This window comes from Micromonospora sp. CNZ295 (assembly GCF_004217535.1).
Map to the genome: position 1 here is coordinate 3,877,822 of NZ_SHKZ01000001.1, position 115,343 is coordinate 3,993,164.

At 74.4% G+C, this 115,343-nt stretch carries 96 protein-coding genes, 2 tRNA genes and 1 pseudogene (2 of these 99 only partly in view); 56 read left to right on the plus strand and 43 right to left on the minus strand.

What is annotated here, in order from left to right; translation table 11 throughout:
• Window positions 1–243: the start of a BTAD domain-containing putative transcriptional regulator gene (locus EV376_RS18270; protein ID WP_130324868.1), read on the minus strand. Its footprint begins 561 nt before the window's first position; only the first 243 of its 804 coding nucleotides appear in the window; the start codon lies at window positions 241–243; its stop codon lies beyond the left edge, outside the window.
• A gap of 401 nt (window positions 244–644) precedes the next feature.
• Here EV376_RS18270 and EV376_RS18275 point away from each other — a divergent pair, with 401 nt between their 5' ends.
• From EV376_RS18275 to EV376_RS18320, 10 genes are all read left to right on the plus strand, one after another.
• Window positions 645–977, plus strand: coding sequence for a TcmI family type II polyketide cyclase (locus EV376_RS18275; RefSeq protein WP_130324870.1), 333 nt, complete (start codon window positions 645–647; stop codon window positions 975–977).
• Window positions 974–2,665, plus strand: coding sequence for an acetyl-CoA carboxylase carboxyltransferase subunit alpha (locus EV376_RS18280; protein ID WP_130324872.1), 1,692 nt, complete (start codon window positions 974–976; stop codon window positions 2,663–2,665). Before EV376_RS18275 ends, EV376_RS18280 begins: the two co-directional genes overlap by 4 nt.
• Window positions 2,662–3,231, plus strand: a complete 570-nt coding sequence (accB, locus tag EV376_RS18285; protein WP_130324874.1) for an acetyl-CoA carboxylase biotin carboxyl carrier protein — start codon at window positions 2,662–2,664, stop codon at window positions 3,229–3,231. The genes EV376_RS18280 and accB overlap by 4 nt, the downstream gene beginning before the upstream one ends.
• Window positions 3,232–3,243: 12 nt before the next feature.
• A complete protein-coding gene (locus EV376_RS18290; protein ID WP_130324876.1) occupies window positions 3,244–4,617 on the plus strand; it encodes an acetyl-CoA carboxylase biotin carboxylase subunit in 1,374 nt (457 codons plus the stop codon).
• Window positions 4,614–5,321, plus strand: a complete 708-nt coding sequence (locus EV376_RS18295; protein WP_130324878.1) for an SRPBCC family protein — start codon at window positions 4,614–4,616, stop codon at window positions 5,319–5,321. The genes EV376_RS18290 and EV376_RS18295 overlap by 4 nt, the downstream gene beginning before the upstream one ends.
• Window positions 5,314–5,775 carry a cupin domain-containing protein gene (locus EV376_RS18300; RefSeq protein WP_130324879.1) on the plus strand — a complete coding sequence of 154 codons (462 nt, stop codon included), beginning with the start codon at window positions 5,314–5,316 and terminating at the stop codon, window positions 5,773–5,775. The genes EV376_RS18295 and EV376_RS18300 overlap by 8 nt, the downstream gene beginning before the upstream one ends.
• On the plus strand, window positions 5,772–7,043 hold the full coding sequence (locus EV376_RS18305; protein WP_130324881.1) for a beta-ketoacyl-[acyl-carrier-protein] synthase family protein: 1,272 nt from the start codon (window positions 5,772–5,774) through the stop codon (window positions 7,041–7,043). Before EV376_RS18300 ends, EV376_RS18305 begins: the two co-directional genes overlap by 4 nt.
• A complete protein-coding gene (locus EV376_RS18310) occupies window positions 7,040–8,287 on the plus strand; it encodes a beta-ketoacyl synthase N-terminal-like domain-containing protein (protein ID WP_130324883.1) in 1,248 nt (415 codons plus the stop codon). Before EV376_RS18305 ends, EV376_RS18310 begins: the two co-directional genes overlap by 4 nt.
• Complete coding sequence (locus EV376_RS18315; RefSeq protein ID WP_130324885.1) at window positions 8,284–8,616, plus strand: antibiotic biosynthesis monooxygenase family protein; 333 nt, start codon at window positions 8,284–8,286, stop codon at window positions 8,614–8,616. The genes EV376_RS18310 and EV376_RS18315 overlap by 4 nt, the downstream gene beginning before the upstream one ends.
• 417 nt (window positions 8,617–9,033) lie before the next feature.
• On the plus strand, window positions 9,034–10,434 hold the full coding sequence (locus EV376_RS18320; protein WP_130324887.1) for a class I adenylate-forming enzyme family protein: 1,401 nt from the start codon (window positions 9,034–9,036) through the stop codon (window positions 10,432–10,434).
• On the opposite strand, the gene EV376_RS18325 is transcribed toward EV376_RS18320, so the two are convergent.
• Window positions 10,362–11,087, minus strand: a complete 726-nt coding sequence (locus EV376_RS18325; RefSeq protein WP_130324889.1) for a 4'-phosphopantetheinyl transferase superfamily protein — start codon at window positions 11,085–11,087, stop codon at window positions 10,362–10,364. The two genes, EV376_RS18320 and EV376_RS18325, sit on opposite strands and share 73 nt — an antisense overlap.
• 15 nt (window positions 11,088–11,102) lie before the next feature.
• Between EV376_RS18325 and EV376_RS18330 the strand changes: the two genes are divergently transcribed.
• The 12 genes from EV376_RS18330 to EV376_RS18385 all read left to right on the plus strand — a co-directional run bounded on the left by EV376_RS18330 (window position 11,103) and on the right by EV376_RS18385 (window position 22,258).
• Window positions 11,103–11,369 carry an acyl carrier protein gene (locus EV376_RS18330; protein ID WP_130324891.1) on the plus strand — a complete coding sequence of 89 codons (267 nt, stop codon included), beginning with the start codon at window positions 11,103–11,105 and terminating at the stop codon, window positions 11,367–11,369.
• Window positions 11,369–11,614 (plus strand): acyl carrier protein, encoded by a 246-nt coding sequence (locus EV376_RS18335; protein ID WP_130324893.1) that lies wholly within the window; start codon window positions 11,369–11,371, stop codon window positions 11,612–11,614. The genes EV376_RS18330 and EV376_RS18335 overlap by 1 nt, the downstream gene beginning before the upstream one ends.
• The gene (locus EV376_RS18340; RefSeq protein WP_130324895.1) at window positions 11,607–12,686 is read left to right on the plus strand and encodes a beta-ketoacyl synthase N-terminal-like domain-containing protein; all 1,080 of its coding nucleotides are present in this window, start codon (window positions 11,607–11,609) and stop codon (window positions 12,684–12,686) included. The genes EV376_RS18335 and EV376_RS18340 overlap by 8 nt, the downstream gene beginning before the upstream one ends.
• A complete protein-coding gene (locus tag EV376_RS18345) occupies window positions 12,683–13,210 on the plus strand; it encodes a beta-ketoacyl synthase chain length factor (protein ID WP_130324897.1) in 528 nt (175 codons plus the stop codon). Before EV376_RS18340 ends, EV376_RS18345 begins: the two co-directional genes overlap by 4 nt.
• The gene (locus EV376_RS18350; RefSeq protein ID WP_130324899.1) at window positions 13,207–14,823 is read left to right on the plus strand and encodes a class I adenylate-forming enzyme family protein; all 1,617 of its coding nucleotides are present in this window, start codon (window positions 13,207–13,209) and stop codon (window positions 14,821–14,823) included. The genes EV376_RS18345 and EV376_RS18350 overlap by 4 nt, the downstream gene beginning before the upstream one ends.
• Window positions 14,820–16,058 carry a beta-ketoacyl-[acyl-carrier-protein] synthase family protein gene (locus tag EV376_RS18355; protein ID WP_130324901.1) on the plus strand — a complete coding sequence of 413 codons (1,239 nt, stop codon included), beginning with the start codon at window positions 14,820–14,822 and terminating at the stop codon, window positions 16,056–16,058. The genes EV376_RS18350 and EV376_RS18355 overlap by 4 nt, the downstream gene beginning before the upstream one ends.
• A 67-nt stretch (window positions 16,059–16,125) precedes the next feature.
• Window positions 16,126–17,238, plus strand: a complete 1,113-nt coding sequence (hppD, locus tag EV376_RS18360) for a 4-hydroxyphenylpyruvate dioxygenase (RefSeq protein ID WP_130324903.1) — start codon at window positions 16,126–16,128, stop codon at window positions 17,236–17,238.
• Window positions 17,235–18,164, plus strand: coding sequence for a phytanoyl-CoA dioxygenase family protein (locus tag EV376_RS18365; protein WP_130324905.1), 930 nt, complete (start codon window positions 17,235–17,237; stop codon window positions 18,162–18,164). The genes hppD and EV376_RS18365 overlap by 4 nt, the downstream gene beginning before the upstream one ends.
• Window positions 18,165–18,168: 4 nt before the next feature.
• A complete protein-coding gene (locus EV376_RS18370; RefSeq protein ID WP_130324907.1) occupies window positions 18,169–18,960 on the plus strand; it encodes a DUF3050 domain-containing protein in 792 nt (263 codons plus the stop codon).
• Complete coding sequence (locus tag EV376_RS18375; protein WP_130324909.1) at window positions 18,957–19,928, plus strand: thiamine pyrophosphate-dependent dehydrogenase E1 component subunit alpha; 972 nt, start codon at window positions 18,957–18,959, stop codon at window positions 19,926–19,928. The genes EV376_RS18370 and EV376_RS18375 overlap by 4 nt, the downstream gene beginning before the upstream one ends.
• Entirely contained in the window at window positions 19,929–20,894 is a 966-nt protein-coding gene (locus tag EV376_RS18380) for a transketolase C-terminal domain-containing protein (RefSeq protein ID WP_130324911.1), read from the plus strand.
• 5 nt (window positions 20,895–20,899) lie between these two features.
• Window positions 20,900–22,258 carry a hypothetical protein gene (locus tag EV376_RS18385; RefSeq protein WP_130324913.1) on the plus strand — a complete coding sequence of 453 codons (1,359 nt, stop codon included), beginning with the start codon at window positions 20,900–20,902 and terminating at the stop codon, window positions 22,256–22,258.
• A gap of 74 nt (window positions 22,259–22,332) precedes the next feature.
• Here the strand turns inward: EV376_RS18385 and EV376_RS18390 are convergent, their stop codons facing one another.
• Window positions 22,333–23,031: an SGNH/GDSL hydrolase family protein gene (locus tag EV376_RS18390; protein ID WP_130324914.1), complete on the minus strand. Its 699-nt coding sequence runs from the start codon at window positions 23,029–23,031 to the stop codon at window positions 22,333–22,335.
• Between the two features lie 93 nt (window positions 23,032–23,124).
• Here EV376_RS18390 and EV376_RS18395 point away from each other — a divergent pair, with 93 nt between their 5' ends.
• Both EV376_RS18395 and EV376_RS18400 read left to right on the plus strand, forming a co-directional pair.
• Window positions 23,125–23,616: an SLOG cluster 4 domain-containing protein gene (locus tag EV376_RS18395; protein ID WP_486482681.1), complete on the plus strand. Its 492-nt coding sequence runs from the start codon at window positions 23,125–23,127 to the stop codon at window positions 23,614–23,616.
• A 9-nt stretch (window positions 23,617–23,625) separates the two neighbouring features.
• Window positions 23,626–24,567: an alpha/beta hydrolase family protein gene (locus tag EV376_RS18400; protein WP_130324916.1), complete on the plus strand. Its 942-nt coding sequence runs from the start codon at window positions 23,626–23,628 to the stop codon at window positions 24,565–24,567.
• A gap of 11 nt (window positions 24,568–24,578) precedes the next feature.
• On the opposite strand, the gene EV376_RS18405 is transcribed toward EV376_RS18400, so the two are convergent.
• The 4 genes from EV376_RS18405 to EV376_RS18420 form a co-directional block, all read right to left on the minus strand.
• The gene (locus EV376_RS18405) at window positions 24,579–25,220 is read right to left on the minus strand and encodes an HAD-IA family hydrolase (RefSeq protein WP_130324918.1); all 642 of its coding nucleotides are present in this window, start codon (window positions 25,218–25,220) and stop codon (window positions 24,579–24,581) included.
• A gap of 149 nt (window positions 25,221–25,369) precedes the next feature.
• Complete coding sequence (locus EV376_RS18410; RefSeq protein ID WP_130324920.1) at window positions 25,370–25,771, minus strand: MmcQ/YjbR family DNA-binding protein; 402 nt, start codon at window positions 25,769–25,771, stop codon at window positions 25,370–25,372.
• Window positions 25,772–25,860: 89 nt separating this feature from the next.
• The gene (locus tag EV376_RS18415; RefSeq protein WP_130324922.1) at window positions 25,861–27,075 is read right to left on the minus strand and encodes an MFS transporter; all 1,215 of its coding nucleotides are present in this window, start codon (window positions 27,073–27,075) and stop codon (window positions 25,861–25,863) included.
• Window positions 27,072–28,631, minus strand: a complete 1,560-nt coding sequence (locus EV376_RS18420; RefSeq protein WP_130324924.1) for an AMP-binding protein — start codon at window positions 28,629–28,631, stop codon at window positions 27,072–27,074. Before EV376_RS18420 ends, EV376_RS18415 begins: the two co-directional genes overlap by 4 nt.
• Before the next feature lie 303 nt (window positions 28,632–28,934).
• On the opposite strand from EV376_RS18420, the gene EV376_RS18425 reads away from it, so the two are divergent.
• The 7 genes and pseudogenes from EV376_RS18425 to EV376_RS18455 all read left to right on the plus strand — a co-directional run bounded on the left by EV376_RS18425 (window position 28,935) and on the right by EV376_RS18455 (window position 36,754).
• Window positions 28,935–30,236: an SGNH/GDSL hydrolase family protein gene (locus EV376_RS18425; protein WP_130324926.1), complete on the plus strand. Its 1,302-nt coding sequence runs from the start codon at window positions 28,935–28,937 to the stop codon at window positions 30,234–30,236.
• A gap of 63 nt (window positions 30,237–30,299) precedes the next feature.
• A complete protein-coding gene (locus EV376_RS18430; protein ID WP_130324928.1) occupies window positions 30,300–31,526 on the plus strand; it encodes a cytochrome P450 in 1,227 nt (408 codons plus the stop codon).
• A gap of 70 nt (window positions 31,527–31,596) precedes the next feature.
• A pseudogene (locus tag EV376_RS18435) lies at window positions 31,597–32,511 on the plus strand (alpha/beta hydrolase); the annotation flags it as partial.
• 88 nt (window positions 32,512–32,599) lie between these two features.
• The gene (locus EV376_RS18440; RefSeq protein ID WP_130324932.1) at window positions 32,600–33,727 is read left to right on the plus strand and encodes an alpha-hydroxy acid oxidase; all 1,128 of its coding nucleotides are present in this window, start codon (window positions 32,600–32,602) and stop codon (window positions 33,725–33,727) included.
• 4 nt (window positions 33,728–33,731) lie between these two features.
• Entirely contained in the window at window positions 33,732–35,063 is a 1,332-nt protein-coding gene (locus EV376_RS18445; RefSeq protein WP_486482682.1) for an aminotransferase-like domain-containing protein, read from the plus strand.
• 67 nt (window positions 35,064–35,130) lie between these two features.
• Complete coding sequence (locus EV376_RS18450) at window positions 35,131–35,409, plus strand: hypothetical protein (protein WP_130324934.1); 279 nt, start codon at window positions 35,131–35,133, stop codon at window positions 35,407–35,409.
• Between the two features lie 97 nt (window positions 35,410–35,506).
• Window positions 35,507–36,754, plus strand: a complete 1,248-nt coding sequence (locus tag EV376_RS18455) for a serine hydrolase (protein WP_130324936.1) — start codon at window positions 35,507–35,509, stop codon at window positions 36,752–36,754.
• Window positions 36,755–36,785: 31 nt separating this feature from the next.
• On the opposite strand, the gene EV376_RS18460 is transcribed toward EV376_RS18455, so the two are convergent.
• Complete coding sequence (locus EV376_RS18460; protein WP_130324938.1) at window positions 36,786–37,811, minus strand: LacI family DNA-binding transcriptional regulator; 1,026 nt, start codon at window positions 37,809–37,811, stop codon at window positions 36,786–36,788.
• Window positions 37,812–38,026: 215 nt separating this feature from the next.
• Here EV376_RS18460 and EV376_RS18465 point away from each other — a divergent pair, with 215 nt between their 5' ends.
• Window positions 38,027–39,325, plus strand: coding sequence for an extracellular solute-binding protein (locus tag EV376_RS18465; protein WP_130324940.1), 1,299 nt, complete (start codon window positions 38,027–38,029; stop codon window positions 39,323–39,325).
• A 7-nt stretch (window positions 39,326–39,332) separates the two neighbouring features.
• Window positions 39,333–40,409 (plus strand): acetylxylan esterase, encoded by a 1,077-nt coding sequence (locus tag EV376_RS18470; protein ID WP_130324942.1) that lies wholly within the window; start codon window positions 39,333–39,335, stop codon window positions 40,407–40,409.
• 5 nt (window positions 40,410–40,414) lie between these two features.
• Here the strand turns inward: EV376_RS18470 and EV376_RS18475 are convergent, their stop codons facing one another.
• A complete protein-coding gene (locus EV376_RS18475; protein ID WP_130324944.1) occupies window positions 40,415–42,010 on the minus strand; it encodes an ABC-2 transporter permease in 1,596 nt (531 codons plus the stop codon).
• Complete coding sequence (locus EV376_RS18480; RefSeq protein WP_486482683.1) at window positions 42,007–42,894, minus strand: ABC transporter ATP-binding protein; 888 nt, start codon at window positions 42,892–42,894, stop codon at window positions 42,007–42,009. Before EV376_RS18480 ends, EV376_RS18475 begins: the two co-directional genes overlap by 4 nt.
• Before the next feature lie 122 nt (window positions 42,895–43,016).
• Here EV376_RS18480 and EV376_RS18485 point away from each other — a divergent pair, with 122 nt between their 5' ends.
• Window positions 43,017–43,862, plus strand: coding sequence for a M15 family metallopeptidase (locus EV376_RS18485; protein WP_486482684.1), 846 nt, complete (start codon window positions 43,017–43,019; stop codon window positions 43,860–43,862).
• A gap of 15 nt (window positions 43,863–43,877) precedes the next feature.
• Here EV376_RS18485 and EV376_RS18490 read toward each other — a convergent pair whose 3' ends face one another.
• Window positions 43,878–44,672, minus strand: coding sequence for an alpha/beta hydrolase (locus EV376_RS18490; RefSeq protein ID WP_130324946.1), 795 nt, complete (start codon window positions 44,670–44,672; stop codon window positions 43,878–43,880).
• An 81-nt stretch (window positions 44,673–44,753) separates the two neighbouring features.
• Entirely contained in the window at window positions 44,754–45,683 is a 930-nt protein-coding gene (locus tag EV376_RS18495) for a diacylglycerol kinase family protein (protein ID WP_130324948.1), read from the minus strand.
• A gap of 286 nt (window positions 45,684–45,969) precedes the next feature.
• On the opposite strand from EV376_RS18495, the gene EV376_RS18500 reads away from it, so the two are divergent.
• The 3 genes from EV376_RS18500 to EV376_RS18510 all read left to right on the plus strand — a co-directional run bounded on the left by EV376_RS18500 (window position 45,970) and on the right by EV376_RS18510 (window position 47,400).
• Window positions 45,970–46,042, plus strand: a tRNA-Glu gene (locus EV376_RS18500).
• Between the two features lie 31 nt (window positions 46,043–46,073).
• Window positions 46,074–46,147: transfer RNA gene (locus EV376_RS18505), tRNA-Gly, on the plus strand.
• A gap of 53 nt (window positions 46,148–46,200) precedes the next feature.
• Window positions 46,201–47,400: an RtcB family protein gene (locus EV376_RS18510; protein WP_130324950.1), complete on the plus strand. Its 1,200-nt coding sequence runs from the start codon at window positions 46,201–46,203 to the stop codon at window positions 47,398–47,400.
• A 29-nt stretch (window positions 47,401–47,429) separates the two neighbouring features.
• On the opposite strand, the gene EV376_RS18515 is transcribed toward EV376_RS18510, so the two are convergent.
• From EV376_RS18515 to EV376_RS18530, 4 genes are all read right to left on the minus strand, one after another.
• The gene (locus tag EV376_RS18515) at window positions 47,430–48,308 is read right to left on the minus strand and encodes a Gmad2 immunoglobulin-like domain-containing protein (RefSeq protein WP_130324952.1); all 879 of its coding nucleotides are present in this window, start codon (window positions 48,306–48,308) and stop codon (window positions 47,430–47,432) included.
• The gene (locus tag EV376_RS18520) at window positions 48,305–49,888 is read right to left on the minus strand and encodes a sensor histidine kinase (RefSeq protein ID WP_130324954.1); all 1,584 of its coding nucleotides are present in this window, start codon (window positions 49,886–49,888) and stop codon (window positions 48,305–48,307) included. Before EV376_RS18520 ends, EV376_RS18515 begins: the two co-directional genes overlap by 4 nt.
• 13 nt (window positions 49,889–49,901) lie before the next feature.
• Window positions 49,902–50,582: a response regulator transcription factor gene (locus EV376_RS18525; RefSeq protein WP_130324956.1), complete on the minus strand. Its 681-nt coding sequence runs from the start codon at window positions 50,580–50,582 to the stop codon at window positions 49,902–49,904.
• An 89-nt stretch (window positions 50,583–50,671) separates the two neighbouring features.
• Window positions 50,672–51,253, minus strand: a complete 582-nt coding sequence (locus tag EV376_RS18530; protein ID WP_207228202.1) for an AMIN-like domain-containing (lipo)protein — start codon at window positions 51,251–51,253, stop codon at window positions 50,672–50,674.
• A gap of 363 nt (window positions 51,254–51,616) precedes the next feature.
• Between EV376_RS18530 and EV376_RS18535 the strand changes: the two genes are divergently transcribed.
• Together EV376_RS18535 and EV376_RS18540 are read left to right on the plus strand one after the other, a co-directional pair.
• Entirely contained in the window at window positions 51,617–52,747 is a 1,131-nt protein-coding gene (locus tag EV376_RS18535) for a snapalysin family zinc-dependent metalloprotease (protein ID WP_486482906.1), read from the plus strand.
• 139 nt (window positions 52,748–52,886) lie between these two features.
• Window positions 52,887–53,537 carry a hypothetical protein gene (locus tag EV376_RS18540; RefSeq protein WP_130324960.1) on the plus strand — a complete coding sequence of 217 codons (651 nt, stop codon included), beginning with the start codon at window positions 52,887–52,889 and terminating at the stop codon, window positions 53,535–53,537.
• Window positions 53,538–53,833: 296 nt separating this feature from the next.
• On the opposite strand, the gene EV376_RS18545 is transcribed toward EV376_RS18540, so the two are convergent.
• Window positions 53,834–54,484: a C39 family peptidase gene (locus EV376_RS18545; protein ID WP_130324962.1), complete on the minus strand. Its 651-nt coding sequence runs from the start codon at window positions 54,482–54,484 to the stop codon at window positions 53,834–53,836.
• Between the two features lie 599 nt (window positions 54,485–55,083).
• Here EV376_RS18545 and htpG point away from each other — a divergent pair.
• Complete coding sequence (gene htpG, locus EV376_RS18550; RefSeq protein WP_130324964.1) at window positions 55,084–56,994, plus strand: molecular chaperone HtpG; 1,911 nt, start codon at window positions 55,084–55,086, stop codon at window positions 56,992–56,994.
• A 36-nt stretch (window positions 56,995–57,030) separates the two neighbouring features.
• On the opposite strand, the gene EV376_RS18555 is transcribed toward htpG, so the two are convergent.
• The gene (locus EV376_RS18555; RefSeq protein WP_130324966.1) at window positions 57,031–58,248 is read right to left on the minus strand and encodes an MFS transporter; all 1,218 of its coding nucleotides are present in this window, start codon (window positions 58,246–58,248) and stop codon (window positions 57,031–57,033) included.
• Between the two features lie 113 nt (window positions 58,249–58,361).
• Here EV376_RS18555 and EV376_RS18560 point away from each other — a divergent pair, with 113 nt between their 5' ends.
• From EV376_RS18560 to fxsT, 7 genes are all read left to right on the plus strand, one after another.
• Complete coding sequence (locus EV376_RS18560; protein ID WP_130324968.1) at window positions 58,362–59,264, plus strand: DUF4231 domain-containing protein; 903 nt, start codon at window positions 58,362–58,364, stop codon at window positions 59,262–59,264.
• A 63-nt stretch (window positions 59,265–59,327) separates the two neighbouring features.
• Window positions 59,328–59,528: an FXSXX-COOH protein gene (locus EV376_RS18565; RefSeq protein WP_130324970.1), complete on the plus strand. Its 201-nt coding sequence runs from the start codon at window positions 59,328–59,330 to the stop codon at window positions 59,526–59,528.
• Window positions 59,500–62,112, plus strand: a complete 2,613-nt coding sequence (locus EV376_RS30925) for an FxsB family cyclophane-forming radical SAM/SPASM peptide maturase (RefSeq protein ID WP_486482685.1) — start codon at window positions 59,500–59,502, stop codon at window positions 62,110–62,112. Before EV376_RS18565 ends, EV376_RS30925 begins: the two co-directional genes overlap by 29 nt.
• Window positions 62,109–62,978 (plus strand): AAC(3) family N-acetyltransferase, encoded by an 870-nt coding sequence (locus EV376_RS18580; RefSeq protein ID WP_130324972.1) that lies wholly within the window; start codon window positions 62,109–62,111, stop codon window positions 62,976–62,978. Before EV376_RS30925 ends, EV376_RS18580 begins: the two co-directional genes overlap by 4 nt.
• Window positions 62,975–63,655, plus strand: coding sequence for a TIR-like protein FxsC (locus tag EV376_RS18585; protein WP_130324974.1), 681 nt, complete (start codon window positions 62,975–62,977; stop codon window positions 63,653–63,655). Before EV376_RS18580 ends, EV376_RS18585 begins: the two co-directional genes overlap by 4 nt.
• A complete protein-coding gene (locus EV376_RS18590) occupies window positions 63,642–64,772 on the plus strand; it encodes a TIR-like protein FxsC (RefSeq protein ID WP_130324976.1) in 1,131 nt (376 codons plus the stop codon). The genes EV376_RS18585 and EV376_RS18590 overlap by 14 nt, the downstream gene beginning before the upstream one ends.
• Window positions 64,769–68,704 (plus strand): FxSxx-COOH system tetratricopeptide repeat protein, encoded by a 3,936-nt coding sequence (gene fxsT, locus EV376_RS18595; RefSeq protein ID WP_130324978.1) that lies wholly within the window; start codon window positions 64,769–64,771, stop codon window positions 68,702–68,704. The genes EV376_RS18590 and fxsT overlap by 4 nt, the downstream gene beginning before the upstream one ends.
• On the opposite strand, the gene EV376_RS18600 is transcribed toward fxsT, so the two are convergent.
• Window positions 68,698–69,657, minus strand: coding sequence for an alpha/beta fold hydrolase (locus tag EV376_RS18600; RefSeq protein WP_130324980.1), 960 nt, complete (start codon window positions 69,655–69,657; stop codon window positions 68,698–68,700). The two genes, fxsT and EV376_RS18600, sit on opposite strands and share 7 nt — an antisense overlap.
• A gap of 287 nt (window positions 69,658–69,944) precedes the next feature.
• Complete coding sequence (locus EV376_RS18605) at window positions 69,945–70,292, minus strand: hypothetical protein (RefSeq protein ID WP_130324982.1); 348 nt, start codon at window positions 70,290–70,292, stop codon at window positions 69,945–69,947.
• Window positions 70,293–70,649: 357 nt separating this feature from the next.
• On the opposite strand from EV376_RS18605, the gene EV376_RS18610 reads away from it, so the two are divergent.
• Window positions 70,650–73,064 carry a M14 family metallopeptidase gene (locus tag EV376_RS18610; RefSeq protein WP_130324983.1) on the plus strand — a complete coding sequence of 805 codons (2,415 nt, stop codon included), beginning with the start codon at window positions 70,650–70,652 and terminating at the stop codon, window positions 73,062–73,064.
• 54 nt (window positions 73,065–73,118) lie between these two features.
• Here EV376_RS18610 and EV376_RS18615 read toward each other — a convergent pair whose 3' ends face one another.
• Window positions 73,119–73,376, minus strand: a complete 258-nt coding sequence (locus tag EV376_RS18615) for a hypothetical protein (protein WP_130324985.1) — start codon at window positions 73,374–73,376, stop codon at window positions 73,119–73,121.
• A gap of 162 nt (window positions 73,377–73,538) precedes the next feature.
• Here EV376_RS18615 and pdxY point away from each other — a divergent pair, with 162 nt between their 5' ends.
• The gene (gene pdxY / locus EV376_RS18620; RefSeq protein ID WP_130324987.1) at window positions 73,539–74,390 is read left to right on the plus strand and encodes a pyridoxal kinase PdxY; all 852 of its coding nucleotides are present in this window, start codon (window positions 73,539–73,541) and stop codon (window positions 74,388–74,390) included.
• A gap of 75 nt (window positions 74,391–74,465) precedes the next feature.
• Here the strand turns inward: pdxY and EV376_RS18625 are convergent, their stop codons facing one another.
• From EV376_RS18625 to EV376_RS18655, 7 genes are all read right to left on the minus strand, one after another.
• Window positions 74,466–76,856, minus strand: a complete 2,391-nt coding sequence (locus tag EV376_RS18625; RefSeq protein WP_486482686.1) for a WD40/YVTN/BNR-like repeat-containing protein — start codon at window positions 76,854–76,856, stop codon at window positions 74,466–74,468.
• A 119-nt stretch (window positions 76,857–76,975) separates the two neighbouring features.
• Window positions 76,976–77,437, minus strand: a complete 462-nt coding sequence (locus tag EV376_RS18630; protein WP_130324989.1) for a hypothetical protein — start codon at window positions 77,435–77,437, stop codon at window positions 76,976–76,978.
• Window positions 77,438–77,457: 20 nt separating this feature from the next.
• Window positions 77,458–78,333 (minus strand): carbohydrate ABC transporter permease, encoded by an 876-nt coding sequence (locus EV376_RS18635; protein WP_130324991.1) that lies wholly within the window; start codon window positions 78,331–78,333, stop codon window positions 77,458–77,460.
• Window positions 78,330–79,334 carry an ABC transporter ATP-binding protein gene (locus tag EV376_RS18640; protein WP_130324993.1) on the minus strand — a complete coding sequence of 335 codons (1,005 nt, stop codon included), beginning with the start codon at window positions 79,332–79,334 and terminating at the stop codon, window positions 78,330–78,332. Before EV376_RS18640 ends, EV376_RS18635 begins: the two co-directional genes overlap by 4 nt.
• Window positions 79,331–80,617, minus strand: a complete 1,287-nt coding sequence (locus tag EV376_RS18645) for an ABC transporter substrate-binding protein (RefSeq protein ID WP_130324995.1) — start codon at window positions 80,615–80,617, stop codon at window positions 79,331–79,333. The genes EV376_RS18640 and EV376_RS18645 overlap by 4 nt, the downstream gene beginning before the upstream one ends.
• Complete coding sequence (locus EV376_RS18650) at window positions 80,614–81,447, minus strand: carbohydrate ABC transporter permease (RefSeq protein ID WP_130324997.1); 834 nt, start codon at window positions 81,445–81,447, stop codon at window positions 80,614–80,616. The genes EV376_RS18645 and EV376_RS18650 overlap by 4 nt, the downstream gene beginning before the upstream one ends.
• 121 nt (window positions 81,448–81,568) lie before the next feature.
• Window positions 81,569–82,798 (minus strand): helix-turn-helix domain-containing protein, encoded by a 1,230-nt coding sequence (locus EV376_RS18655; RefSeq protein ID WP_130324999.1) that lies wholly within the window; start codon window positions 82,796–82,798, stop codon window positions 81,569–81,571.
• 201 nt (window positions 82,799–82,999) lie between these two features.
• Here EV376_RS18655 and EV376_RS18660 point away from each other — a divergent pair, with 201 nt between their 5' ends.
• Complete coding sequence (locus EV376_RS18660) at window positions 83,000–83,230, plus strand: FAD-dependent monooxygenase (protein ID WP_486482687.1); 231 nt, start codon at window positions 83,000–83,002, stop codon at window positions 83,228–83,230.
• 147 nt (window positions 83,231–83,377) lie between these two features.
• The gene (locus tag EV376_RS18665) at window positions 83,378–84,715 is read left to right on the plus strand and encodes a nicotinate phosphoribosyltransferase (protein ID WP_130325003.1); all 1,338 of its coding nucleotides are present in this window, start codon (window positions 83,378–83,380) and stop codon (window positions 84,713–84,715) included.
• Between the two features lie 312 nt (window positions 84,716–85,027).
• Here EV376_RS18665 and EV376_RS18670 read toward each other — a convergent pair whose 3' ends face one another.
• Window positions 85,028–86,575: an HNH endonuclease signature motif containing protein gene (locus EV376_RS18670; RefSeq protein WP_130325005.1), complete on the minus strand. Its 1,548-nt coding sequence runs from the start codon at window positions 86,573–86,575 to the stop codon at window positions 85,028–85,030.
• A gap of 303 nt (window positions 86,576–86,878) precedes the next feature.
• Window positions 86,879–87,592, minus strand: coding sequence for a DUF998 domain-containing protein (locus tag EV376_RS18675; protein WP_207228204.1), 714 nt, complete (start codon window positions 87,590–87,592; stop codon window positions 86,879–86,881).
• A gap of 301 nt (window positions 87,593–87,893) precedes the next feature.
• On the opposite strand from EV376_RS18675, the gene EV376_RS30245 reads away from it, so the two are divergent.
• Window positions 87,894–88,361 carry a histone gene (locus tag EV376_RS30245; protein ID WP_165438027.1) on the plus strand — a complete coding sequence of 156 codons (468 nt, stop codon included), beginning with the start codon at window positions 87,894–87,896 and terminating at the stop codon, window positions 88,359–88,361.
• A 47-nt stretch (window positions 88,362–88,408) separates the two neighbouring features.
• Here the strand turns inward: EV376_RS30245 and EV376_RS18685 are convergent, their stop codons facing one another.
• Together EV376_RS18685 and EV376_RS30930 are read right to left on the minus strand one after the other, a co-directional pair.
• Entirely contained in the window at window positions 88,409–89,149 is a 741-nt protein-coding gene (locus tag EV376_RS18685) for a NosD domain-containing protein (RefSeq protein WP_486482688.1), read from the minus strand.
• Window positions 89,052–89,522: a carbohydrate-binding protein gene (locus tag EV376_RS30930; protein ID WP_486482689.1), complete on the minus strand. Its 471-nt coding sequence runs from the start codon at window positions 89,520–89,522 to the stop codon at window positions 89,052–89,054. The genes EV376_RS18685 and EV376_RS30930 overlap by 98 nt, the downstream gene beginning before the upstream one ends.
• A gap of 376 nt (window positions 89,523–89,898) precedes the next feature.
• Here EV376_RS30930 and EV376_RS18690 point away from each other — a divergent pair, with 376 nt between their 5' ends.
• Together EV376_RS18690 and EV376_RS18695 are read left to right on the plus strand one after the other, a co-directional pair.
• The gene (locus EV376_RS18690) at window positions 89,899–99,561 is read left to right on the plus strand and encodes a calcium-binding protein (RefSeq protein ID WP_130325009.1); all 9,663 of its coding nucleotides are present in this window, start codon (window positions 89,899–89,901) and stop codon (window positions 99,559–99,561) included.
• 219 nt (window positions 99,562–99,780) lie between these two features.
• Window positions 99,781–101,655 (plus strand): ATP-binding cassette domain-containing protein, encoded by a 1,875-nt coding sequence (locus EV376_RS18695; protein WP_130328728.1) that lies wholly within the window; start codon window positions 99,781–99,783, stop codon window positions 101,653–101,655.
• Between the two features lie 9 nt (window positions 101,656–101,664).
• On the opposite strand, the gene EV376_RS18700 is transcribed toward EV376_RS18695, so the two are convergent.
• From EV376_RS18700 to EV376_RS18720, 5 genes are all read right to left on the minus strand, one after another.
• A complete protein-coding gene (locus EV376_RS18700) occupies window positions 101,665–102,435 on the minus strand; it encodes an FkbM family methyltransferase (RefSeq protein ID WP_130325011.1) in 771 nt (256 codons plus the stop codon).
• Between the two features lie 128 nt (window positions 102,436–102,563).
• Window positions 102,564–103,214: a response regulator transcription factor gene (locus EV376_RS18705; protein ID WP_207228572.1), complete on the minus strand. Its 651-nt coding sequence runs from the start codon at window positions 103,212–103,214 to the stop codon at window positions 102,564–102,566.
• Window positions 103,211–104,497: a sensor domain-containing protein gene (locus EV376_RS18710; protein WP_130325014.1), complete on the minus strand. Its 1,287-nt coding sequence runs from the start codon at window positions 104,495–104,497 to the stop codon at window positions 103,211–103,213. The genes EV376_RS18705 and EV376_RS18710 overlap by 4 nt, the downstream gene beginning before the upstream one ends.
• Window positions 104,498–104,620: 123 nt before the next feature.
• Window positions 104,621–105,730, minus strand: coding sequence for a winged helix DNA-binding domain-containing protein (locus EV376_RS18715; protein ID WP_130325016.1), 1,110 nt, complete (start codon window positions 105,728–105,730; stop codon window positions 104,621–104,623).
• Window positions 105,731–105,790: 60 nt separating this feature from the next.
• Window positions 105,791–106,981, minus strand: a complete 1,191-nt coding sequence (locus EV376_RS18720; RefSeq protein ID WP_130325018.1) for an epoxide hydrolase family protein — start codon at window positions 106,979–106,981, stop codon at window positions 105,791–105,793.
• Window positions 106,982–107,043: 62 nt separating this feature from the next.
• On the opposite strand from EV376_RS18720, the gene EV376_RS18725 reads away from it, so the two are divergent.
• Together EV376_RS18725 and EV376_RS18730 are read left to right on the plus strand one after the other, a co-directional pair.
• The gene (locus tag EV376_RS18725) at window positions 107,044–108,003 is read left to right on the plus strand and encodes a helix-turn-helix transcriptional regulator (RefSeq protein WP_130325020.1); all 960 of its coding nucleotides are present in this window, start codon (window positions 107,044–107,046) and stop codon (window positions 108,001–108,003) included.
• A gap of 163 nt (window positions 108,004–108,166) precedes the next feature.
• Complete coding sequence (locus EV376_RS18730) at window positions 108,167–109,792, plus strand: ABC-F family ATP-binding cassette domain-containing protein (RefSeq protein WP_130325022.1); 1,626 nt, start codon at window positions 108,167–108,169, stop codon at window positions 109,790–109,792.
• A gap of 174 nt (window positions 109,793–109,966) precedes the next feature.
• Here the strand turns inward: EV376_RS18730 and EV376_RS18735 are convergent, their stop codons facing one another.
• The 6 genes from EV376_RS18735 to EV376_RS18760 all read right to left on the minus strand — a co-directional run.
• Window positions 109,967–110,485, minus strand: a complete 519-nt coding sequence (locus EV376_RS18735) for an AAA family ATPase (protein ID WP_130328729.1) — start codon at window positions 110,483–110,485, stop codon at window positions 109,967–109,969.
• Window positions 110,443–111,852, minus strand: a complete 1,410-nt coding sequence (locus EV376_RS18740) for a GH1 family beta-glucosidase (protein ID WP_130325024.1) — start codon at window positions 111,850–111,852, stop codon at window positions 110,443–110,445. The genes EV376_RS18735 and EV376_RS18740 overlap by 43 nt, the downstream gene beginning before the upstream one ends.
• A gap of 62 nt (window positions 111,853–111,914) precedes the next feature.
• On the minus strand, window positions 111,915–112,919 hold the full coding sequence (locus EV376_RS18745) for an ABC transporter ATP-binding protein (protein WP_130325026.1): 1,005 nt from the start codon (window positions 112,917–112,919) through the stop codon (window positions 111,915–111,917).
• On the minus strand, window positions 112,916–113,986 hold the full coding sequence (locus EV376_RS18750; protein ID WP_165438028.1) for an ABC transporter permease: 1,071 nt from the start codon (window positions 113,984–113,986) through the stop codon (window positions 112,916–112,918). Before EV376_RS18750 ends, EV376_RS18745 begins: the two co-directional genes overlap by 4 nt.
• 4 nt (window positions 113,987–113,990) lie before the next feature.
• Window positions 113,991–114,968 (minus strand): ABC transporter permease, encoded by a 978-nt coding sequence (locus EV376_RS18755; RefSeq protein ID WP_130325028.1) that lies wholly within the window; start codon window positions 114,966–114,968, stop codon window positions 113,991–113,993.
• A protein-coding gene (locus EV376_RS18760) for an ABC transporter ATP-binding protein (RefSeq protein ID WP_130325030.1) crosses the window boundary here: on the minus strand, window positions 114,965–115,343 show its final stretch. Its footprint extends 686 nt past the window's final position; only the last 379 of its 1,065 coding nucleotides appear in the window; its start codon lies off the right edge, out of view; the stop codon is at window positions 114,965–114,967. The genes EV376_RS18755 and EV376_RS18760 overlap by 4 nt, the downstream gene beginning before the upstream one ends.

A 115,343-nucleotide genomic window follows, 5' to 3' on the forward strand; every position in this document is an offset into this window, starting at 1 on the left:
CCACAGCGCGGTGCGCAGGGAGGACAGGGCGCGTTCCTCCGGGGCGTCCGGCCAGAGCAGCCCGGCGAGGTGGCTGCGGGTGGCGCCGGGGCGCAGGCCGACCAGCGCCAGGACGCGTTGCAGCCCGCGCGGTACGACCACCGGCACGTCGCCGTGCAGCAGCCGGAACCCGCCCAGCAGGTGCAGCCGGATCGGGGCGTCCGGACGGTCGCCGGCGGTCGGCATGGGTGGAACGGCGGCCACGGCGGCACCCCCTGCGGAAACGCTCGTCGGAGAGTCCTCGGTTGTGTCCCCGGCGCGGCTGCCTCGACCCGGTGTCGGGTCGCTGTGCCGCGGCACGGCGTCGCGTCACGGCCGCCGGGCTGACCGTGACGAAGATTATCAATCGCAGTCACTCACAGTCAACGTCCGGGTCGGCATGTCGACGGCCGCGAAACCGCTTCTGAACTGGGGATATTCACTTCGGTCCAGGTTGATCCACAGGGGATACACAGGAAGCGTCAACGCATCGTCACCAAAATGTCGGGTCCGGGGCCGGCCGGTGACGCGACGTTGACGGCCCGGCGGCCAGGGTGTCGGCAGTCGTCCGGCTCGGCCGGCGTAGGGCGCCAACGGCGTCCGGCGCCGTGGGGGGAGGCCCATCCATGGACCGTTCGTTGATCGTCGCGAAGGTCGACCCGATCGCGGAGGCCCGCGTCGCGGAGATCTTCGCCGATTCCGACGCGACCGAGCTGCCGCGCCTGGCCGGGGTCCGGCACCGGTCGCTGTACCGGCTGCACGACCTGTACGTGCACCTGCTGGAGACGGAGCTGCCGGGGGAGGGGGCGGTCGCCGAGGCCCGGCGCCATCCCGAGTTCGCCCGGGTGAGCGCCCGGCTGCGCCCGTACGTCTCGCCGTACCTGCCGACCTGGCGGGAACCGCGCGACGCGATGGCCCGCTGCTTCTACCGGTTCGACGCCCCCGGAGCCCGGCCGTGACCGCGACGGCGCCCCGGGACGAGCAGCTCTGGTCGCGCTGCGGCGGCTGCGCCAGCCTGCTGTACCGCAAGCGGCTGAGGCGCAACCTGGACGTCTGCCCGGAGTGCGGCACGCACGCCCGGCTCGACGCGCCCGCGCGGCTGGCCCAGCTGGTCGACCCCGATTCGTTCACCGCCCTGCCGGACCGCGCCCCCGAGGTCGACCCGATCGGGTTCGTCGACGTGCTGCCGTACCCGCACCGGCTCACCGCGGCCCGGACCGGCACCGGGCTGGCCGAGGCGGTCGTCTGCGGCACCGCCACCGTCGTCGGGTGGCCCTGTGTGCTCGCGGTGATGGACTTCCGGTTCCTCGGCGGGAGCCTGGGCTGCGCGGTCGGCGAGCTGGTCACCCGGGCGGCCGAACGCGCTCTCGCCGACCGCCTGCCGCTGGTCGTCGTGACCGCCTCCGGCGGGGCGCGGATGCAGGAGGGTGTCCTGTCGCTGATGCAGATGGCGACGGTCAGCCAGGCGGTCGCCGCGCTGCGCGAGGCCGGCGTGCCCAGCGTCAGCGTCCTCACCGACCCCACCTACGGCGGCGTCGCCGCCTCCTTCGCGACCAACACCGACGTGGTGCTCGCCGAGAGCGGCGCCCGGATGGGCTTCGCGGGTCCGCGGGTGATCCGCCAGGTCACCGGCCGGGACCTGCCCGACGGGTTCCAGACCGCCGAGTTCCTGCTGCGGCACGGCCAGGTCGACCTGGTGGTGCCACGGCACGGCCTGCGTGGTCGGCTCGCGGCGCTGCTGTCCGCGGCGGCGGGCGGGCGCCCGGCGGCCGGCGCGCCGGGCCCGGTCCGCCCGCCGGTCGCCGCGCGCCCGGTGCCGCGCGGCGACGACCCGGACGCCTGGGAGACGGTACGGCTGGCCCGGCACCCCGGCCGGCCGACCACACTGGACTACCTGGAGTCGGCGTTCGACGGCTTCGTCGAGCTGCACGGCGACCGGCTGGGCGCGGACTGCCCGGCCGTGGTCGGCGGGCTGGCCGAGCTCGCCGGCCGGCCGGTCATGGTGATCGGCCACCAGAAGGGGCACAGCACCGCCGAGCTGATGGCCCGCAACTTCGGCATGGCCAGCCCGGCCGGGCACCGCAAGGCGCTGCGGCTGATGCGGCTGGCCGCCCGGTGGGGCCTGCCGGTGGTCACGCTCGTCGACACCCCCGGCGCCGACCCCGGGGTGGGCGCCGAACAGCAGGGCCAGGCGGCGGCCATCGCCGAGAACATCCTCACCCTGACCGCGCTGCCCACGCCGGTCGTGGCGGTCGTCACCGGCGAGGGCGGCAGCGGCGGGGCCCTCGCCTTCGCGGTGGCCGACCAGGTGCTGATGCTGGAGCACGCGGTCTACTCGGTGATCAGCCCCGAGGGCTGCGCCGCGATCCTCTGGCCGGACCGGTCGGCGGCACCGCAGGCGGCCCGCGCGCTGCGGCTGACCAGCACCGACCTGTGCCGCCTCGGCGTGGTGGACGCCGTGGTGCCCGAGCCGGTCCCGGCCGCCCACCACGACCCGCCGGCGACCGTGCGGGCGGTGCGGGAGGCGGTGCTGAGCCACCTGCTGCCGCTGCTCGACGTGCCCACCGGGACGCTGGTGCGGCGTCGCCGGCACCGCTACCGCCGGTTCGGCGGCGCCCGCCTCGGCGTGCCGGCGGGTGCCCGGTGACCGCCGGGCCGTCGCCGGCCGGCGTGCCGGCGGTGAACGGCAGCCCGGGCGGTGGACCCGCCGGTGCCGGCCGACCCTCTGGCACCGGGGTCCCGGCCGGCACCGGCGTCACCCCGGCCGGCCCGGCGCTGGCCGAGCTGCGCCGGCAGCTGCGCGAACTCCTCGCCGACCTCGACGGACGGCCCGCGCGCCGGGTCCGGCTGTGCGGCGGTGACGCGGTGCTGGAGGTGGAGTGGGACGCGGACGACGCCCGGCCGGCGCCGACCGGCGCGCCGGCCCCGCGGGCGGCGCCGGCCGACGGCGCGGCACCGGTCGCCGCGACGGCGCGGCACACGGTGCGGTCGCCGATCGTCGGCACCGTCTACCGGGCGCCGGAACCCGGCGGGACGCCGTTCGTCGCCGTCGGCGACCGGGTCCACCCCGGTCAGGTCGTCGCCATCGTCGAGGCGATGAAGCTGATGAACGAGGTGACCGCGGACCGGGCCGGGCGGGTGGTCGAGATCCTCGTCGACGACGGGCAGCCGGTCGAGTACGACCAGCCGCTGCTCGCGCTGGACCCGGCCTGAGGCGGTGGGGCGATGTTCGGCACGGTGCTGATCGCCAACCGGGGCGAGATCGCCCTGCGGGTCCTGCGGGCGTGCCGCGAGCTGGGAATCCGCACCGCCGTCGTCTACTCCACCGCGGACGTCGACTCGGCCGCGGTGCGCCTCGCCGACGAGGCCGTCCTGATCGGACCGGCGGCGAGCCGCCGCAGCTACCTCAACGCCGCCGCCATCGTCGAGGCCGCCCGGCTGGTGGGCGCGCAGGCCGTGCACCCCGGCTACGGCTTCCTCTCCGAGGACGCCGACTTCGCCGAGATCTGCGCCGACAACGGCCTGACCTTCATCGGCCCGCCGCCGCAGGTGATGTCCGCGCTGGCCGACAAGTCCTCGGCGCGGGCGCTGATGCGCCGGGCCGGGCTGCCGCTGCCGCCGGGCAGCGTCGCACCGGTGCCGACCGCCGCGGACGCGGCCCGGATCGCCGCCGAGGTCGGCTATCCGGTGATCGTCAAGGCGGCCGCCGGGGGCGGCGGGCGGGGGATGACCGTCGTGCGCGCACCGGCCGAGCTGCCCCGGGCGTACGCGCGGACCCGCGCCGCCGCGCAGGTCGCCTTCGGCGACGACCGGGTGTACGTCGAGCGGTACCTCACCGACGCCCGGCACGTGGAGGTGCAGGTGCTGTGCGACGCCCACGGCAACGGGGTGCACCTGGGCACCCGGGACTGCTCGGTGCAGCGCCGCCACCAGAAGCTCGTCGAGGAGGCGCCGGCGCCGGCCCTGTCGGCGGGCGCCCTGGCGGCGATCGCGGAGGCCGCCCTGCGCGGCGCGCTGGAGGTCGGGTTCACCGGCGCGGGCACCGTGGAGTTCCTGGTCGACGCCGACGAGCGGTTCCACTTCCTGGAGATCAACTGCCGGATCCAGGTCGAACATCCGGTGACCGAGATGATCACCGGGGTCGACCTGGTGCACGAACAGCTGCACGTGGCCGCGGGTGTGCCACTGCGCTGGCGGCAGGAGGACATCCGGGTACACGGCGTGGCCATCGAGTGCCGGGTCAACGTCGAGGACCCGGACCGCGGCTTCGCGCCGACCCCCGGGCGGCTGGACCGGTTCGTCCCGCCGGGCGGGCCGTTCACGCGGGTCGACACCCACGGCCACGCCGGGTACGTCGTCGGCCCGCACTACGACTCGCTGCTGGCCAAGGTGGCGGTCTGGGCGCCGGACCGGGAACTGGCCCTCAACCGGCTGGAACGCGCCCTCGACGAGTTCGACGTCGGTGGACCCGGCGTGCGTACCACCATCCCGTTCGTCCGCCGGGTGCTCGACGACCCCGGCTTCCGCAAGGGCCGCTACTGCACCGGCCTGGTCGACCAGTTGCTCGCCGTCCCGCCGCAACCGAGGAGGAACCCATGACCGTCACCCACGGCCGCCCGCTGGCCGCCGAGATCACCGACATCCTGGTGACGCACTGCGGGCTCGACGCCGAGGCCGCGGCCGGGGCACCGGCCGCCTCCCTGGCGGAGCTGGGGATGGACTCCCTGGCCCTGCTGGAGCTGTCCGCCGTGGTCGCCGACCGCTGGCACGTGCGCATCCCCGAGCAGGCCGGCGAGCTCAGCATCGCCGCCGTGGCCGACCTGGTCGCCCGGCGCGCCGACCCGCCCGGACACACCGAGAACAGCGTCCTCATCGCCGCGCCGCTGCCGCTGGTCTGGAACGTCACCAACGACGTCGCCGGCTGGCCGCAGCTGTTCACCGAGTACGCGATGGCGGAGATCCTGCACCGCGACGGCGACACGGTGCGGTTCCGGCTGACCATGCACCCCGACGAGAACGGCGTCGCCTGGAGCTGGGTCAGCGAACGCACCGCCGACCCGGTCACCCGGGAGGTACGGGCGCACCGGGTCGAGCCCGGCCCGTTCGAGTACATGCGCATCCACTGGCGCTACACCGAGGAGCCCGGCGGCACCCGGATGACCTGGGTGCAGGACTTCGCCATGAGGCCCACCGCCCCGGTGGACAACGCCGCGATGACCGACCGGATCAACGCCAACAGCGCGGTGCAGCTCGCGGTCATCAAGGAGAAGATCGAGCGGCTGGCGGAGGGTCACGATGAGTGAGCGGATCCAGGGGCTGGTCGCCGCCGCCGACGTCGCCGCCGACACCCGCCGCGGCGGCGAGCTGCGGGTGCTGCTCGGCCCCCGCACCGTCGGCAGCACCTCCGGCTTCATGGGCGTGGCCCGGCTGCGGCCGGGGGAGCGCATCGCCGAGCACTACCACCCGTACAGCGAGGAGTTCCTGTACGTCGCGCACGGCGCGATCACCGTCGACCTGGACGACGAGCCGGTCCCGCTGGCCGCCGGCGAGGCGCTGTTCGTCCCGGTCAACGTCCGGCACCGGCTGCGCAACACCGGCGCCGGGGACGCCGAGGTCGTCTTCCACCTCGGCCCGCTGGCGCCCCGGCCCGAGCTCGGTCACGTCGACACCGAGCTGGTCGCGCAGGGCGGCGTCGGGAACGCGAGGAGCGAGCCGGGGTTGCGGGCATCGCAGTCGCGAACCGAGGTGGCGCCGTGAGCGGGCGCCGCTCGGTGGTGACCGGCGTCGGGGTGGTCGCCCCCGGCGGCGCCAGCCGGGACCGGTTCTGGAAGGCGATCACCGAGGGGCGCACCGCGACCCGGCGGATCAGCTTCTTCGACCCGTCGCCGTTCCGTTCCCAGATCGCCGCCGAGTGCGACTTCGACCCGGTCGCGGCCGATCTCACCGCCGCCGAACGCACCCGTGCCGACCGGTACGTGCAGTTCGCGCTCGCCTGTGCCGCCGAGGCGGTCGCCGACGCCGGGCTCGATTTCACCGACGCGCAGCGCGACCGCGCCGGCGTGGTGCTGGGCACCGCCGTCGGCGGGACGACGGCGCTGGAACAGGAGTACGTCACTGTCAGCGACGGCGGGCGGCGGTGGCTGGTCGACGCCACCCGCGGCGGCCGGTACCTGTACCAGGCGCTGGTGCCCAGCAGCCTCGCCGCCGACGTGGCCTGCCGGTACGGGCTGCACGGGCCGGCCCAGGTGGTCTCCACCGGCTGCACGTCCGGCATCGACGCCATCGGGTACGCCCACCAGCTCATCGCCGACGGCGAGGCCGACGTGGTGCTGGCCGGCGCCGCCGACTCGCCGATCTCGCCGGTCACCGTCGCCTCCTTCGACGCCATCCAGGCGACCAGCCCGGACAACGACGATCCGGCGCACGCCTCCCGCCCGTTCGACGCCGACCGGCACGGGTTCGTCCTCGCCGAGGGCGCTGCCGTGCTGGTGCTGGAGGAGGCGGAGCACGCCCGGCGGCGCGGCGCGCACGTCTACTGCGAGGTCGCCGGGTACGCGAGCCGCAGCAACGGCTACCACATGACCGGGCTGCGCCCGGACGGCCTGGAGATGGGCCTCGCCGTCACCGCCGCCCTCAAGCAGGGCCGGATCCGTCCGGACCAGGTCTCCTACATCAGCGCGCACGGGTCGGGCACCCGGCAGAACGACCGGCACGAGACCGCCGCGTTCAAGCGGGCGCTCGGCGAGGTCGCGTACCGGGTGCCGATCAGCTCGATCAAGTCGATGGTCGGGCACTCGCTCGGCGCGATCGGCTCGATCGAGATGGCGGCGTGCGCCCTGGCGATCGAGTTCGGCGTGGTACCGCCGACCGCCAACTGGGCCACCCGGGACCCGGAGTGCGACCTGGACTACGTGCCCAACGAGGCCCGGGAACTGCCGGTCGACGTGGCGCTGTCGGTGGGCAGCGGCTTCGGCGGCTTCCAGTCCGCCATGGTGTTCCGCCGGCTGCCGGCGGTGCCGCGGTGACCGGCCGGGCGGTGGTGACCGGGATCGGGGTGGTCGCGCCGAGCGGCGTCGGCGTGGCCGCGCACTGGCGGACGGTGCTCGCCGGCACCCGCCGCACCGGCCCGATCACCCTGTTCGACCCGGCCGGCTACCCGACCCGCCACGGCGGCGAGGTCCCCGGTTTCGACGCCGCCGCGTACGCCGACAACCGGCGGCTGGTGCAGACCGACCGGTGGACCCACCTCGGTTTCGCCGCGACCCGGCTCGCGCTGGCCGACGCCGGGCTGCCCGAGCGGGCACCGGACCCGTACGGCTATGCGGTCACCCTGGCCAGCTCGTCCGGCGGGAACCTGTTCGGGCAGCGCGAACTGCAGCGGCTGTGGGGCGGGCCGACCCGCACGGTCGGGGCGTACCAGTCGATCGCCTGGTTCTACGCCGCCAGCGTCGGCCAGCTCTCCATCCACCACCAGTTCAAGGGCCCGTGCGGGGTGCTGGTCGCCGAGGCCGCGGGCGGGCTGGACAGCCTGGCGCACGCCGCCCGCGCGGTCCGCCGGGGCACTCCGGTGGTGATCGCCGGGGCGACCGAGTGCCCGCTGAGCCCGTACGCCCTCACCTGCCAGCTGGCCTCCGGGCTGCTCAGCGACGTGGCCGACCCGGAGCGGGCGTACCGGCCGTTCGACGCCGCCGCCAGCGGCTACCTGCCGGCCGAGGGCGGCGCGGTGTTCGTGGTGGAGGAACTGGGGCACGCGCTGTCGCGGGGCGCGCGCGTCTACGGCGAGATCACCGGGTGGGGCGCCACCCACGACGCCGTCCACACCGGACCGGACAGCGCCGGCGACCCGGTGCAGTACGCCCGGGCGATGCGGCTGGCCCTGGACCGGGCCGGGGTCGGCGCCGACGCGGTGGACGTGGTGCTGCCCGACGCGCTCGGCGTTCCCCGGTACGACCGCAGCGAGGCGGCCGCGCTGCGCGCCGTCTTCGGGGACCGTCCGCCCCCGGTCACCACGCACAAGTCGCTGACCGGGCGGGCCCACCAGGGCGGGGCGGCGCTGGACGTGGCGACCGCGCTGCTCGCCCTCGCCCACGACACGCTGCCCGCCTCCGCCGGCCCGGACGACGTCGCGCCCGGCTGCGAGCTGGACTTCCTGCGGGAGCACCGGCGGCCGGTCCACCGGCTGGCGCTGGTCTGCGCCCGCGGCTTCGACGGGTTCAACAGCGCGCTGGTCCTGCGCGGGGCCGCGCCGACGACGGGAGGCGAGCGGTGACGCAGCGACGGGCGCGGGTGGTGTTCCTGGTCCGGGTCCCGCAGGAGCGGACGGCGGCGTTCCTGGCCGCGTACGAGGCGGTGCGGCACCTCGTCGCCGGCGGCGTGCCGGGTCACCTGGTCGACCAGGTGTGCCGCTCGGCGGCCGACCCGGAGCAGTGGCTGATCACCAGCGAGTGGGCGAGGCTGGCCGACTTCGAGGCGTGGGAGCGCAGCCCCGGGCACCGCGACCTGGTGCGGCCCATGCGCGAGTGCTTCACCGAGGCCCGCTCGCTGCGTTTCCACATCCACGCCCAGACCCCGACGCCGACCGAGCCGACGCCGGCCTGACGCGACCGCCGCACCGCCCGGCCGCGTCACCCCGCGCCCCCGCGAGCTGTGCCGAGCGACATGCCGGAGCGCAGTGTCGCCCGACCGGCGCCTGCCCCGCCGCCGCGCGACACGCCGAACGCGACGGCGTTCCCGCTGCCGTCCACCAGCCGTGCGGCCGCGGAGCGCCATCAGCCGTTCAGACGGCAGCCCCCATCGGTACGTACGAGGCGTCATCCATTGGTTACGCTTCGCGGGCGTACGCGCCCGATCCTGCCCCGCGAAGCGGCCGTCGGCAATCCGGCCGGCCGCCCTTTCTGATCTAGCCATTTGCATCTAGCAATGGATCTGAGGGCTGTCGTAGGGTCGGCCGCAGCACCCCGACGATCGCTTCTTTTGGGCTTAGATGCCCTATTTTGTGCTGGGCGGTGAACGGCAGTGAACGCGAACCCCTCGACCCATGATCCTAAGGCGACAGACCCGGACTGGGTCGACGAAGTTCTGTTCACCGGCCGGCCGACCGACGTGTGCCTCCGCCTGCCGGACCCGGTCGACCGCGGCACGCTGCACCGGCTGGTCACCGACGCGCAGGCCCGGCTCGCCGCGGCCGGACTGCGCCCCGGCGGCGCCGCCGCGCTGCGGATGCCGCCGTCGCTGGCGTACGTGGTGAACCTGCTCGCCACCTGGCGCAGCGGGGCGCAGGCGATCCTGCTCGACCACCGGCTGACCGACCACGAGGTGGGCGTCGCGCTGGAGCGGCTCACCCCGCAGGTCGTGGTGGCGCCCGTGCGCACCGGTGGCGGGGCGCTGCGGATCTTCGTCGACGTCACCGAGGGCGTCACGCCGTACGCCGACCGGCCGGCGGCCAGTGGCCACGCGGTGATCCAGCTCAGCTCCGGCTCGACCGGCCCGTCCAAGGTGATCGGCCGCACGGCCGCCGACCTGGTCGCCGAGGTGCACCGCTACACCGGGATCGACGGGGTGGCGCTGCCCGGCGAGCGGATCATCCTGCTCCCGTCCATGGTGCACGTGCTCGGCCTCGTCGGCGGGCTGCTCTACGGGCTGCACGCCGGCGTCGAGCTGGTGCCACCGGAGCGGCTGAGCGGCGACGCCGTGCTCGCGGCGATCGCCGCCGGCGACACGCCGGCCACGGTGCTGGGCGTGCCGTTCCACATCGGACTGGTCGCCTCCACCCGCCCGGAGCGCCCGCTGCCGCAGTTCCGGCGGATGACCACCGGCGGGGAGCTGGTGCCCGACGCCGTCGCCCGCGCCTTCACCGACCGGTTCGGCGTCCCGCTGGGCAACATGTACGGGATGACCGAGGTCGGCGTCATCGGCACCGACCTGTACGGGCGGCACCGGCCGTCCATCGCGCCCGCCCCGGGCATGCGGGTCCGCGAGGTCGCCGGCGAGCTGTGGGTGAGCTGCCCCGCCTCCCCGTACCTCGGGCTCAGCGACCCGGCCCGCTGGTCCGACGGCTGGTTGCACACCCGTGACGCCGGCACCGTGGACCCCGGCACCGGGCTGGTCACCGTGCGCGGCCGGCTCGACTCGCAGGTCTCCGTCGGCGGGATGAAGGTCGACCTGACCGAGGTGGAGCGCACCATCGGCGAGCTGCCCGGAGTCGCCGCCGCCGTGGTGGTCTGGGACGACGGCATCACCGCGTACGTGCAGCCGGCGGGCCCGCTGTCGGAGGAGGTGCTGGACAAGCTGCTCGCCGAGCGGCTGGCCGGCTACAAACGACCACGCACGCTGCGCCTGCTCGATCAGCTGCCCCGGACCACCACCGGAAAGCTGGTCCGCTCGGTGGACGCGCTGCGCACGGCGGGCACGTCGTGACCGGCCCGCTGCGCCTCCTCGACCACGACCTCCTCGACCACGACCACCTCGACGTCGCCGCCGACCACCGCCACGGCCAGGACCAGCTCGTCGCCGAGCGCGGGGTGGCCGACCCGGCCCCCGGGCACGTCGGGCACCGGGCGCAGCAGCGGCCGAGCGCCGCCGGGTACGGGCATGCGGCGGCGGGGCCCGCCGGCACGCAGGCCGACGCCGAGCGCCTTACCGACGGCCTCCTTCGCCGTCCACAACCGCAGGAAGTCGCGCTCGCGCCCGGCGGCCGGTCGGCCGGCGAGCCAGGCCACCTCGGCCGGGTCGAACCAGCGGCGGGCCAGCTCCAGCGCCGGCAGCGGCCGGAGCCGCTCCACGTCCACGCCGACCGGCCCGCCGGCCCGGACGGCGACCACCAGCACCCCGCCGCTGCGGCTCACGCTGACCGGCACCTCGACCGGCCGGGCCGCCGCGTCGGCCGGACCCACCCGGAGCAGCGGGGCCCCGCCGGGCCGGTGCCCCGGCACGAGATCGCCCGCGGAGCGGCGCAGCAGGGCGGCGGCGGCCCGCCGCAGCAGCCGCCCGGCCGGGACCGGCCGACCGCCGGCGCCCCGACCGACCCACACGTACGCGGTGTCCCGACCGGACACCGGTGACTGGCCCACGCAGAGAGGTTAACCATGAGAGCCGAGGTCCGCGCCTTCGTCATCGAGCAGCTCGCCGACATGAACTACGACGTGGAGGAGATCGACGACGACACCACCCTCGGCCCGTCCGGGGTCGACCTGGAATCCCTGGCCCTCGCCGACCTGGCGGTGCGGGTGGAGGACCGGTACGGGCTGAAGTTCGCCGACGACGAGTCGGAGAAGCTGGCCCTGATGACCGTGGGTGAGTTCACCACGATGGTCGCCGACCGGGTCGCCGGGGCGACGAGCGACCACCCCTGATGGCCGGACAGCCCGACCTGGAGCGAGCCGACCTGGTGGCGATGCTCGCCGAGCTGAGCGACCGACCGGCCGGCGACGTGCCCGAGCGGATCGGCTCGATGGAGCTGGCCTGGCTGGTGCACCTGGTCGAGCAGCGCCACGACCGGCGGCTCGACCTCAGCGACGACCAGCTCGCCGGGATCCGTACCGTCGACGACGCCCTGGCGGTCTTCCGGACCGCCCTGACCGTCGCCGCCGATGGTTGAGCGGCCCCGCGTCCAACTCACCGGTGTCCACGCGACCAGTGCCCTCGGCCGGGGCGCCCAGGCCCAACTTGCCGGCGTGCTCGCGGGCGTGCCCGCGTTCGGTCCGGTCCGCCGGTTCGACACCGGCGCCCGCCGGGTCGACGCGGCGGCCACCCTGCCGCAGGTCGCCGACCTCGCCGAGGAACTGGCCGAGGCGGTGGAGGAGGCGTGCCGGGCGGCCGGACTCGACCCGGCCCGGCGGGCCCGGTCGGCCCTGCTGCTCGCGGCGCACGGCGGGACGCACGTCCCACGGCTGGCGGCGGACCTGGCCACCGGCACCGGGTTCCCGGACGTTCGGACGTACACCACGGCCTGCGTCTCGGCGACCAGCGCGGTCGCCGACGCGGCGGCGCTGATCCGCCGCGGCGACGTCGACCGGGCCGTGGTCGCCGCGGGCTACCTGGTCGAACCGGACCAGTACGCGCTCTTCGACGCCGGCCGGGCCCTCGCCACCGACGCGGCGGTACGCCCGTTCAGCGCCGGCCGCACCGGCCTGCTGCTCGGCGACGGGGTCGCCGCGGTGGTGCTGGAGCACGCCGACGTGGCCCGCCGGCCGGTGGCCGACCTGCTCGGCTGGGGCCGCGCCGGCGACGCCTTCCACCCCTGCCAGCCGGATCCGGCCGGCCGGGGCCTGGCCCGCGCGGTCACCGCCGCGCTGCGCCGGGCCGGGCTGGCACCGGAGGTGATCGGGTACGTCAACGCCAACGCCACCGGCACCGGCCACAGTGACGCCGCCGAGGCGGCGGCGCTGCGCTCGGCGCTCGGGCCGGCGGCGGCACGGGTGCCGGTCAGCTCCACCAAGGCCCTGCACGGGCACGCGCTGGAGGCCTCCGGCCTGCTGGAGCTGGTGGTGACGGTGCTGGCGCTGCGGCACGGCAAGCTGCCGGTCAACGCCGGCTGGCTCGGCCCGGACCCGGACTGCCCGCTGGACGTGATCCGGGACGCCCCACGCCCGGCCGCCAGCCGCTACGCGCTCAGCCTCAACGCCGCGTTCGGCGGCGCCAACACCGCCCTGCTGGTGGGTGCCGCATGAGCGGGCCGACCGCGCCGCGCCCCGCACTCGCCGTGCGTGCCGAGGCCGCCTGGCCGGAGCCGGGCGACGGCCCACCGCCGCCGCTTCCCGGGTTCGTCCACTCCGCGTTCAACCCCCTGGTCGCGGCCGTCGCCGAGCGCTGCCTGACCCGGGCGTACGGGCGGGCGCCGGCACCGGACGGGGAGCGCACCGCGGTCGTGCTGATCAGCGCGACCGGCGACGAGGCCAGCGCGGCCCGGGTGCGCGCCACGGTGGCCGACGGCGGTCGACCCGGCCCGCTGTTCTTCTTCCAGTCGGTGCCGAACAGCGTGGCCGGCCACGTCGCCGCCCGCTGGGGGCTGGGCGGGCCGGTGGTCTGCCTCGCACCGGCCGGCGACCCGCGCGCCGCCGGGCTGGCCGAGGCCGACCTGCTGCTGCACGACGGCGACGCCGACGCGGCGTTGCTGGTCCTGATCGAGAAGGCACCGGACGACGGCGGTGCGGAGTCGGCCGTCGCGGTGCTGCTGGGGGGAGGAGAAACATGAGGACGAGGGGACTGCGCGGCGTACTCGCCGCCGACGACCTGATCGGCGCGGGCAACGTGCTGGCCCGGGTGCTGGCGCACGGCGCCGACCCGGACGGGCCCGGCCTGACCTTCGACACCGGCGTCGACGGGCACCCGGCGGAGACGCCGCTGACGCTGGGGCAACTCGACGAGCGGGTCGCCGCGCGCGCCGCCTGGCTGCACGAGCGCGGCATCGGCCCGCGCGACCCGGTGGCGGTCTGGGCCACCGCCGCCGCCGACATGGTGCTGAGCTACCTCGCGCTGACCCGGCTCGGCGCGATCCCGGCGCTGATGAACGGCAGGCTGCGCCCCGAGATCGCCGCCGAGTACATCCGCCGGCTGCGCGGCGTCGGGGTGCTCGCCGACGACGCGCACACCGCGCTGCTGGCCGCGCACGACCTCGGCGTTCCGGTGCTCGGCACGCCCGCCGAGGCCGGCACCGGCGACCCGGCCGCCGCGCCCGCCCACTACCGGCACCACCCGGACGACCCGGTCGTCATCACCCACACCTCCGGCACCACCGGGGTGCCGAAGGCGGTGCTGCACTCGCACGCCAGCCTCTTCGCCGCGACGCGGCACCTGCTGAGCATGCCGCAGGCGCAGGGCACCAGCCGGATCCTCAACGCGCTGCCCGCCCCGCACACCGCCACCGTGCTCATGGTCAACCAGGCCCTCGGCAACCGGGCGGAGATGTTCCTCCTGTCCGACCAGGGCGGGGAGCGGGTGCTCGACGCGATCCAGCGCTGGCGCCCCGACGGCGTCTTCGGCTTCTCCGTCACCTGGGCCGAGCTGGCCCGGTTCGACCTGTCCGCGTACGACCTGGACTCGGTGCGGCTGTGGTTCAACACCGGCGACTCCTCCCACGAGCCGCACATCCGGCGTCTCGTCGCGGTCGGCTCGCGGGACGTGGTGACCCGCGACGGGGTCGTCCGGGTGCCCGGCTCGGTGTTCATCGACGGGCTCGGCTCCTCCGAGATGGGCCACTCGATGTTCCACATCACCCACACCCGCGACACCGACCGCTACGGCCGGTGCATCGGCCGGCCCTACCGGTTCACCAAGGTCGCGGTGCTGGACGCGGACGGCGACCTGGTGCCCACCGGCGAGGTGGGCTGGCTGGGCATCGACTCGCCGTCGCTGTTCCGCGGCTACTGGAACGACTCGGTGACCACCTACCGGTTCCGCCAGCGCGGCTGGTACCTCACCGGTGACCTGGTGTACGTCGACGCCGACGGCCGGTACTACCACCTGGACCGGGCGGTCGACTCGGTCGACGCCGGTGGCGGGAAGCGCTTCTACACCGCGCTGTCCGAGGAACGCATCCTCGCGGCCTGCCCCGATGTCACCGACTGCACCGTGGTCATCGTCAAGGAAGGTGACCGGGTCGTCACCGACGTGCTGCTGGAACTGGCGGCCGGCGCGGACGGGACCGAGGACCGCACCGAGCGGGTCTGGGCCGCGCTCGGGCCCGACGTCGGCGCGACCCTGCGCCGGGTGGTCCCGGTACGCGCCGACGACATCCCGGTGACCGTGACCGGCAAGGTCCGCAAGGTCGCGCTGCGGGAGCGCTACCTGAGCGAGGCGCCTTCATGACCGCGGTCATCACCGGCATCGGCCTGTTCACCCCGGTGGGACGCGGTGTCGAGGCGACCGTGGACGCCCTGTACGGGGGCCGGTCCGGCCTGGTCCGCCCGCCGGACGGGCACCCCGCCGCCGGGTCGCTGGAGGTCGCCGGGGTGCTGCCGGCGGTCGACCCGCGGACCGTGTCGTCCGGGCCGGACACCAAGGTGCTCGACCGGACCGTGGTGCTCGCCCTGCTCACCGCCGCCGACGCGCTCGCCGACGCCGGCATCGAGGTGGGTCGGGACGTCGCCCCGGAGCGCATGGCCGTCATCGTCGGTGGGGTCGGTGGAATGGCGACGCTGGAGGCGCAGGTGCTGGCCCGTGCCGAGCGGGGCCGGGCCGCGGTCAACCCGTACCTGCTGACCGGGATCCTGCCGAACATGCCGTCGGCGCGGATCGCCATCCGGCACGGCATCCGCGGCTACAGCTCGTCGGTCGGCACCGCGTGCGCCTCCGGGGCGCAGGCGGTCGCCGACGGGGTGCGGCTGATCCGGGCCGGGGAGGCCGACGTGGTGCTCTGCGGGGCCAGCGAGGCGCCGCTGTTCCCGACGTTCGCCGACACCTTCGGCAACGCCCGGGCCCTCGCCCGGGGCTGGGACGACCCGGCGGCGGCGAGCCGGCCGTTCGACACCCGCCGCAACGGGTTCGTGCTCGCCGAGGGGGCGGCCCTGCTGGTGCTGGAGAGCGCCGAGCACGCGGCGGCGCGCGGCGCGGGCGGGTACGCCGACGTCGCCGGGTACGGCGTGACGACCGACGCGCACCACCCGACGGCGCCGCGGCCGGACGGCGCCGGTGCCGCCGAGTGCATGCGGCGGGCCCTGGCCGGCGGCGGAGTGCCGCCGGGGCGGGTCGGCTACGTCAACGCGCACGGCACCGGCACGAAGCTCGGTGACGTCGCCGAGACGACGGCCCTCACCGAGGTCTTCGGCGAGCACGGGGTGCCGGTCAGCTCCACCAAGGCGCTCACCGGCCACCTGCTCGGCGCCTCCGGCGTGCTGGAGGCGGCGGCGACCGCGCTCGCGCTGGGCCGGGGCCTGCTCCCGCCCACCTGGAACCTGGACGACCCTGACCCGGCCTGCCCGGCCGACCACATCCGCAAGGAGCCCCGGGCGACCGAGGCGGAGTACGCGCTGACCAACTCCTTCGGCTTCGGCGGCCAGAACGTGAGCCTGCTGCTCGCGCGCTCCGCCCGGCCGAGGAGCTGACCGAACCCGATCGGCGGGCGGACGCCCGCAGACAGCAACGGGGGGAACTGTGCGAAAGGGCTGGAACATGGACATCCGTGGGATCGACCACATCGAACTGTACGTGGGGGACGCCCGGCAGGCCGCCTTCTACTTCGGCCGGGCGGTGGGCTTCCACCTGTGCGGCCAGGGCGGCCCGGAGACCGGGCTGGCCGGGCAGCGGTCGCTGCTGCTGCGGCATGGCGACATCCGGCTGGTGCTCACCTCCGGGCTGACCGCCGAGCACCCGGCGTCGCGGTACGTGCAGCGGCACGGCGACGGCATCGCCGTGGTCGCGCTGGAGGTCGGCGACGCCGCCGGGGCGTACGCCGAGCTGGTGGCCCGGGGGGCGACCGGCGTGACACCACCGACCACCGTCACCGGCACCGACGCCGAGGTCGTCGTCGCCGAGGTCGACGGCTTCGCCGACGTGCGGCACCGGCTCGTGCAGCGGCGCGGGGACCGGCACGAGTTCCTGCCGGGGCGGATCGAGCTGCTGCCGCCGGAGGACGACACCGACGGCAAGCTGCTCGCCGAGATCGACCACCTGGCGGTGTGCGTGCCGGCCGGGCAGCTCGCCGAGACCGTCCGGCAGTACCGGGAGGTGTTCGGCTTCGCCGAGATCTTCCACGAGTACGTCGAGGTCGACGGGCAGGCGATGAACTCCACGGTGGTGCAGAGCCCGTCGGGGCGGGTCACGCTGGTGCTGCTGGAGCCGGACACCGGCCGCCGGGCCGGGCAGATCGACGCGTTCCTCGACCAGCACTCCGGCGCGGGTGTGCAGCACCTCGGGCTGCGCACCGACGACATCGTCGGCGCGGTGGAGGCGCTGCGCCGGCGCGGGGTGCGCTTCGCCGGCACCCCGGCCGCCTACTACGACGCCCTGGAGGCCCGGGTCGGCCCGGTGGACGGGTCGGTGGACCGGCTGCGTGAGCTGGGCGTGCTGGTCGACCGGGACCACGGCGGGCAGCTGCTGCAGATCTTCACCGAGTCGATGCACGTGCGCCGGACGCTCTTCCTCGAGCTGATCGAGCGGCGCGGGGCGCGGACGTTCGGCAGCGGAAACATCAAGGCGCTCTACGAAGCCAAGGAACGGGAGCTGGCCGCGGCGGGGGCGACCCCCGCCGTCGCGGCCGCCACAGCCCAGGGAGTGACGGCATGACCACCACCGAGTTCGACCCGACCCTGACCGCCGAGGAGGCGGCCCTGCTCCCGTCCGACGAGGACGTGGCGTTCTACGCCGAGCACGGCTGGTACCTGTCGAAGAAGCTGCTCACCGACGAGGAGGTGGACGCCCTCACGGCCGCCGCCGACCGGTACTACGGCGGCGAGCGCGACCGCCGGCTGCCGGTGCGGCCCCCGAAGCTCGCGTACTGGGAGCCGGCGAAGGGGCCGGTGCAGCGGCACAACGACTACGTCCACTACGAGCACGACGGCCTCGGCGCGATCCTGCGCAAGCCGTTGATCGGGGCGGTCGCCGCCCGGCTGGCCCGGGCCGACGAGATCCGCGTGTTCCAGTCGACGCTGATCTACAAGCCGCCCATCGACGGCGAGCCCTCCAACATCGTGCCCTGGCACTTCGACAAGCACTACTGGGCGTCCTCGTCGTCGGAGCGCATGCTCACCGCGTTCATCCCGTTCCACGACTGCGGCGCGGAGATGGGCACGATCACCATGGTCGACGGCTCGCACCGGTGGCGGGAGATCGGCGCCGACGACACGGTGGTGCGGCACTTCGCCGAGCGCGACCGGGACCAGCTCGAGCAGATGCTGGCGGAGAACGCGGCACACAACGGCGCCGAGATCCGCAAGATCCCCATGGTGATCCCGAAGGGACACATGAGCTTCCACCACTGCCGCATCTACCACGGCAGCGGCGCGAACGTCAGCGGTCGCCCCCGGCAGGCGATCTCGCTGCACCTGCAGGACGGCGACAACGCCTGGCGGGCGTACCCGCTCTCCGACGGCACCCTCGCCGCGTACAACCACGACGTGCTGGTCCGCCGCACCCACGACGGGCGGCCGGACTACGCGGATCCCGAGTACTGCCCGGTCATCTGGCGCCACCGCGCCCAGCAGGGAGGCTGAGAGAATGTCACGGTACGACTGGGGGAAGACGCACCCGGGGATCGAACGGCTGGAGAAGGCGGTGACCGCCCAACGGGACGTGGTGGTCCGGCACCCGCTCTACGCCAACCTCGACACCCACGAGGCGCTGGTCACCTTCATGGAGCACCACGTCTTCGCGGTGTGGGACTTCATGTCCCTGCTGAAGTCGCTGCAGCGGCAGCTCACCTGCGTCACCGTGCCGTGGATCCCCACCGGCCCGACCGGCAGCCGCCGCCTCATCAACGACATCGTCATGGTGGAGGAGAGCGACGAACTGGGCGACGGCTACATCAGCCACTTCGAGCTGTACGTGCGGGGCATGCGGGAGGCAGGCGCGGACACCGCTGCCGTCGACGCCCTGGTCGACCTGCTGCGCGCCGGCCGCCCGGTCGCCGAGGCGCTGGCCGAGGCGGGCGTGCCCCGCCCGTCGGCGGCGTTCGCCGGCACCACGTGGCGGATCATCGAGTCCACCCCGGTGCACTGCCAGGCCGCCGCGTTCGCCTTCGGCCGGGAGGACCTGATCCCGGAGATGTTCACCCAGGTGGTCGCCGTCAACGAGCGCAGCCGGCGGCTGAACACCTTCGTCGACTACCTGGAGCGGCACATCGAGGTCGACGGCGAGCAGCACACGCCGATGGCGATGCAGATGCTCGCCGACCTGTGCGGCGACGACGACACCAGGTGGCAGGAGTGCGCCGACACCGTCAACGCCGCCCTGGCCGCCAGGGCGAGGCTGTGGGATGACATCCTCGCCGCCATCAAGGGGCGCGGGTGACCGGAGCCGACCCGGTCCGGCTCTACCGGACCGTACGGCTGATCCGCCGGTTCGAGGAGCGGGCCATCGAGCTGGTCCGCTCCGGCCACGTCGTCGGGGGCATCCACCCCTACCTGGGCCAGGAGGGGGTCGCCGCCGGGGTGTGCGCGGCGCTGCGCCCCGGCGACGTGGTGGCCGGCACCCACCGCGGGCACGGGCACGTGCTCGCCAAGGGTGCCGACCCGGCCCGGATGATGGCCGAGCTGTGCGGCCGGGTCACCGGCCTCAACCGGGGCCGGGGCGGCTCGATGCACGCCGCTGACTTCTCCGTCGGCGTGCTGGGCGCCAACGCCATCGTGGGCGCCGGCGGCGCCATCGTCACCGGCGCCGTGTGGGCCCGCCGCCGCCGGGGGGAGGACCTGGTCGGGGTCAGCTTCCTCGGCGACGGTGCGGTCAACGAGGGGATGCTGCTGGAGGCGTTCAACCTGGCCGCGCTGTGGCGTGTCCCGGTGCTGTTCGTCTGCGAGAACAACGGCTACGCCACCACCATGCCGGTGTCCGGCGCGGTCGCCGGCAGCATCCCCGGCCGGGCCGAGGCGTTCGGCATCCCCGCAGCCGTGGTGGACGGCCAGGACCCGGAGGCGGTGCGGGTCGCCACGGCCGCCGCCGTCGAGCGTATGCGCGCCGGCGGCGGCCCCGAGTTCCTCGAGGCGCGGACCTACCGCTTCGACGCGCACCACACCTTCGAGCACGCGGTACGCCTCGACTACCGCAGCCCGGAGGAGGTGGCCCGGGGCCGGTCCCGGGATCCGGTGCAGATCGCCGGGGCCCGGCTGCCGGCCGCCGTCCGGGCGGCGGCGGACGCCGACGTGGAGGCGGCACTCGACGCCGCGGTGGAGTACGCCCTGGCCGGGCCGGAGCCCGACCCGGCCGGCGCGCTGGAGCACCTGTACGCCAGCGGGCTCACCGCCCGCTCCGGAGGTGGCTAGATGCCGAGGCTGTCGTACCGCAAGGCGCTCAACCGGGCGCTCGCCGACGAACTGGCCCGCGACGAGGAGGTGTTCCTGCTCGGCGAGGACATCCGGGTCGCCGCGTCGGCGGTGACCGCCGGCCTGCTCAAGCGGTTCGGCCCCGAGCGGGTACGCGACACCCCGCTGTCGGAGCAGGCGTTCACCAGCTTCGCCACCGGCGCCGCGCTCGCCGGGGCGCGTCCGGTGGTGGAGTTCCAGATCCCCTCGCTGCTGTTCCTCGTCTTCGAGCAGATCGTCAACCACGCGCACAAGTTCCCGCTGATGACCGGCGGGCAGTGCGCGGTGCCGGTCACCTACCTGGTGCCCGGCTCCGGCTCCCGTACCGGGTGGGCGGGGCAGCACTCCGACCACCCGTACAGCCTCTTCGCCCACGTCGGCGTGACCACCGTCGTGCCGGCCACCCCGGCGGACGCGTACGGCCTGCTGGTGTCGGCGATCCGCTGCGACGACCCGGTGGTGGTGTTCGCCCCCGCCGGGGCGATGGAGGTCCGTTCCGACGTGGCCGCCCTGGCGCCGGTGCCGCTCGGCCGGGGGCGGGTGCAGCGGGCCGGCGACGACGTGACGGTCGTCGCGGTCGGACACCTGGTGCACGACGCGCTGGCCGTCGCCGACGACCTCGCCGACCAGGTCTCGGTGGAGGTGTTCGACCCGCGCACGCTGTACCCCTTCGACTGGGACGGCCTGCTCGGGTCGGTGTCCCGCACCGGGCGGCTCGTGGTCGTCGACGACTCCAACCGCTCCTGCGGCATCGCCGCCGAGGTCATCGCCGGCGTGGTGGAGCGGGTGCGGCTGCACGCCCCGCCGCGTCGGGTCACCCGCCCGGACGGCGCGGTGCTGCCCTTCGCGCCGGCCCTCGACCGGGCTGTGCAGCCGGGCCGCGAGCAACTGCGGTCCGCGATCCAACACGTGATGAAGGACGGGTGAGAGACATGACCGACGTCGACTACCGCTGGCCCTCCGCCGCGCAGGCGTGGCTGGACCTGCCCGCCGACCTCCGCGCCGATCTGGTGGCCGCCGGCGCGGACTCCTGGCGGGAGGTCTTCGACGGCCGAGCCACGTACAACAAGCAGTGGCGGCTGGCCCGCCCACCGGTGATGGACGAGACCACCCTCGACGTGCTCAACGCCGTCTGCGACCGGCTCGCCCAACTGATCTTCGAGGCGTGCCGGCGGCGGGCCGCCACGGCCGGGGAGCTGCGCCGGCTGCTCGGCGTGCCGGAGGGGGCGACCCGGCTGCTCGACGAGGACGAGCCGCTGACCGAGGCACTGCTCGCCGCGTTCCGCCCGGACGTCCTGCTCAGCGGCGGCGTGCCGTACGTGGTGGAGTACAACATCGACAGCAGTCTCGGTGGTGCGTTCGACGCCGACACCACCGTCCGGCGGTTCGTCGACGTCTACCGGCGGCGCGGCCTCACCGAGCGGGCCCGGCTGGAGGCGGCCCCGTCCGCCGTGGACCTCCGCTTCGCGGCGATCCACTCCGGCCTGGGCCTGCCGGACGGGGCGCGGGTGGCGATGCTGATCGACTTCGACGCCGAGTACCCGGGGCTGGACGACCCGGAGCGCTTCTTCCGGCTGCTGCAGCCGGTGGTCGACCGGGCCGCCGCCTTCGGCCTGGACCTGGTCATCGCGCCGGTGTCACAGGTGACCCGGGACGCCGCCGGCCGGCTGGTCGCCCGCGGCGCCCCGGTCGACGGCGTGTTCCGGCTGTTCGTGCCCAACCGGGTCACCCCGAGCGCCGGGGTGGACGCCCTGGAGGCGGCGGTCCGGGCCGGGACGGTGCCGATGTGGGTGTCGGCCGCCGCCTGGCTGATCGCCAACAAGACGGCGTTCGCCTGGCTCTGGGCGGACGCCGACAGGCTGCCGGCGGCGGACCGGGATCTGGTCCACCGCTACGTGCCGCGGACCTGGGTGCTCACCCCGGAGCTGGTGGACCGGGCGGTGACCGAGCAGCGCGACCTGGTCGCCAAGCCCGCCGACGGCTCGGCCGGGGTGGACGTGCTGATCGGCCGGGAGACCGACGCGCAGACCTGGCGGGAGGGAGTGGGCCGGTTCGCGGCCCGGGGCGGCTTCATCCTCCAGCGGTACGTCAAGGCCGACGACGTCCCGCTGGACTTCGTGCAGATCGAGACCGGCGAGACGGTGTCGGCGGAGGTGCCGTACAGCATCGCCCCGTACCTGTTCGGCCGCCGGCCGGCCGGGGCCTGCATCCGCACCGGTTTCCCCGGCTGCGACGGTGTCCTGAACCTGGCCCGCGGCGTCCTGCTCTCCGGCCTCCTGGTGGTCGACTGACACCCCCCGCCCCGCCAGCGTTGATCATGAAGCTGTTGCCGTCCGCGTGGCGTGTCGCCGCCACAACTTCATGATCAACGCTGCGGGTGGGCGGGGTGGTTGTGTAGGTGGGTGGCCAGGCGGCGGACGGTTTCGGCGGCGGCGATCGCGTCGCTGCGGGCGCTGCCGTGGCGACCGTCGCTGCTGTAGATCGACGGGTCGGCGGTCAGCGGGTGGTCGGTCAGGTGCACGTGGATCGTGCCGAACCGCTCGGCGACGCCGCGGGTGTGTGCGGCCAGGCGGCGCATCCGCTCGCCGAGGCTGGCCCGGTGCTGCTCGGGCACGGCCGGGCTGTGCGAGACGTCGAACATGCCCACCGTGATGACGTCCGCCCCGGCCCCCCGCAGCGCCTCGACCATCGCCGCCAGCTCGGCGTCCACCGCGTCCGCGTCGTACGCCGGCCGGAACGCGTCGTTGCCCCCGCACACCACCAGCGCCAGGTCCGGGCGGAACTCCAGCGCCGGCCCGAGCTGTGCGGCGCGCACCTCGTGCGCCCGCAGGCCCCGCAGCCCCAGATTCAGGTACGCGAGCTGCGGCGCCGCGGCCCGCAGCTCGGCGGCGATCCGGTCGGCCCACTGCACGTCCGGGTAACCGTCCACCGGCTCGCACAGCCCCTCGGCCACGCTGTCGCCGAGCACCGCGAACCGCCGCCACGGGTGCCCGCGCAGCAGCGCCGCGCTCTCTCCGTCGCGCAGACAGTACGGATCCGTCGCCTCGGTGATCGTCGATGTCATGCCGGGACGCTAGCTCACGGACGGGCCCCTTGTTAACGCCTCCGGCAGCGCAAGGACGCCCTGCCGACACCGCTCGCCCGGCATGATGAGCGCGTGGTGCAGGTGGCGGTGTGCGGGCCGGCGGCGGCGAGCGACGCCGAGGTGGCCCACGCCCGCCGGGTGGGGGAGCTGCTCGCCGAGCGCGGCGCCACCGTCCTGTGCGGAGGCGGCGGCGGGGTGATGGCCGCGGTCGCCGCCGGCGCGCGCTCCCGCGGCGGCCTGGTGATCGGCGTACGCCCCGACGATGGCACGGCCGGCGGGCCCATCGCCGAGGTGAGCGCCACCGTCGTCACCAACATGGGTCAGGCACGCAACGCGATCCTGGCCTGGAGCGCCGACGCGGTGCTCGCGGTGGGCGGCTCGTGGGGCACGCTCAGCGAGGTGGCGCTGGCGATGCGGCGCGGCGGCGTACCCGTGGTGGTGCTCGGCGGCTGGCGGGTCCTCGACGCCGCCGGTGCCCCGGTCCCCGGCCCGCGCCACGTGTCCACACCGGAGGAGGCGGTCGAGGCGATCGGGGGATGGGCCGGCGTGCCCCCGCGCGGTTAGTCTGCGGCGATGCGGGGTTCGACGCGGCTGCTCCTGGCGCTGCTCTGCGCCACCGCGCTGGCCGCCTGCTCCGGCCCGCCGGCCGGGACCGCCACGGCGACCGGACCAGCGAGCACCGCCACGGCGACCGGACCGGCGATCGGGGGCGACCGGCCGGTCCGGCTGGCCGCGCCACCGGGCTACCGCCCGGGCACGCCGGCCCCGCTGCTGATCATGCTGCACGGGTTCGGTGGCAGCCCGGACCAGGACGAGAACTACCTCGCCCTCGGGCCGGTCGCGGAGGCCGAGGGGATGCTGTACGCGCGGCCGGAAGGGCTGCGCGACAGCCAGGGCCGGCACTTCTGGAACGCCAGCCCGGCGTGCTGCGACTGGGACCGCACCGGCGTGGACGACTCCGCGTACCTGCGGGGGGTCATCGAGGAGATTCGCCGGCACTACACGGTCGACCCGGCCCGGATCTTCGTCGTCGGCTTCTCCAACGGTGGCTTCATGGCGCATCGGCTGGCGTGCGATCAAGCCGACCTGGTGGCCGCCGTCGTCAGCATCGCCGGCGCCGGGCCGTTGGTGGCGGGCGACTGCCGCCCGGCCCGGCCGGTGGCGGTGCTGCAGATCCACGGCGACGCCGACACGTCCGTCCGGTACGAGGGCGGTGACATGGGCGGCGGCTACCCGGGGGCGGTGCGGACGGTTGAGGACTGGGCCCGGCGCAACGGCTGCGCGGTAGCCGGACGGCCAGGGCCGGCCCGCGACCTGATCGCCGGAGGCGGGTCGGCGTCCGCACCGCCGGACGCGGTGGAGACACCGACCGTCGCCTACGCCGAGGGGTGCCGCCCGGGCGGGCACGCCGAACTCTGGACCGTCGTGGGCGGTGGCCACCTGCCGGTCCTCGACGCCGGGTTCGGGCGGCAGGTGGTGGACTTCCTCAGCACCCATCCGCGGCCGACCGGCTGAGGCCGGAGCGGTCAGCCCAGCAGGGGCAGCAGGTCACCGGGGCGGGCCGCGGTCAGGTCGGCGGGGGCCCCCGGGTCGTACTGGTGACCCCAGGCCGCCGCGACGGCGAGGGCACCCGCGGAACGCGCGGCGCGCAGGTCCAGCGGGGAGTCACCGACGTACGCGATCCGGCACGGCGACACCCCGAGCCGCCGGCAGGCCAGCAGGACGCCCTCGGGGTCCGGCTTGGCCCGCTCGACCAGGTCGCCGCCGACGAGGACGGTGAAGTGCCGCGCCAGGCCGGTGCGCTCCAGCAGGATCTGGGCGGCCGGGTGGCTCGCGCCGGTGAACAGGCCCACGGGCACCCGCCGGGCCGCCTCCGCCACCACGGCCGCCACCCCGTCGTACACGGTGACCTGATCGGCCACGGCGGCGAGTTCGTCGTGGTAGCGCGCCAGGTCGGCGGCGGTCGCGGTACGGCCGAGCAGGAAGCTGAGCAGGTCGGCGGGCGCGCCCAGCGAGTACCCGGCGATGATCTCCTCGTCGGTGTGCTCCCGGCCGCCGTCGGCGACCACCGTCGCCCGGTACGCGGCCGGAACCGCGGCGTGCGACTCGATCAGCGTCCCGTCCATGTCGAAGACCAGCCCCGCGACCGGGCCCCCCGTCAGCACCATGGGTCGACGCTATCGGAGCCCGCCGTCGCCGGCCGGGACGCCCCGTCGACTCGCCTGGTCGGCCCTCGGCCCGTGCGGGTCGGGCGGCTCTCGGCTTGTGCGGGCCGGGCTGCTCTCGACCCGCGGGCCGGCCGGCCGGGGCCGGTCGGTCAGGACGGCGTCGACCGGCCGGCGCGGTGGGCGGCGGCGAGACGCTTCGGGGCCCGCGCGTACCAGGCCTCCACGATCAGCTCGGTCAGCTCCTCGACGCCGATGCGGTCCAGGCGGACCAGGACCGCCGGGTACCCGTCGAAGTGCGGGGTGGTGAAGTAGCCGGCGGGGTCGTCGGCGAGCAGCGCCTCCTTGGCGCCCAGGTCGGGCACCTGCGCGCCCAGGATCGGCCCGTCCGGCGCGGCGGTGCCGAGCGCGTCCCGGTCGGCCCGGCGCAGCGGGCGCTCCCACACGAACCCCTTGCCCCGCACCTTCCAGGCGGGCAGCCCGTCGTACGAGGGCGCCTCGGTCGTCTCCGGCAGCTCCAGCGCGATCCGGCGTACGTCGTCCCAGGTGGCCATGGGAGGACCCTACGCGGGCGGGGCATCCCCGGGGTGCCCGGTCGAGACGGGATTTTCCGCTGCACCAGACGTTGACAGGGGTCCCTTCCTCACACCTCGGCCGGGGTGGGGCGGGGTTGCGGGCGGAGGGCGGCCGCCAGCGGTACGGCCGTGACGACGAGGGTGAACAGCGCCGCCGCAACCAGCGCCGGCCCGAGCCCGAGGGCGGTCACCGACCAGCCGCCGAGCAGTGCGCCCAGTGGCAGTCCGGCGAAGGCCAGCGAGCCGGCCAGCCCGATCACCCGGGTCTGCAGGTCGGTCGGCGGTCGCTCGTACAGCGCGACCCCCAGCAGGGGGTTGACCACGGCGATGCCGATGCCGGACACGAAGGTCACGGCGAGCACGACCGGCAGGTCCTCGCTGAACGCCAGCACCAGCAGCCGGGGCGGGCCGCTGACCGCCGCGCCGACCGCGAACGTGAGGTCCCGCCGCAGCCGGGGGCCGAGCATCGTGAACAGCAGGTTGCCCAGCAGCCCGCCGGCCGAGAACGCCCCGATCACGAGTCCCAGCCCGGCCGGGTTGCCCAGCACGTCGGCCACCCAGAGCGGGATGTAGACGGCGATGCTGGCGTTGACCACCATGTTCAGCGCCGAGATGACCAGCAGCATGGACAGCAGGGTGCGGTCCCGGCCCAGATAGCGGAACCCGCCGCCGAGCGCGTTCAGGTAGCCCTGCCGGGCCGCGGCCGGCGTGCCGGCCGGCGCCGGAGGCCGGACCAGGGTCGCGACGATCAGCGCGCAGACCGCGAAGGTCGCCGCGTCGATGAGGATCGCCCAGGTGACGCCGAACCACCAGATGAGCAGGCCGCCGAGGCCCGCACCGAGCAGGGTGACCACCCGGCCCAGCCCGTCGTAGACCGACGTCAGCCGGATCAGCTTCACCCCGGCCGCCTCGGCGACGGGGCGGAACATCACGTGCTTGATCCGGTCGCCCACGCCCCGCAGGGTGCCGACGACGGCCACCAACGCGAGCAGCGCGCCGAAGCCGAGCCACGGGGTGAGCGCCACCGCCACCATCAGCCCGGCGCTGCCCACGTCGGCGAGGATCGACGTGCGGCGCAGCCCGATCCGGTCGGCGAGCGGCGGCCCGAGCGCGCTGGACAGCAGGTACGGCAGGGTCTCCGCGGCGGCCACCAGGCCCATCTTCGCGGGGCTGCCGGTCGTCTCCAGCACCAGCCACGGGATGGCGACGATGGAGATCCGGCTGCCCAGGTTGGACAGCAGATCGGCGCCGACGAGAGCGACGAGTTCCCGCCGCGCGGTCACGCCTGGCTGCCGATCGACGCCTCCGGATGCTCCACGTCGGACGGGTGGCCGGCGGCGTACCGGGCGCGCAGCGCACGCTTGTCCACCTTGTTCGACCGGTTCAGCGGCAGGGCGTCGACGAACTCCACGCCGCCGGGCGCCCACGTCTCGCTGAGGGTGGTGGTCACCAGGTCGATCAGCTCCGCGCCGGTCACTGTCGCGTCGGGGGCCGGCACGACGTACGCGTACGGCAGCTCGCCGGCCACCTCGTCCGGGACGCCGATCACGGCGGCGGCGCGCACGGCCGGGTGGCCGGCCAGCACGTCCTCGATCGGCCGGGAGTAGATCGGCCAGCTGCGCCGGCGGGTCAGGATCCGGTCCTGGAGGCGGTCGACCAGGTACAGGTAGCCGTCGTCGTCGAGGTGCCCGATGTCGCGGGTACGCACCCACCCGTCGACGAGCGTGTCGGCGGTCAGCTCCGGCTGCCCGTGGTAGCCGGCGAAGCGCAGCGCCGTGTGCACCCACACCTCGCCGTCCACCCCCGGCGGCAGCACGGTGCCGTCCTCGGCGCGGATCTCGATCCGCACGTCGCCGTACGGTGTCCCGCAGGAGCGCAGCCGTTCCGGGTGCGCCGGGTCCTCGGTGAGCCCGGGCTGGGCGGTGACCACGACCGCCTCGCTGAGCCCGTACACGATGCGCAGCACCGGGCCGAACCGGGCGATCGCCTGGCGCAGCCGGGCGGGCGCGGCGGGCCCGGCGCCCACGTTGAACATGAACATCGACGAGAAGTCGGCGCCCGGCAGGTCGGGGTGGTCGAGCACCTCGTACAGCATCGGCGGGGTGAGGAAGGTGGAGTTGATCCGCTCGGCCGGCCCGGTACGCAGGAACTCGCCGGCGTCCCAGCCGTCGCGGGGGAACAGCACACCGCCGGTGAACAGGTTGAACAGGGTGGTGATCTGCCCGCTGGCCAGCCACATCGGCGAGTACGACAGGTGCCGCAGCAACGGGAACCCGGCGGCCCGGAAGTCCGCGGCGAGGGCCAGGACCTGGGTGTAGAAGCTCTCCCGGTGGTGCACCAGCTTCGGCGTGCCGGTGGTCCCGGACGTCTGCAGGAACGACTCCGGCGCCGGCAGGTCCGCGGGGAGGTCCACGCCGCCGTTGCCCGCGGCCAGCTCGGCACCCAGGCGCAGCACCGGCACGCCGGGCAGCCCGGCGGCCAGCTCGGCGCCGAGGCTCGCCGGGTCCCGCGCGTCGTACACGAGGACGGCGGGGCGGGCGAGCCGGGTGAACTCGTCGATCTCCCGGCGCGCGGTGACCGGGGCCACCCACATGGTCCGGCAGCCCAGCAGGTGCAGGGCGAGCTGGACCAGCGGGGCCTCGACCGGGTTGCCGAGCGCGACCAGCACCGCCGCCCCGGGGCGTACGCCGTGCCGCGCCGCGGTCGCGGCCAGCCCGCGTACCTCGGCGTGCACCTCGGCGTAGGTCAGGCGGCGCCCCCCACCCACCAGCGCCTCGCGGTCGCCGTACCCGGCGAACAGCTCCAACGCCCGCTGCACGTAGCCCGGTCGGTCGGTCATCCGGACGGCCCCCCATCCCTCGATCGAGCGCTGCCCGGGCGCGGGCCCGGGCAGCGAGTGGTGCCCGGGCAGGGCCCGGGCGGCACGCGCGGGCTGCGGCGACCGCGCCGCCACCTGTGACCCTAGGGTGACCGGGCGAGGACGGACAGGAGCCGAAGGTGCCTTCGGTGGGCCCGGCGGGACATTTGATCACGTCGATCAGGTTGATTGACGCCCGTCAGCGCCGGCGGCTAGGTTCCGGTCCATCGCCCAGGCAGGTGCCGTCGACGGACGGGGCTCTGGGCTGCCAACGATGGAGGTTCAATGTCGACCCCGAAGAGATGGCATGTCGTCGCCGCCGTCGCGACCCTGCTGGTGGCGGGCACCCCGGCCATGGTGGCGAGCGCCGGACCGTCGGCCAGCGAGGCGGAGCGCGGCCGGACGACCTGGGCGGCCAGTTGGGCGGCCGCGGTCACCCGCGGCAACTCGACCGGTCTGACCAACACCGGCCTGAACAACCACAGTGTCCGCATGGTCGTGCACACCACGGTGGGCGGGCCGGTCCTGCGGGTCCGGCTCAGCAACATGTACGGCGAGCAGGCCGTCCAGGTGGGCCGCGCGACCATCGCCCGCCCGAACACCGCCACCCCCGACGACCTGTCCGACATCGACCCGAGGACGCTGCGCGAGCTGACCTTCGGCGGCGCCACCTCGGCCACCATGAACCGCGGCGCCGAGCTGCTCAGCGACCCGATCGCGTTCCCGATCGGCGACCAGCAGGACCTGGTGCTCACCGTGCACTTCCCGACCCCGACCGGGCCGGTGACCTTCCACGGCCAGTCCCGCCAGACCAACTTCATCGGCGCCACCGACCTCACCTCGGCCGCCGACGGCGCCGGCTTCACCATCCGGCCGGACTGCTGCTGGTTCTTCCTGTCCGGCATCGACGTGCAGCGCCGGCAGAGCCCGGGCTCGGTCGTGGTCTTCGGCGACTCGATCGCCGACGGTAACGGCAGCACGGTCAACGCCAACAAGCGCTGGCCGGACCTGCTCGCCGACCGGCTCATCGACGCCCGGCCGGACGCCCGCACGCCGGGCGTGCTCAACGCCAGCCTGGCCGGCAACCGGCTCAACCACGAGGGCCCGGAGCCCGGCGCGGGCGACTTCCCCGGCTACCACGAGCTGGGCCCGAACGCGCTGGCCCGGCTCGACGAGGACGTCTTCGCCCAGACCGACGCCCGGACCGTGATCACCCACCTGGGCATCAACGACATCTGGATGTCGGGCGACTCCGCCGACGCGGTCATCGCCTCGCTGCGGCAGATCAACCAGCAGGTCAAGGCGCGCGGCCTGCGCAGCCTGGTGGCCACCCTGACCCCGTACGAGGGGCACGGCAACCCGGGCGTGTGGACGCCGGAGAAGGAGGCCACCCGGCAGGCGGTGAACGCGTACCTGCGCGGCAGCGCCGAGTTCGACGGGCTGCTGGACTTCGACAAGGTGCTGCGCGACCCGGCGCAGCCCAGCCGGTTGCGGCCCGCGTACGACTCGGGGGACCACATCCACCCGAACGACGCGGGTAACCAGGCGCTGGCGGACGCTGTGCCGTTGCGCCTGCTCGGTCTGTGACACCGGTGCGGGCGGCGGGTGAGCCCGCCGCCCGCACCACGGATTTCCTGGGGAGAGTCAGTCATGGTGGACGTCGAACGGTTGTTGACCCGGCTCTACAGCGAGGAGGGCCGGCAGGAGCCCTATCCCGTCTACGCCGACCTGCACGCGCTCGGTCCGATCACTGCCCTGCCGGACCGCCCGGAGCACCGGGCGGTCAGCGCCGTGGCGGTCGGCTACGACCTGGTCGACGCGGTCCTGCGCGACCCGGAGTGGTACAAGCAGCCGCCACCGGGCTGGGCGGAGCAGGAGATCCTGCGGACCTTCCAGACCTCGATGATGTTCGTCAATCCGCCCGACCACGGCCGGATGCGGCACGTGTTCGCCGGCACGTTCACCCCGCGCCGGCTCGGGGCCCTGGAACCGGTGATCCTCCGGATCGCCGACGAACTGCTGGATCGGATGGCCGACGCCGGCGACGGTGTGATCGATTTCGTCGCCGACTTCGCGTACCCGTTGCCGGCGCGGGTGATGGCCGAGTTCATCGGCATCCCGGAGGCGGACCTGCCCTGGTACCGCGAGCGGGTGGACCGCATCGACGAGTTCCTGGACGTGGCCGGCAAGACCCCGCAGCGGCTGGCAGCCGCCAACACCGCCGGCGCCGAGCTGCGGGCCTTCTACGCCGACCTGCTCGCGCACCGCCGCCGCACGCCGGGGGAGGACCTGATCAGCGGCCTGGTCGAGGCGGTGGACGCGGGCGGGGTGGACCTCACCGAGGACGAGCTGATCAGCAACCTGATCGTGCTGTTCAACGCCAGCTTCGTCACCACCGTCTACATGTTCAGCAACGGCCTGCCGGTCCTGCTGGCCCACCCGGAGGTGACCGCGGCGCTGCCCGGCGACCCGGAGCTGACCGCCGGGGCCGTCAACGAGATCCTGCGGCTGCAGTCGCCGGTGCACTTCCTGGCCCGGGCCGCGCCCCGCGACGCGGTCCTGGGCGGGGTGCCGGTCGCGCAGGACCAGAACGTGCTGCTGATCATCGCCGCCGCCAACCGCGACCCGGCCCGCTTCCCCGACCCGGACCGGTTCGACCCCCGCCGTGCCGGCCCGCCCTCGCTGGCGTTCGGCATCGGCCCGCACTACTGCCTCGGCGCCGCCGTGTCCCGGCTGGAGGGCCGGCTGGCGCTGCCCCGGCTGCTGTCCCGGTTCCCCCGGCTGCGCATCGAGGAGCAACCCGTCTACAGCGGCAGCCTGTTCCTGCGCGGCATCGACAAGCTGCTGGTCAGCACCGGGGGAGGGGAGCGGCGGTGAGCGGGCGTACCGTCCGACCCAGCGCCGTGGCACCGCACGCCGCCACCGGGCGAAGCGAAGGTAGGGCGGCGTGAGCCTGCATCCCCAGGCCGAGGCGTACCGTGCCGCCCGCGCGGCGGCCGGCACGCCGCCGCTGTACACCCAGACCCTCGCCGAGGCCCGCGCCGCCGACCTCGCCGCGATCCGCGCCGGCTCCGGCGCGGTCGAGCCGGTCCACGAGGTACGCGACACGCAGGTCCCCGGTCCCGCCGGTGACCTTCCGGTCCGCATCCACCGGCCGGCCGGCGCCGGGCCGCTGCCGACGCTGCTGTACTTCTTCGGCGGCGGGTGGACGTTGGGCAGCGTCGACACCGCCGACGGGATCTGCCGGCGGCTGGCCAACGCGGTGCCGTGCCAGGTGGTCACCGTCGGCTACCGGCTCGCCCCGGAGGATCCGTTCCCGGCCGCGGTGCACGACTGCCACGCGGCGCTGCGGCACGTCGCCGCGCACCCGGCGGACTTCGGCGCGGACCCGGCGCGCCTGGCGGTGGGCGGCGACAGCGCCGGTGGCAACCTGGCCGCCGCGGTCACCCTGCTGGCCCGCGCCGCCGGCCCGCCGCTGGTCGCGCAGCTGCTCGTCTACCCGAACACCGACCAGACCGGCGAGCCGGCCGGCGACGAGGATCCGCTGCTGTTCAACCGCCGATCGGTCACCTGGTACCGGGAGCACTACCTGGCCGACCCGGCCGACGCCCGCCACCCGCTCGCCTCGCCGCTGCTCGCCGACGACCTGACCGGCCTGCCGGCGGCGCTGGTGGTCACCGCCGAGCACGACCCGCTGCGCGAGGAGGGCGAGCGGTACGCCCACCGCCTGCACGTCGCGGGCGTACCGACCACCCTGACCCGGTACGCCGGCATGGTGCACGGTTTCTTCGCCATGCCCGGCACCTTCGACGACGGCCGGCGCGCCCAGGAGCAGGCCGCTGCCTTCCTCCGGGAGCGCTTCGGCGTGGCGCCGCCGGCCGTCCCGACCCCGCCGCCCGGTGCGTCGGTGGCGGGCGCGCCCGCGCCGCCGGTCGGTACGGTGGCCGGCGATGACTGAGCCGATCCTGCCGAAGCCGGACGTGCCACTGGGCGACCCGCCCGCGCCCGCCGGCCTGTCCGACTTCGCCGACCTGGCACGCGCGGTGCTCCCTCCGGAGATCTGGGACTTCGTCGACGGTGGCAGCGGCGCCGAGACCACGCTGGCGGCCAACCGGCGGGCCCTGGACCGGGTCGGCGTGCTGCCCCGGATGTTGCGCGGGGTCAACACGCCGCGCACCGAGGCCCGGCTGCTCGGCGCCACCCACGCCCTGCCGGTGGCGGTCGCGCCGATGGCGTACCAGCGGCTGCTGCACCCCGACGGCGAGATCGCCCTCGCCGGCGCGGCTGCTGCGGCCGGCGTCCCCTACGTGGCCAGCACGTTGGGCAGCACGCCGATCGAGGAGGTCGCCGCGGCCGGCGGCGCCGTGTGGTTCCAGCTCTACTGGTTGCGCGACCGGGGGCTGGTCGTGGACCTGCTGGACCGGGCGCAGGCGGCGGGCTGCGCCGCGCTGGTGCTCACCGTGGACGTGCCGATCCTCGGCCGGCGGCTGCGGGACGTGCGCAACGCGTTCGCCATCCCGCCACATGTCGTGGCGGCCAACCTGCCCGCCGGCCGGGCCGACCTCGCGCACCAGGCCACCCCGAACGTGTCCGCGGTGGCCGCGCACACCGGGGAGGTCTTCGCCCCGGCGGTGAGCTGGGCGGACCTGGAGTGGCTGCGGGAGCGGACCACGGTGCCGCTGGTGGTCAAGGGCGTGCTGGACCCGCGCGACGCGGTGCACGCGGCGGACGTCGGGGTGGACGCGGTGGTGGTCTCCAACCACGGTGGGCGGCAGCTCGACGGCGCGCCGGCCACCGCGGCGGTCCTGCCGGAGGTGGTCGAGGCGGTCGCCGGCCGGTGCGAGGTGCTCCTCGACAGCGGTGTGCGCGGCGGTGTGGACGTGCTGCGGGCCCTCGCCCTCGGCGCGCACGGCGTGCTGGTGGGTCGCCCGCTGCTGTGGGCGCTCGCCGCCGGCGGCCGGGCCGGCGCGGAGACCGCGCTGTCGCTGCTGGCCGGCGAGTTCCGCGACGCGCTCGCGTTGGCCGGCTGCGCCGCTCCGGCGGACGCGCGGGACCTGCGGACCACGACGGTGGAGTGAGCGCGTGGACGCTGGAGTGAGCGTGGACCTGCGGTTGGCCGACCTGCATCCGGCCCTCGACGACCCGGCGCTGAACTCGATGAACTTCCTCAACGAGGTCGCGCAGCACTATCCGGACGCGGTGTCGCTCGCGGCCGGCCGGCCGTACGAGGAGTTCCTCGACGTCGCCGCGCTGCCCCGGTATCTCGACACGTTCCGCCGGCACCTGGCCGAGGACCTCGGGCAGGGCCCGGAGCAGGTGCGGAGCACCCTGCTCCAGTACGGGCGGACCAAGGGGATCGTGCACCACCTGGTCGCCCGCAACCTGGCCGTCGACGAGGGGGTGACGGTCGACCCGGAGGCGATCGTGGTGACGGTCGGCTGCCAGGAGGCGATGTTCCTGGTCCTGCGGGCGTTGCGGGCCGGGCCCCGGGACGTGCTGCTCGCCGTCGCGCCGACGTACGTGGGGCTGACCGGCGCGGCCCGGCTGCTGGACCTGCCGGTGCGTCCGGTTGCCGCCGGCCCGGCCGGGGTGGACCTTCCCGATCTGCGCGCCCAGGTCCACCGTGCCCGGGCGGAGGGCCTGCGGCCGCGTGCCTGCTACCTGATGCCCGATTTCGCCAACCCGTCCGGAACGCGCATCCCGCTCGCCGCCCGGCGGGCCCTGCTGGACCTGGCCGTCGAGGAGGACCTGCTGCTCCTCGAGGACAACCCGTACGGCCTGTTCCCGGCCGGGGACACCGGGCGGCTGCCGACCCTCAAGGCGCTGGACACCGCCCGCCGGGTCGTCTACCTGGGGTCGTTCGCCAAGACGGTGCTGCCGGGCGCCCGGGTCGGTTACCTGGTGGCCGACCAGCGGGTCGCCGGGAGCGATGGCGCCGCCGGCCTGCTCGCCGACCAGCTTGCCAAGATCAAGAGCATGGTCAGCGTGAACACGTCGGCGATCGCCCAGGCGGTGGTCGGGGGTGTGCTGCTGGAGCACGGGTGCAGCCTGGTGGACGCCACGGTCCGGGAGCGGGCCGCGTACGCCCGGAACCTGCGCCACCTGGTCGACGGCCTGCGCCGGCGCTTCCCGGTGGGGTCGCCGGTGCGGTGGACCGTGCCCACCGGCGGGTTCTTCGTGGTGGTGAGCGTGCCGTTCCCGGTCGACGACGCGCTGCTGCACCGCTCGGCCCGCGAGTACGGGGTGCTGTGGACCCCGATGGCCCACTTCTACGACGGCGGGGAGCCGGTGCGGGCGCTGCGGCTGTCGGTCAGCGCGGTCACCCCGGCCCTGATCGACGTCGGCCTGGACCGGCTGGCCGCGCTGATCGCCGACGAGTTGACCCGCCGCGACGCCACGGCAGTCGTGGGCTGACACAACGCGTTCACCACGTCGCAATCCGCGTCGGCCCGCATTCCGGTGTCCCTCGTGGACACCCATAATGGACGGCATGGTCGCCTGGGAGTACGCCCTGCTGGTCCGCCGTTACCAAGCGCAGGGCCGCAATTTCCACGTCAGCTTCGTCTGGTACGGCCCGGACGGGTCGCGCCGCGACGTCACCGCGTACGGCGACACGGCGATCGCGCACCTCAACCGGGTCGGCCGGGAGGGCTGGGAGCTGGTCTCGGCCGCGGAGGACGTGAACAACGTGCAGGGCAGCACCGAGGTGCACCGCTACCACCTCAAGCGCCCGCTGGCCGAGGCCCAGCGGGCACGGTAGCGAGGCCGGCCGGCGGCGCCGTCGGGTGAACCTCTCCCGGTCCGCGACCGTGTCAACTAGGGTCATAGACTGATCTTGTCGACGAGGTTCGGAGAGCATGAGAGTTCGGCTGCTGGCGGTCGCCGTGTGCGCCGTCCTCCTGCCGGTCGCGGCCCCGGGGGCGGCCTCCGCCGCGCCGGGGCGGACCAGCGCCGTCGCCCCCGAGGTGCCGTGTCCGCGGGTGGCGGTGCCCAAGCCCGCTCCGTCCCGGCCGCCACGGCCGTCCCCGCCGCCGGCACGACCCGAGGACCGCGCCGTGGGGGGCGCGGACCTGGCCACCGCCGGCCTGGTGGTCCCGGCCGGCGCGCCCCGGCCGCCGGGGCTCACCGCGACCTCGTGGTTGGTCGCCGACCTCGACACCGGCCAGGTGCTCGGCGCGTGCGGCCCGCACGAGTACGCCACCCCGGCCAGTGTGCAGAAGCTGCTGCTGGCGGCGGCGCTGCTGCCGCGCCTCGACCCCGAGCAGGTCGTCACGGCGACCCGTGCGGACCTGGACATCGAGCCCGGCTCGTCGGCGGTCGGCCTCGTGGTGGGCGGGCGGTACCGCGTCGAGACGGTCTGGCTCGGCCTGCTGCTGCAGTCCGGCAACGAGGCGGCCAACCTCCTCGCCCGCCTCGGCGGCGGCGCCGAGGGCCCGGCGGGCGGGGTCCGGGCGATGAACGAGACGGCCCGCCGCCTGGGCGCCCGGCAGACGCACGCGGTGACCCCGTCCGGGCTGGACGGGCCGGGCCAGTTCACCAGCGCGTACGACCTCGCGCTGATCGCCCGGGCCTGCTTCGCCGACCCGACGTTCCGGCGGTACGCGCTGACCAAGACGCACCAGATCCCCGCCCAGACCCGACCCCGCACCAAGGGCTTCCAGATCCAGAACGAGAACCAGCTCATCTACCGCTACCCGGGCGCCCTGGGCGGCAAGACCGGCTTCACCAGCCTGGCCCGGCACACGTACGTCGGCGCCGCCGAGCGCGGCGGCCGGCGGTTGGTGGTCACGCTGCTGGGCGCCGAGGCCCGGCCGCTCCGCGGCTGGCAGCAGGGCGCGGCGCTGCTCGACTGGGGCTTCTCCCTGCCCCGCGACGCCGCCGTGGGCCGGCTCGTCGAACCGGACGAGTTGGACGGATCCCCCACCGGCACGCCGCCGGTACCGAGGGCGGCCGACGCCCGTCCGCCCGCCGACCAGCTTCCGGACGGCCTGACCGGGCCGGGGCCGCTGCTGGTCGCGGCGGTGGCCGGGGCGGGTGGCCTGCTGGCGCTGGTGCTGCGCCGGGTCCGTGCGCCCCGCCGGCCGCGCGGGCGGCGGCGCGCCTGATCCACCACCGGACCCGCCGGCGGGAGGAGGCTCAGGAGTGCGGTGGCGGTGGGGCGGTGCTGTCCCGGACGACCAGCTCGGTGGCCAGCTCGACCCGAGGGGAGTCGATGCCGTCGCCCTGCGCCAGCCGCAGCGCCGTCCGCGCCGCCAGCCGGCCCATCTCGACGAGCGGCTGGCGGACGGTGGTCAGCGGCGGCGAGGCCCAGCGTGCCTCGGGCAGGTCGTCGAAGCCCACCACGCTGACGTCGTCGGGCACCCGCAGCCCCTTGCGGCGGATGGCCTCGTAGACGCCGAAGGCCATCTGGTCACTGGCCGCGAAGATCGCCGTGGGCGGGTCGTCGAGGGCGAGCAGCGCGCTGCCAGCGGCGAAGCCGGAGGCGTGGTAGAAGTCGCCGGGCTGCACCAGGCGGTCGTCCACCGCCACGCCGGCCGCCTCCAGAGCGGCCCGGTGCCCGTCGAGCCGGGCCCGGCTGCACAGCATGTTGGTCGGGCCGGCCACGAAGCCGATCCGCCGGTGCCCGAGGGAGAGCAGGTGCTCGGTCGCGGCGATGCCACCGGCCCAGTTGGTCGCGCCGACCGTGGGCACGTCGGTGGCCGGCACGCCGGCCGGGTCGACCACCACCACCGGCACGTTGAGCCGGCGCAGCTGCGCGTGCAGCGGCGGGCTCAGGTGCGAGGTCACGAAGATGACGCCGTCGGTCGCCCGCGCCCGCAGGTTCTGCAGCCACTGCCGGGCGGAGGCCGGCTGCCGGTGGATCGCCGAGACCACCGTGCCGACCCCGGCGCCGTGGCCGACGTCCTCCACCCCCCGGATGATCTCCACGGCCCAGGGGCTGTCCAGGTCGTTGAAGACCAGGTCCAGCAGGCCGGCCCGGTGCACCGTGCGGTTGCCGGGGCGGCGGTAGCCGTGCTGGCGCAGCAGCTCCTCGACGCGTTCCCGGGTATCGGGTGCGACGTCCGAGCGCCCGTTGAGCACGCGGGAGACGGTCGGCACCGAGACGCCGGCCTCCCGCGCGATCGCGGTGATGGTCACCCTGCGTCCCTCGTCCGTGTCCACCCGAGCCTCCTTCACCGGCCGGGAACGACCGGGCGTCGCCGCAGATCCGGAACGGCGCGCCCGCCCCGGGGGATCATCTTGCCTCACCGAGGGGGCTTGACGACATGGCCGACCGGTTCTAGCGTGCGAGCCAGTTACGGAAACGTTCCGGAAGTTTATCGGACGCCTTTCACGCCGCGCACCCCCTCGCCCCCTCACACTGAAAAGCCTCGATGATGCGAATACGCTCGCGCTTCGCCCGCCTCGTCGCGGTCGGCGCCGCCCTCGCCCTGACCCCGCCCCTGGCGGCGTGCGGCGGTGACGAGGCGGGCGGTGCGGGCGACCAGATCCGCATCCTGGTGTACGGCGACACCACCAACCGGGTGGAGGCGCAGACCGTCGAGACCTTCAACCGGACCTCGAAGGTCAAGGCCGTGCTGGAGACCATCCCCGGTGCCGACTACCAGGCCCGGCTCCGGACGATCATCAACACCGACCACGCGCCGGACGTCTTCTTCAACTGGGGCGGCGGCAGCATCGCGCCGTTCGTCAAGGCCGACCTCCTCCTGCCGCTCGACGACATGATCGCCGAGGACCCGGGCCTGAGGGACAACTTCCTGCCCTCGGTGTTCGACACCGCCGTCGTCGACGGCAGGGCGTACGGCATCCCGATGCGCGGCACCCAGCCGGTGCTGCTCTTCCACAACAAGAAGGTCCTCGCCGACGCCGGCCTGACCCCGCCGAGGACCTGGGACGACCTGCTCGCCGCGGTGGACGTCCTCAAGGCCCGGAAGATCACCCCGATCGCCCTCGGCGGCGGCGACCAGTGGCCGACCCAGATGTGGTACCAGTACCTCTACGACCGGGTCGCCGGCCCGGAGCTGTTCCGCTCCGCGCTCGCCGGTGAGACGGACGTCTGGGCCAGCGCGGACAGCCGGCGCGCCCTCGAACTGCTGCGGCAGCTCACCGACGCCGGTGCCTTCGGCACGACCTTCGACTCGGTCCGCTTCACCGACGGCGGCTCGCCGACCCTGCTGGCCACCGGCAAGGCCGGCTTCGAGCTGATGGGCTCCTGGGCGTACGCCACCCACCAGGACGCGAACCCCGACTTCGCCACGAACGACCTCGGCTGGACCGCCTTCCCCAGCGTCCCCGACGGCAAGGGCGACCCGCGCAACCTGGCCGGCAACACCAACAACTTCTACTCGGTGCTGAAGAAGACCAAGCACCCGGAGGCGGCGGCGGAGTTCCTCAAGCTCATGTACTCCGACGAGTTCGTTCAGGCGCAGCTGGCCATCGGCAACCTGCCCACCACCGTGAACACCGAGAAGTTCCTCGCCAGCGCCGGCAACCCGGAGTACGCGAGGTTCCAGTACGACCTGGTGAAGCGGGCGCCGTCGTTCCAGCTCTCCTGGGACCAGGCGCACCCGCCGGCCGCCACCACCACGCTCCACCGGGCGGTGCGGCAGTACGCCAACGGCCGGCTGGACGCCGACGGGTTCATCACCGCCATGCAGTCGCTGCGGGCCGGCTGACCGGCCCATGTTCACCGACCTGCCCGAGGAGCGGCTGCGGGCCCACCGCAGCGCGGTGGCCGACCCGGTCGACTTCGACCTGTTCTGGGCCGAGACGATCGGCGCGGCCCGGCTGGCCGAGTGGCCGGTCCGGGCCCTGCCGGTGGACACCGGGCTGACCACGGTCGACGTCTACGACGTGACCTTCGCCGGGTACGCCGGCCAGCCGGTGCGGGCCTGGCTGCGGGTGCCGGCGGAGGCGAGCGGGCCGCTACCGGCGGTGGTGCAGTACGCGGGCTACGGGGGTGGCCGAGGACACCCGGCGGAGACGCTGCTGTGGGCGTCGGCCGGCTTCGCCCACCTGCAGATGGACACCCGCGGGCAGGGCGCGGGCTGGAGCCGGGGCGACACCCCGGATCCGGCCGCCGCCGGTCCGGAGGCACCGGGCGTGGTCACCCGGGGGATCGCCAGCCCGCGCACCTACTACTACCGCCGGTTGATCACCGACGCGGTGCAGGCGGTGCACGCCGTACGCGACCTGCCGTGGGTGGACCCGCACCGGGTGGCCGTGCTCGGGCACAGCCAGGGCGCCGCGCTGGCGCTGGCCGCCGCCGCCCTCGCGCCCGGGCTGCGGGCCGTGGTGGCCGGGGTGCCGTTCCTCTGCGACATCCCGCACGCCGTGGTCAGCACCGACGCCTACCCGTACCGGGAGATCCGCGACTACCTGGCGATCCACCGGGACGCCGAGGAGCGGGTGCTGACCACCCTCGGGTACGTCGACGGGGTGAACTTCGCCCGGCGGTGCCGGCTGCCGGCCCGGTTCTCGGTCGCGCTCATGGACGAGATCGTGCCGCCGTCGACGGTCTACGCCGCCGTCAACGCGTGGTGCGGCCCGACCGAGCTGGCCGTGTGGCGGTACAACGGCCACGAGGCGGGCGGCATCGACGACGACGTGGCGGCGCTGCGGTTCCTCCGCACCCACCTCGGGCCACCGCACGACGTCGACGATCCGGCCGACTCCGACCCGGACGCCACCGGGCCGCCTGCCGACGCTCCGGCCGGCGCGGACGGCCCGGTCTCGGCCGACCGCGCCGCGCGCCGGTAGCCAGATCAGCCGATCAGATCCCGCCGCTGGTGGCCGGCCATCCCGAACCCGGCGGCGACCAGCGCCAGCACGACCATCGTGAGGACCGCCGGCCAATTCACGCCCGTGGCGGGCACGGCCGCGAGGTGCGCGAACGGGGACAGGTTCCTCACCCAGCCGGGCGCGTCGACGCTGTCCGCCACGACCTGCAGCAGGAAGCCGCCGGCCGCGGGCAGTGAGCCGATGCCGGCCACCGCCCGGGGCGCCCAGCCGACGGCCAGCACGGCCGCGCCCGCGCAGAGCAGCACAACCGGCAGGACGTTCAACGTGCCGGCCAGCGCCGCTGCCAGCGGCAGGTCCGCGTCGACGGTCGCCGCCCCGGCCCAGGTGGCCACCGCCGCCGCCGCGAGCAGCACCACTGAGCCGGCGAGGACGGTGAACACCTCCGCGCCCAGCACGCGGTGCCGGGTGACGGGGAGGGCGTACAGGGGAGTCAGCCGCCGGTCGGCCTCCGCCGCGGCGAAGGCGCCCAGGCGTACCGCCGCGAACGTGCCGACCGGGACGGCGAGCAGGGCGAACATGCTGGCCGCGTAGCCGCGGACGCTGCCCAGCCCGGTGAAGCCCGCCTGCGCAGCGAGATCGGCGAAGCGGGGGTTGTCACTGAGGAACCGCGTCATCGACTCCGCGAGCACACCGATCAGCAGGAAGTACGCGCCGACGCCGGCCACCCAGCCGGCGAGCGGGCGCAGCAGCCGGCGCAGCGCGAACCCTTGCACCGAGCCGAGCAGGAGGCGCCAGGGTTGCCGTCCGGTGGCACCGGCGACCAGTCCGCCACCGACGTCTCGGCGGCCGGCGAGAAGGACCGCCGCGGCCCCGACGGCGAGCGTCCCGGCCGCCAGGACCACAAGCGGCAACACCCGGTCGTCGTGGTAGGGCCGGGTCAGCGCCAGCAGCCCGAACGGCGACAGCCACCGCAGCCAGGCCAGCGCGTCGACACCCTCGCCGACCATCCGGGACAGCAGCCCGACCCCGAGCACCGCGACGGTGGCGCCGGTGGCCCCAGCCCGCGTGGGGAACACCTGGGCGGCGAGGGTTGCGAGCGCGACCGCGAACAGTCCGGCGAGAGCGAGGCCCGCGCCGTGCCGGATCGCCCCGGACGCAGGGGTGCCGACCGCTACCAGTGCGACCGTGACCGCGACGCCGACGGTCGCCAAGACGACCGCCAGAACCAGCAGGTGCCGGCCCAGCACGGCCCGCAGGTCCAGCCGTCCGGCGAGCAGCAGGCTCCAGCGAGCGGCTTCCTCCTCGCCCCGGGTGATCCGGGTGACCGCCAGCAGTCCCCAGACCGACAACAGGACGGCGAGGACAGTTCCGGTGCGCCAGACGGTGAAGCCGCCCGGTGTGTCCAGCGCGACCGGCTCGCCGAACAGCGTGCGGACCGCCGGGTTCCCGCCCAGCGCCATCAGCGTGGCCAGGTCTGCCTCGGTGCCCATCGTGCTCTCGTACGTGTTGGCGACCAGGGCCGACATGCCCGCAGTGACGGCCAGCACGATCAGGCCGCCGCGCCGGACCTGGCGCACCGCGAGGCGGGTGATGGCATGCTCGGCGACCGCGGCTGTCACCGCTCCTCCCCGTAGTAGTCGAGGAAGATCTCCTCCAGGGTGGGCTCCCGCATGCTCATCGCCGTGACGTCGGCCGCCGTGATCCGGCGCAGCGCCAGACCTGGAGGCCCGGTCAGCGTGAACCGCAGGGTACTGTCGCCGCTGGTGTCAACAGCTCCGACGCCCGGCACGTCGCCGAGGTCCGGCACCGGGCCGGCGAACCGGGCCAGCACCTCGGTGCGGTGCAGCGCCCGGAGGTCGGGTACCGCCGCCACATCGATCAGCTTTCCGGCGCGGAGGATCCCCACCCGGTCACAGACGGCCTCGACCTCGGCCAGCTGGTGGGAGCAGAGGAAGACCGTCCGGCCGTCCGCGCGGGCCTCTGCGACCGTCCGCCGGAACTCCCGCTCCATCAGTGGATCGAGCCCGCTGGTCGGCTCGTCGAGGACCAGCAGCGGGGCTCGGGTGGCGAACGCCGCGACCAGCGCCACCTTCTGGCGGTTGCCGGTTGAGTAGGTGCCGGCCGGCTTCGACAGGTCGAGCGCGAATCGCCGGACCAGTTCGTCCCGGTAGCCACGGTCGATGCCTGGGCCGACCGCGCCGAGCAGTTCCAGCACCTCGGCACCGGTCAGGCGGGGCCACAGCGCCACGTCGGCGGGCACGTACGAGAGCCGCGCGTGCGCGGCGGCGACGTCGGCGGCGTCGGTGCCGAAGATCCACGCACGGCCGGAGGTCGGCCGGGCCAGGCCGAGCAGCAGCCGGATCGTCGTGGACTTGCCGGCGCCGTTCGGACCGAGGAAACCGAACACCTCCCCGGCGGAAACCGTCAGGTCCAGCCCGTCCAGGGCGGGCACTGGACCGTACCGCTTGGTCAAGGCTTCGGTGCGGATGGCGGGTGCGCTCACGGCAGCCTCCCGGGTCGTCGGGGCTCACGACTGCCGACCAGACTTCCCGGCACACCGCAGGCAGCGTAGCGCTCGCCGTCAACCCTGGCCCGGGTCACGGCGGTCGGTGGTAGACAGGGGCCGTGCGGCGACGACGGGGAACCCGAGCACGGCCGCGCGCCGCGCGTACCTCCGCCGCTCTGCTGGCGGTCGCGGCGCTGGCCGCCGGATGTCCCACGCCGGAGCCGTCCCCGCCACCGCCGTCCCCGCCGGCCTCGCCGTCCGCCGCGGCGCGCCTGCCCGGGTTCGTGGCGCTCGCCGACGTCGACCCCCGCATCCGCGCCGACCTGCGGTACGCCGGCCCGCACAACTTCGTCGGCCGCCCGCTGGCCGGCTACGACGAACCGCTCTGCCTGCTCACCCGACCGGCCGCCGAGGCGCTGCGCCGGGTGCAGGACGCCGCGCTGGCCCAGGGGCGCAGTCTCAAGGTCTACGACTGCTACCGCCCGCAGCCGGCGGTCGACGACATCGTGGCCTGGGCCCGCGAGCCCGGGCAGCAGCAGACGAAGGCGGAGTTCTACCCCCGGGTGGCGAAGTCGGAGCTGTTCGACCGCGGGTACGTCGGCGCGCCGACCGCGCACAGCCGGGGCAGCACCGTCGACCTGACCCTGGTGGACGTGGCCGCCCCGGGCCCCGCGCCGTACTCGCCCGGGCAGCCGCTGGTCGCCTGCACCGCCCCGGCCGGCCGGCGGTTCGCCGACGACAGCGTGGACATGGGCACCGGGTTCGACTGCTTCGACCCGCTCGCCCACACCGACAGCCCCCGCGTGGGCGGCACCGCCCGGGCCAACCGGAACCTGCTCCGGCAGCTGATGACGCGGGAGGGCTTCGTCAACTACGACCGAGAGTGGTGGCACTACCGCTACCGCGACGAGCCGTACCCCGACCGGTACTTCGACGCACCGGTGGCCCGCGCCTCGGTCGGCTGACCGGCCGGCGGGCGGTCAGCCGGCGGGGCGCCCACGTAGCGGCAGCCAGGCCAGCACGTCCCGGATCCGCGCGTCCCAGTACCCCCAGTCGTGGTCGCCGGGGGAGAACTCCACGGTCAACGGGACCCCGCGCTCCCGGGCGGCGTCGACGAACCGCACGTTGTCCTCGTACAGGAAGTCCTCGGTGCCGCAGGCGACGTAGAGCGCGGGCGGCTGTGCACCGTCCGCGCCGTACCGGTCGAGCAGCGCCACCGTGTCGTCCTCGGTGCCGACCACCGCGCGCTCGCCGAACACGGTGTGCCACACCCGCGGGTCCAGCGGGGCGGTCGGATGGTGGCGGCGACGCGCCACGTCGAGGGCACCGGACAGGCTCGCCGCCGCGGCGAACCGGTCCGGCGCCCGCAACGCCCACTTCACCGCGCCGTAGCCACCCATGGAGAGCCCGGCGACGTACGTGTCCTCCCGCCGCCGGGACAGCCGGAAGAAGTCGTGGCACACCGCCGGCAGTTCCTCGCTGAGGAACGTCCAGTACCGGTTGCCGTGCTCCTCGTCGGTGTAGAAGCTGCGCGCCACCTGCGGCATCACCACGGCCAGGCCGAGCGGCGCCACGTACCGCTCGATCGAGGTGCGGCGCAGCCAGATGGTGTCGTCGTCGGTGAGGCCGTGCAGCAGGTAGAGCACCGGCGGGTCGCCGGCCGGCGCGGCGCCGGCCATCCCGATCTGCGACGCGGTGCGCTGCGGCAGGATCACCGTCATCGACGTGGAGAGGCCGAGGACGTCGGAGTAGAAGTCAACGCGCATCAGGGCCACGACCGCCGATGCTACGCGTCGGCCGGCACGGTGGCCCGGCCGTCCGGCTCCGGCACGGCGGCTCGGCGGTCCGGCTCCGGCTCAGCGGTCCGGGCTGCCGGCCGGCGCCATCAGCCGCAGCGCGTTCGCGTCCAGGCCGATCCGGATCGGCGTCTCGCCGTACAGCTCGCCGTCGACCTCCACCGGCGCCGGCCGGTCGGTCTCCAGCCAGAGCTGACGCACGGCGAGGAACGGCTCGTCGACCAGCGTGCGGCGATGGCCGGTCGCCGCGTTGCGGGCGGTGTCGCGCAGCAGCCCGCGCCGGTCCGGGCCGCCCACCGGGTACGCGACCAGCAGCCGGTCGTCCGCGTTCGCGTCCGCCGTGATCGGCCGGCCCGCGTGGAAGCCGCCGTTGGCCACGTACAGCTGGTGGGTGACGAACTCGTGCTCCCGCCCCTCGGCGCGGACGGTGGCGCGCAACGGGCGGTGCCGGGCCAGCAGCGCCAGGGCCGTGACCGGGTACGCGAGCCGGCCGCCGACCCGCTTGAGCCGCGGCGGCGTGCCGGCCATCACGTCGGCGGACAGCCCGACGCCGACGTGGTTGGTGAACCGCAGGTTGCCGACGAGCCCGAGGTCCACGTCGATCACCTTGCCGTCGGTGAGCACCGCCACGGCCGCGGCCAGGTCGAGCGGTACGCCGACGGTGCGGGCGAAGTTGTTGGTGGTGCCCAGCGGCAGCACGCCGAGCGCCACGTCGCGATGCGCGAGCAGCCGCGCGGCGGTGCTCAGTGTGCCGTCCCCGCCGCCGGCGACGAGCAGGTCGGGGCTGAGCCCGACCGCCTCGGCGAGACACTCCTCCAACTGGCCGGGCCGGTCCACCGGGCAGGCGGCGAGCAGGTCGAAGCCGGCCGCCAGCAGCCGCGTACGGACGTGTTCGTACCGGTGGCGGCCCCGCCGGGAGCGGGCGTTGACGACCAGCGCCGCCCGCCGGCCCCGCCGGATCGCCGCGCCCAGCTCCTGCTTGGTCCGCATGCCACCGACCCTATCGCCGGTACCGCCGACCAATATCCATTGCGGGCGACGCCGGGCCGGCCGTACTGTCCACTCCGCAGCCCGGCAACGACCCAGGGAGTCCACCGTGAACAGCCTCGCAACACCCCGACCACGCGGCCGACGCCGCGCGGCGGTGCGGTGGCCGGCGAACGGACCGGCGGTCGCCGTCTCCAGTACCGGCGACCATGGTGGTGTGACTGACGCCCGCGCGTGACGCGGCGCCGCCCACCCCCGCCGGGTCGGGCGGCTTTTTCGTACCCGGCACGGGCCGTTGGAGCAACGGGAAGCTCACCCGGTTCTCAACCGGGAGGTTGCGGGTTCGAACCCCGCACGGCCTACCTGGCGACGCCGCCCGGCGTCAGCCGGTAAGCGGTTGTAGCGCAGCCCGGTAGCGCGTCACCCCGCCACGGTGAAGATCGTCGGTTCGAATCCGGCCAACCGCTCTGCCTCCGGTCCCGCCTCCGGCGGGACCGTCCCACGATTCGAGGAGACGACGATGGGCTTCACCCCGCTGGCCGGCACCCGCGCGCCGGTACGGGTCTGGACCGACCCGTACGGCATCGAGCCGCAGGCCGCCCGGCAGCTGCGCAACATCGGCGCGCTGCCGTGGGTCGAGGGTGTCGCCGTCATGCCCGACGTCCACTTCGGCAAGGGCGCCACCGTCGGCTCGGTCATCGCGATGCGGCAGGCCGTGTCGCCGGCCGCCGTCGGCGTCGACATCGGCTGCGGCATGTCCGCGGTCCGGACCTCGCTCACCGCCGACGACCTGCCCGACGACCTCGCCGGCCTGCGGTCCGCCGTCGAGGCGGCCATCCCGGTCGGCTTCGCCCAGCGGGACACCCCGGTGGACCCGCGCCGGGTACGCGGGCTGGAGCAGCGCGGCTGGGACGACTTCTGGCGGCGGTTCGGCGATCTCGACCGGGGGGTGGCGCAGTTGGAGACGCGGGCGCAGCGGCAGCTGGGCACGCTCGGCGGCGGCAACCACTTCATCGAGGTCTGCCTCGAGCAGGGCGGCGCGGACGCCGGCCGGGTGTGGCTGATGCTGCACTCCGGGTCGCGCAACATCGGCAAGGAGCTGGCCGAGCGGCACATGGCGGTCGCCCGGCGGCTGCCGCACAACGCCGACCTGCCCGACCGGGACCTGGCCGTCTTCCTCGCCGGCACGACGGAGATGGCCGCCTACCGCCGGGACCTGTGGTGGGCGCAGGAGTACGCCCGGCGCAACCGCGCGGTCATGCTCGCCGTGCTCTGCGAGGTCGTGCGGGAGCGGTTCCCGCAGGCACGGTTCGACGAGCCGGTGAGCTGCCACCACAACTACGTGTCGGAGGAGACGTACGACGGCGTCGACCTGCTGGTCACCCGCAAGGGGGCGATCCGGGCCGGGCGGGGGGAGCTCGGCATCATCCCCGGGTCGATGGGGACCGGCTCGTACATCGTCCGGGGCCGGGGAAACCCGGACGCGTACCACTCGGCGTCGCACGGCGCGGGTCGCCGGATGTCGCGGGCGCAGGCCAAGCGGACGTACAGCACCGACGACCTGGCCAAGCAGACCGCGGGGGTGGAGTGCCGCAAGGACGCCGGGGTGGTCGACGAGATCCCGGCCGCGTACAAGGACATCACCGAGGTGATGACGCAGCAGGAGGACCTGGTTGAGGTGGTGGCGCACCTCAAGCAGGTGGTCTGCGTCAAGGGCTGAGCGCCGGGGCGGCGGCCGGTGAGCGGACCTCAGCGGCGGGGGGCAAGGCGTACCGGCACCGCGACGACCTTCGTACGCGAGCCGTCCTCGGGGGACACCTCGTACACCTCGACCGTGCCGTCCTGCTCCCGGTCGACGCGGAAGCTCACCGCGGCCCGGTAGTCGCCCCGGCAGCCGGAACCGCAGGTGGCGGTGGTGAACCCGGTGGCGAGTTCGCGGCCGGCGGCGTCCAGCACGCGCACGCTGACCGTCGCCTCGTACACGTCGGCCGTGCCGGTGACCGTGACCGGGCTGGTGACCCGCGCGCCGATCACCGGGGCGGTGACCACGATCGGCGGCAGCAGGTCGGCGTAGGTGGCGCGGTCGACCGGGGTCGCGGTGCCGAAGCGCACCCGCCGGACGGTGGGGAACTGGGTGAGCGTCCACACCACCTGCGCCTCGCGCAGCCGCGTCGCGGTCGGGCCGCCCGTCGTCGCCACCGCCGGCAGCACCGCGGTCCCGTCGGCGATCCGGGTGACCTCGGCGCCGGCCGGGACCAGGGTGGCCAGCCCGGTCGCGGCCTCCTCCGCCGAGGGCCCGGCCGCCAGTTCGGTCAACGCCAGCCGGGACGTGGCGACCGTCGGCGGCCGGGTACGCCGGGTCGGCACGATCCGCCCGTCGCGGACGTACCAGAGCTCGATGGTGAGCGCGCCCGACGGCGCCGCGGTCGGGCCGGGCGGAGCCGGTGCGGTCGTGGTCGGGCCGGTTGATCGGGTCGGGACCGGGGCGCTCGACGGCGCGGCGGTCGCGGTGGACGCGGCCGGCGCTACCGCGGTCGGCGCCGGTCCGAGCGACCCGGAGCGCGGCTCGGCGCAGCCGCCCGCCGCGAGCAGGGCGGCGACGGTCGTCGCGGCGATGCCCCGCCTCATGGCGTGCCGCCCGGTGTCGCCCGCCGCTGTTGCGCTTCCTCGTGGCCGCCGGCCGGCATGTCGCCGCGGCTGCGCGGCACGCTGCCGGCTGCGGTCGCCCGCCCGGTGCCGGTCGCCGGCTCCGTCCGGCCGACCGCGTCGCCGCCGTGACGAGCGACCGGCAGCGACGGGTCGGCGCCGATGTCCCCGGCGGCGGTGTCCGGTCCGGTGGCGGGGAGCGTGAGCCGGAAGTGGGTGCCCGCGCCGGGTGCGCTCGCCACGCTCAGCCGGCCGCCGAGCAGTCGGGCGTTCTCCCAGGCGATGGCGAGGCCCAGCCCGCTGCCGCGGCTGGAACGGGCCGGATCGACCTTGTAGAAGCGGTCGAAGAGCCGGGGCAGGTGCTCGGCGGGGATGCCCGGACCCCTGTCGCTGACGTCGAAGACGACCTCCGACCCGGCCCGGTGGACGCCGACCCGGACCTCGCCGCCGCCGTGCTCGACCGCGTTGGCGACGAGGTTCGCGAGGACGCGCTCCAGCCGGCGCGGGTCGGTCGGCAGTTCCACCGGCTGCGCGTCGACGGCGACCCGCTCCGCCCACCCCCGGGACCGCAGGATCGACCTCAGCAGCGCGGCGGCGTCGACCGTGGTCACGGCGAGCGCCTCCCGGCCCGCGTCGAGGCGGGAGATCTCCATCAGGTCCTCGACCAGCCGGCGTAGCCGGACCACGTCGGCGACCAGCAGCTCGCCGGCCCGCCGCGCGTCGTCGGGCAGCCGGTCCAGGTGGTCGCGCAGCAGCGAGGCCGCGGCCACCAGGGCGGTGACCGGGGTACGCAGTTCGTGCGCGACGTCGGCGGTGAACCGCCGCTCCCGGGCCTGGGCCCGCGACAGCGCCTCGATCCGGTCCTGCAGCGCTTCAGCCATCTCGTTGAAGGACGCCGCCCAGACGCTGAACTCGTCCCGGCCGCGCACCGGCAGCCGGGTGGCGAGCAGCCCCTCGGTGAGGGCCCGGGCGGCCCGGCTGGCCCGGCCGACCGGGTCCAGGGTGCGGCGGGCGAGGGCGTGTCCCACCGCGGCGGCGAGCAGCACCACCAGCACCCAGCCGGCCAGCAGCGCGGTCCGAAGCTGGTCGAGGTCCGCCGCGATGTCGTCCTCGACGGTGACCACGTACAGCTCGGCGGTCGAGCCGGGGATGCGGCCGCCGACCACGAGCAGGCGGGGCCGGGCGGACGGCGCGCTGCGTTCGTACCCGAGCTGCCCGGCCGCCACGGTGGCCCGCAGCCCGGCGCCCAGCGGCGGCGCGAACGCGGGATTCGACGGGTACGCCTCGCCGTCGACGAGAACCACGTGCCGCGCGCTGCCCTCGAAGCTGGCGAGCAGGTCGGCGCGGCGGCGGTCGGTCAGCGGCGCGAACTGCCCGGCGAGCACCAACTGGTAGCGGGCGTCGGCGGCGGCCTGCTGCACCGAGGCGTCGAAGCGGACCTGCCGCAGCAGCGCGTACGAACCGCCGGCGAGCAGCCCGGCGGAGACGCCGGCGACGAGCACGAACGCGACGGTCAGCCGGCGACGCAGGCGGCCGGGGACGACCGGGTCGGCGGTCCGCACCGGGCACCTCCCCTCAGGCCGGGGCGAGCTTGTAGCCGGCGCCCCGGACGGTCCGGACCAGTCGGGGGTTCGCCGGATCGTCCTCGATCTTGGCGCGGAGCCGCTGCACCGCCACGTCGACGAGCCGGGAGTCGCCGAGGAAGTCGTGGTTCCACACCCGCTCCAGCAGCAGTTCCCGGGTGAAGACCTGGCCGGGCCGGCGAGCCAGCTCCAGCAGCAGCCGGAACTCGGTGGCCGTCAGGGTCAGGTCCCGCCCGTGCTTGCGGGCCACGAAGCTGCCCGGGTCGATCTCCAGGCCGCCGATCTCGATGGTGACCGGGGTCGGCGCGGCGGTGACCCGGCGCAGGACCGAGCGGACCCGGGCGACCAGCTCCGGCAGGTCGAACGGCTTGCGCAGGTAGTCGTCGGCGCCGCACTCGAGCCCGACGACCACGTCGATGGTGTCGGTGCGCGCGGTCAGCATGAGGATCGGCACCTGGCTGGTCCGCCGGATCTCCCGGCAGACCTCGAAGCCGTCCAGGCCGGGCAGCATCACGTCCAGCACGATCAGGTCGACCGGGCGCGCCCGCCAGGCGGCGAGCCCCGACCGGCCGTCCACGGCGGTGTCCACCCGGAAACCGGCGCGCCGCAGCCCGAGGGCGGTCACCTCACGGATGGAGGCGTCGTCCTCCACGACCAGCACGCGGCCTTCCATGCTGCGAGGGTAGCCCTGGGAAGGTGGCGGCCGACCTGGCGAAACGGTCGGTGTGGGAGGCCCGGCCGGGGCCGGGCCCCCCACGCTCGTCATTCCTGCCACTGGTGGGCGACGTCGAGGACGATCCGGCTGTGCGTACCGGGGCCGGCCAGGACGAACACCCGGAACGGCAGCCGCGCCCGAACGCCGACGGCGAAGGTGGTGTAGCCCTCGAAGCTGCCGGCGAACACCACGTCACGCAGCGTCCGGTAGCGCAGGACGTTGGCGGCGTGCTCGCCGACCCGGTACGGGACGGTGGCCACGTGCTCGTCGTCGTACGCCGGGGCCTGCAGGGAGACCCGCAGCAGCTCGTCGCCGGCGGTGTACGGCGACAGCGCCAGCCCTTCGCCCTCGGTCCACGTCTCGCCGTAGGTGACCGTGTAGCCGTTCACCGGGCCGGCGAACTCGAAGACCACCCGGTCGAAGCAGTCGTGTCGCCCGGTGCGCACGTCGATGAGCGGTGCGCTGCTCAGCGAGCCCGCCGACTTCGTCAGGCTGCCCCAGGTGATCCCGCAGTACGGCGCGCCTGCCGCGGCCTTCGTCGTCGTGGTCGCCGCCGTGCCGGTGCCCGCGCCGGCGACCAGCCCGGCGAGTGCGACCACCAGCACCATGAGTCCATTCCTGATCCGCATCTGTCTCCTCCTGCCGTTCGCGTCCCGGCGGGTCGGCCGGGACGGCTGCGTCCGGCGCCGTGCGGGCCGGTGTCGGTGGTCCGGCGCCGTCGACGGACCCGGATCCACCGTGGAGGTCGTCCGGCACAGCAGCTTCGCCGTGCCGTAACGCGCACGTAACAGCAGGTCGGGCGTCCGGGGAACGGTCGTGGCCGGCCCGAGCGCGGTCCGTCGGTATGACGCTTCCGCTATGCCGGACATCGGCGGCCTTCGATTTAACATCCATCTACATCGATGGCTGGCGGCGGCGCGCCGCCGACTACCAAGGGGAGTGAGATGCTCAGAAGACAACTGCTGCGCGCGGCCGGAGCCGTGCTGGCGGCGATGCTCGCGGCGGCCGGGGTGCAGGTCGCCACCGGCGCGCCGGCAGCGGCCGCCCGCACCGTCTACTACGACGCGAGCCGGGCTGGCGAGTTCCGCACGAACTTCGACCAGGCGGCCCAGATCTGGAACAGCTCGGTCAGCAACGTCCGGCTGGTGCCGCGGACGCCCGGCAACATCACCATCTACGTCGACAGCGGCTGGCCGCGGGCGCAGGTCACCGGGCTCGGCTCCGGCCGGATCTGGATGGGCTGGACCGCGGTCAACCAGGGGTACGACCGCACCCGCATCGCCAGCCACGAGCTCGGCCACACCCTCGGCCTGCCCGACCGGCGCACCGGCCTCTGCTCCGATCTGATGTCCGGCAGCAGCGCGCCCGTGTCCTGCCGCAACGCGTACCCCAGCTCGGCCGAGGCGTCCCGGGTGAACCAGCTCTTCGCCGGCAGCCGAACGACGGTCGAGACCGGCACGTTCACCTGGCAGTCCGAAGAGGTCACGCCGTTCGTGGTGGGTGGCCGGCCGGCCACCGAGAACTACCCGTGGCTGGTCTACACCTCCGGCTGCACCGGCACCCTGATCAAGTCGAACTGGGTGGTCACCGCGCGGCACTGCCCGACCCCGTCCTCGGTCCGGGTCGGCAGCGTCAACCGCAGCAGCGGCGGCACCGTGGTCCGGGTGACCCGGGCGGTCAACCACCCCAGGATCGACGTCAAGCTGATGCAGCTGGCCAGCTCCGTGTCGTACGCCCCGGCGCCGATCCCGAGCACGTCCGGCGCGGTCGGCACCGCGACCCGGATCATCGGCTGGGGTCTGACCTGCCCGAACCGGGGCTGCGGCTCGGCCCCGACGGTCGCCCACGAGCTGGACACGTCGATCGTGTCGGACAGCCGGTGCATCGGCATCGACGGCCCGTACGAGATCTGCACCAACAACACGGGCGGCAACTCCGGCGCCTGCTACGGCGACTCCGGCGGTCCGCAGGTGCGGCGGATCAACGGGGTGTGGAACCTGATCGGCGCCACCAGCCGCGCGGGCAACAACAACGCCACGTGCGCCACCGGCCCGTCGATCTACGGTGACCTTCCGTCGATTCGCTCCTGGATCAACACGCAGGTCGGCGGCCTCCCGGCCTGACCGTGAGGAAGGGTCCCTCGTCAACGCCGCGCGTTGTACCAGGGGCCCTTCCTGACACCCTGAACGGGCCGGTGTGGTGTCACCGCGTGCTCACGGAGTGCGGTACGGTGCCACCACGCCGATCCCTCCGAGGTGAACCATGCCTGCCGTGGCCGCGCTCGCGCTCACCCTGGCGCTCGCCCCCACCCCGACGCCGTCCGTCGCCGAATCGCCGTCGCCCTCCGGCGGGCTGGTCGGAGGTCTGCTCGATGGGGTCGGCGGCCTGGTGGGCGATCTCCTCGGCGGTGGCGGCGGCCCGTCGCCGGAGGCCACGCCGACCGGCGGCACGCCGGCGGCCACTTCCGGGCAGTCGGCCCCGCCGCCCTCGGCCCAGCCGGCACCGGCCGCGACCGACGCCGTCCCGGCGGTGCCCGGCGGTGACGGCGCCGGTGTCCGCGCACCCGGCACTGCCACGCAGCCGGGGCCGGCGGCGAGCGGCCTCCCGGAGGCGCTTCCCGGTCCGGCGGCGGAGCGCGGCGGGGAGCCCGGTCGGCTCCTGGTGTACGCCCTCGCCGTGGGCGTGGCGGCGGTACCGGTGCTGCTGGCGCTGCGGCGGCGCAGGCCCTCGGCCGCGGCCTCCGTCGCTGCTCCCGCCCCCGCGGCCGGCGCGTCCGGTCCGGCCGGCCCGCCCGGTCTGGAGCCGGAGCCGGCACCGGACAACGTGTCCCGGTTGCCGACCGACCTCAACGCCATCTACGAGTTGGGCCGCCTCGACGAGCGCCTCAGCCAGGAGCGCAACCGCCCCTCGTGATCGCCGCCCGGCCACCGGACCGTCCGCTCGGAGGCGGCCGGCGGCCAGCGCCGCCACCGCCAGGGCGGGTCTGCGCCACCTCCGGCCACAGCCCGGCCGCCTCCGGCGGCTGACCCTGCCCCCGCGCGTCCCCTCCGCGCTCCCGAGGTGCGGCAGTTTCGGGGAGGGTGCTGTCTCGGTCGGTGTTGGGGGGATGTCTTCGCTGATGTTGTCGTCTCCTCGGGGGAGGCGGGGGTGGGGATGGCGGAACGGGCCGGCCCCTGTTGGGGCCGGCCCGTTGGTGGGTGGTGCGGGTGTCAGTTGGTGGAGTAGCCGCGGGTGGCGATCCAGTCGGCGAGGGCGTCGGTGGTGATCCAGTACTCGGCGGTGTTCGGGTTCGCCGAGTCGGTGATCTTGACCTCGTGGCCGCTGTCGCGGTAGCCGGTCACGGAGATGTAGTGTCCGCCCTCGAAGGAGTGCAGGCCGCCGTCGACGTCGGTGGCGGTGCCGGCGATGTTGGCCACCACGGCCCGGCCGTCGTCGATGGTGCGCACGATGTCGGCGCGCAGCTTGTCGGTCTGCTTGTCGTCGGCGCGCGGCGAGCTGATCTCGACGCTGCGGTAGACGTCCTTACCGGTCTCCTTGTTCAGTACCGGGGTGATGTCGTTGATCGAGTTGGTGCCGGCCTCGGTGGTGCCCATCCGCTCGGCCATCGAGTCGACGTCGATGTCCTTGCCCTGCACGGACAGGGCGTTACGGGCCGCGGCCGGGCCGCAGTAGTAGAAGTTCGGCTGTGCCTGGTAGTCCACCCGCAGTTCCCGCTCGCCCTTGCGGTCGGCCTGCACGGCCGCCGGCTTGTCGGTGGTGGGGGCGGCGAACACGGCGGTCGCGGGGGCGGCCACCGCGCCGCCGGTGACGAGGACACCAGCGGTGGTCAGCACGGTCTTACGCAGCAGATCGGTACGCATGATCGAAGCCCTTTCACTCGGGGGTACACGCCACCGGCGAGGGGGGATGCCGTGCGGCGCGGTCAGGAAAGGTGGATCAAGAAGGGACCAGCCCGGCCGGGGTGCTCCGGGGGTCCGGGGAGATGTAACCGTCGGGGGTCCCGGGTCATTCCCGGCGGCCGGCCACCCCGAGACGGGGGCGGGGCCAGGGTCCCGCGGTCACGACCATGTACAACGACCCGGCCCACCCACCCATTCCACGACCCGGGTGACCCCCACCACCCGACACCGCACCCCAAACCGGACAACCGCGCCCGGGATACCCGGCGGAAACCGCACACCGCATGCCAGGCGGCGAATCAGCCCGGCCACCCCAAACCGGACACCACGCCCACCGGTCCGCCGGAAACCCGACAGCCGCGCCGGACTTCACTCGCCCGACAGCGGCGACGTCGGTGCGTCCGACCGACTGCAATGCCCTGACCTGCCGAAACCGGAGTGGACGAAGGCGGCGGCGAGGCGACGGGTCGCCCTCCGTGAGGTGCTCGTATTCTTTCGGCGAACCTCTTCGGGATGCGCCGGCCCGCGCCGGCGCCGCTTCGCGGACGAAAGGAAACGGTGTGAGCACCGAGACGTTGGAGTTCCAGGCCGAGGCGCGTCAGCTGCTCCAGCTGATGGTCCACTCGATCTACTCGAACAAGGACGTCTTCCTGCGGGAGCTGATCTCGAACGCCTCGGACGCGCTGGACAAGCTGCGCCTGGCTTCGCTGATCGACAAGGACCTCCAGGTCGACACGGCCGACCTGCACATCGCCATCGAGGTCGACCGGGCGGCACGCACCCTGACCGTGCGGGACAACGGCATCGGCATGTCCCGGGACGAGGTCGTCGAGGTGATCGGCACGATCGCCAAGTCGGGCACCGCGGAGCTGCTGCGCAAGCTGCGGGAGTCGACCGACGCGGCGACGTCCCAGGAGCTGATCGGCCAGTTCGGCGTCGGCTTCTACGCGGCGTTCATGGTCGCCGACCGGGTCGAGCTGGTCACCCGCAGGGCGGGGGAGAGCGGCGGCACCCGCTGGGAGTCGACGGGCGAGGGCACGTACACGATCGCGCCGGTCGCGGACGCGCCGCAGGGCACCGCCGTCACGCTGCACCTCAAGCCGACCGACACCGAGGACAACCTGCACGACTACACCGCCGAATGGACGATCCGGCAGATCGTCAAGCGGTACTCCGACTTCATCGCCCACCCCATCCGGATGGCCGTCGAGCGGCCCGGCACCGACGGCGGCGAGCCGACCACCGAGGTGCAGACCCTCAACTCGATGAAGGCGCTGTGGGCGCGGGCCCGCGACGAGGTCGAGCCGGCCGAGTACCACGAGTTCTACAAGCACGTCAGCCATGACTGGGCCGACCCGCTCGAGGTCGTGCACATGCGGGGCGAGGGCACCTTCGAGTACGAGGCGCTGCTCTTCCTGCCCTCGCACGCCCCGCTGGACCTCTTCTCCCCGCAGGGCCGCCGCGGCGTCCAGCTCTACGTCAAGCGCGTCTTCATCATGGACGACTGCGAGGCGCTGATGCCCTCGTACCTGCGCTTCGTCAAGGGCGTGGTGGACGCCCACGACCTGTCGCTGAACATCTCCCGCGAGATCCTCCAGCAGGACCGGCAGATCCAGGTGGTCCGCCGCCGGCTGGTGAAGAAGGTCCTCGCCACCGTCAAGGACCTCAAGGCCAATCAGCCGGAGAAGTACCGCACCTTCTGGACCGAGTTCGGCGCCGCGCTCAAGGAGGGGCTGATCGACGACACGGAGAACCGGGACACCCTCCTGGAGATCCTCTCCGTCGCGTCCACCCACGACGCCGCCGAGCCGACCGACCTCGCCGGTTACGTCAGCCGCATGAAGGACGGCCAGAGCGACATCTACTACGCCACCGGCGAGTCCCGGACGACCATCGAGAACTCGCCGCACATGGAGGCGTTCCGCGCCAAGGGCTACGAGGTGCTGCTGCTCACCGACCCGGTCGACGAGGTGTGGGTCGACCGGGTCGGCCAGTACGACGGCAGGACGCTGCGCTCCATCGCCAAGGGCCAGGTCGACCTGGACACCGAGGACGAGCGCAAGGAGGCCGAGGCCGAGCGGGAGCGGCAGCGCGCCGACTACGCCGACCTGCTGACCTGGCTCGGCAGCGCCCTCGCCGACCAGGTCAAGGAGGTCCGCCTGTCGTCCCGGCTGACCACCTCCCCGGCCTGCGTCGTCGGCGACGCGCACGACCTCACGCCCACCCTGGAGAAGATGTACCGGGCGATGGGCCACGAGGTGCCGCAGGTCAAGCGCATCCTGGAGCTGAACCCGACGCATCCGCTGGTCAGCGGGCTGCGTAAGGCCCGCGAGCAGGGCGGCACGGAGGAGTCGCTCACGGAGACCGCCGAGCTGCTGTACGGGATGGCGCTGCTCGCCGAGGGCGGGGAGTTGGCCGACCCGTCCCGGTTCACGCGGATCCTCGCCGAGCGGCTCGCCCGTACCCTCTGAGCGGCCGTGCGGGGCGCCGGGCCGCCGGCGCCCCGGTCAGCCCGCGGCGGCCGGGCGCGACGCCACCCACCAGCCGGTCGTCGCCACGACCGCGACCACGCCGCTGAGCAGGAACGGCGCGACCAGGCCGGCACTGGCGGCGAGGGCGCCGCCGGCCAGGGCGCCCAGCGCCGTGCAGCTGTAGGTGAGCGTGCGGGAGGCGGCCACGACCCGGCCGAGCAGGCCCTCGGGTACCAGCCGGTGCCGCAGCGACAGCGCTGCGACGTTGAGTACGGCGAACGAGGCGCTGGTCAGGACCACGACGACGACGGCCGCGACCCGGTTCGGGGCGACGACCAGCAGGACGGGCACGCCACCGGTCAGCGCCAGCGTCACGGCGAGCACGTCGCGGTGGCGGAACCGCTGGAGCACCCGGTCGGCGAGGAGGGAACCGGTCAGCCCGCCGGCCGCGCCGGTGGCCAGCAGCAGGCCGAAGCCGAGCGCGCCGAGGCCGAGGCTCTCCCGCGCGTACAGGACGAAGATCGCGAACCATGCGGTGTCGGCGGCCGCGATCGCCGCGCCGACGATCACCAGCGTCCGCAGCACCGGCTGCCGGACGAGCCACCGCAGCCCGGCCAGGACGCCCCCGCCCCGGGTCCCGCCGGCCTCCGTTCCGGCCTTCGCGACCGGCGGCCGGGCCAGGCTCAGCGGCAGCGACAGCACGAGCATCACGGCGAGGGCGAGGGCAGCGCCGTTGACGGCGAACGGCAGCGCCGCGCCGACGACGAACAGCAGCGACCCGACCGGTGGGCCCACGAACTCGTTGCCGACGATCTCGCCGGCGACCAGGCGCCCGTTGGCCTTCTCCAGGTGCTCGTCGCGGACGAGGCGCGGCACGGCGGTCTGCGCGGCGGTGTCGCGCAGCGTCTCGCCGACGCCGAGCAGGAAGGACGCCGCCACCACCAGCGCGATCGTCGCCCAGCCCGTCGCGACGGCCACGGCCAGGGTGGCCAGGACGAGCACGCGACCGGCGTCGGCGGTGGCGATGACCGCGCGGGCGCCGCGGCGGTCGGCGAGCACGCCGGCGAGCAGGCCGGTGACCAGCCAGGGCAGGAACTGCGCTGCGGCGACCGCGGCCACGGCGACCGGGTCGTCACTCAGTGCGGCCGCCAGCAGGGGGAACGCCGCCACCCGGATGCCGTCACCCAGGTTGGCCAGGGCGGCGGCGGTCCAGAACGTCCAGAACGGGCGGCCGAGGGAGCGGTCAGCAACCATGCACCAGACGGTATCGCCCAGGCGTGTCCAGGCGCGTCGACAGGGGGCCCCTCTCACCTCGCCCGGCGTTGACAAGGAATCCTTTCCTTGGCGCCGGGATCTACCATGCGGGAGTGTCGACCGTCGATTCGCCGGCCGTGCTCGACGCGGTCTGGCAGCAGCAGTCCACCTGGTCCCGGGCGGCGGACCTGGTGCGCCGCCGGATCGCCCGGGGGCGCCGGCTGGTCGCCGGCCTCACCGTCGTCGCCGCCGTCGCCGGCACCGCCGCGGCGCAACTCGACCCGGTGCACCGGCCGACGAGCCGGGTGCTGGCGATCATCGCCGGCGCGGCGCTGGGCCTCGTCCCGCTGGCCGCCCGGGCGACCAGCCGGGAGCCGGTGCAGGTCTGGACCCGGCTGCGGGCGGTCGCCGAGTCGCTCAAGGCCGAGGTGCACCGCCACCTCGCCGGTGTGTCGCCGTACCGCGGGCCGGACCGCGACGCGGTCCTGTTGAGCCGGGTCGACGCGCTCCTGGACGAGGCCGCTGACCTGGTCGGGCACACCATCGACGTCGCGCCCGCGGCCCGTCCGCTGCCGGCGGTGTCCGACGTTGCCTCGTACGTCGCGCAGCGGGTGGCCGGCCAGGTCGAGCACTACTACCGGCCGGAGGCGCGCCGGATGGCCGTCGCCGCCCGCCGGGTCCGGCTGGTGACCACCGCGCTGACCGCGGCCGGCGCGGTGCTCTCGGGCGTTGTCGGGGTGCTCGGCGACGGGCTCGTCCTCGCCGCCTGGGTCGGTGTCGTGGCCACCGTGACCACGGCCGTGGTCGGCTACGGCGCGGCGCAGCAGTACGAGCAGCACCAGATCGAGTACGCCCGCACCGCGGACCAGCTCGCCCGGCTGCACCGCGCCCGGCGGGACGGGCGGGGGTGGACCGACGACGACGCTTTCGTGGTCGAGGCGGAGCGGCTCATCGCACTGTCCAATGAGGCCTGGATGGCCAGAACCCTTGAAGAAGATGGCCTATCGCACCGCTGACGCTACTCGACGTGCGGTAGACTCATCGACAATTGTCTCGGGTCGCCTCCCGGGCGGCCCCCGCTGACCCACAAGTCCGATGGGGGGACTCACGTGGATCGCAACGCAGGCCGGTCGACGTCCACCGCTCCGCTGGCCGATCTCCGGCACACTCCGCTCGGCAAGATTCCGCTCTCCCGCGCCCGCACCGTGGCGCTGTCCGACACCCGCACCGTGGACCAGCCGGCCCGCGTCGATGTCGCAGCCTTCGGCTCTTCGATCTGACGCCGGTGAGCCCGCGACGCCTGGGAGGTCAGCGCCGGCCGGCGCCCTGAGTCAGTACGTTGTCAAGATCGTCAGCCGGTGTGACCTGTCCTGCGACCATTGCTACGTCTACGAGCACCCGGACCAGTCCTGGCGGCGACAGCCGCACACCATGTCGCCGCGGACGGTGGCGGCGGCCGCCCGGCGCATCGCGGAGCACGCCATCGCGCACCGGCTCGACGTCGTACGGGTGGTGCTGCACGGCGGTGAGCCGCTGCTGGCCGGGGCGGCCGGGCTCGCCGCCGTCGCGGGCGAGCTGCGCCGCCAGCTTGACCCGGTGACCCGCCTGGACCTGCGCATGCAGTCCAACGGCGTGCTGCTCACCGAGGAGATCGCCGAGGTGCTCGTCGCCCACGGCGTCGCCGTCGGCGTCTCGCTCGACGGCGACCGGGCCGCCAACGACCGGCACCGTCGGTACGCCAGCGGCGCGAGCAGCCACGACAAGGTGCTGCGGTCGCTGGCGCTGCTGCGCCGCCCCGAGTACCGGCCGAGCTACGCCGGGCTGCTGTGCACCGTCGACCTCGCCAACGACCCCGTGACGGTCTACCGGGCGTTGCTCGCCGAGGAGCCGCCGCACATCGACTTCCTCCTGCCGCACGCCAACTGGGACCGCCCACCGCCGCGCCCGTCCGGAGCCCCCACCCCGTTCGCCGACTGGCTGCTCGCGGTGCACCGGGCCTGGACGGCCGACGGGCGTCCGGTCCCGATCCGCCTGCTGGATTCGCTGCTCGCCACCGCGGCCGGCGGCACGACCCGCACCGAGGCCGTCGGGCTGGCCGCCGCCGACCTCGCGGTCATCGAGACCGACGGCAGCTACGAGCAGGTCGACTCGCTCAAGTCCGCGTACGACGGCGCGCCCGCCACCGGACTGGACGTCTTCCACCACCCGGTGGACGCGGTCGCCGCGCATCCGATGATCGCCGTCCGGCAGGCCGGGTTGGCCGGCCTGTCCGCGACGTGCCAGGCCTGCCCGGTGGTGCGTCAGTGCGGTGGCGGCCTGTTCGCCCACCGCTTCCGCACCGGCAGCGGCTTCGACAACCCGTCCGCCTACTGTGCGGACCTGCTCCATCTGATCCGCGGAGTGGGCGGCGACCCGGCACCGGCCGACCCGACCGTCCCGGCACCGGCCGACCCGGCTACTGCGGTGACGCCGGTCCGGGCCGGTCCGGGCGTGGCGGAATCCGCGCCGCCGTCGACCGATCCTGCCGCGGATCCCGCGACGCCGCCGCCATCGATGAACCCTGCCGCGGATTCCGCGATGCCGCCGGCATCGAGTCCATCAGCGGGCCGGCCGGCCGGTGCCGGCGGGTCGGGCGACGGTGCCGGCGGGTCGGGCGACGGCGGGGCCGGGCCCGACATGCTGGACCCGGCGGTGCTCGACGACCTCGGCACCGGGTACGGCACCGACGCCTCGGTCCGCCAGCTCGCGGCCGTGCACCTGGCGAAGACCCGCGCGTTGCTGGTCGCCCTCAGCCCGGCGGTGGCCGGGCATCCGGTCGCCGGGCCCGCCTGGGACCGCCTGGTCGAGCTGGACGTCACCGCGCCGGCGGCGGTCCGGGAGGTGCTGGCCCACCCGTTCGTCCGCCGGTGGGCGCACCGCTGCCTGGAGACGCCGGCGCTGGCCGACCTCGGCCGCCTCGCCGCGGTGGCCGCGGCAGCGGCCATCCGCGCCGGCGTGCCCGGAGAGCTGGACGTGCCGGTCCGCGACGGCCTGCTGAGCCTCCCCACGCTGGGCGCGCTCGCCCTGTCGGACGCGGCCGGCCCGGTCGTCGTCACGGCGGTGGCGGGTGGCTTCCAGGTCCGGGCCGGCGGACGAACCGTGACCGTCCGCACCGACGACCGCCGGCCCCGCGCCGACGCCCTGCCCGACGACAACCCGCCCGGCGGGGCCGTGCCCACCTGGCGACCGCTGCGCCGGGCCGGCGAGCCGTGGCTGGCCATCGAGGACACCGACCCGTACCGGGACTGCTACCAGGACCTGGCGGTGACGCCGAGGCTCCCGACGGCGACCGCCGGGAGCTGGGCCGCCCAGCTCACGGCGGCCGTGCGGCGGGTCGACACCGAGGCGGGGGAGTACGGCCCCGGCGTGCGCGCCCTGCTGCGCGCCGTCGTGCCGCTCCGCCCCGACCGGCGGGGCCGGCAGCGCAGCGCCGCCGCCGCGTCCGCCTTCGGTGCGGTGGCCGTGACGCCGGTGCCCGACGACGCCGCCCTCGCCGTGCTGCTCGTCCACGAGGTGCAGCACCTCAAGCTCGACGGGTTGCTCGACGTGTGCGAGCTGGTCGACCGGCGTGACGCCCGGCTGCTCACCGTGCCCTGGCGGGAGGACCCGCGCCCGGTCGAGGGCGTGCTGCACGGCACGTACGCCCATCTGGCCGTCGCCGACGTCTGGCGCCGCCGGTCGGGCGCGGCGGCCGCGGCGCACCACCGCCGGTACCGGGACTGGACCGACGGCGCGCTCGACGCGCTGCTCGGGCTGGGGGCGCTGACTCCGGCGGGGGAACGGTTCGCCACCCGGATGCGCGTCACGGTGGACAGCTGGACATGACTGTCGGGCGTGCCACCCTGGCCGCCGACCTGCGGGCACTGGGCCTGCCGGCCGGCGCGACCGTGCTGGTGCACGCCTCGCTGCGGCGGATCGGCCGGGTCGCCGGCGGCCCGGCGATCCTGCTGGCCGCCCTGCGCGACGTGCTCGGGCCGGCCGCGACGGTGGTGGTGCCGACCCACACCGCCGGCAACTCGATCACCTCGCCAGCCTTCCGCGCCGCCACCGCCGGACTGACCGCCCACGAGGCGGCGCGGGTGGAGGACCGGATCCCGCCGTTCGACCCGGACACGAGCCCGTCGGAGGGGATGGGCGCGTTCGCGGAGCACGTGCGGCGGGCACCCGGCGCGGTGCGCAGCCGGCACCCGCACACGTCGTTCGCGGCGCTCGGCCCGGCCGCCGCCGACCTGACCGCCGTGCATGATCTGGAGTGCCACCTGGGTGAGCGGTCCCCGCTCGGCGCCCTGTACGCCGCTGACGGCCTGGAGCTGCTGCTCGGCGTCGACTACACCAGCTGCACCGGGTTCCACCTCGCCGAGTACCGGCTCGCCCGACCGGCGGCCGTACGCCCGCACCGTTGCTACGTCCGGGACGCCGCGGGCCGGCGGGCCCGGCTCGACTTCCTGGCCCGCCACCTCGACGACTCGGACTTCCCCCGCATCGGCGCGGCGGCCGACGGCGAGCCGTGGGCGCGGCGGGCCCGGGTCGGTGCCGGAATCGGACGGTTGCTTCCGGTTCGCGCTGCGGTCGACTTCGCCGTCGGCTGGATGACCATCCATCGTGATCCATCACGAGGATCCGTGCACGTTTGCCATTGTCGCTACTGTGGTCTCGCGGGTGTGTCCCCATCGGACGGGAGCGGCGGGTGACTGAGGAGGAGTTCCGGGTGGACCCGCGTGCCCCCGTGTTCTTCCTCAGCTACGCGCGGGCCAAGCAGCGGCCCGCCGAGGCGCCCCGGGACGCCAACCAGAAGGTCTTCCAGCTCTACGTCGACCTGTCCGACCACGTGTCGGAGCTGCTCGGCCTGCCGGCGGGCAGCACGGCCGGCTTCCTCGACCGGATGCTCGACGGCGGCCAGGTGTGGGCCGAGGACCTGGCCTTCGCGGCCGGCCACTGCCAGGTCTTCATCCCGCTGATCTCCCCGCAGTACCTGCGCAGCGTCTGGTGCGCGCGCGAGTGGAACGCGTTCCTCCGCCGCCGACAGGTGCGCCGCCCGGACGCGCGGGCGACGCCGGGGGAGCAGCCGATCATCCCGGTCAACTGGTCGGTGATGGGCCGTCGCCGCGAGCTGCCGGCGGCGATCCGTCGGCGGCAGATGTTCTCCCCGACCGGGCTGCCGCCGGACATCGCCCCGCAGTACCAGCAGGAGGGCATCTACGGGCTGCTCAGCCTCGGTCGCAACGGCAAGGACGCGTACGACGCGGTGGTGTGGCGGCTCGCGCAGCGGGTGGTCCGCGCGGTGGACACGCACTGGGTCGAGCCGTACGTGTCGCAGATCGATGAGCTCGGCGACGGGTTCGAGGAGGGCGGCGATGAGCTGGACTGACACCTCCCGCGCCGGCCGGGAGACGTACTTCTTCCTCAGCTACGCCCACTCGGTGCCGCTGTCCGCGGCGGCCCGGCCGGACACCGACTACTGGGTCACCCGGTTCTTCCAGGACCTGCACGCCGCCGTGCAGCGCGGGGCCCGGCGCGGCGACCTGGAGATCGGCTTCTTCGACGGGCTGGTCGCGCCCGGCGCGGACCTGAAGCAGACGCTGACCGACGCGCTCAGCGTCGCCCACGTGTTCGTCCCGCTGTACTCGCCGAACTACTTCAGCAACGCCTGGGCGGTCGGGGAGCGGGCCGCCTTCCAGTCCCGGCTCGGGCGGCTGCGGCCGGGCGAGGCCGACCGGCACGTCCTGCCGGTGCTGTGGATCCCCTTCCCGCCGTGGGACGACCGGCCGGAGATGGCCGAGGCCCTCGACCTGATCGGCGGCCCCACCGAGTACGCGGAGAACGGGCTGCGGGCGCTGTGCAAGCTCACCGCGTACCGCCGGCAGTACGACGTGGTGCTCGGCGCCCTCGCCGAGCGGATCGTGTCGGTGGCCGAGACCGCGCCGCTGCGTCCGTCCCGGGCCGCACCGGTCGGCGACGTGCCGGTCGACGACCCGGGGGATCCGGCCCTGCTCGTCACCGCGCTCGCCGCCGCCGAGGGGCGGCAGTGGCGTCCCTTCGCCGGTCGGCACGTGCTGGCGATCGCCGACTACGTGGCGGCCACCGCGCAGCGGCTCGGGCTGCCGACCCGGGTCGTCGAGTTCACCGGCGCCCGCGACCGCGCCCCGGACAGCCCCACCGTCCTGCTCATCGACGCGACCCTGGGCGTGGCCGCCGTGCGGGCGGCGGTGGCCGACCTGCCGCGCTGGGTGGTGCCGCTGGTCGTCGGCGGCCCCGACACCGCCGCCGACGAGATCGACGGCGTGCTGCGGGAGGCGCGGTTCCCGGACGTGCGGCCGGTGCCCGACGTGGACGAGTTCGAGCGCTGCGCGCCACTGGCGGTGATCGAGGCCCGCAAGCAGTTCCTCCGGCACGGCCCGCTCTACCCGCAGGACGACCCGGGCACGCCGCGGCCGAGCCTGCGCCAGACCGACCGATCCGACCAGCGACGAGGGGATGACCGATGACGAAGCAGCGCGACGGTCAGGTGGTCACCTTCTACTCGTACAAGGGGGGCACCGGGCGGACGATGGCCCTGGCGAACACCGCCTGGATCCTCGCCGCGAACGGCCAGCGGGTCCTGGTCGCCGACTGGGACCTGGAGTCGCCGGGCCTGCACCGGTTCTTCGCCCCGTTCCTCGATCCCGCGCAGGTCGCCTCCACCGGCGGCGTGATGGACCTGATCCTGGAGTACGAGTGGGCGAACCTGAAGCGCCGGCGGGAGGCCGAGGCCGCCGGGCGGGCCGAGGTGGCGGAGTCCCGGCCGAGCGACTGGCACCGCCACCTGGCCAAGGTGCAGAAGTACGCCTTCTCGGTCAGCTGGGAGTTCCCCGGCGGCGGCAGCCTCGACCTGCTGCTCGCCGGCCGGCACAACCCGGACTACGCCACCAGCGTCACCGGCCTCAACTGGGACAACTTCTACAACCGGCTGGGCGGGGCGCTCTTCTTCGACGCGCTGCGCGAGGACATGAAGCGCCACTACGACTGGACGCTGATCGACAGCCGCACCGGGATCAGCGATGTCGCCGAGATCTGCACCATCCACCTGCCGGACGTGCTGGTCGACTGTTTCACCCTGAGCGACCAGGGCATCGACGGGGCGGCCACGGTCGCCGGCCGGGTCCGCGGCTACGAGGGGCGCCGGGCGCGGCGGGTGCTGCCGGTGCCGATGCGGGTGGACGAGGGGGAGAAGGGCAAGGCGGACGCCGGCCGGGCGGTGGCGATGCAGCGCTTCGCCGGCCTGCCGGGCGGGATGACCGACGCCGAGCGGCGGGAGTACTGGCTCACCGTCGAGGTGCCCTACCGGGCCTACTACGCGTACGAGGAGACCCTCGCCACCTTCGGCGACATCCCGGGCAGCCGCACCACCCTGCTGTCCGCGTACGAGACGCTGACCAGCCACATAACCGGTGGCCGGATCAGCTCGCTGCCGCGGATGGACGAGGCGCTGCGCCGCCGCACCGTCGCCCGCTTCGAGCGCAAGCCGGCCGTCGCCGACGAGCTGGTCGTGCTGCGGCACGTGCCGGACGACACGGCCTGGGCGGAGTGGGCGCAGGCCGTCCTGACCGCCGTGGACCTGCGGGTGGCGGTGGCGACGGCGGACGAGCCGGCGCCGGTGCGGCCGGGCACCGTGACCCGGGACGTCACGCTGGTCTCCCGCGCCTACCGGCTGGCGCACGGTGAGCCGGCGGATCCGCGCCGGGCCGGCAGCGCGCTGACCGTGTACGTGGACGGCACCACGCCGTCGCCGGACGCGCCGATCGGCAGCTGGGTGTCGCTGCACGAACTGGCCGCCGACGAGGCCGTCGACCGGCTGCTGCAGCTGCTCGGGGTGGCCCTGCCGCCCGGGCACGCGCGTCCGGACGTGCGCGCGGCCCGCTACCCGGGCACCCGGGCGACGGTGTTCAACCCGCCCAGCCGCAACCTCCGCTTCACCGGCCGCGAGGACCTGCTGAGCCGGCTGCGCGAGGAGCTGAAGGCGGCCGGCGGCGCGGGCCTGCCGGTGGCGCTGCGCGGCGGCCCGGGCATCGGCAAGACCCAGCTGGCCATCGAGTACGCGCACCGCTTCCGCGGCGCGTACGACGTCATCTGGTGGATCCAGGCCGACCCGCCGCAGTTCGTCGACGTGCGGGTGGCCGACCTCGGCGCCGAACTGGGCCTGCCCCGGCAGCCCACCATCCCGGAGATGACCCGGGCGGTGCGGCAGCGGCTCAGCCGCCCGGAGCGCCGCCCGGACGGCGGGCCGCCGGAGCAGTGGCTGCTGGTGTTCGACAACGTCGACCAGTACGAGCACGTCCGCGACTACCTGCCGCAGGGTGTCGGCCATGTCCTGGTCACCACCCGCAACCCGGACTGGGGCGACCTGGCCCGGGCGCTGGACGTGGAGGCGTTCCAGCGGGCGGAGAGCGTCGCCCACCTGCGGGCCCGCGTCGGTGAGCGGTCGATCACGGTCGCCGAGGCCGAGCAGGTCGCCGACGCGGTGGAGAACGTGCCGATCTTCGTGGCGATGGCCGGCGCCTGGCTGGCCGACACCGGCACGCCGGTCGCCGACTACCTGGCCGGCCTGGAGCGCACCGGCCCGGCCGAGGACATCTGGGACTTCTCGCTGCAGCGGCTGCGGGAGGGCTCGGTGGGCGCGTACCGGCTGCTGCAGCTGGCGTCGGTGCTCGCTCCGGAGATCTCCCTCGAGCTGCTCTACAGCGACCAGGTCGCCAAGGTCATCGCCGCGCATGACCCGGTGGTGGCCGCGCGGGTGGCCGACCGGGTGTCCGAGCGGGACATCGCCGCCGCGCTGGTGCAGCGCATCAACCGGCTCGCGCTGGTCAAGGTCGACCTGCACGCCCAGCAGGTGCAGGTGCACCGGCTGCTCCAGACCGCGCTGCGGGCCCGGATGACGCCCGAGGAGCTGGCCGGGGTGAAGCACGACGTGCACCGCATCCTGGCCGGCTCCCGTCCCTCCGGCGAGGTGGAGGACCCGGCGGCCCAGGCCCGACTGCGGCTGCTCTGGCCGCACCTGGACGGCGCCGACGCGCTCTCCTCACCCGACGACGACGTGCGGCAGCTCATCATCGACCGGATCCGCTACATCTACCTCAACGGCGGCTACGCGCAGGGCCACCGGTACGCCGAGCAGGCCGACGCCGCCTGGACGCGGCTGCTGGCGCAGCTCGCCCCGGACACTCCGGAGCACCGGGCGTTGCAGGTCCAGCTGCTGCACCTGCGGTTCAACCGGGCCAACCTGCTGCGCGGCCTCGGCCGCTTCGACGACGCCCGCCGCCTCGACGAGGAGACGCTGGGCGCGCAGGAGAAGCTGATCGGGGCGAGCCACCCGTACACCCTGATGACCGCCGGCGGCTACGGCGGGGACCTGCGGGCGATCGGCCGCTACTCCGACGCGCTGGAACGGGACCTGCGCACGTACGCCGCCTCGGTCGAGGTGTTCGGCGAGGACCACCGCCGGACGCTGACCGCAGCGAACAACCTGGCCGCGTCCTACCGGCTGATGGGTGACTTCCGGCGGGCGCTCGACGGCGACGAGGCCACCTACCGCCGGCTGCGGGTGGTGCTCGGCGCGGATCACCCGCGTACCCTGCTGACCGCCAACAACCTGGCCCGGGACCTGCGGGAGGCCGGCGACTACGAGGGGTCGGTCGCGCTGCTGCAGACGGTGGTCGTCGGGTACCGCAACCTCTTCGGCGACCAGTCGCGCAACGTGCTCACCGCGCAGACCAACCTCGCCGCGTCGCTGCGCAGCACCGGTGAGATCGCCGAGGCGGCCCGGCTGCTCGACGACGCGTACGAGCACCTGCTCGCCGGGTTCGGGCCGCTCAACCCGGACACCCTGTTCAGCCGGCTGTCCCGGGCGGCGAACCTGATGCTGCAGGGCGAGGGGGAGCGGGCCCGGGCCGAGCTGACCGAGGCCGAGACGCAGTTCGTGCGGGTCTTCGGCGAGGAGCACCCGTACGTGCTGGTGTGCCGCAACAACCTGACCGTGGCGATGTGGGACGCCGGCGAGGTGGCGGCGGCCCGGGAGCTGTCGACGACGACGGCGGCGGCGGTGACCGCCGCGCTGGGCGGCACGCACCCGCTGACCATGGCGGTCGCCAACAACCTCGCCGTCTTCACGATCCTGCACGGCGAGCTGGAGGCCGGGCGGGAGCAGCTGCGGATCGTCGTCGGTCGGCTGCGCGAGACCCTCGGCGAGGACCACCCGGACACGCTGCGCGGCCGCGGGAACCTGGCGCTCGCCGAGCAGACGGTCACCGGCGGCGCCGGCAGCATCGAGCGGATGCGGCTCGCGGACCGGTTGGCCAACCGGATCGGGCAGCATCACCCGAGCGTGGTGAACCTGCGGGAGGGTAGGTACGTGCGGCGGGTCCTCGACCCGCACCCCTACTGACCGAACCGGGCGCCGATCAGCTCGTCCCGGCTCCGGCTCGCCGCCGGGTCGTCCTCGGCGGTGAGCCAGCTGAGGATGCGCGGCAGCTCCTCCACCGCGTCGAAGTGCGCCGCGCCGGCCTGCACCTCCAGCTCCGCCCCGGGAATGCGGGAGGCCAGCCAGCGGGTGTGGCTGACCGGGGCGAAGGTGTCCTCGGCGCCGTGCCAGAGCTTCACCCTGGTGACCGAGGTGTCGATCAGGCCGAGGTCGAACTTCCAGTCCCGGCGCAGGGCCAGCACGTCGTCGATCCAGCCGTACGGGCCGGCGCGCAGCGCGTCCTCGAAGGTGTCGGTCAGCAGGCGACGCAGCGCCGGGTCGCGGATCACCCGCCGGTCCGCCATGGTCATCTGCGCCATGACGTCCTCCAGCAGCCGCCGCGGGTCCTCGCTGGCCCGCTCCGCCCGGCGGCGGATCTCCTCGACGACGGCCGAGGTGTCGGTGCGGCCACCGCCGAAGCCGTTGACGTTGTCGGCGTTCATCCCGGCGAACCAGTCCAGCTCCGGCGCGTCCGACGGGGCGAACCCGACCAGCGCCGCCACCCGGGTCACCCGGTCGCGCAGGACGGGATCGGCGGCGCAGGCGAGGGCGTGCGGGGCGCCGCCCGAGCGGCCGGCCACGGCGAACCGGGCCAAGCCCAGGTGATCGGCGATCACCTCCACGTCCCGGGCCGCGTCGGCCACGTCGCGTCCCTCGAACCGGTCCGAGTCGCCGTAGCCGGGACGGTCGTAGGTGATCAGTTTGACGCCTAACCGGTACAGGACGATGCCCCGTGGTTTGGGCCCCTTGCGGCTACCCGGCGTGCCGTGCATGAGGAGGACGGGATGTCCGTCGGGCGCACCCGTGACCTCGTACGCCAGTCGCTTGTTGTCCGCGCGATAGGCGAATTCGGTCCCCGGCTCCCCTTCTCGGACCACTCCAGCCTGCCTTCCGGTGCTGCTGACCAGCGAATATCCGTCACGTCGGCCCAGAGCGAAGATGATTGATCGGCGGTGAACGACTCCACTCGGCAGTTGAGCCTAACGGTCCGGCCGGTCGCCCCGCTATCCGCCGGCTCGACAACCCGCCGGATCTGTCGGAAAGGACACCGAGCGGGCGGTCCGTGGTGGAACTTCCACCCGGCGCCGCCGATCGAATCCGGTCGGCGGCCCCGCGTACGCGTCGTCGCAGGTCGGGGCCGCACCGGCGGGCTGGGCGGCGCCGTTCAGGCGGCCGGCGCGGAGCGGCGCTGCTGCTCCGGCGCCGCCGGGCGCAGCCGGCGCTGCGGGGTGAACGCCCAGTCGGTCCGCGGCTGGGCGTACCGGTCGTCCGGGACGTCGGCCGGCTGCCGCTCCGGCCCGGTCCGGGCCACCTCCAGGGCCCGCTGGGCGGTCTGCCAGACGGCGCACGGCCAGCCCTGGCCGGCGCAGAGCAGGTTGGCGCAGCCGGTGCCTTCCGCGTCGGGCTGGTGGGCGTCGGCCACGTCGAGGGCCAGCCCCCACAGCAGCGGGTCGGTCACCTCGTCGGGACGGTGCGCGCGGTGGTCGGACCGGTGGTTGCTGGCGTCGGACATTGCTACGGCCCCCCTCAAGTACTGGTACCGACCATACCTTCACCCCTTACCGCCATCGGCAAACGGGCAGGTCGTCCCGTCGGTATGGGCCGTTCGGCCCCCCGGGCATTGACAGATCACTCAGCGACGGCGAACGATGGGCGCAGTTCACCGACCGTCAACTGATCGTCACCCGTCTCCGGGACGGCGCTGCGCAGCCGGCGATGCGGGCAGCGTCGACCCCCCGACGCCGCCGGGCGCCACGGCGCCCACGCCGACCGCTGTCGTCTGGAGCTGAGGTAGCGGACCGGTCGGTTCCGAGCGCCCCGCGGCACCCTCCCACTGTCGCCGCACGCCGGGATCCGAGAAGGGCGGACAATGATGTTCGGTTCCTCCGGCCGGCGGTGGCGACACCGCCTGCCCGTGCTCCTGGCGGCCTCCTCGGCCGCCGTACTCCTGGTCAGCCCCGCCGTGGCCGTCGTGCCGGAGGCGGCCGCACCCGCCGCGGACGCGGGTCCCGTCGCCGGTGAGGAGGCCAACGTCGTCGAGGTGCTCCTCGACGGCACCGCGCAGCTCGACGAGCTGGTGGCCACCGGTGTCGACCTCGACCACCACGTCTCGCAGGTCGAGGACGGCCTGGTCGTGCACGCGGTCGTGACACCGAGCGAGGCGGCCCGGCTCACCGCCGCCGGCTACCGGCTGGGCGAGGTCCTGCACCGCCCGGCCGACGCGCAGGCCCGCGTCGACGAGCGGGAGGCGACCATCGCGGCGCACCGCGCGGAGAACAACAGCTTCGCGGCCACCGCCACCACCTCCGACGTCAAGATCATCCGGGCCGACTACTACACCTCCGGGACCAATCAGATCCTGTCCGTGGAGGCCAAGTGGGCCCAGGGCCAGACCGCCACCAACGCCCTCACCGTCGAGCGTGACAGCGGCCCGGGCACCGAGATCGGCTCCGGCGGCACGCAGAACATCTCCCGGTTCGTCGACGCCGGCGTGTACCTCTACCACCGGGGTGCCGCCCAGGTCACCGCCAAGCCGGAGTACGTGCGGATCACCAGCCCCACGGGCGACGTCGCCGTCGCGAAGGTCCAGGAGTGGCTGCCGATCCCGGACGACGACCCGGAGGGCCCCGGCTACCAGCGGGACTTCATCACCAGCTACCAGACGCCCACTGAGCTGTACGACCGGATCAAGGCCCTGGCCGCCGAGTTCCCGCAGCTGGCCGAGATCGTCGAGCTGCCGTACAAGACCAACGGCTACCGGCGCAAGGCGCAGGCCGTGCTCGGCACCGCCACCGCCAGCCGGGTCGCCGTCGACTCGCTCGCCTGGGGCCACCAGGGCGGCAACGACATCTCCGTCGAGCTCGCCGACCCGGGCGCACCGAACGCCCCGCTGACGGTCACCGTGACCGGCACCGCCGTGCGGGTCGGCCTCGCCACCGACGCCGGTGGCGCGGTCACCAGCACCGCCGCCCAGGTCGTCGCGGCCCTCAACGCGCAGGCCGGGTCGCTGCTGCGGGCGTACACCTATCGGGGCAGCCCGGGCACCGGCGTGGTCGCGCCGGCGGCGCGGACCCAGCTCACCGACGACCTGAGCGCGCCGGCCTCGGTCTCCCGCGATCCGCACCCGGTGTACGCGATCCGGATCGGCAAGCACCGCGACGGGTCGAAGACCGGCGTCCTCGCCTACGCGCAGGAGCACGCCCGGGAATGGGTGCCGCCGCTGGTCACCATCGAGACCGCCGAGCGGCTGCTGCGCAACTACGCGCACGACGGGCGGACCAAGCAGCTGCTCAACGAGTTGGACATCTGGATCGCCCCGTCGGTCAACCCGGACGGCGGGCACTACTCGTTCTACGACTTCAACTCGCAGCGCAAGAACATGACCAACCACTGCCCGCTGACCGGGGCGGCCGACTTCCTCGGCCGGGACTCGTGGGGCGTCGACAACAACCGCAACTACACCGAGTACAGCCTGTTCGACGGCTACTCCGGCGCCTCGACGAGCTGCACCAGCGGCACGTACGCCGGCCCGGCCGAGCTGTCCGAGCCGGAGAACCGGAACGTCGACTGGCTGGCCAGCCGGCCGAACATCCGGTTCTCGATGAACCTGCACTCCTCGGGCAACTACTTCATGTGGTCGCCCGGCGCGTACGCCGTCCCCGGCCGGATCTCCGCGCCACGGCCGACGCTCGCCGAGGAGTCCGCGTTCTGGGGCGCGTCGTCGCGGATCCTCACCGCGATCAAGCGGCACCGCAACATGGCGGTCACGCCGGCGCGCACCGGCCCGATCTCGGACGTGCTGTACTCGGCGGCCGGCAACTCCGGCGACATGCTCTGGTACAAGTACGGCATCTACGCGTGGAACTTCGAGGTCGGCACCTCCTTCCAGCCGCAGTGGGAGGAGGCGCACCACGAGACCATGGAGTTCGCCAACGGCCTGGTCGAGATGATGCGGGTGGCCCGCGACTTCGCCCGGGACAAGCAGCGCCCGAAGAGCACGCTGACCGTGTCGCCCAGCGCGACGGCAGGCATGGTCGACGTGACGTTCGACGTCAGCGAACCGGCGGCGGTCTTCTACACCCTCGACCGCAGCGCGCCATCCTACTCGTCGACCCTGTACGGCTCGGCGGGCATCCGCGAGGGCGGCGAGACGCTGACCGTGCCGGCGGGCACGACGGTCCACTGGTTCTCCGTGGACTCGGCGGGCAACGTCGAGAACAACTACCGCCCGGACGGCAACGGCCGCAACTACCGCAAGGCGGTGGCGGCGCTGCCGACGGGCTGAGCCACCGCACGCCGGCGGCGTCCCCGTACCGGGGGCGCCGCCGGCTCCGCGGGCTCAGGCCGTCCAGTCCAGCCAGGCGTCACCGGCCGAGACGACGGCCAGCCAGATCACGACGGCCGCCAGCGGCACCAACGGCACGAACGCCGGCCGCTCCCGCAGCAGCCGGATGGCCACGGCCAGCAGCGCCAGCCACACGATCAGGAGCCCGGCCAGCGCCCAGGCCGGCATGACCAGGCCGCTCACCGCGTAGAAGAAGGCGAGGACCAGGTGCGCGGCCAGGCCGAGCCACCCGACGAGACGAGCGATCCGCATCGGTCCATGGTGCGCCACGCGGTCAGGCAAGGGGAGTCCCCAGGGGCCGATCAGGGGCGGAACCGGCCCCTGGCGGCCGAACTCCGCCACGATCTCCCGGCCGTGCCCGCCGCGCGCCGCCCGCCCGGACATCGGCGGGTGTCGAACCGCGATGATGGGCCGGTGCGGATCCTGTCCATCCAGTCGTCGGTCGCGTACGGGCACGTCGGCAACTCGGCCGCCGTCTTCCCGCTGCAACGCCTCGGTCACGAGGTGTGGCCGGTGCTGACGGTGCACTTCTCCAACCACACCGGGTACGGCGCGTGGCGTGGCCCGCTGCTGGCGCCCTCCGACGTCGCCGAGGTGATCGCGGGCATCGCCGACCGCGGGGTGCTCGGCGACGCCGACGCGGTGCTGTCGGGCTATCAGGGCGACCCGGCGATGGGCGCGGTGATCCTCGACGCGGTGACCCTGGTGAAGACCGCCAACCCGGACGCGATCTACTGCTGTGACCCGGTGATGGGCGACGTCGGTCGGGGCATGTTCGTGCGGCCGGGCATCCCCGAGTACCTGCGGGACGTGGTCGTGCCGCGCGCCGACATCATCACCCCGAACCAGTTCGAGCTGGAGTTCCTCGCCGGCCGCGCGACGAACTCCCCCGACGAGCTGCTGGCGGCGGTCGACGCCGTCCGCGCGACCGGGCCGCGGCACGTGCTGGTCACCAGCGTGCTGCACGGCGACCTGCCGGAGGGGTCGCTGGAGGTGGTGGCCGTGTCGGACGAGGGCGCGTGGGTGGTGACCACCCCGCTGCTGCCGATCAACCCGAACGGCGGCGGTGACATCACCGCGGCGCTGTACCTGGCACACCTGCACAGCACCGGGTCGCCCGCGACGGCCCTGGAACGCACCACCGCGTCCATCTTCACCGTCCTCGAGGCCACCCTGGCCGCCGGCACCCGGGAGATCCAGCTGGTCGCCGCCCAGGAGGCGATCGCGAACCCGCCCGCCCGCTTCCCCGCCCGCCGGCTGCGCTGAACCGGCCGGAGCCGGCAGCCGGACAGCCCGGAGGCCACCTCCCCCGATCCCGGGGGAGGTGGCCTCCGGCGGGAACTAGCCCGCGCGGCAGGACGACAGGACGCCCACCACGCCGACCCCCGGGTCCTTCAGGGGCAGCTTCGCCGACGCCGCCGGGCAGCGCGGCACGGTCAGGTCGTAGATGCCCCGGCCGAAGGTCGCCGCCGTCAGCTGACGGGACGGCTCGTGCCAGCGCAGGTACATCACGGGCGCCTGCGGCAGGTCGGCGCCGAGCGCGGCCCACTCGCCGCCGTTCCACGCCGACACGTAGACACCGACGTCGGTGCCGGCGAGCAGCAGTCCGTCACCGGTCGGTACCACCGAGTTGACCGGCGCGTCCGGCAGGCCCCGGCCGATGTCGGTCCAGGTCCGGCCGCCATCGCGGGTCATCATGACGTGTGCCCGGTCGCTGCCGGCACGGAAGGCGGAGAACGTCGCGTACGCGATCTTGGCGTCCTTCGGGTGCACCGCGACGCGGGTGACCCAGGTGCCGGGCAGCTGCGCCGGGTCGACCTGGTTCCAGTTCGCTCCCAGGTCGTCGGTCCACCAGAGCCGGCCGTCGTCGGTGCCGACGTACAGCGTGTCGCCGTCGGTGGGCGCGGCGGCGATGGTGGTGATGGTGCCCCACGGGTAGCCGGACGGGTCGTTCGGGCCGCCGCCGGTGAGGTCGGGGCTGATCGCCGTCCAGGTGCGACCGTTGTCCGTCGACCGGTTCACGATGTTCCCGGCGTAGTACATGACGTTCGGGTCGCTCGGGTCGAACTGCAGCGGGGTGAGCCAGTTGCGCCGCTGCGAGGTCGTCTGCCCCGCCCCGATGGTCTGGCGCGGGGTGCCGCCGGCGCTCTCCGACCGGTAGCAGGAGCCGTACTGGCTGCACCCGAAGACGATGTTCGGGTTCTCCGGGTGGATGATCGTCTGGAGCCCGTCACCGCAGCCGATCGCGTTCCACGGGCCGCCCACGCCGTTGTAGCCACGGTTGCAGCCGTTGTCCTGGGCGCCGCCGACCTTCAGCGTCGGGTCGGTCTGCGCCACGTCCACCGTGTAGAACTGGGTGTAGGGCTCGTAGGTGGACTTGACCCAGCCGCCGGCGCCGTTGACCTGCGACCGGTAGAAGCCGCCGTCGTTGCCCAGGTAGACCCGGCCCGGGACCTTCGGGTCCCAGCGCATGGCGTGCTGGTCGGCGTGGACCCCGCCGACGGAGGAGAAGCTCTGCGCGCCGTTGGTGGAGCGCATCAGGTTGACGCCCGTCAGGAACAGGTGGTTCTCGTCGGTCGGGTCGACGAAGAGCTTGCCGAACCACCAGCTGAACGTCGACTGGGACGCCTGCCCGGCGGTCACCGGGGTCTGCGTCCAGGTGTCACCGCCGTCGTCGGAGCGGTAGAAGGCCCGGAACGGGCCGAGGGCGGTGCCGACGTAGGCGTACAGGCGCTGCGGGTTGCTCGGCGCCAGCGCGAGACCCCAGCGGCCCTGGTCGGCGTCGGTGGGCAGGCCGGTGCTCATCCGCTCCCAGGTGGCGCCGCCGTCGTCGGAGCGCCAGAGGCTCGAGCCCGGGCCGCCGTACGTGCGCTGGTTCGGCTCGCGCAGGTGGTCCCACATCGCCGCGTACACCCGGTTGGGGTTGGTCGGGTCGATGACGACCTCGGTGGCGCCGGTGGTGCCGTTCGGCGGGGCGAGGACCTGCCGCCAGTTGTCACCGCCGTCCTCGGTGAGGTAGACGCCGCGCTCACCGCCGGGGACGAACAGGTTGCCGCTGGCCGCCGCGAAGATCCGGTCCTCGTTGCTCGGGTCGATGGCGAAGCGGGCGATGGCGTGGCTGTCGGCGAGGCCGACGTGCTCCCAGGTGGCGCCCCGGTCGGTGGACCGGTAGATCCCGTCGCCGCCGAAGGTGATCGAGCCGCCGCCGGGCTGCGCCTCGCCGGTGCCGGCGAACAGCATCCCGTCGCTGGTCATGGCGACCGCGCCCATGGCCTGGCCCCAGCCGTCCGGCCACGCGGTGGTGAAGGTGGCCCCGGCGTCGCTGGACTTCCACACGCCGCCGGAGGCGGCGGCGATGAACAGCTGGTCCGGCACCTGCGGGTCCACCGCGATGTCGACGACCCGGCCACCGATGTTGGTGGGGCCGAAGAACGACCACTGTCGCTCGGCGAGCGGCCGGTAGACGCTGCGGGTGCGGGCGGCGAGCTGGTTCGCCTCGCCGCGGGCGCGGGTGTACTTGGCGGCGGACAGGTCGGTGCTGCCGTCGCTCATCCGCTGGGCGGTCATCCACTCGTCGGGGAGTTCCATCGGCCCGGTGGGCGAGCTGGTGGCCAGCGACGGTTGTGCGGCGGGCGGTGGACTGGACGACGCCGTCAGCGCGACCGCGGCGGTCAGCGCCAGCAGCGCCGTCGCCGTCAGCCCGCGACGACGTCGGGCGAGGGTCAGGTCCATGCGGTATCTCCTGTCCTTACGCGGACGGTCTTGTGGGCACGCTAGACAGCGCATCGGTGAACGTCACCGATCATCTGTCGGGAAACCCGCCGTCCGGTTAGGACAGGTGTCGAGGCCGGTCAGCCGCTGCGGAACTCCGGCAGCCCGGCGTCGTCGGAGTCCGGGCCCACCATCGCGGTCAGCGTGGCGCCGTCCGAGCAGAGTGCCCCGGCCCGCAGGTACATCCGCCGATCCTGCGCACGGGCCAGCACCTCGGTCTCGAAGATCTCGTCCTCGACGCGCAGCAGCTCGATGTCGGTGCGCTGCTCGTAGTGCGCCCGCACGTCCAACGGGGACATCCGGACGGTGGCCTGCACGCTGGTCAGCGCGCCCTGCTCGACGACGCTGGTGACCCGGGCGCCGTCGGGCAGCACCAGGCCCGGCACGGACGCGGCGACCTCCGGCTCCTGGTCCAGCGGCACCCGGTCGCAGCTGGGCAGGTTCGCCAGGAGGTCACGGTTGCCGCCGGCCGGGGTCTCCGCGCCGCCGCAGCCGGCCAGCAGGGCGAGGGCGGCGACGGCGGCGAGGGCCCGGAGTCTCATGGGGATGCAGGATGCCACGCTCACCGCAGCACCCGCCAGCGCCGGACCGCCAGCAGCAACCCCGCGATGATCACGGCGGTGACCAGCATCAGCAGGATGGTGACCAGCGACCCGTACGCGAACCCGGCGAACTCGAAGGCCTGGTCGAAGATGTAGACCGGCAGGTAGAGGGTGGCGTTGGCGGGTCGCCCGTCGGTCAGCACGTACGCCGGCACGAAGTTGACCTGCAGCGTGAGGATGGTGTCCCGCACGGCCAGCAGCACCAGCACCGGCGCGAGCAGCGGCAGCGTCAGCCGGCGCAGCTGACCGAACGGCCCGCAGCCCTCCAGCGCCGCCGCCTCGTACAGCCGGCGGTCGAGCAGCCGACGGGCGGCGAGCACCACGACGAACCCCTCGCCGATCGGGAAGGCCAGCATCAGCACCACGCCGATCCGGGCGGTGGTCGGGTCGGCGAGCCAGTTGAACCCGGGGTGCCCGACCAGCCCGAGGAACTGGTTCAGCGGCCCGTACAGCGGGTTGAGCACCCACAGGAACAGCACTGCCAGCGCCACGTCGGGAATCACCGTCGGCAGGTAGACGGCGGTGCGGAACCACCGCCCGCCGGGCCGCGGTGCGGCGAGCAGCAGGCCGAGCCCGACCGCCGCGACGAACCGCACCGGCACGGCGAGCGCCACGTGGAACAGCGACGCCGCCAGGCTGTCCAGCAGGAACCCGTCGTCGAGCAGCCGCCGGACGTTGGCCAGCCCGACGAACCGGGGGTCGCGGGTCAGCCCGGTGTGGTCGGTGAACGCGTACGCCACGTTCAACGCCGCCGGCACCAGGACCAGCAGGGCCACCGCGACCGCGTACGGGGCGAGGAAGGCCCAACCGGTCAGCGGCGGGCGGGGGCGGGTCACCGGCGCCGCCCGGTGGCCGCGTCGAACCGGTGCAGCCGGTCGGGGCGCAGCCGCACCTCCGCGCCGGGCCCCACCCCGGGGCGGGGGCCGGTGCGCACGGTGAGCCGGGTGCCGTCCGGGCAGCGGGTGAGCAGGATCGCCTCGCTGCCGAGGGCCTCCACCGCCTCGACGGTGGCGGTCACCGGTCCCGCGCCGTCGAGCGCCAGGTCCTCGGGGCGTACGCCGAGCGTCACGTCCGGGTCGCCGCCGAGCACACCGCCACCACCGACCAGGTTCATCGGCGGGCTGCCCAGGAACCCGGCGACGAACGTGTCGGCCGGCTCGTCGTACACCTGCTGGGGCGGGCCGACCTGCCGCACCCGCCCGGCGGCCAGGACCACCACCCGGTCGCCGAGGGTCATCGCCTCGTGCTGGTCGTGCGTGACGTGGACGGTGGTGGTGCGCAGCTCGCGGTGCAGGGCGAGCAGGTCGGCGCGGGTGGCGAAGCGCAGCGGCGCGTCCAGGCTGGCGAGCGGCTCGTCGAGCAGGTAGACGCTGGGGTCGCGCAGCAGTGCCCGGGCCAGCGCGACGCGCTGCCGCTGCCCGCCGGACATCTGGTCGGGGTAGCGGTCCAGCAGGTCGCCGATGCCGAGCCGCTCGGCGGCGGCGCGGGCCCGCCGGTCGGCCTCGGCGCGGCCCACCCGGCGTACGCGTGGACCGAAGGTGAGGTTGCCGTGGACGGTGAGGTGCGGGAAGAGCGCGTAGTCCTGGAACACCATCGCCACCGCCCGCCGGTGCGGCGGCACGCCGGCCACGTCGACGCCGTCGACCAGGATCCGGCCGGCGTCCGGCCGGTCGAGACCGGCGATCAGCCGCAGGATCGTCGACTTGCCCGACCCGGACGGCCCGACCAGGGTGACCAGCTCCCCGGCCCGCACCGCCAGGTCGACGCCGTCGACGGCGGTGGTCCGCCCGTACGACCGGGTCAGCCCCTCAAGCTGGATGTGCCCCCGTTCGGTCACTTGCCCCCCACCGGCAGGGTGAACAGGGGACGGACGGTCTCCTCCAGCCGGCGCAGCCCCTCCTCCCGGTCGACGCGGCCGTAGAACACCTCCGCCAGCAGGGTGTCCGCCTCCTTCTCCACGCGCGCCCAGGTGGCGGTGCGGGGGGTGGCGCGCAGGTGCGGCTCGGCATCCAGGTACACCCGGGACGAACGGGGTGGCTTCGCCGGGTCGAGGAAGGCGGGGGAGTCGGCCACGTCGAGGCGGGACGGCACGGTGCGCCCGGACTCGGCGAGCGTGCGCTGCCCGTCGGCGCCCATCGCGTACTCGATGAACCGCCACGCCCGCCGGTGGTCGGGCAGGCCCGCGCTCATGCAGTACGCGTCGCTGTGCAGGATCGACGCCGGCACGCCGCCGGGCGCCACTGGCAGCGGCGCCGCGTCCCAGGTGAAGCCGGTGATGGTGCGCAGGGTGGGCACGGCGACCCGGCTGCTCAGGTACATGCCGAGCGTGCCGCGCAGGAAGCGGGCCTCGCTGGACTCGCTCTGCTCCGCCGCGTCCGGTGGGACGACCCGGTGCCGCGACTGGAGGTCGAGGAACCAGTCGACCGCCTGCCGGGCGGCCGGGTCGCCGCGCAGCGTCAGCGCGGTCGGGCGGGCCGGGTCGTCGACCAGCTCACCGCGGTTGGACCAGACGAACGGCGCGAGCCGCGCGACGGACGGCTCGACGCCCACCCCGTACCGGCCGTCGCGGGTCAGCGCCTTCGCGGCGGCGAGGAAGTCGTCCCAGGTCCAGCCGGCCGTCGGCGGGGCGACGCCGGCCGCCCGGAACAGGTCGGTGTTCCAGTAGACGACCAGGGACGACAGGTTCTGCGGCAGGCAGGTCAAGGTCTTCCCGTCGAACCGGAACGCGTCGAGCGCGCGCGGGCTGAAGTCGCTCTCCTTGATCGCGCTGCTGTCGTCCAGGTACGACTGGACCGGCTCGATCGCGCCCTGCGCGGCGAACTGCCCGTACCGGCGGTAGTTCAGCAGGAACACGTCCGGCGGTCGGCCGCCGGCGAAGGACGTGGTCAGCCGCGCCATCAGCTCGTCCTGGGTGGCCACCGGGGACAGGGTGACGTCGACGTCCGGGTTGGCCGCGGTGAAGCCGGCCACCATGGCGCGGTAGCCGGCGACCTCCTCGGCGTCGCCGAACAGCACGACGGTGATCCCGTTGTCGTCGGCCTCGTCACCGGACCCGCAGCCGGTGGCGACCAGCAGGAGGGTGAACAGGGCCGCGCAGGCCCGTCGCCAGGAGGAGGTCATCGGCGTCCTTTCGCTCGCAGTGCCGCCAGGGGGTCGTCCGACAGCAGGATCCGCTGCGCCAGCAGGAACACCGCCACGCAGGGCGCGGTGGCCACCACGCAGCCGGCCATCAGCAGCGGCCAGTCGGTCGGGTTGAGCAGCAGCAGGAATCGCAGGCCGAGCGGCCACGTGTAGCGGTCGCCGCTGGTCAGGTACAGCAGGGGGTCGATGAAGTTGGACCAGTGGAAGGTGAAGGCGAGCACCGCCACCGCCAGGGTCGCCGGCTTCACCTGCGGCATCGCCAGCCGCCGCCAGATGGTGAGCCATCCGGCGCCCTCCAGGCGGGCGGCCTGCAACTGGCTGTCCGGGACGCCGCCGAAGCTCCACGCGTACAGCAGGACCAGGAACGGGCTGACGGCGAGCGTCGCCGGCGCCAGCAGCGGCAGGTACGTGTCGACGACCCCGGCCAGCCGGAACAGCTCGAAGCGGGTGGCCCACACCGCGGTGACCGGCACCAGCAGCAGCGCGAGCAGGGCGAGCAGCGCCCGCCGCCGCGCCGCGCGGGGGAGCAGCCGCAGCCCGAACCCGGTCAGCGACGCGACCAGCACGGTCAGCGGGACGGCCAGCGCGACCACCAGCGCGGAGTTCGCCAGGTAGCGGAACAGCGGCACGAGTTCCGGCAGCCGCGCGTACGCGGCCGTCGTCGGTTCGGCCGGCCACAGCTCCAGCGTGCGGGGCGGAGCGGTGCCGGTGGGCCGCAGGGAGCCGACGACCATGAACCAGAGCGGGGCCACGAACAGCGCCGCGACCAGGGCCGGCACGACGTACCGTCCGAGCCACCGCCCGGCCACCGCACCACCCCCTCGAACGACCCGCCGCGCGGGTCCCGCCGAACCTATGAACCGCCGCGCCGGCGGGTCATCAGGCACCTGTCGAAGATCCGCATTCCGCCTTGCTACGCCTGTCGCACGCTCACTCCTCGGCCTGGTGGCGCCCGGTCAGCCGGGCCAGCTTCAGCGCCAGGTGCAGGCAGAGCCGCTCGCCGCCGTCCTTCAGGTCGGTGCCGGCGAGCTCCTCGATGCGTTGCAGCCGGTAGTACAGCGTGGTGCGGTGCAGCCGGAGCTCCGCGGCGGTGGCGTGGGCGTTGCCGGCCAGGTCCAGGTAGCGCTCCAGGGTGGTCAGCAGCACCTGGTTGCCCGCGCCGTCGAGCAGCCGGGCCAGGCCCGGGTGGACGTCTGCCACGTCGAGGTCGTGCTCGCCGAGCCGGGCCAGCGCCCGGTAGACGCCCAGCCCCGACCAGGACACCACGCGACCCAGCGCCGGCAGTCGCGCGCCGACCCGGGCGGCGTGCAGTGCCTCCGCGTACGACTCGACGGCGTCCACCAGGCGCGGGCGGGCCCGGCCGACACCGACCACGGTCCGCTCCACCGAGGCCAGGGGGCGGGTCACCTGCCGCAGGTCGTCGTCCAGGTGCCGGGCGGCCGCCTCCGGGGCCGGCCGGCCGGCGGCCGGCTCGGCGGGCAGCAGCAGCACCCCGTGGTCGTGGCGGACCAGGTGCAGCGCCTCGCGGACGCCGGCCCGCCGCCGCGCGGCCACCAGGCACTGCTCCAGGGCGATGCGGGCCCGCTCGTCCGGCTGCCGCTCAGCCGGGGCGACCAGACGCGCCACGAGCACCGTCGTCGGCCCGTCGGTGGCGACCATGCCCGCCTCCAGCAGCGTCCGGACCGCCTGCTCGCGGGTCTCCGGGCTGTCCGCGAGCAGCGTCCGTGCCGCCTCGGTCTCGCGTTGCGCGGCCAGCTCGCCGAGCAGGTTCTCCCGGTACAGGGCCAGGGACAGCTCCTTGAGCAGCCCGGTCGCCGCCAGGTCGACGTCGGCCATGGTGCCGTCGGGATCGATGAACCACACGAAGCCGAGCAGCAGGTCGTGGTGGCGTACCGGTACGCAGAGCCGGGGCAGCAGGCCCAGGTCGGGGTGGGCCGGGGTGCGCACCGGCGCACGGGCGTCGGCGATGCCGAACCCACGCAGCCAGGCGATCACCTCGGGGGTGGTCTGCCGGCGCAGGATCGACGCCCGCCGTACCTCGTCCATCAGCCCGGTCTGTTCGCTGTAGACGACGACCCGCTGCCGCCGGTCCTCGATCAGGGCGGGCCGACCGGCGTGGGCGGCCACGGCGTCGACGATCCGTTGCAGCTCGCCCTGCACCAGGCTCCCTCCCGTGCCCGACCACCGGGAGCGCCCGGGCACGTCATGATCAGACTTTCTGTCTACACCTGCGGAGAGCGCTCAACCAGGTCCGATCGTTACGGCCGGCGCTCCCGCCCGGTCCGCACCGGAAGCTGACGGCAAGCCCGCCGCCGACCGGTGGCAGCCGCGCGGGAAGAGGGCCGGCGAGCCGCGACCGGCGTGCGGGGTCGCTGCGGAGGCTATCGTCACGACGGGTGGCGACCGGCGGTTCCGGGGGCGGCGATGCACGAGGTGCTGGTGGTGGGCGCGGGCCCGACCGGGCTCACGATGGCGGCGCAGCTGACCGCCCTCGGGGTCGAGGTACGCGTCGTCGACCGGTCCCTCGACCGGGTGCCCGAGTCGCGGGCCCTGGCCATCCAGCCCCGCACCCTGGAGGTCCTCGCCGGCTGACCGGCCGCCCGCCGGTCCCGCCGTGCCGGCACGGCGCGGTCCGGCGGCGGTTGTGGCGTTTCCGCACGCCGTCGCACCGGTTCCACGACAGTGGGTGCGTGGGACGACGGCCGGCGCCGGCCCGCCCGGCGCCAGCGAGGAGGTGACATGACCGGGCTGCGGACCGACCTGTACGAGCTGCGGATGGCCGCCAGCTACCTGCGGCGCGACATGACCGACCGCGCCACGTTCAGCCTGTTCGTCCGTCGCCTGCCGCGCGATCGGGGCTTCCTGGTCGCCGCCGGACTCGACGAGGCGCTGACCTTCCTGGAGACCTTCGCGTTCGACGGCGACGACCTGGCGTACCTGCGCGACGTCGTCGGGTTCGACAAGCCGGCCCTGACCGCGCTGTCCGTGCTGCGCTTCACCGGCGACGTGTGGGCGGTGCCGGAGGGCCGGGTGGTGTTCGCCGACGAGCCGCTGCTCGAGGTGACCGCGCCGATCGCCGAGGCCCAACTGGTCGAGACCGGCCTGCTGAACGTGATCACCTTCCAGACCACGATCGCCAGCAAGGCGGCCCGCTGCCGCCTCGCCGCCGGGGATGCGCAACTGGTGGATTTCGCGTTCCGCCGTACCCACGGGGTGGACGCCGGCGCCGGCGTGGCGCGGGCGTCGGCCATCGCCGGGTTCGGCGCGACCAGCCACGTCGAGGCCGCCCATCGGTACGGGCTGCCGCCGTCCGGCACGATGGCCCACTCGTACGTGGAGGCGTTCCCCGACGAGCGGGCCGCGTTCCGGGCGTTCGCCGCCGACTTTCCCATCAACCCGATCTTCCTGGTCGACACCTACGACACTCCCGGCGGCGTGCGGGCGGCCGTCGACGTCATCCGGGAACTGGGCCTGACCGGGCCGGCCGGGGTCCGGCTGGACTCGGGGGACCTCGCCGGCCTGGCCCGGCAGGCGCGCGCCATCCTCGACGAAGCAGGGCTGAACCACGTGCGGATCGTGGCCAGCGGCAGCCTCGACGAGGACGTGATCGCCGGGCTCGTCGCGGCGGGCGCGCCGATCGACGCGTACGGCGTGGGCACGAAGATGGGCGTCTCCTACGACGCGCCGTCGCTGGACAGCGCCTACAAGCTCGTCGCCGTTGGGGACCGTCCGGTGCTCAAGCTGTCCCCGGGCAAGGCCACCCTGCCCGGCGCCAAGCAGGTCTTCCGCGACCGCGCCGGTTCGGCCGGGGACGTCGTCGGTCTGCGCGACGAACCGGTACCGCCGGGTCGGGAGGCGCTGCTGGTGCCGGTGATGCAGGGTGGAGAGCGGCTCGACACCGTCGATCCGACCGGTGCGGTACGCGCCGCCCGGGAGCGCTTCGACGCCGACCTCGCGTGGCTGCCGGAGCCGGCGCGCCGGCTGGCGGACCCGGTACCGCTCACGGCCACGGTCAGCCCCGCGCTGGCCGCGCTGCACGAGCGGGTGGCCGCCCAGGTGGGCGTCACGGCTCCGTGACGCCGACCGCGGCGGGGGATGTGGTCGGGCGGCGGAAGGTGACGCGGTGCGCTGCGCGGGCGGGCCGGGGCGCGGGTCGTGCCGACCCTACGGTTGCCGGGCCGTGCGCACGTTGAGCGTGGCCGGGCGGTCGTGGTTTCCCCGCCAGCGAGCGAGCACTGAGGCCTGGGCGCACGTCTCACCCCGCGGCGTGGGTCGACACCAGCGGGGGAAACCTGGGCGGTCGGAGTCGTCGAGATCTTCGTGCGTTCGGGCCTCCGCACTGTGGACGTATCCGGCTGGCCGGGCACGGCGAGGGTCGTGGCTACCGGCTCACGGTGGCTGGGGGCGGGTGGGCGCCCTGGCCAGGGTTCGCCTTGCGGGCGGTTGTGGTGACCGGTTGGCGGTCGCAGCCGGCCGGCTGCCCGAGGGCCGACGCCCACTGCCGCGTCGGTGGGGCGTGGGGCTCCGGAGGTCGGCGCCCAGGGCGGCGCGTGGCGTGCGCTGAAGGTGCGGGCGGTGGTGGTGGTTGCGGCGGGGCCGGCGGTCGGGGTCGAGCCAGGCCGGCGGCAGGAACTCGGGTAGGCCGTCGGCTGCGAGGCGGACCTGCCAGTCGTGGTGGTGGACCTGACGGTGGTGGTGGCGGCAGAGCAGGACGGCGTTGTCGAGGCTGGTCTCGCCACCGTCTGACCAGTGGCGGAGGTGGTGGCCCTCGCACCAGCGGGGTGGGCGGTCGCAGCCCGGGAATGCGCAGCCGCGATCGCGCAGGACGAGCGCGCGGCGCAGCGGACCGGTGATGACGCGACGCCGGCGGCCGACGTCGAGGACCTGGCCGGCGCTGCCCAGGACAGTGGGGAGGAGGCCGGCGTCGCAGGCGAGGCGGCGGACGGTGTCGGCGGGCACGCACAGGCCGGTGTCGAGGGTGCCAGCGGAGAGTTGCCTGGTGAGGGTGTCGTACGTGGTGGTGACGACGATCTGGGCGGCCTCGCCGCCGCGTTCGGGCAGCTGGCCGGTGCGCAGGGTGAGCTGGCACAGGTCGGCGAGGGCGTCGTGGCGGCGTTGGCCCGGCGTGCGGCTGTCGTCAGGCCCGGTGGGTGCGGTGAGGGGGTCGAGGGCGGCGTGCAGCAGGGCAGCGGTTTCGCTGTCAAGGTTGCCGGTGAGGCGGAGCCTGCCGTCGCTGTGGTGGGACAGGGTGAGGTGGCGGTCGCGGTCGGCACGAGCGGACTCGGCGGCCAGTGCCTTCTCGGCGGCGCGTTCGGCCACGTCCGGGGCGACGTGGTCGAGGATCCGGCTGGCGAGCCGGCGTAGCAGACCGGCGTCGAACTGGTCGGCCCAGTCGACGAGCAGGTCGGCCGCCTGCTCGGCGGCCTCCGGGCCGGCCTCGGCGCGGACCGTGACGACCGTCTCGGCGATCACCCGCGCCTGCTCCACGTCGACCCGACCGTCTGCGAGAGCGGAGCGGACCCCAGGGAACCCGGCACCCGAGCCGGTCGACCCGCCGCCCCCCGACGAGCCGTCCTGGAACGCCCCGTCCGGCGATGCGCCGTCCTGTGACAGGCTGGCCGCCAACGGTCCGGCCGTAGCCGGGCCGCCCGGACCGGCGTCCAACACGGCCGCGAGCGCGACCAACTGTCGCGCGGTGCGCGCCGTCATGCGCAGCCGCTCGCGCAGCCAGACCGCGGTCGACGTCGCTCCCTGGGCGACCGCCGTGCCCCGCCCGTCGAGCTCACGCACCAGTGCCAGCTTCACCGCTGCGAGTCGCCGCTCCAACCGGTGCACGGACTCGATGGCTTCGACGAGCTGCTGGTCGGGCATCGACCAGATGGCCGCGTCCACGCACGGTCGGGTGTCGACCTCCGCCCGCGCAAGCTCGTCCAACACTCCACGACCCTAGAACGGGTGTACGACAACATCTCGCCGTCGGGCCGACGAGATGGACGGTCCGGACGGGGTGTTCGCAGTCCCGTCGGGGTTCGCTGCCGGCCAAGCCCGCGCGGGGCAGCCACCTGCGACGCTGCCGTTGTCGGCGCGAACGCGTCGGCGGACCTCGCCGCCACGGTTCGTCGCCGCGACCGAGCAGCTGACTCTGCCGGACGGCCGTGGCGGTGTCCAAGGCGGTAGCGGCGACGGCGCTCCGGCGGCGACGTCCCGGCCCGGAGGGCGTGATACCGGTCGCGCCCAACGTCACAGTCCGGTCGGCGTGGCACTCGTCCGGCCGGGCACGGCAGCCGCCGTCTCCGGCGTCGGACCAGCGACCGACGGTCCGAACATCGACTCGCCCTTGGCGAACCACGCCACGCCGAACGCGAGCACCGCGACGGTCTCGCACCAGAACAGCGGCCGGAGTACGTCGCGGGTGGACTCCGGCAACGCGTTGCTCGCCAGGGCGACCGCGATCGCGCCGAGGATGAGACCGCCGCAGGCGTAGTACAGCCCGCTGCGGACCCGGGTGTGGACCTCACGCGGGTCGCGCCGGGGAAACAGGACGAGGCAGAAGATCGCCAGGATGACGAAGAGCGCCGCGGCAGCGACCTGGTGTACCCGCCCGACGACGACGTCGCTCGAGGTGATCACCGAGCCGGGCTGCTGCGTGGCGGCCGGGAACAGGGCGACGATGATCGCCAACGCACCGGCGATGGTGCTGAGCAGGTCGTCGAGCCTGCGGTGCCGGTAGGAGATCAGGAAGACGCCGATCGCGCACAGACTGCCCACGAAGACGTCCCGCAGGTCGGTGAAGTAGTAGGCGCTCAGCGACGACAGCAACGTCAACCGGCCGGTGACCAGCGTGTGGCCGGCGATCAGGAGGACCGGCAGCGCTACGCCCACGACACCGATTCCGAGGCGCAGGCGGCGTAGCGTCTGGCCGTCCTGCGGTCGTCGTACCGGCGAGAGTTCCATGGTCGCCTCCGGTGGTCCGGCGGCGTCACCGGCGAGGCACCCCCGCGTCCGCCGCTACCACCAGTGCAGTCGGTACGGCCGGGCGTGTCAACGCGTCCGGTCTCGCACCATTCGCCTGCGGGTTTCGGGTGGGGCCGCGCCACCGCCGCCCGGTTACGTTTGCCCGCCTGAGCGGCGGGAAGACCGGGCGGGCGCGACCGTCGGCGCCCGTTCGCCTCGGCCAGCCCGGACCGGACCCGGCCGGTGCTGCCGACTGCCGGCGGCGCGCCCACGGGCGGGCAGATCTCGAGGAGGAGCGAGGATGGCCGACGGCAGGAGCGCGAAACCGGCGGGCAGCCGGCCGACCGGGGCCAGGAAGGCCACCGGGGCGAAGAAGGCCCCGATGAACCGGAGGGCGGCGGCGAAGAAGGTCGCGGTCGCCACCAAGCGCGCCACCGGGGCGACCGCGGCCAAGACTCCCGGTGAGAAGCCGAAGGCCACCACGACCCGGGTCGCGCAGAAGAAGAGCACCTCGGCCACGGCCACCGCGACCCGACGCCCGACCGAGAAGGCGACCGCGGCCAGGAAGGCGACGAAGGCCGTCGCGAAGAAGGCCCCCACGACGAGGGGCACGGCCAAGAAGGCGCCCGCGGCGAAGCGGACGCCTGTGACGAAGGCCGCGGCGAAGAAGGCGCCGGCGACGACGGCCGCCCGGAAGAAGGCGTCGGCCAAGCGGGCGACCACCATGGAGTCGTTCGGAGCGCGCCGTACCTCCCGCACGGGCAGGTGACGTGCGGGCGGTACGGGTGGCCCAGCTCGGCGGCTTCGGTCCGCCGTCTACCAGTGGGACGGTGGCGGCGGTGGCACCACCGGCGGGCGGTCGGCGCAGGTGATGGTGTTGGGCAGCAGCCAGGGGCCCAGCCAGCCGCCGTCGTCGTTGGCACCGAGGTCGGTGAGGCTGAACTCGGAACCGCCCGGAGTGAAGCGGAACGACCCGCAGTTGTGGACGCCGACCGCCCCGACGTTGCGGGCGTCCACGTTGGCAAACGACGCGGAGCCGGCCGTCCGGGCGCTGACCACCGAGGCGCCGGTGCCGTCGACGCGGATGTCCCGGAAGTGGACGTGCGAGACGGTGTTGTCGGTCCCGCCGTCGATCGCGATACCGTTGGCCAGCACCGGTGACTGCACGGTGTTGCGGGTGAACGTGTTGCGGGCGTCGGCGATCCCCTCCGACCACATGGCGAGGCCGTCGTCGCCGGTGTTGCGGACGAAGTTGTTCGGCACCACCGAGTCGGTCACCCCGGTGTGGAAGTTCAGCGCGTCGGCGATCTGGTCGACGATGATGTTGTCGGTGACCCGGACGTTGCGCATCGGGCCGTCGAGCCAGACACCCATCTTGGTGTGCTGCAGGTAGAGGCCGTCGATCGTGGAGTCGCTCAGCGCGCCGCCGATCGCGTTCACCTGGTCGGTGCCGATGCGCTCACGTACGTCGCCGGAGATGGTGAAGCCGGAGATGTGGACGTTGCGGCTGCCGCCGTCGGCGGCGTCGCGGCCGTAGAACCCGACGCCGGTGTGCACCGTCCGGGATGCCGTAGCGCACGGTGATCGCGTTGGCGGCGGCCGGCAGGACGAACTCGACGTGCTGGCCGGGCAGGAGCCGGACCGCCCGTCGTCCGGAGACCTCCGACGGGAGCGTGTAGGCGTTGCGGTCCGGACCGATCACCGTGCCGTCGGTGACCGCGTTCTCCGCCACCTGCTCCAGGAAGGCGACCTGCGCGCCCTTCCCGGCGACGAGCGCCGGGTCGAGGGCGGCCCGGGTGACCAGCGGTGCGACGGTCGCGGCCGGCGGACCGGTGAGGAGGCCGAGCGTGGTGGCCAGCGTCGCCGCGGCGATCGCCCGGGTGCTCGGACGGCGGGTACGCGAGGGTGCCGCTCGCGGGGTGCGGTTCATCGTGGACTCATCGCTTCTCGTGGTGGCGGTGCGGCAAGTCGATGGGCGTCGAGCGCCACGATGACGTCAGCCTTCAATGGACTGCAATAGCGGGATCAGTTACTGAAGATCTGCGACGGGACATGGAAACATCGCGATGACCGGGGAACGGCCCCCGGGGAGCCGGTGACCGCCCGGAAGCCTCGCCGCCAGCCGTGCGTCAGCGCGCCAGACCCGCGCGCACGGTCTTCCCGGACCGGTGGGTTCAACCGCCCTGACCTTTCGGTCTGACGCAATGTCACGATCCCGACACAGTTGTTGTGAGCCAATCCCGCGATCGATGTTCTGGCCGGGACCGTCCAGCGTCGGCGACGGCACCCGAGGAACGAGGTCGCTCATGGTTGCTCTACGACGGCTCGTCGCTGCCGCGATCGCGACTGTCCTGGCCGCGACGATCGCTCTGGTGTGGACGGCAGCGCCCGCCCAGGCGGACGAGCCGTGGGAGGCAGCCCTCAAGAACCTGATGGCCCGCACCGCGGCCTGGGCCGACGACGGCCTGTCGCGGATCGGGCCGCTCGGCCAACCGTTGCCGCTGCTCGGCGTGAGCCCCGGCTCGCTGGTGGACGCGGACAAGCTCACGAAGAAGGCCGCCGACGCGCTGGCCAGCGGCCTCACCAAGGACGATGTGGACCTCGGTGGCGGCACCCGGCTCACCAGCACGGTGACCACCAGCGGCGGCGACCATCTCCTGGACGTGCTGCTCACCACCAGACAGGAGGTGGCCGACAAGAGCCTCACCGCCGGAGGGGTGACCCTGGACCGGGCCGTCAGCGTCACCGGGTGGGCCACCCTGCACCTCAGGGCGCGGCACACCGCGGCCGGCGAGACCTACCTCGTGCGCGACGGCGACACCCCACGCATCGACATCGACGCCGTCGCCCGGCTGCGCGCCGACCTCGACCAGGCCACCGCCGCCATGGGCATCCTCGGCGTCACGCTGACCGCCGGAAGCACCCTCACCGCCAGCACCCACCTCAAGGTGACCCTCACCGACCCCAACGGCGACGGCCGGCTCGCCTTCGACACGGCCAGCGGCGCGAACACCGGCGAGCTGGGTGCGGCCGGCTCCCTCGCGGGGCTGGTCCAGGTCGGACTGGACGGGTCCGGCGGCGGGCGGATCTCCGACACCGAGACCGAGGCCGGGCCCGGCTCGGTGCACGGCGTGCTCAAGCTCGGGGCGGCCGCCTCCGGCACGCCCTTCGCCCTGCCCGCCGTCGCCGCGACGGTCACCGTCGACTGGAACGACATCGCCGTCGGCGCCCCGACCGTGACCACCACCGGGCTCGACGAGACGATCGCCAAGTTCCGCAACATGAGCCCGCTCGACCTCGCCTCCGGGCTGGCCCAGCTCGCCACCCTGCTCAGCGGTGTCCAGCAGAGCGGGCCGGCCGGGAACCTCAACCTGCCCTTCCTCCGCGGCACCTTCGCCGACGCGGTCGCGGTCAACGAGAAGCTCACCGCCTTCCTGCGCAAGCACGTCCACCCCCGTCCGCAGGACCCGCACTTCGACCCCGACGAGGACGACCCGGCGCTGGCGGGGCAGCCGAGATTCAGCTCCATCCAGCAACTGGTCGCCCTGCTCGCGGCAGAGCAGCTACCGGTCGACAACCTCTCCTTCGCCGACGAGAAGCTGGTGTTCCGGGTGAAGCTGGAGCACGAGTCCACGGTGGACGTGCCGCTCGACCCGGGCGCACTGTCGGTCTCCGGCCGCGGCGCCGACTTCACCGCCAACGGCTTCAGCGTGGGCGAGGAGCGGTTCGCCCCCGGCGCCCTCGCCGGGCAGCGCGTCGTGGCCGGCACCTCCGCCGGCACCATCGCGACCAACACCGCCACCTCGATCACCCTCGCCCAGAACTGGATCGGCGGGCAGCCCGCCGACGACAGCGCCTGGTCGATCACCGGATCGAGCCCCAACATCGGTGCGGTCGAGCTCGCCGGGGCGCTGAGCAAGCCGGTCGGTGACGACAAGAGGGTGGGCCTGCGCGCCGCCAACGCCAACGCCAGCTTCGCCACCGTGAAGCCCCGCTACAGCGCCGCCGTCACGCTGGTCCTCGACCTGCGCGACGATCTGGGCAGCCCGGCGGCGAACGCCGACCGGGTACTGCTGCGCACCGATCCGGCCACGCCGCTGTTCGCCGCCGACTTCCCGATCAGCACGGCGGTCGACTTCCATGCCACCGCCGGCTTCCTCAAGGTCAAACTCGGCGGCGAGCTCACGGTCGGCCCGGCCGCCAGCGGCCAGCGCATGATCCAGGTCGGCTTCACGGCGGCCGAGGACATCAGCCTCGGCACCCTCTTCCAGCGCCTGAAGGACGCGCCGGAGGCCCTGCTGACCGTCACGTCGTCGGTGAAGACCACCGGCCAGGTCACGGTCAGCGTCCCCGGCGCCGCCGGGGCCCTCGGCCAGGGCGTCGGCGTGAACGTCAGCTGGACCGCCGGCCAGCAGCCGGTCGTCGACACCTCCGGGCTCGCCGGGCTGTTCGCCGTCGACTTCAACCCCGACGACCCGAAGGCGCTCTTCGCCGTCGTCGTCGAGGCGCTGCGGCTGGTCAACGCGGCGATCTCCCAGCCGGACGCCGGCACCGAGCCGCTGAACGCCGAGATCCCACTGCTCGGCCGCTCCGCCCGGCAACTGCTCGGCGCCGACGAGAGCGGCGTCGGCAAGCCCGTCACCTTCGTCGCCGACGGGGCGAACTTCCTGCTCAAGGACGACAGCCGCAGCGGCGACGCCGCCTTCGACCCGCGGCTGGCCGGGCGCACGGTCGTGATCGGCAGCAAGGCGTACCGGGTGCTGGACCGGGTCGACGGCAAGACCCTCCGGATCGACGCGGCCGGTACGCCCAAGCCGGCCGACGGCAGCGCGTACGCGCTGCGGCCCGAGCTGGCCGACGCGCTGGACAAGCTGCTCGCCGCCCCGCCGGACAACCTGCAGGACGCGCTCGACCTCCTGAACAGCTCGATCGGCGCGGGCAGCGGGATCACGTTCGGTCTCGACGAGCGGCCCGGCGGGCCGTACCTGCGGGTCGGGCTCGACTGGAAGCGCGACATCCACACCGGCGGTCCGCTCACCTTCGCCTGGGACGGGGCCCGCGAGCTGGTCACCCTGGACAGCTCCGGCACCTTCGCCCTCGACGTGAACGCCCGCGCCCAGCTGGGACTGCTGCTGCCCCTGCGGCTGAACGCCGTACCGGTGCTGGACCGCACCTCGTCGGCGAGCGTCACCGTCTCCGGCGGCGTCACCGACGCCGCGATCGCCGCCCGCGTCGGCCCGCTCGCCCTCGACCTCGGCAAGGACCCGGACTTCGGCACCGTCAAGGCCGATCTCAGCGTGGGGCTGGGCGGGCTGACCGAGGACGGGCCGATCGGCAACCTGCTCGGCGTCACCCCGCAGTTCACCACCGCCGGGGTCGACTGCGGTGACGGGGTGGGTGGCGACGCCGTGCCGCTCTGCGCCCGCGCGCCGATCGTGGTCAACAACTGCGAGCCGGCCGACGACACCAACGTGCTCACCTTCACCGCCGGCCTGGACCTGACGCCCACGGTCAACACACCGGACCTGGCCGCCTGCTTCGCGAACCTGACGCTCCAGCTCACCGACTTCAACGTCGGCATCGACGGCTACCTGGCGAAGGTCGAGGAGGCGCTGCGGCTGGCGAGCTTCGACGGCAAGCTGCCGCTCGTCGGCGACGACCTGCAACAGGGCCAACGCTTCGTCGCCCAGCTGCGCGAGGACGTCAAGGCCGCGATCGGCCCGGTTCTGGCCGACGCCACCCTGGACAGCGCCGGCATGCAGACCGCCCTCAACGACGTCCTCGACAGCCTGGACCCCGGCGTCAGCGCGGTGGTCAGCTGCCGCGAGGGGGTGGCGACCCCCTGCCAGCCCGAGGACTTCCAGGCCATCCGGATCAAGCTGACCACCTCGCGCGGTACGCCGTCCGGGGCGAACGGCTGCACGGACGACGGCGACAACGCCTGCCTCGGCGTCAACGTGCCCCTCGACCTGGGCATCCCCGGCCTGTCACTGAAGGCCAAGAAGGGCGCGCCGGACGCCATCCAGGCCAAACTCGGCTGGAAGCTGCAGCTGGACCTGGTGCTCGACCGGGACGAGGGCTTCTACGTCCCGACCCACGACGGCGACACCTCGCCGGAGGTGCAGATCGGCGCCGCGTTCGACATGACCGGCGACCTCGCCGCCCAGCTCGCGTTCATCCAGGTCAACGCCACCAAGCAGGGCACCGACCCGCTGGTGCGGGCGTACTTCGCCATCGACCTCAAGGGCTCGGCGGGGGAGAAGAGCTGCTTCGACCCCGGCGTCGCGGCGGACTGCGCGCCGGACGGGGGCGCCAAGCTCACCCTCGCCGAGTTCGGCGACCTCGGCTCGCTGCTCGCCACCGACCTCACCGCCCGGGTGGCCATCGACTGGAAGCTGGCGGCGGCCGTGGACACCGGCGGCGAGGGCTCGGCGCTGCCCGGCGTCAGCGCCCGCTTCGGCCTCGCCTGGGGTTTGGAGCACAAGCAGGGCGACCTCACCGCGACCGGCGCCGGGGTGACCACGCCGCTGCGGGTCACGTTCACCGACATCGCGCTCGACGCCGGCGACTTCTTCGACAAGATCCTCAAGCCGGTGGTGGACAAGCTGAAGGCGGTCACCGGGCCGCTGCAGCCCATCATCGACACCCTCTACGCGCCGATCCCGGTGCTGTCGGACCTGTCGAGGGCCACCGGCGGACCGGACATCACCCTGGTCTGGCTCGCCCAGACGTTCAGCACCCTCAGCGGCGGCCCGAAGCTCGACTTCATCCACACCGTCCGCGAAGTGATCAACTTCGTGAACCGGGACCTCGACTGCGACGACGGCTGCTCCATCCCGCTCGGCCAGTTCCTGGTCGACCCGGCCCGGGCGCTCACCACCGAGGCGTCACCCGCCGCCGCGGAGAGCCTGATCAAGCGGGACGACCCGTTCACCCAGGCGAAGACCGACACCCAAGTGAAGTCCGCCATCGACGGCGCCGCCGGCGACGACGGCGACAAGCTGTTCACGCCGAAGCCGGGCGAGGACCGGTCGGTGGCGGCCAAGACCGGCTTCAGCTTCCCGGTCTTCGACAATCCGGGCTCCCTGTTCGGGCTGCTCATGGGGCAGGACGTCGAACTGGTGAGCTTCGACTCCGGCCCGCTGACGCTCGGCTTCAGCTGGCGGCAGTCGTTCGGCCCGGTCTACGCCCCGCCGCCGGTGTTCGTCACCCTGGCCGGCAGCGCCTCGGTCACCGCCCGGTTCATCGCCGGACTGGACACCGCCGGCATCCGGCACGCCATCGAGGCCGCCACCGACGGCACCTCGGTCGACGCGGTCAGCCTGCTCGACGGGCTGTACTTCAAGACCGCCGACAGCACCGGCGCGGCCGTACCGGTGGTGACGCTGCGCGGCGAGATCGCCGCCGGCGCCGAGGTGAGCGTCCTCATCGTCAAGGCCGGCATCCAGGGCGGCATCCGGCTCACCGTGGGCTTCAGCTGGAACGACCCCAACAACGACGGCAAGTTCCGCACCCGCGAGTTCCTCCAGGCGCTGCTGGTCAACCCGATCTGCCTGTTCACCACCAGCGGACAGCTGTCGGTCTTCCTCAAGGTCTACATCACCATCGACCTGTTCCTGTTCTCCAAGACGTTCGACTTCACCCTGGTCGACGCCACCCTGCTCGACTTCCGGGCGCAACCCGACTGTTCCCCGCCGCCACCCGAACTCGGCGGCACCGTCGACGACACCCTGGTGGTCTTCGCCGGCAAGTTCGGCAAGAAGGAACAGCGCGGCCACGCCGCCTGGGACAACGGCTCCGGCACCTACGCCGGCGACGTCATCAAGGTGTACGCGCTGCACTTCGCCGACGCGGACGACGACTTCGACGGCTTCGCGGTCGAGGCGCTCGGCCGCCGGCAGGAGTTCCTCGACCCGGGCCTGACCCGGGTGGTCGTCGACGGGCGCGGCTACCAGGTCGCCGACGCGGGCAAGACGTCCATGTCGATCCTGCTGCTCGGCGACGGCGACACCGGCGGCGACGGCACGAGGACGTCCACGTTCGACCGCACCGCCGTGGTGATCGGCTCCGACGGCCGGGACCAGATCCGCACCGGCACCGGCGCCGCGTACGTCGACGGACGCGGCGGCGACGACGTCATCGTCACCGCCGAGACGGCCGGAACGGTCAGCCGGGTCGCCGGCGGCGCCGGCAAGGACACCATCACCACCGGCGACGGCGACGGCGTGGTGGCCGGCGACAGCGGCCTCGGCGTCGTCGACCGCAGCGGCGACACCACCGTCCAGACCTCGGTGGGCGCCAAGAGCCTGGCGGGCCTGGTCGACTGGACCAGGCTGGCCGACCCGACCGAGGCGACCGGCGGCGACGACGACCACGTCACCGTGGGGCACGGCGCCAACCGGGTCTACGGCAACGGCGGCGACGACGTGCTCGGCGTCCTGGTCGACGACCGGCCCAACGGTGCGAACACGCTGATCGGCGGTCCCGGCGGGGACACGATCAACGGTGGCCGGGGCGACGACACCATCCACACCTCCGGCAGCGCCGTACCGGCCGACGTGGACCAGCCGGGCAGCGGCGACGCCGGGCTGACCAACCGGGTGGACACCGGGGCCGGCCAGGACACGGTGCACGGCAGCGCCGGCGTCGACCTGGTCGTCTCCCACTCGGCCAACGGCCAGACCGGCCGCCTCTACGGGTACGGCGGCGACGACGTGCTGGTCGGCGGCTACGGCACCGACGAACTGTTCGGCGGCCCCGGCGAGGACTACGTCATCGCCGAGCCGTCGACGGTCGGCGAGCCGGGCGACCCGGACGGCTACGGCCCGTTCCGGCAGGTCACCCACGAGCCGCTGCCCGCCGGTACGCAGTCGCAGACCAAGCTGCTCGTCGGCGGTCTCGGCAGCGACCACCTGATCGGCGGCGACGGCGGGGCGACCGTCTTCGGCGACCGGCACCTGCCCGCCGAGACCTGCGCCGACGTGACCGTCGCCGAGGGCCAGCCGGACCCGACCGACCAGGGCGCGGCCGACCTCATCCTCGGTGGCGCTGGCGTCGAGGTGGTCTCGGCCGGCAGCGGCGACGATCGGGCCGACCTCGGCGGCGGCGACGATCGCGCCTGCGGCCAGCTCGGCAACGACATCCTGCACCTGGGCGGCGGCGCCGACCGGGCGTGGGGCGCGGCCGGCGTCGACCAGCTGCACGGCGACGACGGCGACGACCTGCTCTTCGGCAACGCCGGCGACGACGGGCTGTTCGGCGGCACCGGCGCTGACACCGCCGAGGGCAACCAGGGCGACGACCAGGTCCTCGGCGGCCCGGACGACGACGTCCTCTACGGCGGCGGGCGCACCGCCGGCCTGAGCGACGGCAGCGACCACCTCTACGGTGAGGCCGGTGCGGACCGGATCGTCGGGGACAACGGCACCCCGCGGACCGGCGACAGCGGACCCGAGCCGCTGGACCTGGCCGGTGACGCGCCCGGCGCCGGCGCCGGCGACGTGATCTCCGGCGGCGGGCAGGACGACGTGGCGTACGGCGGCCTCGGCGACGACCGGATCAACGGCGACGGCGGGGACGACCGGCTGGAGGGCAACAACGGCGCCGACCTCATCCACGGCGACCTCGGCCGGGACGAGATCGTCGGCGGTTCCGGACAGGAGCCGACCGCCGGCACCGGCCGGCCGGACAGCGGCGACCAGCTGTACGGGGACGGCGACAGCGACCTGATCGCCGGGGACAACGCCCGCTTCACGCCGGCCACCGACGACGCCACCCGGGTCACCCAGGGCCGGGACGGCCCGCAGCGCAAGGTCACCCTGCTCGACCTCGGGTTCGACCCGGTGGCCGGCACCAGCGGCGGTGACCTGATCTTCGGTGGCGAGGCCGGCGACGTCATCTTCGGCCAGGGCGGCCCGGACCGGGTGCACGGCGGCGGCGGCGCCGACTTCGCCGAGGGCGGCCCGGGCTCCGACTGGGTGGAGGGCAGCGCCGGCGACGACGACCTGGTCGGCGGCTCCAGCACCGCGTACGACGGAGCCGGCGACGCCACCTGGGGCCAGCCGGACACCGCGGACGCCATCTTCGGCGGCCCGGGGTCCGACGCGGCCATCGGTGACAACGGCGCCGTGCTCCGCCCGCTGCCGGGCGAGGCGCCGACCCCGGCGACCGTGCGGCTCGGCGCGGACGGCGCGCTGTTCGGCCCGCGCATCGTGGTGCTGCTCGACCGCGCGGCGGCCAGCGGCCTCCGGTACGGTGCCGACCGGATCAGCGGCGGCGACGGCGTCGACGCCCTCTGGGGCCAGGACGGCGACGACGCCCTGACCGGCGACGGCGACGGGGACTACCTGGAGGGCAACGGCGGCGCCGACATCCTCCGCGGCGACAGCCCGCTCGGCGCGCCGGGCCGGGCCACGGTGCCGCCGCTGCCCGACCCGGGCTGGCCGGGTGCTCCGTCCGTCGCCGCCGACCTGGTCGGCGCGGGCGCGCCGGACGGGCAGGATGATCTGATCGGCGGCAGCGCGGCACCGGGGCACCGGGACAGCGGGGACGTGATCGAGGGCAACGGCGCCGACGACGTCGTCCTCGGCGACAACGGCTCGCTGCTGCGCACCGTGGTCACCACCGACGGCGGCCACGCCGAGCGGGTCTACACCGAGCGGTACCCGACCGGCGCGGTGCCGGCCGACGCCACCGCGGCGCGTACCCACGACCCGGCGCTGCCCGGCCCGTCCACCCGGTTCTGCACCACGGCCCAGGCCACCTGCGAGCCGGCCGGCGCCTTCGGCGGCGACCAGCTCTACGGCGACGCGGGCAACGACGGGGTGTGGGGCCAGGACGGCGACGACACGATCCGCGGCGGTGCCGGCGACGACGACCTCTTCGGTGAACTCGGTGCCGACTCGCTGTACGGCGACGACGGCCGGGACGCGATCCTCGGCGACCGGGGCGGCGTGGTGAACCAGTACCTCAACGCGGACGACGTGGCCGCGCTCGGCTTCACCGTCACGCTGTCGTCGGTGCCGCAGGAGTCGTACACCGCGTTCCGGGCCGGCGACTACGACCGCCGGGTCGACCTCCTGCACGACACCGACGGCGACGCCTGGATCGGCGGCCCGACCTCGCCGCCGATGCCGCACGCCGGCCTGACCGCCGGCGCGGGCGACCTCATCCGCGGCGGCTCCGGGGCGGACAACATCCACGCCGGCTTCGGTGACGACATCGCCAACGGCGACAGCGGCGGCGACAAGCTGTTCGGGGCGGACGGCTCGGACGTGCTGTGGGGCGGCAAGGGCTGCGACCCGGAGCTGGACGCGGCCAACCCGCAGTGCCAGGTGGACGGCGCCTTCAACGCCGCCGCCCGGGGCGACCACGACCAGTACGTCGACCACCTGTTCGGCGGTGCCGGGGCGACCAGCGGGGAGGCGGTGACCGCCGTGCTCGGCTCCGACCTGCTCGACTTCCGGCCGCGCGGGTCGTACCCGGACAACTGCGCGCCCGGGGCCTGGCCGGTGACCACCGCCTCGGGGACGGTCGATCCCTGTCGCTGGTTCGAGATGACCGACCTGGCCGACGACGATGTCGCCGACAACCAGCACCACCACGGCACCGACTGGATCTACGGCGGTTGGGACCGGGACGTGCTCCAGGGCGACGTGACGGCGAACGGCCCGAACAACGGCGACCGGTTGATCGACTGGAACGGCGCCTACAACCTGTTCACCCACTGCAACGCGGCCTACGGCGGCTTCAACGACGTACGCCAGCACAGCCCGGCCATGCGTACTTTCCTGACCGGGCTGGCCTGGGCCGACGGCGCGGGCCGCAGCGCCGGTGACGTCACCACGGCCGGCACCTCCGCCTTCCGGGAACTGGCCTTCGTGTACCCGAGCGACAACCGGGACCACGGAGCGGGGCCGGCCTACCCGGGCACGCCGGGGCACTTCGACCAACCGTCCTGCACCGACTGATCCACCGGATCGGGGCCCGGCTCTCCGCGGAGGGCCGGGCCCCGGCGTGCTGACCGGCATCCGACAGAACCACCGCTTCCGGCCTGGATCTGACGGACCCTCCTGCCACCATGGGTGACCGTCCCACCACCGACAGGAGGCGCCGTGTCAGCGTCCACGACCGACCGCGACCGCCCGGCCGCCACCCCCACGGAGCCGGTGCTGCCCGAGCTGCGTGCGATGTGGTGGGAGACCGGCGTCCGGGCCCGCGCCGAGGCCGGGCTGCTCGCCGTCTTCGCCGAGCTGCCCCGGCTGATGGCCCAGGCGGTGGCGATCAGCTGGCGGGCCGACCGGCTCCGCACGTCGGTGGTGGCCGTCGCGACCATCGGCGCCGGCGCGATGGCCGCCGGTGGGCTGCTCGCCACGCAGCGGGTGCTCGTCGAGCTGTTCGCTGGCGGGCCGACCGCGGACAAGGTGGTCGCCGCCCTGCCCGCGCTCGCGGTCCTGGCCGCGCTGACCGGGCTGCGCGGCGGCATGGGCATCGCCACCGGGTACGCGATCAACGGCCTCACCCCCCGCGTCGACCGGGAGGTCGAGCGTGGCCTGTTCGAGGTCACCACCGCGGTGCGGCTGGACGCCTTCGACGCCGATGCCTTCGCCGACGACATGGAACGCGCCACCCGGGGCACCGACGCGGCGATCGACCTGGTGCAGGCCACGATGAACCTGGTCGCCGGGCTGGTCGGCCTGCTCGCCGTGGCGGTCGCCGTGGTGGTCATCCACCCGCTGCTGCTCGTCGCGCTGCTGGTGGCGACCGTGCCCGGCGCGTGGGCGGCGCTGCGGGCCGGGCACCTGCGGTACCGGACGTACATCGCCGGCTCGGTCCGCCGCCGCCGGCTGTGGATCCTGCACCGGCTGATGGCGGAGCGGGCCTCCGCGCCGGAGCTGCGCTCGTACGGGCTGCGCCGCTTCCTGCTCGACCAGTACGACCGGGTCATGGACACCGAGACCGGCATCCAGCTCGCCCTGGCCCGCCGGGTCACCACGACGACGACCGTCGGGGCGCTGGTCGGCGGGCTCGCCACCGCCGTCGTCTACGTCCTGCTGGGGCTGCTGCTGATCGACGGGCAGATCCCGTTGGCGGCGGCGGCGACCTGCGTGATCGCCGTCCAGGCCGCGCAGCGGTCGCTGAGCACGGTGACCTACCAGATCGACCGGGTCTACGCCGACGGGCAGCACTTCGGCGACTACACCGGCTTCATGACCCGAGCCGCGGCGTACCTTCCCGACCCGGCCGACGGCTCGCGGCCCGACCCCGGCCCGCTGCGGGAGATCGGCGTGCGCGGGGTGACGCTGCGTTACCCGGACCGGGACGCACCCGCCGTCGACGACGTCACCCTCACCATCCGCGCCGGACAGACCGTCGCGTTCGTCGGCGAGAACGGCTCCGGCAAGACCACCCTCGCCGCGATGATCGCCACCCTGCGCACCCCGACCGGTGGCACCGTGGCGTGGAACGGCCGCCCGCTCGCCGAGTGCGACCTCGCCCGGGTGCGGTCCCGGATCGCCGTGGTCACGCAGGAGTACCACAAGTGGCCGTTCACCGCCGCGACCAACATCGCCGTCGGCGACGTCGACCGCGAGGCACGGCAGGACCGCATCGAGTCGGCCGCCGCGCGGGCCGCCGCGCACGAGATGATCAAAGATCTGCCGTACGGGTACGAGACGCTGCTCGACCGCACCTTCGCCAAGGGGCAGGACCTCTCCGGCGGGCAGTGGCAGCGGATCACCGCCGCGCGCGGGTTCCTCCGCGACGCCGACCTGCTGATCATGGATGAGCCGTCCTCCGCGCTGGACCCACGCGCCGAGGACGCCCTCTTCCAGGGCATCCGGGACCGGCACGGCCGGGCGACCACGATCCTCATCACGCACCGGCTGGCGAACGTCCGCCACGCGGACCGCATCTTCGTGCTGCACGAGGGCGCCCTGGTCGAGTCCGGCACCCACGACGAGCTGGTCGCCGCCGGCGGCCGGTACGCCGAGCTGTTCGCCCTCCAGGCGGCCGGCTACGACGCCGCGCCGGTGGCCCGCCCGCCGGCGCCGCGCCAGCCCTGAGCGGCCCGCCTACGGCCGGCAGTACACGTCGCCGGCGTTGGCGGCGTGGGGCAGGTTCGCCAGGACCGTCGCCATCGCGTCGGCCGACATCCAGGACGCTTCGGCCAGGGCCATCGTGTCGCCGAGGGCCAGGTTGAACCGGGTGAAGCCGAGCTCGGCGGCGCGGTCGAGCGCCCGCCGGGCGACCGCCCGCTCGATCGTGGTGAACTCGAACGACAGCGCCGGCACCGACCGGGTGAGGCCGGCCAGGACGGCGTCCTCGAAGCCCTCGACGTCGATCTTCACGAAGGCCGGTTCGCCGTGCTCGGCCAGAAGCGCGTCGAGGGTCGTCGACGGGACGTCGATCCGCTCGTCCCAGATCTCCTCGCGCCACCCGTCCGCGCCGTCGGCCGCCTGGACGAAGTGTGGCGACGCGGTGGAGACGGTGGGGTTGGCGGAGTTGACGTGCAGTTCGAGGGTGCCCGGGGTGGCGCCGCACGCCGCCGCCACCAGGACGACCTGGTCGTCGTCGCCGTAGAGGGCGCGGACGGTCCGGACGCACAGCGGCTGCGGCTCGACGGCCACCACCCGGGCGCCCAGACGGCGGAAGCTGCCGGTCCGGTCGCCCACGTGCGCGCCGACGTCGAAGACGAGATCGCCGGGCCGCACGAACTGCGCGTAGAAGCGGTCCATCGCCGCCGCCCGTTCGGGATCCCCGTAGGACAGCTCCAGCGAGGGCCGGAGGGCGGCGGTGGCGGGGTCCGCCTTGAGCGCTTCGACGGCCTCGGTATTGACACGCACGGCCCGGACCCTAGCCCACAATCCCCGCGATCTCGCACGTTTGGCCCGCGAGATGCGGCTCTTCTCCGTTTTGTCGGGGCAGGAATGTGCAAGATCATCGGGGTGGGGGGCGGGAGCGGGTGGGGTGGTCAGGGGATGGTGCGGAGCCAGGTCAGGACCGCCAGGACCCGGCGGTTGGTGTTGTCGTCGGGGTGGAGGTCGAGTTTGCCGAGGATGTTGCCGACGTGCTTGCCGATCGCGGCCTCGGTGACGTGCAGCCGCGCCGCGATCGCCGCGTTGGAGCGGCCCTCGGCGACCAGCGCGAGCACCTCCCGCTCCCGCGCCGTCAGCGCCGCCAGCGGGTCGCGGGGACGCTGCAGCAGCCGGCGTACGACGTCCGGGTCGACGACCGTCCCGCCGCCCGCCACCGTACGCAGGTCGCCGGCGAAGGCGCTCACGTCGGCGACCCGGTCCTTGAGCAGGTAGCCGACGCCGCGCCCGTCCCCGCTGTCCAGCAGCGCGGCGGCGTACGCGGTCTGCACGTACTGGCTGAGCACCACCACGGCCAGGCCGGGCCGCTCGGCCCGCAGCTCCACGGCGGCGCGCAGCCCGTCGTCGTGCCGCCCGGGAGGCATCCGGATGTCGGTGACCACCAGATCCGGGTCGTGCCGCCGGACCGCCGCCACCAGCTCGGGGGCGCTGCCGACCGCGGCGCACACCGCGAACTCGAACCGGTCGAGCAGCGCGGCCAGCCCCTCCCGCAGCAGCACCTCGTCCTCGGCGAGGACGACCCGGGTCACCGGCACGGCAGCTCCACCCGCACCAGGGTAGGGCCGCCGGCCGGGCTGGACAGCAGCAGCCGTCCACCGGCGGCGGCGACCCGGTCGGCGAGCCCGGTCAGCCCGGTGCCCCGCTCGGGGTCGGCGCCGCCGTGGCCGTCGTCGGACACCTCGACGGCCAGGGTCCCGTCGGCGCGGATGAGCCGGACCTCGGCGCGGGAGGCGGCGGCGTGGCGCACCACGTTGGCCAGCGCCTCGGAGACCACGAAGTACGCGGTGGTCTCGACCAGTTCGGGCAGCGGACCGTCGACGTCGACGGCCGTCACCTCGACCGGCAGCGTCGACTCGGCCGCCAGTTCCCGGACCGCGCCGGCCAGTCCCAGGTCGGCGAGGGCCTGCGGCCGGATGCCCTGCACGATCTGCCGCAGCAGCACCATCAGCCCGGTGGCCTGCTCGTGGGCGAGGGCGAGCGGACGGGCGGCGGGGGAGTCCTCGGGCACGTCGAGCCGGGCCAGGCCCAGTTGGAGGGCGAGGTTGGTCAGTCGGGGCTGCGCCCCGTCGTGCACGTCCCGCTCGATTCGCCGGCGCTCGCTCTCGTACGCGGTGGCCAGGCGGGTCCGCGACCGGGCGACCTCGCGCAGCGCCGTGTCGCCGCCGGAGGGGCCGAGCAGCCACCGCGCGACCGCGGCCTGCCCGGCGGCGAGCGCGCCGAGCCCGTACCAGAGCACCGGCAGCAGCAGCGCCGCGGCCACCGCGTACGGGACGGCCTCGGCCGGCGTGTCGACGGTGGCCCAGGCCACCACGACGCGGTCGGCGTCCCGGGCGACCCAGGGCGCGGCGAGCAGGCTGACGTCCAGCAGCACCAGCAGCAGGACCAGCCAGTACGTCAGCGGCACCACCCCGGCGAGCCAGAACGCGTACGCCACTTCCCGCCAGGCGTCGGTGGTCGTGTACCGGGCGGCCAGCCCCCGCCACGGCGGCGCCGGCAGCGGCCGGTTGTCGACGATCCCGAGCCGCCACCGCTCGACGGCGGCCACCGCGGCGCTGACCACCGGCGCGAGCGCGAGCAGGGCCAGGCCGCCGAGGAGCAGGAACACGAGCAGCGCCGGGGAGGGCGGCGGGCCGTCCCCGCGCACGGCGTTGACGGCGGCGATCAGCGGCGCCACCACGAACAGCAGGCCGGCCCCGAGCAGGCCGGCGACCGGCACCGTGGTCGCCAGGTACGCCAGTGCCCGCCACGGCCAGGCGGAGAGCAGGTAGCCGCGCCGACGCAGCGCGGCGGCCAGGTGCGGGGAGTTCGTCATGCCTCCAGACGCTAGTGAGCGGGCGGGACCGGTCCCAGCCGTCTGGAACCCCGGTTCCGGGTATGCCCAGCCCTACCAACGTCACCGGCTGGCCGTGCTTCGACCGGCCCGCCGCCTGCGCGGTCAGCTCGCCGGCCGCAGGTCGACCCGCGGCTCGGCGGCGCCGGGAGCGAGGAACGCCAGCAGCGCGGCCGCCTCGCCGTGCACCGCCTCGGCCTCGGCCGCGGCGAGCCGCCGGTACGGGCGGACGACCAGCGTGGCCGCGTCCCCGGCGCGCTCCAGCCGCCAGTCGCCGGCGGTGAGGCCGTCGACCAGCAGCAGTTGCGGAACCGGCCCGTGCGGGTCGTACCGCTGCTCCCGGTGCTCGCTCGTGACCACCCGACTGCGGTCGGCGTACGAGACGAGGAGGTTGTCGAAGTCGTACAGGAAACGCGGCGGCGCGGGGGTGTCCCCGTCGGGGCGCGGGGCGTCCGGCAGGTCCACCAGCTCCCGGCCCTGCTCGTCGCGGAACGTCGCCAGCCGGGGCCGGAGCCGGTCGACCACCTCCGCCAGCCGGGTCAGCCCGCACCACCGCTGCACGTCGGCGACGGAGGCGGGGCCGAAGGCGGCGAGGTACCGCAGCACCAGGTCGTCCAGGGTCGCCCCGGCGGCGGGGGCGGACCCCAACCAGGCGTCGGCGGTGGTGTGCGCGATCGGGCCGCTGCGCCCCCACAGTCCGCGCGGCGGCACCTGGACGAGCGGGACCTGGTTGCGCACCGCGTACGCCAGGCTGGCCCGCGGCCGGCCCGGAAAGCGGGTGGCGAGCCGCTCGCCGAGCTGCCGGTTGGTCATCGGCGTCTCGGCGAGGATCTCCCGGGCGGCGGCGATCAGGGCGGGCAGGTCGATGCCGGCGACCGGTGGGCCGTGGGTCGAGTTGCCGAACAGGTCCCGGTCGAGGGCCGGCTGCACCAGCGGTCGCAGCAGGCGCGCGTCGGCGGCGGTGACCAGGTGCAGGGTGGAGCGCATCAGCGCGATGCGGACCAGCCGACGGTCGACGAGCAGGCCGGCGACGGCGTCCGGGTCGAGGCCGGCGAGCCGGCTCCACAGCCCCACGTACCAGGTGTGCGGGGTCTGTGCCTGCACGCCGGCCAGGTGCCGCACCGCTGCGGTGACCGGCAGGTCGTGGCGGCGCAGCAGGAGCTGCCGGGCCAGGGTGGCGCGGTTGAGGCGGCGGCGGTCCAGGGTCGGCGTCATGGTCGGTCCCTTCCGGGCGGTCGCCGGCCGGCCCGAGCGGGCCGGCCGGCGGGGGCGGACTCAGCGCAGCGCGGCGAAGAACTGCCGGAGGTCCGCCACCAGCAGGTCGGGCACCTGGTGGGCGGCGAAGTGCCCGCCCCGGTCGTAGGTGTGCCAGGAGACGATGTTCTTGTGGTCGCGCTCGGCGAGCGTGCGGATCGACTGGAAGTCCCAGGCGAAGTTGGCCAGGCCGAGCGGCACGGTGGTCGGCTCCAGCGGCCGGGTGCCCCGTCCGTTGACCTTCTGCTGCGGGTGCACCGCCTCGGCGTCCTCGTAGTAGTAGCGGGCCGCGGAGGCGGCCGTGTTGGTCAGCCAGTAGATGGTCGTGTTGGTGAGGACGTGGTCGACGTCGAGCTGGTCTTCCATCAGCTGGCCCAGCCAGCCGAGCAGGCCCACCGGCGAGTCGGCCAACGCGTGCGCCAGGTTCTGCGGCGCGGTCGAGTGCAGCTTGTCGTAGGCGCCCTGCCGCTGCACGAACCACTCGGCGAACGCCACCTTGCTCCGCTCCTCCTCGGTGAGCGCGGCCAGCTCCGTCGGGTCACCGGAGGGTAGGGAGAAGAGCTGGCTGACGTGCACTCCGAGCACGTGCTCCGGGTCGGCCCGGCCCACCTCCGGGGAGACGAACGCACCGAGGTCGTTACCGGCCGCGCCGTAGCGGTCGTAGCCGAGGCGGCGCATCAGCTCGGCCCAGGCGCGGGCCACCCGGAAGCGGTTCCAGTCGCGCTCGCGGGTCGGCCCGGAGAAGCCGAACCCCGGCACCGACGGGATCACCAGGTGGAAGGCGTCACCCGGGTCGCCGCCGTGCGCCCGAGGGTCGGTCAGCGGGCCGATCACGTCCAGCCATTCGACAACAGTTGTCGGCCAGCCGTGGGTGAGGATCAGCGGGGTGGCGTCCGGCTCGGGGGAGCGGACGTGCAGAAAGTGGACGGTCTGTCCGTCGATCTCGGTGATGAACTGCGGGTACGCGTTGATCCGCGCCTCCCACTCCCGCCAGTCGTACGCCGTGCGCCAGCGCTCGGCCAGCCGCCGCACGTAGCTCAGCGGGACGCCGTACTCCCAGCCGGGCGCGATCGGACCGGCGGGGGCGGCCTGGTCCGGGTCGGCGGGCAGTTCCTCGGCCCAGCGGGTCCGCGCCAGGCGGTCGGCGAGGTCGTCGAGGTCGGCCTGCGGGACATCGATGCGGAACGGAACGATCGCGGTGTGCTCAGCCATGCCAGCAAGCCTAGGGATCAATTAGGACGATTCCGTTCCTCATTCTCGGCGAGAATGAGGGAATGTTGGAGACCTCGGCGCGGCTGCTGCGCCTGCTGTCCCTGCTGCAGACCCCGCGCGCCTGGACCGGCACCGAGCTCGCCGAGCGGCTGGACGTCAGCACCCGGACCGTCCGCGCCGACGTGGAGCGGCTGCGCACCCTCGGGTACCCGGTGCACGCCACCCGGGGCGCGATCGGCGGCTACCGGCTCGGCGCCGGTGCCGCCCTGCCGCCGCTGCTGCTCGACGACGAGGAGGCGGTCGCGGTCGCGGTCGGGCTGCGCACCGCCGCCGCGGGCAGCGTCGCCGGGGTCGAGGAGACCTCACTGCGGGCCCTCGCGAAGCTCGAGCAGGTGCTTCCCGCACGGCTGCGCCGCCGGCTGAACGCGCTGCACGCGTACACCGTGCGGGTCCCGCACGACGAGCCCGGCCCGCAGGTCGACGCCGCCGCCCTGGCCACGATCTCCGCCGCCTGCCGGGACCGGGAACGGCTCCGGTTCGGGTACGCGAGCCACGACGGCGCCGGCACCCGGCGCACCGTCGAGCCGTACCGGCTGGTGACCTGGGGCCGGCGCTGGTACCTCGTCGGGTACGACCCCGAGCGGGCCGACTGGCGCACCTTCCGGGTCGACCGGATCACCGCACCCGTACCGACCGGAGCCCGCTTCCCGGCGCGGGACCTGCCCGAGGACGTCGTCGACCGGGTCCGGCGCGGCGTCTCGTCGGCCGGCTGGCGGGTGCGCGCCCGGGTCACCGTGCACGCCCCCGCCGACGTGATCGGCGCACGGATCAACCCGGCCGTCGGCACCGTGGAGGCGGTGGATGCGCACACCTGCGTCCTGCACACCGGTGCCGACCGGGTGGAGACCATCGCGGTCTGGGTCGGCCTGCTCGGCGTGGACTTCACCGTCACCGACCCACCCGAGCTGGCCGAGGCACTGCGTACCATCGGCGAGCGTTACCTGCGCGCGGCCGGAAATTGAGCTGCGGACGCTGTTAGGGTTGAAGCGCTGACCGGATCGAGGAGATCGACATGCTCATCGGGGACGACGACATCTCCGGGTGACCACACCCGCGGGCGCCCGCGCGCCCCCGTCGTCATCCGGGCGATCACCGCCCGTCCGTCTGCTCCCCGAGGATCGATCCATGTCCGACGCCTGCGTCGTCTGTTCCCACCTCTCCTTCTCCTGGCCGGATGACACCCCGGTCTTCCAGGACCTCTCGGTGACCGTGCCGTCCGGCCGCACCGGCCTGGTCGCGCCCAACGGCGCCGGCAAGAGCACCCTGCTGCGGCTGATCGCCGGCGAACTGGCCCCGACCGCCGGCAGCGTCACCGTCGAGGGCGTTCTCGGCTACCTGCCGCAGAGCCTGCCGCTCGACGGCGAGCTGACCGTGGCCGAGGTGCTCGGCGTCGACGCCGTGCTGCGCGCCCTGCACGCCATCGAGTCCGGCGACGCCGCCGAGGAGCACTTCACCACCGTCGGCGACGACTGGGACGTCGAGGACCGCAGCCGCCACGAGCTTGACCGCCTCGGCCTCGGCGACGTCGCGCTCGACCGCCGGCTGGCCTCCCTCAGCGGCGGGCAGGTCGTCTCCCTCGGCCTCGCCGCCCAGCTGCTGAAGCGCCCCGACGTGCTGCTGCTCGACGAGCCCACCAACAACCTCGACCTGGCGGCCCGCCACCGCCTGTACGTGGCGCTAGACGAGTTCCCCGGCTGCCTGCTGCTGGTCAGCCACGACCGGGCGCTGCTGGACCGGATGGACCGCATCGCCGAACTCGACCGCGGCGAGGTGACCTTCTTCGGCGGCAACTTCAGCGCGTACGACGAGGCCGCGCAGGCCGCCCGGGAGGCCGCCGAGCGGACCGTCCGCAGTGCCGAGCTGGAGGTCAAGCGGGAGAAGCGGGAGATGCAGCAGGCCCGCGAGCGAGCCGAACGCCGCGCCAGCAACGCCGCCCGGAACCTGAAGAACGCGGGCCTGCCCCGCATCGTCGCCGGCGGTCTCAAGCGCAGCGCCCAGGAGTCGGCCGGCCGGGCCCAGGACACCCACGCCAGCCGGGTCTCCGAGGCCCGGGCGCGACTCGACGAGGCGAGCCGCGCGCTGCGCGACGACCAGACGATCGTGCTGGACCTGCCCGACACCAGGGTCCCGGCCGGGCGCACGGTCTTCTCCGGCACGGGACTGCGCGTCCGCGGCCTGTACGCCGACGACGGGCTCGACCTGACCATCCGGGGGCCGGAACGGATCGCGCTGCTCGGGCCCAACGGTTCCGGCAAGTCCACCCTGCTCCGGCTGATCAACGGCGACCTCGAGCCGTCGGCGGGAGAGACCCGCCGAGCCGACGGGCGGGTCGCGTACCTGTCACAGCGCCTGGACCTGCTCGACGCCGAGCGCAGCGTCGCGGAGAACTTCGCCGCGTTCGCGCCCGGCCTGCCCGACGCGCAGCGGAGGAACCTGCTCGCCCGGTTCCTGTTCCGCGGTGCCCGCGCCGCCCTCCCGGTCGGCGTGCTCTCCGGCGGGGAGCGGTTGCGCGCCACCCTGGCCTGCGTGCTGTACGCCGAGCCGGCCCCGCAGTTGCTGCTGCTCGACGAACCGACGAACAACCTCGACCTGGTCAGCGTCGGGCAGCTCGAGAGCGCCCTCACCGCATACCAGGGCGCGTTCGTCGTGGTCAGCCACGACGAGCGGTTCCTCGCCGAGATCGGGGTGGACCGGTGGCTGCGGCTCGCCGACGGGCGGCTCCGCGAGGCGGGGCCGCCGGACGGCGACTGACGGGCGCGGCACCCGGCGGCGGCCGACCCGGACGGTGGGCCACTCGGGTCCCCGGCGATGACGCGGGGGACCCGGACGCGACGGCGCCCGCCCGAGCCCCGCGGGCGGCGAGGACGCCCACGCCGCCCGCGGAGACCGGCCCGTCAGGCTGTCGCCCGACGACGGCGCGTCCGGTCACCCGGTTCGCGCGGGCGTCCGAGTCGGGGCGAGGTCCAGGTGGGGCCACTCGGCGAGGTCCCGGGAGAGCTGCCGGTCGTGCGTGGCCAGCACGACGGCGGCCGGGGTGGCCCGCAGCGCCTCGGTGAGCTCGTCGACCAGGGCCACCGACAGGTGGTTCGTCGGCTCGTCCAGCAGGAGCACGTGCGGCCGGCTCGCCAGCGCGAACGCGAGGTCGAGGCGGCGCTGCTGTCCCATGGAGAGGTCGCGAACGAACCTGTTCATCGCGGCCTGCGGCAGCAGCCCGAGCGACGTCAACGGGACCGCCTCCGCCTCGTTGATCACGCCGCTGGTGACGAGTGCGCCGACGTGCCGCTCGTACGCGTCGCGCACGCGTTCCCTGGCCGCCGGTGGCGACTCCTGCCGGAGCAGCGCGACGCGGGCTCGCCGCGGCCGTCCGGACCCTCGGTCCGGACGGCCGCACGCACGATCCGTCAGCGGGTGCCGCGGACCCGGCGGACCGTGTCCCGGTACCAGAGCGCGCTGCGCTTGGGGGTGCGCCGCTGGGTGTCGTAGTCGACCCGGACGATGCCGAACCGCTTGTCGTAGCCGTACGCCCACTCGAAGTTGTCCAGCAACGACCAGGCGAAGTAGCCGCGCACGTCCGCGCCGCCCTGGCGGGCCCGGGCCACGGCGCGCAGGTGCTCGGCCAGGTAGGCGCCCCGGTCGTCGTCGGCCACGAACCCGTCGGCGTCCGGCTGGTCGTCGAACGCCGCGCCGTTCTCGGTGATCACCAGCGGGACGCCGGGGTAGTCGCGGCCGAGCCGGACCAGCAGGTCGGTGAAGGAGTCCGGCACGATCTCCCAGTCCATCGCGGTGCGCGGCAGGTCCCGGCGGATCACCCGCCGGACCGGCCGGCCGTCGTCGTCCCGCTCGCGGCCCTGCTCGTCCACGCCGGAGAAGACCTGGCCGAAGTAGAAGTTGACGCCGAGCACGTCGATCGGGCTGGCGATGACCTCGAGGTCGCCGTCCTCGACGGGGATGCGCACGCCGTCGAGGGCCAGGTCAACCACCACGTCCTCCGGGTACCGGCCGTGGATCAGCGGGTCGAGGTAGAGCCGGTTGCCGAGTCCGTCGGCGGCGCGGGCGGCGTCCCGGTCGGCCGCGCTGTCGGTCGCCGGGTCGGCGGTGGCCAGGTTGACGGTGATGCCCAGCTCCAGCGGCCGGCCGGCCGCCGCCCGCAGCCGCCGGACCGCCAGGCCGTGGCCGAGCAGCAGGTGGTGGGCGGCGGCGATGGCGTCGCCGAGGTCGCGCCGGCCGGGGGCGTGGAGGCCGTAGGCGTACCCCAGCATGGCCGAGCACCACGGTTCGTTCAGCGTGGTCCAGGTCCGTACCCGGTCGCCGAGCGCGTCGAAGACCAGCTGCGCGTAGTCGGCGAACCGGTACGCGGTGTCCCGGGCCGGCCAGCCGCCGGCGTCCTCCAGCTCCTGCGGCAGGTCCCAGTGGTAGAGCGTGACCCACGGGTCGATCCCGCGGCCGAGCAGCTCGTCGACCATCCGGTCGTAGAAGGCGAGCCCGGCCGCGTTGGCCGGCCCCCGCCCGCCGGGCTGCACCCGGGGCCAGGCCACCGAGAAGCGGTACGTGTCCAGGCCGAGGTCCGCGATGAGCGCCACGTCCTCCGGCATCCGGTGGTAGTGGTCGCAGGCCACGTCCCCGTTGTCACCGTTGGCCACCGCGCCGGGCACCCGGCAGAAGGTGTCCCAGATGGACGCCGTGCGGCCGTCCGCGGCGACCGCCCCCTCGATCTGGTACGACGAGGTCGCCACGCCCCACCGGAACGTCGGCGGGAGCGTGTCGATCGGGTCGGCCGCGGTGGTCGCCGGGCTGGTGGGGTTGCTGTTCATGGTTCTCCTCGCGGTCGCGGACGGTGAGTCGGTATCGGTGCTGCGGACGTCCGCCGGGCGGGTCACCGGGTGACCGCCTGGCCGGCCGGGTGCAGCCAGCAGGCGACCGAGCGGGCCGGGTCGCCGCCGGGCGCGCCGAGCGACGGGATCCGGCTGTCGCAGGGGTCGAAGGCCCGTGGACACCGCGGGTGGAAGGCGCATCCGGCGGGCATGGCGCGCAGGTCCGGCGGGGAGCCGGGGATCCCGGTGAGCTCGCGCCGGGGCCCGCGCAGCGCGGGGAAGGAGTGCAGCAGCCCCTCGGTGTACGGGTGCAGCGCCGCCCGGTACAGCTGCGCCGCGGGCGCCTCCTCGACGATGCGTCCGCCGTACATGATGGCGATCCGGTCGGAGAACTCGACCAGCAGCGAGAGGTCGTGGGTGATGAACAGCACCGCGAAGCCGAGCCGTTCGCGCAGCTCGGCGAGCTGGCCGAGGATCTGCCGCTGCATGACGACGTCGAGGGCGGTCGTCGGCTCGTCCATGATCACGAGCTGCGGCTCCAGGGCGAGCGCCATGCCGATCATGACGCGTTGGCGCATGCCGCCGGAGAGCTGGTGCGGGTAGCTGTCCATCCGGTCCGCCGAGATGCCGACCAGCTTGAGCAGCTCGCGGGCGCGGGCGAGCCGGGCGGCGGCGCTCATCGTCGGCTCGTGCGCCTTGATGACGTCGAGCAGCTGGGTGGAGACCCGGTGGACCGGGTTGAGCGAGTTCATCGCGCCCTGGAACACGATCGAGGTCTCCGCCCAGCGGAAGCGGCGCAGCTCGGCGGGGGAGAGCGCCATGATCTCGATCGGGTCGCCGTCGGCCGGGTGGTAGCGCACGGATCCGCTGCGGATCACGCCGGGCGGCGGCAGCAGCCGGGTGATCCCGTACGCCAGGGTGGACTTGCCGCTGCCGCTCTCGCCGGCCAGCCCCAGCACCTCACCGCGGCGCAGGGTCAGGTCGACGTCCCGGACCGCCCGCACGGCCTGGTCGCCCACCCCGTAGTCGACGTTGAGCCCGGTGATCTCCAGGACCGTGCGCGTCATCGGCGCTCACCCTTCCGGTCGGTGCTGCTGAGGACGACCGCGTCGACGGATACCGGCGGCGGGGCCGCCGGCGGCGGGTCGAGGACGGGGGTGAAGCCGACCCGCATCCGCACGGTGCGTCCGGACGCGGTCCGGATCCGGCTCCTGCCGCTGCTGCGCAGGCGCGGGCTGACGAACTCGTCGATGCCGAAGTTGATCAGCGCGAGCGCCGTGCCCAGCAGCGCGATGGCCAGGCCGGCCGGCACGAACCACCACCACGCGCCCTGCGCGAGGGCCTGCTGACCCTGGGCCCAGAACAGGATGGTGCCCCAGTTCCACGACGTGACCGAGGAGATGCCGATGAAGGCCAGCGTGATCTCCGACATGACCGCGAAGATGACGGTGCCGACGAAGCCGGACGCGATGATCGCGGTGAGGTTGGGCAGGATCTCGAACAGGATGATGCGCCAGGTCCGCTCGCCGGTGGCCCGCGCCGCCTCGACGTAGTCGCGGCCGCGCAGCGACAGCGTCTGCGCGCGCAGCACGCGGGCGCCCCACGCCCACGACGTGAAGCCGATGATGAGCGCGACCAGCAGGTCGCTGGCCCGTTCGACGATCGACGTCACGATGATGATCAGCGGTAGCGCCGGGATGACCAGGAACACGTTGGACAGCGCCGACAGGCCCTCGTCGGCCACGCCGGCGAGGTAGCCGGCGGTCACGCCGATGAGGATGGACAGGATCGTCGCGAGCACGCCGGCGGTCAGGCCCACGACGACGACGCTGCGGGTGCCGACCAGGATCTGGCTGAAGATGTCCTGGCCGAGATGGGTGGTGCCGAACCAGTGCTCGGCCGACGGCGGCTGGAGGACGTCGCTGCTGCGCGCCGACGGGTCGTACGGCGCCACCCAGGGCCCGATGACCGCGAAGAGGCCGTAGATGGCCAGCACGACCAGCCCGGTGGCGACCTTGGCGTTGGCCAGGAACCGGAAGCGGCGTCGCTTCGCCCGGTCGGGCGTGGCCGACGGCTGCGCCATCGCGCCCTGGCCGGGGATGACCTGCTCGATGCTCGACGGTGAGATCGCCATTCGCTCAGCTCTTTCGGGTCCGCGGGTCGAGGAGCAGGTACGCCACGTCGGCGAGGAGGTTCGCCACCAGCACGGAGATCGTGATGATCAGGAAGATCCCCTGCAGCAGCGGGTAGTCCTTGGCGCCGACGGCCTGGAAGAGCTGGTACCCGAGGCCCGGATAGGAGAAGACGATCTCCACCAGGAGGGTGCCGCCGACGATGAACCCGAGCGACAGCGCGAAGCCCGAGACGTTGGGCAGCAGCGCGTTGCGGGCCGCGTAGCTCAGCGCCACCCGGCGCTCCGACAGGCCCTTCGCGTGCGCGACGGTGATGTAGTCCTCCGACGAGACGGTGACCATCATGTTGCGCATGCTGAGGATCCACCCGCTCATCGACGAGACCAGGATGGTGGCGGCGGGCAGGAGGCTGTGCTGGATCGCGCTCGGGATGAAGTACTGGTCGAACGCCGGCACCAGCCCCGGCTCGTAGCCGCCGGAGGACGGGAAGAAGCTGCCCGGCCCGGCGAACAGGGCGATCGCGACGAGCCCGAGCCAGAAGTACGGGATCGAGGACAGGAACGTGGTGACCGGCAGCAGCCCGTCGATCCAGGAGCCGCGCCGCCAGCCGGCGCCCACGCCGAGCGCGGTGCCGAGCAGGAAACTGACGACGGTGGTGATGCCGACCAGGCCGACGGTCCACGGCAGGCTGTCGGCGATCACCGTCGACACGGGCGTCGGGAAGAACGTGAACGACAGGCCGAGGTCGCCGTGGAGGAGCTGCCCCCAGTAGTCGACGTACTGCTTCCAGAGGCTCGCGTCCTGGTCCAGGCCGAACAGCACGCGGAGCGACTCGATGGCATCCGCGCTGATCCGGCCCTGGTTGCGGGAGATCAGCGACTGGACCGGGTCGCCGGGGACCAGCCGTGGGATGAAGAAGTTGAGGGTGATCGCCGCCCACGCCGTGAACAGGTAGAAGGCCGTCCGTTGCAGCAGGAACCTCATCGGGCGTCTCCCACCGTCGTCGGCTCGTAGAGCCAGCAGGCGGCCCAGTGCCCGGGCCGGTCGCCGATCTCCAGCCGGGGCGGCAGCTCGGCCGTGCAGCGGGGCATCGCGTGCGGGCACCGGGGGTGGAACCGGCAGCCGGTGGGCGGGCTGATCAGGCTCGGCGGCTCGCCGTGGGCGCGGTCGGCCCCGGCGCCGGCGTCGTCCGTGCCGCTGATCCGGTCCGGGTCCGGCGCCGACTCGACGAGCAGCTGGGTGTACGGGTGGGCCGGGCGCTGGGTGACGGTCTCGCTGTCGCCGCCCTCGACCATGCGCCCGGCGTACATGACGATCGTCTCGTCGGCGAAGTAGCGGGCCGAGGCGATGTCGTGGGTG

Excerpts from the sequence above, each read along its gene's own strand:
- EV376_RS18275 (WP_130324870.1), top strand. The coding sequence starts at position 645 with ATGGACCGTTCGTTGATCGTCGCGAAGGTCGACCCGATCGCGGAGGCC.
- EV376_RS18290 (WP_130324876.1), top strand. The coding sequence starts at position 3,244 with ATGTTCGGCACGGTGCTGATCGCCAACCGGGGCGAGATCGCCCTGCGG.
- EV376_RS18295 (WP_130324878.1), top strand. The coding sequence starts at position 4,614 with ATGACCGTCACCCACGGCCGCCCGCTGGCCGCCGAGATCACCGACATC.
- EV376_RS18300 (WP_130324879.1), top strand. The coding sequence starts at position 5,314 with ATGAGTGAGCGGATCCAGGGGCTGGTCGCCGCCGCCGACGTCGCCGCC.
- EV376_RS18330 (WP_130324891.1), top strand. The coding sequence starts at position 11,103 with ATGAGAGCCGAGGTCCGCGCCTTCGTCATCGAGCAGCTCGCCGACATG.
- EV376_RS18335 (WP_130324893.1), top strand. The coding sequence starts at position 11,369 with ATGGCCGGACAGCCCGACCTGGAGCGAGCCGACCTGGTGGCGATGCTC.
- EV376_RS18340 (WP_130324895.1), top strand. The coding sequence starts at position 11,607 with ATGGTTGAGCGGCCCCGCGTCCAACTCACCGGTGTCCACGCGACCAGT.
- EV376_RS18345 (WP_130324897.1), top strand. The coding sequence starts at position 12,683 with ATGAGCGGGCCGACCGCGCCGCGCCCCGCACTCGCCGTGCGTGCCGAG.
- EV376_RS18350 (WP_130324899.1), top strand. The coding sequence starts at position 13,207 with ATGAGGACGAGGGGACTGCGCGGCGTACTCGCCGCCGACGACCTGATC.
- EV376_RS18355 (WP_130324901.1), top strand. The coding sequence starts at position 14,820 with ATGACCGCGGTCATCACCGGCATCGGCCTGTTCACCCCGGTGGGACGC.
- hppD (WP_130324903.1), top strand. The coding sequence starts at position 16,126 with ATGGACATCCGTGGGATCGACCACATCGAACTGTACGTGGGGGACGCC.
- EV376_RS18365 (WP_130324905.1), top strand. The coding sequence starts at position 17,235 with ATGACCACCACCGAGTTCGACCCGACCCTGACCGCCGAGGAGGCGGCC.
- EV376_RS18370 (WP_130324907.1), top strand. The coding sequence starts at position 18,169 with ATGTCACGGTACGACTGGGGGAAGACGCACCCGGGGATCGAACGGCTG.
- EV376_RS18380 (WP_130324911.1), top strand. The coding sequence starts at position 19,929 with ATGCCGAGGCTGTCGTACCGCAAGGCGCTCAACCGGGCGCTCGCCGAC.
- EV376_RS18385 (WP_130324913.1), top strand. The coding sequence starts at position 20,900 with ATGACCGACGTCGACTACCGCTGGCCCTCCGCCGCGCAGGCGTGGCTG.
- EV376_RS18390 (WP_130324914.1), bottom strand. The coding sequence starts at position 23,031 with ATGACATCGACGATCACCGAGGCGACGGATCCGTACTGTCTGCGCGAC.
- EV376_RS18400 (WP_130324916.1), top strand. The coding sequence starts at position 23,626 with ATGCGGGGTTCGACGCGGCTGCTCCTGGCGCTGCTCTGCGCCACCGCG.
- EV376_RS18405 (WP_130324918.1), bottom strand. The coding sequence starts at position 25,220 with ATGGTGCTGACGGGGGGCCCGGTCGCGGGGCTGGTCTTCGACATGGAC.
- EV376_RS18410 (WP_130324920.1), bottom strand. The coding sequence starts at position 25,771 with ATGGCCACCTGGGACGACGTACGCCGGATCGCGCTGGAGCTGCCGGAG.
- EV376_RS18420 (WP_130324924.1), bottom strand. The coding sequence starts at position 28,631 with ATGACCGACCGACCGGGCTACGTGCAGCGGGCGTTGGAGCTGTTCGCC.
- EV376_RS18425 (WP_130324926.1), top strand. The coding sequence starts at position 28,935 with ATGTCGACCCCGAAGAGATGGCATGTCGTCGCCGCCGTCGCGACCCTG.
- EV376_RS18430 (WP_130324928.1), top strand. The coding sequence starts at position 30,300 with ATGGTGGACGTCGAACGGTTGTTGACCCGGCTCTACAGCGAGGAGGGC.
- EV376_RS18440 (WP_130324932.1), top strand. The coding sequence starts at position 32,600 with ATGACTGAGCCGATCCTGCCGAAGCCGGACGTGCCACTGGGCGACCCG.
- EV376_RS18450 (WP_130324934.1), top strand. The coding sequence starts at position 35,131 with ATGGACGGCATGGTCGCCTGGGAGTACGCCCTGCTGGTCCGCCGTTAC.
- EV376_RS18455 (WP_130324936.1), top strand. The coding sequence starts at position 35,507 with ATGAGAGTTCGGCTGCTGGCGGTCGCCGTGTGCGCCGTCCTCCTGCCG.
- EV376_RS18465 (WP_130324940.1), top strand. The coding sequence starts at position 38,027 with ATGCGAATACGCTCGCGCTTCGCCCGCCTCGTCGCGGTCGGCGCCGCC.
- EV376_RS18470 (WP_130324942.1), top strand. The coding sequence starts at position 39,333 with ATGTTCACCGACCTGCCCGAGGAGCGGCTGCGGGCCCACCGCAGCGCG.
- EV376_RS18495 (WP_130324948.1), bottom strand. The coding sequence starts at position 45,683 with ATGCGGACCAAGCAGGAGCTGGGCGCGGCGATCCGGCGGGGCCGGCGG.
- EV376_RS18510 (WP_130324950.1), top strand. The coding sequence starts at position 46,201 with ATGGGCTTCACCCCGCTGGCCGGCACCCGCGCGCCGGTACGGGTCTGG.
- EV376_RS18515 (WP_130324952.1), bottom strand. The coding sequence starts at position 48,308 with ATGAGGCGGGGCATCGCCGCGACGACCGTCGCCGCCCTGCTCGCGGCG.
- EV376_RS18525 (WP_130324956.1), bottom strand. The coding sequence starts at position 50,582 with ATGGAAGGCCGCGTGCTGGTCGTGGAGGACGACGCCTCCATCCGTGAG.
- EV376_RS18530 (WP_207228202.1), bottom strand. The coding sequence starts at position 51,253 with ATGCGGATCAGGAATGGACTCATGGTGCTGGTGGTCGCACTCGCCGGG.
- EV376_RS18535 (WP_486482906.1), top strand. The coding sequence starts at position 51,617 with ATGCTCGCGGCGGCCGGGGTGCAGGTCGCCACCGGCGCGCCGGCAGCG.
- EV376_RS18540 (WP_130324960.1), top strand. The coding sequence starts at position 52,887 with ATGCCTGCCGTGGCCGCGCTCGCGCTCACCCTGGCGCTCGCCCCCACC.
- EV376_RS18545 (WP_130324962.1), bottom strand. The coding sequence starts at position 54,484 with ATGCGTACCGATCTGCTGCGTAAGACCGTGCTGACCACCGCTGGTGTC.
- EV376_RS18555 (WP_130324966.1), bottom strand. The coding sequence starts at position 58,248 with ATGGTTGCTGACCGCTCCCTCGGCCGCCCGTTCTGGACGTTCTGGACC.
- EV376_RS30925 (WP_486482685.1), top strand. The coding sequence starts at position 59,500 with ATGTCGCAGCCTTCGGCTCTTCGATCTGACGCCGGTGAGCCCGCGACG.
- EV376_RS18580 (WP_130324972.1), top strand. The coding sequence starts at position 62,109 with ATGACTGTCGGGCGTGCCACCCTGGCCGCCGACCTGCGGGCACTGGGC.
- EV376_RS18590 (WP_130324976.1), top strand. The coding sequence starts at position 63,642 with ATGAGCTGGACTGACACCTCCCGCGCCGGCCGGGAGACGTACTTCTTC.
- fxsT (WP_130324978.1), top strand. The coding sequence starts at position 64,769 with ATGACGAAGCAGCGCGACGGTCAGGTGGTCACCTTCTACTCGTACAAG.
- EV376_RS18605 (WP_130324982.1), bottom strand. The coding sequence starts at position 70,292 with ATGTCCGACGCCAGCAACCACCGGTCCGACCACCGCGCGCACCGTCCC.
- EV376_RS18610 (WP_130324983.1), top strand. The coding sequence starts at position 70,650 with ATGATGTTCGGTTCCTCCGGCCGGCGGTGGCGACACCGCCTGCCCGTG.
- EV376_RS18615 (WP_130324985.1), bottom strand. The coding sequence starts at position 73,376 with ATGCGGATCGCTCGTCTCGTCGGGTGGCTCGGCCTGGCCGCGCACCTG.
- EV376_RS18625 (WP_486482686.1), bottom strand. The coding sequence starts at position 76,856 with ATGGACCTGACCCTCGCCCGACGTCGTCGCGGGCTGACGGCGACGGCG.
- EV376_RS18630 (WP_130324989.1), bottom strand. The coding sequence starts at position 77,437 with ATGAGACTCCGGGCCCTCGCCGCCGTCGCCGCCCTCGCCCTGCTGGCC.
- EV376_RS18645 (WP_130324995.1), bottom strand. The coding sequence starts at position 80,617 with ATGACCTCCTCCTGGCGACGGGCCTGCGCGGCCCTGTTCACCCTCCTG.
- EV376_RS18665 (WP_130325003.1), top strand. The coding sequence starts at position 83,378 with ATGACCGGGCTGCGGACCGACCTGTACGAGCTGCGGATGGCCGCCAGC.
- EV376_RS18675 (WP_207228204.1), bottom strand. The coding sequence starts at position 87,592 with ATGGAACTCTCGCCGGTACGACGACCGCAGGACGGCCAGACGCTACGC.
- EV376_RS30245 (WP_165438027.1), top strand. The coding sequence starts at position 87,894 with ATGGCCGACGGCAGGAGCGCGAAACCGGCGGGCAGCCGGCCGACCGGG.
- EV376_RS30930 (WP_486482689.1), bottom strand. The coding sequence starts at position 89,522 with ATGAACCGCACCCCGCGAGCGGCACCCTCGCGTACCCGCCGTCCGAGC.
- EV376_RS18690 (WP_130325009.1), top strand. The coding sequence starts at position 89,899 with ATGGTTGCTCTACGACGGCTCGTCGCTGCCGCGATCGCGACTGTCCTG.
- EV376_RS18695 (WP_130328728.1), top strand. The coding sequence starts at position 99,781 with ATGTGGTGGGAGACCGGCGTCCGGGCCCGCGCCGAGGCCGGGCTGCTC.
- EV376_RS18710 (WP_130325014.1), bottom strand. The coding sequence starts at position 104,497 with ATGACGAACTCCCCGCACCTGGCCGCCGCGCTGCGTCGGCGCGGCTAC.
- EV376_RS18715 (WP_130325016.1), bottom strand. The coding sequence starts at position 105,730 with ATGACGCCGACCCTGGACCGCCGCCGCCTCAACCGCGCCACCCTGGCC.
- EV376_RS18720 (WP_130325018.1), bottom strand. The coding sequence starts at position 106,981 with ATGGCTGAGCACACCGCGATCGTTCCGTTCCGCATCGATGTCCCGCAG.
- EV376_RS18725 (WP_130325020.1), top strand. The coding sequence starts at position 107,044 with ATGTTGGAGACCTCGGCGCGGCTGCTGCGCCTGCTGTCCCTGCTGCAG.
- EV376_RS18730 (WP_130325022.1), top strand. The coding sequence starts at position 108,167 with ATGTCCGACGCCTGCGTCGTCTGTTCCCACCTCTCCTTCTCCTGGCCG.
- EV376_RS18740 (WP_130325024.1), bottom strand. The coding sequence starts at position 111,852 with ATGAACAGCAACCCCACCAGCCCGGCGACCACCGCGGCCGACCCGATC.
- EV376_RS18745 (WP_130325026.1), bottom strand. The coding sequence starts at position 112,919 with ATGACGCGCACGGTCCTGGAGATCACCGGGCTCAACGTCGACTACGGG.
- EV376_RS18750 (WP_165438028.1), bottom strand. The coding sequence starts at position 113,986 with ATGGCGATCTCACCGTCGAGCATCGAGCAGGTCATCCCCGGCCAGGGC.
- EV376_RS18755 (WP_130325028.1), bottom strand. The coding sequence starts at position 114,968 with ATGAGGTTCCTGCTGCAACGGACGGCCTTCTACCTGTTCACGGCGTGG.